We start from the raw sequence: 115,343 nt of genomic DNA on the forward strand, positions 1-115,343 counted from the left end.
TATTAATATTATCTATAGTATTAAGGGGAAATATATTAAATAAGCAGCCAAGTACAACACTTGCAATAACGCCATAGATTGTCATACATCCACCTACAACAATTACTTTATCCGAATAAATTGTTTTATCCATTATCGATTTCCTCATCAATATCTCCTTCTTTCACTGAAAACTCACATGATTAATTTGAATTAAATTATAATGAAAATCAGCTCCAAATAATACCTTTTTTAAGATGATTGTAAATTATTCCTATATTGAAATTATAACATAGTAGAATAATGACTGATTGAAAAGTGGAATTGTGCAACAATTGTTTAACCGTGTTACATGCACGATACGATAAGGTCAAAGTAACTTAGAAAACTAATCAGCAATAAAGCGCAGCGATTCATGGAAATATTCTTATACAATCCTCAAATTAAATAGTCATCCAAATAGTGGAACATAAGGGTGAGTGTATCGTCATGTAAAGCGTGTGAGTGAATCCAGATTTTTAATAGAGGAACAATGGTGTCAGCGAGAGTGAGTTCGATACCGTTTGGTTACAATCTATTGGTAACGGTTTTGCTGACCATTATTAAGCTACAATAGAATCCTGCTAACGGGAAGGAGCAACTAAAGGCAACTGCTTTGAAGCTTAGAGAGCCTTTAGCTGATATGTTTTTGGAATATTGTGAGGAGTTGTTTTGTCATGTTTAGCAAAGTCATTGCTGACCGATGCCGAACCAAATCTTTTATGGCTAGAACAGGTTGAAGCAAGGCAACATTCAGTCTTTTAGAACTAGGAGCGATATAAGCTCATAGAAGCGTACTTGTGATTTTTGCGAAAGCATAATATAAGGACTTTTGTATATGAGTTACTCACACACATAAGCTCTTGGTTTATGTAATTACTTTATTAAGTTACCGAAGAACGGTAAAGCTAATTCTTTAACAGCAATACCTACAGAACAGAGAGTATTAACACGTTCTAATACTTGGAAGAAACGAGAGAAATTTTCCTCGTTAGAAATTGGCTCTAACTGCTGGTGGTTTAAATATAAAGAGCCAAGAGATTGTTCAAGTGCAGGTTTTAGTGCATCTACTCCTGAGTATTTGCATATAAAAAGGGATTCGCGAATATTGTGTAAGTTTTGAACTAAAATAAATTTTGCATCATCAGGTAAATTTGATTCATCGATTGCTGTTATTAGGTCGTCAACTTCTGCGATTAACTTGTCAACTTCTTCTGAATTGATTGTTGCCTCATTTAATTCGTAATGATAGCCTATCGATTCCGCTAAGAATGAGAATGCTTCTAGTCTTTCTTCATTCAATGTGTCAAAGAAATGAGACATATCACCATCGATGTCTATTTTTGATATTGCATCTCCAATGATATTTAGATATTTTTTATTTCTTTCCGTATTTAATCTGCTATTCTGCTCGATTAGTTTTTTTGTGTCAACATAAAGTTTAAGCATGGAATTAATAGATTCTATAAGTGCTATTTTATTGTTTGCAGGAGAGTTTAAGTCTTCTGTAAGTTCGAAAGTTATACTCCAGGAAGTCTTGTAGCTATTATTTGGGTAAGATTGTCTGTAGGTTTTTTCTACTAAGTGATACAGGTTTAAGGCGGGGTTACTCAGCATCTGGTATTCTCCTTTATAATCCAATATAGATAAATTATACATCTTTTAGGTTTGTAGTTCTATTAATTATTCCCTTTTTATTCTGTGCAACATAAAAGTTTTTAAACTGTTATTAATTAACTTATTAACCTATCCTAATGAATCACAGATTAACTTGTATTGGTTTCTCCGTTGGGATAACAAAAGAAAAGGTAGCGATGTATAGAGGAAGTTGAGCTAATAGCATAGAGCAATGGAATTGTATCGAGATATTCTAAGAAAACTAGCATCTTCAACGAGAGGTACGGACAATTAGTGTTTACAAAGGCATACCTTTAGAAACTATCTGTAAATGAGTGAAAAATAGTTTGTAAAGGTATTGTTTTATTTTTATAAACGTTTATGATAAAAGTATAATCTTTACAAACGGAAATGAGGAACTAACATGACAAACACAAAAACATTTGGCTATGTACGAGTAAGTGACAAAGGGCAGAACACAGACCGTCAAGATATTAAGATGGTTGAATTGGGAGTAGATGAACGTGACATATTCATCGACAAAGCAAGCGGTAAAGATTTTGACAGACCACAGTATCAAGCACTTAAAAGTGTCATTCGAGAAGGTGACCTAATTTATCTTGATGCTTTAGACCGACTAGGTCGGAACTATGATGAAATAAAAACAGAATGGCAATTTATAACTCGTAAGTTAAACGCTGATATTGTCATTTTGGAAAATAAAGAGCTGTTCGATAGTCGCAAGTTCAAATCAATGGGTGATATGGGAAAACTAATGGAAGACCAATTCCTTTCCTTACTAGCTTATGTAGCTGAACAAGAGCGTAAGAAGTTGTTGAAGCGACAAGCCGAAGGAATTGCTGTTGCTAAAGCACAGGGGAAGCACTTAGGTAGACCACAATTAAACTTATCGACTTTATCAAAACAACAAAGAGCAGACCTTGAAGCGAATTATCAAGCTTGGAAAACCAAAGAAATTACAGGTGTACAATTCATGGAGAAATTGGGGCTGAAAAAGAACTCATTCTATAAGATTATCGGTGAATTTGAAGAATCTAAATAGCGCTAAAAGTATTGATTTATAAGGGTTTTGACCGCTTCATGACTATTCCTAAATAACAGATAAAACATTGATTTTATTGAGCTGTCATTAGCAGTCATGAACGTGACAAATGGCTTGTTAGAGGTGCATAGCGAGCTCATAGCTTGTCCTTAGAGGTTGAGTTGATACATTGGTCAGTGAAGGTCAGAAGCGTGTCACAGAGCCATTTCAAGTGTTACATGGCAAGGCTTAGGGGGGCGTAGTTAGCGATATTTTGAAGATGATGAATGAAGAATCAAAGCTACCTGCTACACGCACACCAAAAGGAAAATGAAGCGATACGAGAGCAAATTTGTGAAATTGAAGTGTATTGGAATCACTGATGATGAAATTAACAGTATTATGGAAGATTTTATACTTGGATAGCAATTTGCATAAGAGTAACCTTCAGAAAAGAAGGGATATAAACCTAATGTTTATATCCTTTTTTTGTTATGTACATAAATTGTTATGGTAAGTTATACTTTAAATGGAATATTTTTAGGGAGATGATTTATTTTGACTATGATTTTTATTAGCCATTCTACTAGAGATGGCGATTTAGCAATAAAGCTTATGGATTTACTTCAAACTCAGTTCAATTTACAAAGAGAAAATTTTTTTCTAACATCTGATGAAGAACTTAAGTATGGTGAAGATTGGATTGAAAGTATTAGAGTAGGTATGGATGAAGCAAATTTAGTATTACCATTGATTACACCTAATTTTTTGGGAAGTCAGTTTTGTTTATGTGAATTAGGAGCTACTTGGGTTAATCAAAAGGCGTTAGTACCTATAATTCTTCCGCCGCTAAACCATAGTGCTTTACAAGAAACACCTTTTCGTTCTTGGATGCAAAGTTTGACACTAAACTCTGAACAAGATTTAGCTAGATTAGCTCAGACAATGGTAGATAAAAATGTTGGGAAAGTTAATTTCCCTAGATTTAACACAAGAGCTAAGGCATTTTACAATGAAGTATTAGAGCCGTTTAAAGTTGAGATGGAGAGCAGGGAAGTGATTTCTGAAGCACTAGTAACTCAATTGAGAAAAGAGTTAAAACAATTCAAAGAAGCATATGACGAGGCGGAAAAAGAGAGTGAGCAGCTAAGAAAAGAAAATGAAGCCTTAAGAGATATGAAAGACAAAGAGGAGGTTAAAGCATATGAATATTCGAATATGGAAGATTGGGAAATGTTTACTGAGTTAGTGAGAAAAGTTAGCTCTACTTTGAGAAAACTCCCTAAAGTGTTACCAAGTGTATTATTTCAATCATTTAGATATGACAATAGAAAAAGTGATGAAAGAGGTTTATATTCACCGTCTGCCAATGATGAATTAAAAATTCTTGAAAATAGAGGATTTGTTGTATGGGATGATGGATGGCAACCAAATGAAATTCATCCTCAGATACACACAGCAAAGATTGCTATACAGGAGTTAAAAAAATTCTTAGACACTAACCTAACAGAAGAATTAGAAGTACGGTTTAATGAAGAATACGAAGGATTAATTTTTGATATGGCTTACTCTGATTTTTGGGAGAAGATTTTAGGGGTAATCATTTATCATTCAGGGGAGTAAACTCATTTTTTTATACAAAGCTCCAAACACAAATATACAGTTCACTGAATAGAAATAGTAGTTAATAATACTATGCAATATCAAAAAGTATTATTTACCATAAAATTGTAAAGTAGGAGTAACTCACCGCCTTAAATAATTAGGAGGTGTAGCATGGTACATAAAGCTGTTAAGGTAAGACCATATAAGCGTATCCACATGAGGCGTTTAGAATATGTTCGAGAGAATTAACGCTCGTATCCAACACGCTAGCCAAGTGAAATTTTTGAGTGAGGGTGAACTCTCCATAAGTTAACTTTGGTGGTGGGTTGCTAATGAATAAAGACTGAGAGAGCTGAAACAGGCTCTCTTTTTGATTATGTAAAAAGTAGGTGGAGATGGTGGTAAAAGCACAGTTGTACTTATATCAAAAGTTGCGTGAAAGGTTTCAAAAACCTTATGATTATTACATTGATGTTTACTTTAATAAAGTTGCTTTAGTTTTTAATAACTTGGAAGAAGAAGCTAATGAGATGGCGCAAAGTCATTATGAAGAGTTAGGACAGTACTTCGACCCTGATATACATGATGAAGCTGATTTTGCAGATTTTGCGTTTGAAAAAGGCTTGGAATATTATGAAGCTGTTTCTTTGGTTAAGTACAATAATCAGTTGATGTGGATTTCTACAATGTATCAGTTTTGGGAACAACAAGTAAGGAAGTTTTTATATGATGAAATTACACATTCAGGAGTAACTCTATGTAATGAGAAAGGTCAAGAAATTGATTTTAAAAACTATTGTACACGTGGAATAAATGCTATAAAAGAAGAGTTTGCAGATTTTGGACAAGACCTAGAGAAAATGAAGAGATGGTCAGATATAAATGAATTGAGATTGTTAGCTAATGTTATTAAACATGGTGATGGTGGTTCTGCAACAGAATTAGAAGTCCTAAGACCTGATTTATTTAAATCTGAAATAACTGAGAATAACTTATTGAAAATTCATAGAACAGTGCTTAATGAGCAAGTATTGAACGTGAGTGATTCAGATTTCATTAAGTATAAGGAAGCGTTACAGAGCTTTTGGGAAGAGCTTCCTGAACGACTTTATTGTGAGATACATGAGGTATGAAGTTGGAAATCATTCATGATTTAGTAAATTTATCCATACCTGTTTTTTTAGTGGAATAGGAAGTTTCCTGTAGGCTTGACTATGCTGTGGGCTAAATTTTGTAACGTGTACTCTATAAGTTCCTATTTCAATAATACGATAATTAATAGGTAAAAATTTTTGGGGGTGGTAAATTGGTGTTCAAACAGCGTAAATGGATTAGTAATGAAATACTTAATTGGGAAAGCTATTCTGATAGTAGTGTAGTCCTTGAAAAAGAGAAGGGCGAAAGAGCATATGAAATTTGGGAACATGCAAAAAGCCAAATTGAGAACAATGAATCGGAGTTTCATTTAGCTGATGGGATAACTAATTTGAAAAGAGCTTTGAATCATCGATTGAAGTTAATTGAAGAAATTTATGGTTTTAAGTTCATAAAAATAAATAATAAACCTAAGGGCTATATGGAGATACTAGAAGTTTTTGGTGTTGTTAGACCGTTCTTAATGAAACGTTTGTTAACAATTAGAAATGGTATAGAACATAATGACGAAAAACCACCTTCATATGAGCGATGTTTAGAGTTATTAGATGTTGTATGGTACTTTTTAAAATCAACTGATTCAATGGTGCAATTTGCTGTAAAAGATTTAGCATTTGAGCTTGATGAGGAAGGTGATAAACCGTATTATTTTGGCTTAAGATATGTACAGCAAGAAAGAGATATATTTATTATTAATGGTAAGATACCTGAAAAATTAATCTATGATGAACCTACACCTAATTCTATTGAAGTAGTATTGAGCGAAATTGAGGGAGTTAAGGATATAGGGCTTTCTATGGCATATGAAGAAAAAGTACTTGAACTATCACGTGGCTCTATTCATGGAGAAATAATTCTTAGTGATTTCGAGAAAATAAGAATTATCAATAAATTTGCGTTCTCCTATTGAGTGAGCAGATGTGAGTATGGCAGAAGGCAAGAGTAAGGTCAAAGAATGGTTTGTGAGCGTTCCTGTGAAGCCGACTGAACAAATTGGACAATTGAGTTCCAATGGGCGTACAGAGGAAGCTCAAGTGTTAAGAAAGCAATAAAATAAGAGTAGCAGAAGCGGGATAAACATTTAGTATATCTCGCTTTTTAATTTGAGATTAGTCTTGATACAAGATTAAATGACAACATTAAGTTGAAAGTCATGTAAGCTACATAAGCCATCTGATGGGCTGTAGGAACGTCTGTGAGCCTTCCTATGTGTGGTTGGATTTCATTCTGTAGTGATGCTATGAACTCTTTGGGGTGCTTATTGTGAAAAGAAGGTAGAGGGTGTTTTCCGATAATTAGGTAAGGTATCTTCTAAAATATAGGCTACCTGTATCAACCACACGAATTGAAGTTGCTAACGAAACGAACTGAGCTTTGCAATAGACTTGTTTAATGTTATCATTGGTTCAAAGATAGTTTCGGTCTAAAAACGTAATTTGACCGAATCCCTAAGTTCGTAGAAACGTAGTTGTCTCAGTAGCTCAGCAGGATAGAGCAACGGCCTTCTAAGCCGTCGGTCGGGGGTTCGAATCCCTCCTGGGACGTCTAAGGGTTCAGATAGAATAAGTTTTGAACCAACTGAAAAGCGCTTCAAATCCTTTGATATCAGGGATTTGAGGCGCTTTCCTTTTTCTGAGAATACGATAGAAAAGTGGAGAAAATGAAAAGTTTCTACACAAATTCTATTTAAGGAAATACAAAGAAAAATTTGATTAGAATTTAATTTGTAACAAATGAACTCTTTTGCAGATGATATGTCAAGGCATAGTTAATCTTCGTACCTATTTTCAGTTTCAGCTTCGTGTAGCACTTGTATTAATTCACTAATTTTCTCTAGATGTTGATAGGTTAGTTTAATGCCTTCTTCATTTTGAGATTTTTCACTTAGATCCATGTCATACAATTCAAATAGGGCAATAATTTCATCTAGACTAAAACCTAATGATTTTGCACGTAAAATCATTTTTATTCGTGCACCAATTTTAATGCCATTCTCTCTCCGTAAAAATTCTTTTGTAAATTAGAATAATTTGTATAAAAAAAGGAAAGAAATAGGTGTAAAAATGTTGGAGTTGATCGTTATGGAATTTGATAAAGAGTTAGAAATTTACTGCTACAGCTGTCGTAAAAAAACTGTATTTACACGTAAAGATATGCATAATAAAAGTGGAGTAGATAGTCACTGTAGTGAATGTTCAGGTATTTGGTTTGAATGGCAAAATCGAGCAGTAGAGAGAGAAATGGAAAAGTGGATTGAATATAATAAAGGGCTCGTAAATTAGAATAGTCAATGATACCAGCCTGAATGTCTCAAAAATGAGAGAAGCGAAAACCTATAAAAAGAGTTATAATATAATAGGAAGAAACTCAATAAAGAGAGATGGATTTTAACATGAATGAACAACTAGAAGATTGGATTACACGTTTTCAAAAGGAGAAAGATATAGAGGCCCTCGCAAACTTAAAAGACTATTGCTACTATATGATTGAACCTTTAATTGAGGAATTTACGGAGAAATACGGTGAAGATGCTGGGGAATTATTACGGTTAAAATGGGATAAGCGTTTTTATTTTATTTTTACAAAGTATCAATTAAATGTTGGGCTGCCTTTGGATTCTTTTGTTACAAATACGTACCGTTTTTATTTTATGCAGGTTTTAAAAAAGGCTGGTTATTGAATTACATATAGGGAAGTGTTTCAAGTTTGAACATGGCTCCATTAAAAAATCCTTGTCTCGTGTTAAACGTGAGACAAGGATTTTTGTGTTTTATCATGCTCTTAGGCGAGAGATTAACTGCCTGCAAAAGCCTGATGGGTAAGTAGGGGGATGAAGAAACCCGCCCACTGATGAAAGTTTCACTTTATTGATACATCATATCTTCTGCAAGGTGGGTAAATACCTCACCGATAATGGAGTCTTCGTCATAAACGGAAGAACCTGTATTTTCCTCAGGTTGCGCAAATGGAATTTGAGCGATGATACTTGTCTGAAGCTCATCTGCTAATTTTTCTGCGCCACCTTGACCGAATAGATAGTTCTTTTCACCATTTGAATTTTCAAAGTAAGCCATGTTTTCAACAACACCAAGAATCGTGTGGTTCGTATGTTGGGCCATCAGACCCGCACGAGAAGCAACATGAGAAGCTGCAAGGTGTGGTGTTGTTACAATAATTTCTTGTGCTTGTGGAATCATTGCTGCCATATCAATGGCTACATCTCCTGTACCAGGTGGTAAATCTATAAGGAGATAATCTAATTCGTCCCAATGTGTATTAACAAGGAAATTACGAATCCATTTGTTGAGCATTGGGCCACGCCACATAACAGGTTGGTTTTCGTTTGTGAAAAAGCCCATCGACATGATTTTTACACCATGACTTATTACTGGTATAGCTGTTTGGTCAATCATTGTTGGCTTTTGTTGAATCTTCATCATGGCAGGAATACTGAATCCATATATGTCGGCATCTAAAATACCTACACGTTTACCGAGACGGGCAAGAGCTACTGCTAAGTTAATCGTCACGGTAGATTTACCGACGCCACCTTTACCACTAGTAACTGCTATAAATTTGACACCAGAATCGGGTAGAAGCATTTTAGGCATACCTTTATCCGTAACTTTTTCTGATTTTAAAGAAGCTGTTAAACTACGACGTTCGTCATCTGTCATAGAACCAAATGTAATGGAGACATTTGATGCGCCGATTGCTTTCAACGCTTCTTCAACATCTTGTTGGATTTTGGCTTTCAGAGGACATCCTTGAATAGTCAAGATAATATCAAGTGAGATATCCGTACCGTTGACTTGAATATTGCGTACCATATTCAAGTCAACGATGCTTTTATGAAGCTCTGGGTCATCGATTTTCTGCAAAGATTTTAAAATGTGTTCGTTCGTTAGCATATTAGAAACCACCTTCCTATTTTAGGCCTTTGCCAAGCCCTTTTAAGAAGTGAACGCCAAAGTTTACAGCACGATTAACATCAGGATCTTTTAACATTTTGAATAACTTAAAGGCGCTAACTTTTTCATCCGATTCAACGGCTTTGTTCGCTTCATCTAAGCCGGTATTTAAGCCTTCAACAAGCTTTGTTGTTGTTTCTGGATTCAATTCGGTTAATGCTCCTGCAACACCCATTAAGTTGTTGATGATATTCGTCACAGGCTTACGCGTTAATTGACCAAGAGCGATATGTGCAACATCCTCTTTTGCTTCAAGTAGTTTCGTAGCTGCCTCTAGCGCTCCAATATCATTTAATTCTGCCATGATCGTAAAGACCTGATTCACCATTTCTTCATTCTCAGAAAGAAGTTGCTTTAAATTCTCTAACTTTTCTTCTTTTAGTTGCTCTTCTGTTACTTGCGTTTTTTGAATTGTCGTAATTGGTGCAGCCATGAAATCACTCCCTTTCGTTAGTTGTTAAGTGAACGTAACCAGGACGATTCCATTTACGTTGTACCTCAACACCATTTTGTGGATGACGTTTTTTATAACGCGGGTTTGTTCTAGGAAGTGGAGATTTTCCTTTTTGTTTCAATACTTCTACGCGTACTTTTGTTTGTTTGTACGCCGGTGTCGATGTATTGATGTCTCCAGCTGGCCCCGTTAAGAAATTAATCGCTGAATCTTTGCTAACAGAGTTCATAGGTAAGAAAAGTTCATTTCCTTGTACACGATCTGTTACTAGGGCATTTAATTTTAATGCGCCCTGAGGAGACACTAAACGAAGAAGAGCTCCATCTTCAATGCCGCGTTCTTTTGCTAGTTCTGGTGATACTTCAACAAAAATTTCAGGTACTTTGGATTGAATACCTTTTGATTTATTTGTCATATTACCTTCATGGAAGTGTTCAAGCATACGACCGTTGTTAATATGGCAATCATATTGCGCTTCATATTCAACCGGTCTGATCCAATCATTTAAAGCAAAGCGAGCTTTTTTGTCAGGGAAGTTAAAGCCATCCTCATATAGTAAAGGTGTGTCTTTACCATCATTGCTACCCCAACAGAAGCTACCCCAATTTTCTAATACATCATAGTTCGCTTGCGAGAAGAATGGAGCAAGACTAGCCATTTCAGCAAAGATTTCACTTGGGTGACTGTAATTCCAGTCAGCACCTAGGCGACGTGCTACTAATTGAAGGATTTCCCAATCAGCTTTTGATTCACCAAGTGTTGGTAATACTTGATATAGTCGTTGTACACGACGCTCTGTATTCGTGAAAGTACCTTCTTTTTCAAGAGAAGGTGCTGCTGGTAAAATAACATCCGCATATTGTGCTGTACGTGAAAGGAAGCAATCTTGTACAACAAAGAAGTCTAGTTGTGAAAGTACTTTATCTACATGGTTAGCATCGCAATCTACAAGTGCCATATCTTCCCCAACTAAATACATCGCTTTCATTTTACCTTCCATGATCGCATCTAACATTGCCATATTCGTACGACCTGGTTCAGGTTTGATTTTCACACCATATGCTTCTTCAAATTTCTTACGTGCTTCGTCGTCTATTACTTTTTGATTACCTGGTAATAGATTTGGTAGTGTACCCATATCACAAGCACCTTGAACATTGTTGTGACCACGAAGAGGGTAGGCACCTGCACCTGGGCGACGATAGTTACCAGTAGCTAGAAGTAGGTTAGAAATTGCAGCTGATGTATATGAGCCACCTGTATTTTGTGTAACACCCATACCCCAAAGTACACATGTACCGTCAGCATCACGAATCATTTCAGCAACATTTATCAACGTTTCTTTTGAAATGCCCGTTTCTTTTTCTGCATATTCTAGTGTGTATGTTTCAAGTACATCTTTAAAATCATCAAAGAAGTGCACGTTCTCTTTAATGAAGGCTTCATCATGCCAACCTTGATCGATCATGTATTTTGTAACAGCCATTAACCATACTTGGTCTGTACCTTGCTTTGGACGCATGAAAATATCAGAACGCTCAGCCATTTCATGTTTACGAATGTCGGAAACAATTAATTTTTGACCGTGTAACTTATGGGCACGTTTTACACGAGTAGCTAAAACAGGGTGACCTTCTGCAGGGTTTGCCCCAACAATAATAACAAGGCCAGCTTTTGCGATATCTTTGATCGTTCCAGCGTCGCCACCTATACCAACTGTGCGTAGTAGGCCATCTGTAGCTGGAGATTGACAATAGCGTGAACAGTTATCGACATCGTTTGTTTCGAATAATTGACGTGCCATTTTTTGAATTAAGTAGTTTTCTTCGTTTGTAATTTTTGAAGAAGAAATAAAGCCGACAGAACCAGAGCCATATTCTTTTTGAATACCACCTAGTTTAGTAGCAATTAAGTCAAGAGCTTCATCCCATGAAGATTCAACAAATGCATCATTTTTACGAATTAATGGTTTTGTAATTCGTTCTTCAGAGTTGATGAAGTCCCAGCCGAATTTTCCTTTTACACAAGTAGAAATAGCATTTACAGGACCTTCAGAAGGTTGTACTTTTAAAATTTTGCGATCTTTTGTCCAAACTTCAAACGAACAACCTACACCACAGAAAGTACAAACTGTTTTTGTTTTCTTCGTACGTTTACTACGCATAGCAGCCTCGACTTCAGAAACAGCAAAGATACCGCTATAGCCAGGCTCGACTTCCTTAATTAAACTAATCATCGGATCTAATGTTTCTTGTTTAAGCCCAGTCATAAAGCCAGCTTCACCAAGCATTGATTTTTCCATTAATGCGTTACATGGACAAACGGTAACACATTGCCCACAGCCTACACATGAAGAATCGTTAATGGCAACGCCTTCATCCCAAACTACTTTTGGTCTTTCAGCTTCCCAGTCAAGAGATAATGTTTCATTAACTTGTAGGTTTTGGCAAACCTCTACACATTGTCCACATGCGATACATTGGTTTGGATCATATCGATAAAACGGGTGCGACATATCTACTTCGTGTGGTTCGACTTTTGGTTGATACGGATATTTTTGATGTTCGATTTCCATTAATTCTGCTGTGTTGTGTAATGTACAATTTCCGTTGTTATTATCACAAACAGTACAGTACAGTAAATGATTTTCTAGTAGACGGTCCATCGCCTCTGTTTGTGCAGCTTTCGCTTTATCAGAAGTAAGTTGGATATCCATGCCGTTTACTGCTTTTGTTGAACAAGAGCGAACTAATTGTCCATTCACTTCGACGATACATGTATCACAAGTTTCGATAGGATCAACAGATGGTACATGACAAATTTGTGGATGGGCGATGCCATTTTGATTAATGGTATCAAGTATTGTAGCTCCCTCTGCTACATCATACGGTTGGCCATTAATTTTAATTGTAGTCAAAGTATTTTCCTCCTTTTGCTCTTTGAGACTTATTTGACAACAGGTTAATACTTAGGATAAATCGGGAATAGAGTTACGAGTTTTATTTTGATTGTCTTGTTACTTTTAAAAAATTGTCTTGTTATAATGTCATTTCCCAATTTGTCCAATTTCTACACCAACATAGATGAAGAAACATTAATTATTAGTTGTCGATGTTGATATTGCTCAAAAATAAAAAAATCCACCATGAAAAGGCATGTACTAACATGCTATTTATTCATGGTGGATAAAATTCTTAACAGGCCTTGCTAAAAATTCAATCAACTTTTATTTTTTATTCAATATAACTATAGAATATAAATATTAAAACCACCATGCCTATAGTTCAAACTTATTTGTATGAAACCATGACATAGGAATCAAAATACTTTCATTCCATATGTAATACCAATTATTATAGCCTTTTCAGCCAAAATGGACAATAATTATAATAAAATTTATTAACTGATAATAATTATCATTGGATATTTTCTCTTTAATTTTTATTTAAGTTGCTATATTATTAACAAACTGTAAGGGTAACCCCCATGAACATAGGAAAAAAAGATTAATTACGTTGGGAGAATCGTTAAAATGTCAAAAAAAGTGCATGAGTTCAACGACATTATTCGAAAACTACGCAAAGATATATTTGGAAAAGGACCAGAGCGTATTCATACTGTTTTCGTAGAGAACATGGCTGTCTCAACTTTATATGGTAATATCACACCGACAGAAAAATTTATTGCGAGTACGCCTGAAGGGTTAAAAATGGTTCATGCTGCACGTACAAGAATGATTCAAGATTTGTATACTAAATCACCTCCAGAAGGCATGGAAGAATTGATGGGCACTAAGTTACTCCATTTATTTTCAGATATCAAAATTGAAGAAGATTTTGCTATTTCTGTCTTTGTTTTTGAAGATAATATTAGTGAATAAAGGGGATGCCATATGGAACGCTCAGTAACTAGAGAAATAATACGTGTTGAAGGTAATCAAATCAAAGAAATAGAAGATACCGTTGTCACAGAATATGCAGTCACAGTGAAGATTAATGAGCAAGAATTCGTGACGATGGTTTGCACACCAGAGTATGTAGAAGATATGGTTATTGGATACTTGGCTTCTGAACGAATTATTCGCGATTACGAAGATATTGAAGCCATTTGGCACCAAGAAAAAGAAGGTTTTGTGCATGTTAAAACAAAGCGTGTGAATCCTTACTTTCAACAAATTCAAAATAAACGTTACATTACTTCTTGTTGTGGCATGAGCCGCCAAGGTTTTGTTTTTGCTAATGATGCATTAGTAGCTAAAAAAATGGAAGGCATTCATGTGCGTATTACAACAGATGATTGTTTTCGTTTAATGCGCGATATGCAAGATTTGGCCGAAACATTCAAGCAAACTGGTGGTGTTCATAATGCAGCGTTATGTGATGCGAATGGTGTTTTATTAAGTAGAATGGATATTGGACGCCATAATGCCTTAGATAAAATTTATGGTTATTGCCTAAAAAACAAAATTAGCATTCAGGACAAAATTATCGTATTTAGCGGAAGGATTTCATCTGAAATTTTACTTAAAGTATCGAAAATTGGCTGTGAAATTGTGCTGTCCAAATCGGCTCCAACAGAACTAGCATTGCAATTGGCAGAGCAACTCGGTATTACGACGGTAGGTTTTATTCGTCAAAATACACTTAATATTTATACACACAAAGAACGTATTCACTTACCTAGAAATTGATCAAAATGAAAGGAAGAGATTAAAATTACTAGTCTACAAGACCAACTACACAGACCATTAAGAGACTTAAGGATATCCGTGACAGACCGTTGTAATTTTCGTTGTCAATATTGCATGCCTGCAGAAGTATTTGGTCCAGATTATGCTTTTTTACCGTCCGATAAAATATTGAGTTTTGAAGAAATCGAGCGATTAGTAAAGATTTTCGTTTCATTAGGTGTGAAAAAAGTACGCATTACTGGTGGTGAGCCTTTACTACGTCGTGATCTGCCGACATTAATTGAACGTATACATCGCATAGATGGAGTAGAAGATATTGCCTTAACGACCAATGGCACATTGTTGAAAAAATATGCCAATGAATTGGCAAGAGCAGGTTTATCACGAGTAGCTGTTAGCCTAGATTCTCTAAATGAAGAACGTTTTTTCGAGATGAATGGCCATCGAGGAAAAGTGAAAACGGTATTAGAAGGTATAGAAAAAGCGGCAGAAGCGGGTTTACAAGTGAAGATCAATATGGTCGTTCAAAAAGGAAAAAATGAGCAAGATATCATTTCAATGTCAGAGTATTTTAAAGAGAAACAGCATATTCTGCGCTTTATTGAATATATGGATGTCGGTAATTCGAATGGTTGGCGACTGGATGAGGTTGTGTCGAAGAAACAAATCATAGACCAGGTCAACCAATTTGCCCCTTTGCATCCTGTTGACCCTAATTATAAAGGGGAAGTGGCTACGCGTTATCAATATGAGGATGCTCAGGGTGAAATTGGCGTGATATCGTCTGTAACAGATTCTTTCTGCTCCACTTGTTCGCGTGCTCGTATTTCGGCAGAAGGCACATTATATACGTGTTTATTTGCAACAGAGGGAACGAATCTACGAGATTTGTTAAGGTCTGGGGAAGATGATGAAACCATCACCCAATGCATTTCGAATGTTTGGGAAAATAGAGAAGATCGCTATTCCGATGAACGAAATGAACAGACAATGGAAAAAAGGAAAAACTCAAAAATTGAAATGTCACATATCGGTGGGTAGACGAAATAGAGTGGTATTAGTTGCTGGTGACTTTTGTTAAAAGACAGAAAAAAATCGGCAAAATAATGCCGGATTTTTTCTGTTTATTTATGCACAAAGTCGCCACTTTTTCCACCCGTTTTTTGAACGAGGTATGTTTCTTTAATGACCATAGATTTGTCGACAGCTTTACACATATCGTAAAAAGTTAGTGCAGCAATGGATACAGCAGTTAGTGCTTCCATTTCGACGCCTGTTTTACCATTACATTTTACTGTAGCTTGAATGTGTAGTTCATAACCATCCTCTGCTTTTGTATATTCAAATTGCAGATCTGTTCCTTGTAACATAATGGGATGGCACATAGGGATAATATCAGCCGTTTTTTTAGCACCCATAATCCCAGCAATTTGTGCCACTTGCGTAGGGTCGCCTTTTTTAATGCCTCCCTGTTGGATAGCTTGATAGACTTCATCGGATAACGTGATTGTACTACGCGCGATCGCTGTACGGTTTGTGATTGTTTTATCTGAAATGTCGACCATTTTGGGGCGACCTTCTTCATTCCAGTGTGTAAAATTACTCATTATTATTAGACTTCCTTTCAAATGTTTGTTGCCAATCTTGTTGAGAATTGATATTGATAAATGTTGAGCTTTCTTCTTCAAATGGGACATAACATACTTGAAGTTGCTCTAACAAGACTTTCATACTTCGCTTGTTTTGTTGGACTAAGTGCTGTGCTATTGGCAAAGCACTGCGTCGATATAAAGCAGCAAGAGGTTGTAATCTTGAAGCTTGTTTAGGAATAATCGCATCATAACCATCATCGATAAATGTGAGCATAGTTTGGACAAATTCTGCATTAATAAAAGGCATATCACTTGCTATTACGAAAAACCACTCTACTTCTGGAAAATTTGTCATTATATTATGCAAGGCAAACAGAGGTCCTTGATGAGGTTGTTTTTCAATGATCCATTGGACATTTTCTTCTACAAACTTTGATTGCAAGCTAGCATTTGTAGCAATAATTAAAGGCTGTAGTTGATTTTTTTGTAAGGCTATGAGACTGTGCTTATATAAAGGTAGACCAGCAAATAATTCAAACATTTTCGGTTGACCATACCGTGAAGATTGGCCGCCAGCTAAGACAACACCAGCCGTTTTCATATGCGATTCAACTCACCGACAAAATGTTGCACAGTAGGAAGAATAAGTTTTGTCATGGCAAGTGTCACGGCATTAGTGGAACCTGGTAGTACATAAATAGCTGTTTTATCGCGACTACCCGCTGTTGCACGACTAAACATGGCTTTTGGGCCTATTTCTTCATAGCTGAGTGTTCGGAATAATTCACCAAATCCCATCATTTCTTTTTCGAAAAGAGGGAGAATCGTGTCATAAGTTTGGTCTCTCGGTGTAAATCCTGTTCCTCCTGTTACGATAATGGTATTAATGGTTTGATCATCGCACCATTTTTGTACATGGTTTGAGATTTCAAGAGGTTCATCTTTTGACATTTGGTAGTCTACTAATTCAAATGAAGCTTCTTGAAGTAATGATTGAATACACTGACCACCACGATCATCCGCCTTCGTGCGTGTGTCGCTTACTGTTAAAATGGTAGCTCGTATAGGAAGTTCACTATGTGTGGGATGCAAGGTAAAAGACCTCCTTTTAAAGAGTTGATTTTTGTTTTTGCTGAAAAACATTGCTTTTATTATAAAGCTATATATTAAAAGGTCAAACTAAAATTCATAGAAAGAAAGGCAAAAACGTTTATGCATAATAGATATTCTAGACAACAATTATTCAGCCCAATCGGAGAAAACGGGCAGCTACTACTAAAAGAAAAGCATGTCCTGATGATAGGAGTTGGTGCTTTAGGCAGTGCTAGCGCAGAGGCTCTTGTAAGGGCAGGCGTCGGAAAATTGACGATTATTGATCGTGATTATGTAGAGTGGAGTAATTTACAAAGACAACAACTATATACCGAACGAGATGCGCAAGAAAAAGTTCCTAAAGTAATCGCTGCAAAAAAACGACTACAAAGCATTAACGCAGAGGTAGAAATTAACGAATATATTTTTGATGCGTGTACAGAGCAAATAATCCCACTACTTGCAGATGTAGATATTATGCTGGATGCAACGGACAACTTCGATATTCGCTTTATGATGAACGATCTTGCACAAAAATATCAAATTCCTTGGGTTTATGGTTCTTGTGTTGGTAGTTATGGCGCTACTTATACGATTGTGCCAGGTAAAACACCTTGCTTACATTGTTTGCTAGCAGCGATGCCTAATACAGGGATGACATGCGATACAGTAGGAATTATAAGTCCGACTGTTCAAATCGTCGCAGCTTATCAAGTAGCTGAGGTATTAAAGTTTTTAGTAGGCGATGAAGAAGCATTACGAAAAAGTTATTTAACTTTTGATGTTTGGCAAAACCAACACTATGAAATAAACGTAGAAAAAATTCGCAATCATGACTGTCCATCCTGTGGCAAAAATCCGACCTATCCGTATTTATCATATGAAAATCAAACAAAGTTAAATGTACTATGTGGTCGCGATGCTATTCAAATACGTCCAGCAAAACCGATTCACTATAATTTTGATCAGCTCGCTGTTCAACTTAGTCCCTATGGTGATATTCAACAAAATCCCTATTTACTATCTTGCCAAGCAGAAGATTATCGTCTAGTGATTTTCCAAGATGGACGAGTTGTCATTCACGGTGTACAAGATATACAAAAAGCTAAAACCATTTATTATCGTTTATTCGGATAAAGGAGTGTTCTAAAATGTTAGAAAAAAGAAAACCAATTGCTGTTGGAGAAGCTGTTCAACGTGTCATGGAGTTTGCCTTCCAAGGAAAAATAGAGGTCATTTCATTACAGCAAGCACATGGACGATTTTTAGCAGAAGATGTTGCTGCAGATCAAGATGTACCAGCTTTTGATCGCTCACCTTATGATGGTTATGCTATTCGCTCGGTCGATAGTCAAGAGGCAAGTTCAGACAATCCAGTAACCTTTAAAGTAGTGGGGGAAATTGGTGCGGGCTATGTATATGAGAGAGAAGTCGGTGAACGAGAAGCGGTGCGTATTATGACAGGAGCGCCTATCCCTAACGGATGTGATGCAGTCGTTATGTTAGAATTAACGCACACATTTGAAGAAGACAATCAATCCTATATGTCGATTAAACGCTCTTATGAAACAGGAACAAATATTTCCTATAAGGGAGAGGACGTTCAAAAAGGTGCAATTCTTATGGAAAAAGGACAATACATCAATCCAGGTGTTGTCGCATTACTTGCTACTTTTGGTTATGATCAAGTACCTGTTTTTCGAAAACCAATCGTTGGCGTAATTGCAACAGGAAGTGAATTACTTGAACCGAGTGATGCTTTGCAGCCAGGAAAAATTCGTAATAGCAATGCATATATGATAATGGCTCAAATTGAACGTGCTGGGGCAACCGTCAAATATTTTGGTAAGTTTAGCGATGATCTAAATTTATGTATTCAAGCTGTTGAAAAAGCTCTTCAGGAAGTAGACATATTGATTACAACTGGAGGAGTATCAGTAGGTGATTACGATTACTTACCTGCCATTTATGAAGCCATTGACGCACAAGTACTTTTTAATAAAGTAGCAATGCGACCAGGTAGTGTAACAACTGTTGCGGCTCGAAATGGTCAATTATTATTTGGACTTTCAGGTAATCCATCAGCTTGCTATGTTGGTTTTGAATTATTTACACGACCTATTATTCGTTCAGCTTTTGGTAATAAGCAACCACATTTACGTAGAGAGCAGGCTGTTTTAAATGCGGACTTTAAAAAACCGAATCCGTTTACCCGTTTTGTACGTGCGAATGCTTCTTACGAAAACGGTCAATTAGTTGCAGTTCCTTCTGGGTTCGATAAATCTAGTGCCGTTTCTTCCTTAGCAGAAGCCAATTCTTTTATTGTATTACCAGGTGGATCACGTGGATACGAAAAAGGAATGCAAGTTGTTGTTTTATTGTTAGAAGATTTGCAGGGAAGTGAGTGGCCATGGGGCAACATCGAAAAATCTTACAAATCGTAGGCTATCAAAATAGTGGGAAGACAACGTTAATGGAACAACTCATTACACAAGCCACTACAGAAGGCTTTCGTGTAGGAACAATCAAGCATCATGGACATGGTGGTATCCCTATGATAGAAAGTTCAAAAGATAGTGTTCGTCATGAGAAGGCTGGCGCAAGTGTGACAGCAGTTGAGGGAGAAGGTACTTTGCGCATGAGCATTCACCAAAGTAACTTTCAGCTTGCTGATATACTAGCTATTTATGAAACATTTAATATGGATCTTATTTTCATTGAAGGCTATAAAAATGAAGACTATCCGAAGGTGGTTCTTTTGCGACAGGCGGAAGATGAATCCTTGCTAGAAAAGGTAGGCAATATTGTCTGTGTTCTTTATTGGCCGGCATATCCACTTAGTAAACCGTTAGATTATCCGACTTTTTCAATTCAAGAAAAAGCACAATATATGGAATTTCTTATGCAGGAAATGAGGAGAAAATCATGACTACATCGTTGTTTGAAATCATTGATAAACCAATTGATGTTGAAGAAGTTAGACAAAAAGTAACAGATCGAAATGCTGGTGCAATCACTGTTTTCATCGGAACAGTACGTGAAATGACGAAAGGCAAGAAAACACTACATTTGGAATATCAGGCCTATCCATCTATGGCTATTAAAATGTTCGAACAAATATCTAAAGAAATTCAAGAGCGATGGCCGGAAGCGAAAGTAGCCATTACACATCGTGTTGGTCATTTGGGAATTTCGGATATTGCCGTTGTCATTGCGGTTTCATCACCACATCGTAAAATAGCCTATGAAGCCAATGAATTTGCGATTGACCGTATTAAACAAATTGTGCCTATTTGGAAAAAAGAGTATTGGGAAGATGGCACTGAATGGATTGGTGATCAATTAGAAAATGTCCCCTATCCAAAAGGAAATCCATCAATCAGTGAGGAGGAATCTTGTGATTAACATATTACTATTTGCTCACTTACAAGAAGTAATCGGAGAGTCAAAATTATGTGTTGACCTGTCAGACCGAACAATTGGACAAATTAAAGAATGGATGGAAATACAATATCCACAAGTTAATTTACAACATGTTATGACAGCAGTAAATGAGGAATTTGCAACAGATACAACGGTTGTAAAAGAAGGGGATACAATCGCCTTTATTCCACCCATTAGTGGAGGATAAAAAGAAAAGATGTAGTTGGTACAGTTTACTTTGCACCGACTACATCTTTTACTATATTTACCCTGTAAAAGCAGGGGGAAGACCGTTTCACCTTATGCCTTAATGAGATGAACGCTCAGAAGCATAAGAAAGGAAATACCTATCATACAAATCACCCATGACCAAGCGAGCGACATGTTACCTGAACCAATCGCCATATAAATAGCAAGTGGCGTAGTTTGCGTTTTGCCTGGAAGGTTTCCGGCAAACATTAAGGTTGCACCAAATTCACCTAAAGCTCGTGTGAAACTTAAAATTCCACCTGAGACAATTGATTTTAATGCAAGAGGGATAGAAATAAAGAAAAAGACATGCCATTCGTTAGCACCATCAACACGTGCAGCGTTCTCAATGTCCACATCAACAGATTCAAAGCCAGTTTTAGCTGATTGATACATTAAAGGAAATGCAACAACAGTAGAGGCAATGACTGCAGCCCACCAAGTGAACATAACGGGTTGGTTAAAAAGCCATGTAATCAAGTTACCTAGTACACTGTTTTTGCCAAAAATAATAATGAGAAGAAATCCTATTACAGTAGGAGGTAATACTAATGGTAAAAGTAACACTGTTTCTAGAAATAATTTTCCTTTGAAATTGCGTTTTGCCATCCATTTACCAAATAGAATACCTGCTACTATCACAATTATTCCTGACACAAGCGCTATCTCAATAGAAAGCTTAAGAGGTGACCAGAAATCAGTACTCATCTATTAATGAGTTCCTTGAAAGCCGTATTTTTTAAATACTTTCATCGCTTGATCACTTTGTAAATAGTGATAAAAATCTTCCGCTTCTTTCGCATGCTTACTATCTTTGATAACACCTACAGGATAAATAATAGGCGTATGTGTATCTTTTTTTGCTGTAGCAACGACATTGACTTTTTCTGACACAAGGGCATCTGTTTTATAAACCAAACCTGCATCAACATTTTCAGTTTCTGTATAAGTAAGAACTTGTCGTACGTCTTTTGTATAGACTACTCTTGATTCTGCATTTTCCCAAAGGTTCATGTTTTTCAATGTCTCTATACCGTACTTACCAGCAGGTACCGTTTCAGGTGTACCAATGGCAATCTTATCAACTTTCGATAAGTCTTCAAATGATTGAATCTGTTTTTCATTTTTCTTAGGAACGATTAATACTAATTCGTTCGCTAAAAGATCCGTTCCTTGTTTTTTGTCGATTAAACCTTTTTGTACTAACTCATCAAACTTATCTTCTGCTGCTGAAAAGAAAAGATCTACAGGAGCACCTTCTAAAATTTGTTGTTGTAAAGCACCAGAGCCACCAAAGTTAAATGTGATTTTAATATTATCGTGTTCATTTTGATAGGCTTTTTGAAGTTCTTCTAATGAATCTTGTAAACTAGCTGCTGCGGAAATTGTTAATTCAACAGACTCGTTTGTTTTGTTGTTGCTCCCTTGGCTACCACAACCTGCTAAAATACCGATCAGTAGTACCAATGAAGCTATTAAACTATAATACTTTTTCACTTTGATTATACTCCTTTTATAACTCGTTATAACAAGACATAACTAATTATAATTAGTTATGTCTAAAAAAGAAATACCAAATCGCTAGAAACTTTCAAGATGTAAAAAATATGGTTCATCACCAAAAGTTGTAGATGAGTTTTGTTAAACGTATACTATGTAAATAAGTTGATTGGAGTGGAGGCTGGGCGACTCCTTGGGGACTAGCAATTTGAGGAACGAAGGCTAAAACCATCACGTCCTGTGATAACGCCTTCGTGACCAACATCGTGTTGGCCCAAGCGGCTCATCGGACGCCCCCAGGAAGCTTTGCTCTGTGCGAAAGCGAAGCGACAGCAACAATTGTTTTCTGTAGCGAAAGCAAAGCGGCAGCTACAAAGCGCCCAGTCGGAATGGAAATCAACCACACGTTTTGGTGATGGTTCAAAAATATTATAATTAAGTTACTATAGAATCATAGAAGCAGAAGGGGAGATTTTTTACATGTCACATGAACATTCCTATACGATTGAAGAGGTGGCTCAATTATTAAAGGTATCAAAATTAACGATCTACGATTTAGTGAAAAAGGGTGATTTACCCATTTTTCGTGTAGGTCGACAAATGCGTGTGGATAAAACCGATTTACAATTATATATACAAAAGAACAAGACAGGAGCAACTCCTGCTGCATCTACTGCCTCGACTTCTCCTTCGACAAAAAATAAAAAGATTATTATTAGCGGCCAAGATTTAGCCTTAGACTTATTAGGGAAATATATAGAGAAAAAACAATCTAATAAAGTGTTGCGCTCGCATGAAGGTAGCTTTAATGGTGTTATGGCGTTGTATAACGGGGATTGTGATATTGCGAGTTTACATTTGTACGATGGTGATACAGAGGAATATAATACACCTTATTTGAAAAAGATTTTTGTAAGTCACTCTTATATTCTTCTCAATCTAATTTCACGCCGTGCAGGTTTTTATGTTCAAAAAGGAAACCCATTGCAAATTCAATCAATGGATGATTTTAAGACTAAATCACTAAAATTGATGAATCGTGAAAAAGGCTCAGGTGCTCGTACTTTCCTAGATGAACAGTTACGTATTCATCACATATCTCCATCCTCAATTGAAGGGTATAACGAAGAAGAAATGAGCCATATAGATGTAGCTTCTGCTGTCGCAAAAGGGCATGCAGACATTGGAATAGGTATTGAAAAAATATCAAAACTCATAGAGGTTGACTTTATACCACTTATTAGAGAACGTTATGATATTGTCCTATTAAAAACACCCGAAAACCAACTGCTAGTTGAATCGGTAAAAGAGATTTTAAATTCACCAGATTTCCAATCAGAAGTAGTCGCACTAGGAGATTATGACGTCACTCAAATGGGACAAGTTATATATGAAACACTTTAAACTTCTTTTAGCACTATAAATAAGGGTGGCATTTCAGAAGATACGATAAATGCAACGTGAAGTGGTTGATTGGAGTGAAGTCTGAGCGACTCCTTGGGGATTAGCAATAGAGGTACGAAGGCTAAAACCATCACGTCCTGTGATAAACCTTCGTGACCAACCTCGTGCTGTTACTGAACGCTACGCTTTCTCACAGACAGAACACGTTGCTGCCGCTACGCTTTCGCACAAAAAACATCCGTCGCTAAAGGATTACATTGATCTAAAAAGGATTAAATATACCTCATAGTTGAACTTATTTTTGTAACAAAGCGGGCAAATAAGAAACTAAATTTTAGAAAATCTTCTTTTGCACTAGACAAATGTGATTTTTTCTTATATATTAAGTATAATAAAATCGTTTTCAAGAGAACAATAAATTCACATATTACAAAGAGTAATCGTGTTTTGTTTGATGCTTTTTGTAATATGTGGATTTTTTCTTTTGAATTAAAATGATTTTACTTAAATATTATTAATGGAGGTCATGCAAAATGGCACAAGGTACAGTAAAATGGTTTAACTCAGAAAAAGGTTTTGGATTCATCGAAGTAGAAGGTGGAAATGACGTATTCGCTCACTTCTCAGCTATCCAAGGTGACGGTTTCAAAACACTTGAAGAAGGTCAAAAAGTTGAGTTCTCAGTAGAAGAAGGCCAACGTGGACCTCAAGCTACAAACATCGTAAAACTTTAATTTTAATGATGTAACCATAGAAAAGGCATCCTTTCATTAGGATGCCTTTTTTTTATGCGAAAAAAGAAGTGTTGTATTGAAAAAACAGATTGGTTAATAAGTGTAAAATTAGAACTTAATACAAATTAAATCGTATATAGAGTAAGAAGCATAAACTTTGAAGAGTAGGGGGATTTATATGAGTAGGAAAAACTTAATAATTATGATAGTAGCATTTATTGTGGAAGTTTTAATTACGTATTTTATTGCTTCATTTTTCTCCGTAAGATTTATCGAGGTAATGTTTTTCACTGGTATAGCTTTTGCTGGGGGTACTTTTTACTTTTCAAGTAGTGGGGGAGCTATGTCTAGATTATTTGCATCTCAAGCTAGTGGGCAAACAGGCATAATTCAGAAAAGAGAACAGTTCACTTATCAAATAGGTCCGATATTTATTACTTCACTAATATTCTTTTTAATTGGATTAGTATTCTTTCTCCTACTTGTTTGGGGAATAATTCCACCTCAAGAAGTTTAAATAATGGGAGATCAACAAATTCTATTTACCCCAAACACCTATATAAAATTGCTGTAGACAAAGTTACATATAACTTTGTCTACAGACTCGAACATAAAAATCAATCGCTGAGCATTGCTTTTAATGTTCGTTTTTGCCAGCCTAGCTTGAAGTATGCATATTGTAATACAAAATGCACACAGAAGGCAGTAGGGTAAGCAATCCATACGCCATTTAGCTCGAATGACGTGTAGTGCGATAAAATAAACGCCAATGGTACCTCGACTACCCAAATTGCGATGACTAGGAAAATTGTAGGCCACAAGACAACACCTGTAGCTCGCATTGTAGCTGAAACGGTTTGTGTATGGCCAAAAATTAAATAACTCCAAAACGCGATATATAAATAATCCTTGGCGATAAGTACCGTATTCTGTTTATCAATAAAGAAAGATAAAATAGGCTCCGCAAATAAATACATTATTAAAATGATCGCGCCACCTAAAATATAGTTAACGAGCACACCAAATTGACGGATTTTTTTAATCATATCCGTAGAGTTTGCCCCTAAAGCCTGCGCCACAAATACAGATGTCGCAATAGCAATACTCATCGCGGGCACCTGTGCATAGCTAGCGACCTGATTGACAACACCGTAAGCGGCAGTGGCATCGGAGCCGTAAACATTAACGAAGCCTATTACAGCAATTTCTGCTACAGAGATCGCAACCATACTAATGCTTGCTGGAATGGCTAACTTTAATAATGAAGCTAAAATATCCTTCTTTAATTTAAAATGCTGTAAAATCGATTTGTCTAAGCGTAAAATATGCTTTGTTTTATGCAAGTAGGTAAATAACAATATCATCGTCACCAAATTCGATAAAACAGAAGCATAAGCAGCACCGTTTAAGCCAAACTTAGGCAGACCAAGCCAGCCGAAAACTAATGGTGGTAGGAATGCGATATTTAAAATAACACTTATGACTAAAAATAAAAAGGGTGTTTTAGAATCACCTACACCACGCATAAAAGTTGTGTACACCAAATACCAGAACATAATCGGTAGTGTGAAAAATAAGATTTGAGCATAGCTAATACTCATATCTAAAATATTTGCAGGTGTTTGCATAAAGCGTAAAATCCACTCAATGAAAAAGCCACCAAAAATCGCGACGACAATCGATAAAATCGTTGTAAAGGCTAAAGTTACCCCTACAACCTCCTTCATCTTTTCATGATTGCCAGCCCCATAAGTTTGCCCTACTAAAATCGAGCTACCTGAGCCAATCCCAATAGCGAATGCCATTAAAAAGAAGAAGAATGGAAAGAATGCTGAAATTGCCGCTAGCGCATCAACACCTAAATTGCGCCCAACGATAAACATGCCAAAGACTTGCCCTAGTGACTGCAGCACATTCGCTAGCATAACCGGGATTAAAAAGTTAAAAAAAGCTTTTTGCAGTTTCTTATCATCATGTAAAATTTGTTGGTCCATTTTTATCCCCTCGTGGGTTTTAATAACCCATTTCCTTTAAAATATGTGATAGCGTGCGCAGGCGTTCGCCAATTAGTTCACCATCCGCACTTAAAGCTTGACTAAAGAGCTTAATATCTTCTTCAATTTGTTCATTTTCCGTACATACTTCTACTGTCATTGCATCCCCTTGTAAGCCAACACGTTTAATAACAGGATTTTCTTCATCATATAAATGATCGTAGCGATAAGCTTCCTTAAAATGAAGCTGAGATTCACATACTAATATAGCGAGGTCAAGCACGCGATGAAGTGGTAATTCCTCCGATTGACGTGACCATTTACCACCTGTATGACGCCACACTTTAGCAGAAATATCAACCTTGCCTCTGTCATTCCATTGAGCTAAACCAAGTGAGAGCCCCTGTGCATCTGTATGATAAGCAGTGCGCCCATCTATATTGGCATAATTTTCAGCAACAATTACAGGTTTATGCTTTAAATGTGTAGGTATTTTCATCTATTATATCCCCCTTTGTTAATTCGAATTTTAGAGTAATTTAGTAAATTACTGTATTAGTATATATAACATTGGACAAATTCGGAGGTCAATCTTTATGTGGAAAATTTTTCATCTAATGGATTTCGTGATTAAACCAGTTATAAAGGGAACATCAAGATAATCTTCGCAATATTAATATGAGAATTACTACTGATTTGTTCGAAAGAATTTTTTGCAGGGGATAGCTATTACGATTTATTGAGAGTAGACCGAATTAATTAAATTGGTTAAAATGGTAATTGATTTACATAATGGGAAATTAATTAAGTATTATACTTTGAATATCGAAAAAACGAATGAAAGAGGACACTAAAATGAGGATCCAATCTACAAATAATAATTACATACATACGATTATAAAAGGTGAGATTAATAGACTATCTCCAGATTTATTTTTAGATAAAAATAAGCTGGCAAAAGCGAAATATGAAATTAAAAGAGAAGGTGGTTATATTCGTCATTATGTAACTAAATTAGATGGGGAAAGAGTAATGATTAAAGAAACTAAATTACCAAAGGGGCATGATACAGATCAAAGCACAGGGGAGATGCCCGATGTGCTGAAAGATAACCTATTAAACCAATTCACAAAAACTTTAGATCATCAAACATCAGATGAATTATTAAAAACTGGATTAGCAGGTCAGAAAGCCAAAGAAAATTTAATATTAGCTTATCAAAATTCAATCTAGGTACATTAAAAAAAACGATATTTAAAAGGGGCAATTTAGGTGATTATTTATGCAAATTAAAAAGCGTTTAGGTTTATATTTCTCAGCTTTGATAGTCGTATTACTTGTAGGGATTGTTTTCAAAAATGTATTCATAAAAGAAGCAACAGTCAATCCGATAGCAGAAAATGAAGATGGGACAAAACAGCTTGTTTTTGATGCAAAGTTAACACGATTAGACGAATCATCAACAACATTTAAAGAATACAATGGAAAGGTCCTAATCGTTAACTTCTGGGCATCTTGGTGTGGACCATGCCAAGAAGAAGCTTCTGAATTAAGGGATTTTTATAAAAATAAACCTGAAAATGTTGAGCTGTTAGCGATCAATGCAACTTCTAAAGATAGTATTGAAAATGTCATGAAATTTCAAGAGTCATACAATTTGAATTTCCCTATATTTCTTGATTTAGATGGTACACTTCAAAAATCATTTGAAATATTTGCTTATCCAACAACTTTTATATTTGATTCTAAAGGTAAATTAATGTCCACGATAAAAGGATCGATTAATCAAAAAGAATTAAATAAATATATTGAAAACCTCTACTAATCTATAAACATTTCCTTTACGATGAGAGCACTTTTCTGTTGTCGTCACTTTTAAGTTTAAATGATTTTTTTAAGTCTTGGGAGTTCGAGGCAAATTGTACACAGAGGTTATTGAATAATCTAACTGATGAATCACTTAAACAGGAAATAACGTCTGAAAATTGGACTTTAGGACGTATTGCTTGGCATACTGTTGCTGCAATTCGCATCATTAATTCAAATTCAAATTCAAATTCAAATTTAGCATTTGAAGGTCCAACCAAAGATTATCCTGTTCCTACTTCAGCACAATTTATTGCAGATAGCTATTCTCAAGTCAATAATGCGTTTGTGCAAGCTGTAAAAACCAATTGGACTGATCAAACCCTTCACGAGCACATCAATTTTTTCGGTCAAGAAATGCGAATTGGTACACTGTTAATGTTTTTGATTCAACATCAGAATCACCATCGTGGACAAATGACGGTTCTTATGCGACAGGCGGGATTAACTGTCCCAGGCATTTATGGTCCAGCTAAAGAAGAATAGACAAATTTCGGTATGGAAGCTCCAGAAATGTAGAACTAATTAAGGTGAAAATAGCAGTACTATCAGATATTCATGGAAATAAAGATGCATTAAAAGCAGTGTTAGAGGATATTAAATTGATAGTATAAAAGAGTAAAAGGACTTGTTGATAAATCGTAAAAACAAGTCCTTTATTTTATCATGTTAAATACTGTCGTGAGCTTTGTCTTTCATTGTTATTACCTTTAGTAAATTCTTCTTCTGGATAAATAAAATAACAGAGGCTTGAACTGTCATTGCTAAGACGAGCAGAATGAAGTGTGAATTGTTGCTGAAACTTATTGAAAGAAAATAAAATATTGGCGCAGACGATAAGTACGAAATGTATTGGTTTTTAGTTGCTAAATAAATTATGGTTGAAATACAGGTCGTTACCAAAAAGAGTTCGAGTAAAATCTCGATTGAAGCACTATCAATATAATTCAGTAATTCGTTTATATAGGACATATTAAAAAGACCTCCTATTATATAAAATAATTTGTAATCATTATAATTACCTATGAAGCGACAGCGGCAATTATGCCAAGGCAATTGATATAAGTTGATTGGAGTGGAGACGGGCTACTCTTTGGGGATTAGCGATAGAGGAACGAAGGCTAAGAGCATCACGTCCTGCGATAACGCCTTCGTGACCAACATCCTGTTGGCCCGAGACCCTGCAGCGAAGCGGATGTTTTCTGTACGAAAATCACCCAGTCGGAACGGAAATCAACCACACGCTATGGTGAGGAGCAAAAAAAGAGACTTCCCTGGTAAACTTGGAAAGTCTCTTAAAATTTAATTATAGTTCCTCCTGGAAATAAATCTTATAGAATTTTCGATTTGTAGATTCATCGTAGCCCACTTCAATTAGTTCATCCACTTGCTCGATATCCTGTACATTCACCTGGATTTCAATATTGGAATCGAGTTTAATTTTACGTTTATATTTTTTTTCAGCCTTTTCAAGCGCACTCTCAGAAATTACGGTTTCATATGGTTTTACTGAATTAATAATAATATCTTTTTGTGTTGGTTCAGCATTATCAAATACTCTTTCAATATAATTATTTACTTGAAATTCATCTTCATTTCTAAAGTAATCAAGTGTTTTATTTAAAAGCCCCAGTTTCTCAGTATTTGTAAAGCTCTCTTCTTTTAAAATATATTTTTTGCATTCTGTTAACGCTAAATTCGTTTTGTAATAATGTTCATCAGCTGCTTTAATCTTTAAAAATCGTTCTTGCCAGTAGATGATATCTTCTTTCCTTTTCGTTTTCATAAAGACAGCAGGTGTCTCATCCGTCCCCATATCTACGATAATGGCCATGTTATTAATTTTCTTTACATTAATTCCATCAATGCCATTGACGACCATTTTGTTGTGGTCGTTTTTTACATCTAAAAACATTTCCTTTTCATCAATTTTAACGATGGCGATTATTTTTTTAGCTTCTGTAGCTAGAAAACAATTGTCAAATAATCCAATAAACAATTCGCCACTTTTGATATTAGGATGTTGAGATACACTATGTAAGTGCTTAGCAATGTTGATTGATTGTTCTAAGAAACTAGTCTCCTGATCAAATATAGCCCTCACATATGTGTAAACCTCGTTTAACGCAATGTCTGTTTCATGAAAAAATTCGAATTGTTGCTCTAAATCGATTTTGCTAAACGCTAGCTGTGTAAAAGCTGCCTCTAGCATGACTTCTGGTTGTGATAATGATTCCTCACCTAACACGAGTGTATCGTCAATAAAATGTAATATATATTGTGATAACTTACTTTCACTTACTTCTAGCATGTTTTCCACCTTCTATAATTTCATTGTAGATAATATACCATATCATAACCCTCGCAACATTTTCATGTATTTTATTTTTACGAATAATAAAATAAAAAAGAACAGTGAATACATGCATTAAAGAGATTTATTGCCACATTTGCTATAAGGGAGACTATCGGTTTTCTATTAATGGTGAAACTCCTTTGAAATTGTAAATTCATTACCTTAAATTGACATCGGTAGTTGCTGAAGTATACTGGGATTAAATGAAAATGGCATGAAGAAATCAACGAAGAGAAGAGGTCTTGATATGCTCTATAACATTAAACCTATAGCTGTAGTGAGCAATAGTCGAAAAATGATTGAAGACGACAATTGGGGTGACGTCATTTCTATTATTGAGTTAACGAAAAATATGCATGAATCGTCTTTAAAGGGGATTGATGATTTTTCCCATTTAGAAATAATTTTTTATTTTGACAAAGTTGCAGATGAAAAGATTCAATATGAAGCGAGACACCCAAGAAATAATAAGGACTATCCGGAAGTCGGTATTTTTGCTCAGAGAGGTAAAAATAGACCTAATAAACTAGGTGTAACGGTTGTAGAATTACTAGAATTAAAGGATAGAACATTAATCGTTAAAGGCTTAGATGCTATTGATGGAACACCAATCATTGATATAAAACCTGTAATGAAAGAATTTTTACCAAAAGGTGAAATAAAACAGCCACGTTGGGCAAATGATTTAATGAAAAATTATTGGAACTAGTATATGTACATGAAAGACTGGGCAATCTTTTTAATTTTAACTTCTTTCAGCTGAATTCTCCCACCTCTATAGGGGGTGAGATGAATGAGGTTTCAAACACTTTTTCCGAGGGTGTCCAAACATCCGCTGAAAGAGAGAAGAGGAAACCAGGATAAGAACTTCACATCCTGTGAAAACGGCTGAGTGAGCAACATCGAGTTTCCTAAAGCCTCTAGAGGATGTCACGGATCGGGAAGGGGTTCTTAAAGGATGTTAGCCTAAAATCATCGCATCCATGCGATAACGGCTAACTGACCTGCATCGCTGCCGCTGCCGCTACGTTGACGTGCAAAAAATATCTGCAGGCCTAAGCACAAAGCAGATTCTGGACGCAATTACGCCGAGGCATAATTGATATACTATAAAAGTCCGCTTGAGGTGGTACTAAAAGTAAAAGGAATCTGCATACTTTAATGTACGCAGATTCCTTTTTATATTGATTATTGTGCAATAGTTTGTGCCTTATCGATAATTTCTTGTGGGATGTCGATTGTTTTTAAGTGATTGAAATCAGTGTACGTCACAACTGATTTAGTTTTCATTGATAGTTCTTGATCTTCAACTTTCATTTTCAAATCGAAATTCATATCCATTTTAGTTGTATCGAAAGTCTTTTTATCGATTTGTAGAATGTAGTGTATTTTATCGATTGTTAATTTATCAAGTGGATTTTCTTCAAGACCCATATCTTTCATTGATTTGTTAATTTCAGAATCGATAAGTTCTTTAAATTTATCGCCTTTAGCGTCTAAAGTTAAGACATATGCATCATCTGTTTGTTCGAATTTGAAATCTTTGATAAAGTTTTTAAGCTGTTCTAATTGTGCTTTAGCATCCGCAGATGATGCAGTTTGTTCCATCATTGAATCAAATTGCTCATCCGGCAATTTGTACCAAGAGTTTGTATCTTCATTCTTCATGAAAAAGCCTTGATCTTTCTTCATGTACATATCAATTGGCATTTCCGTATTTTTTTGGCTTTCATCAGCCATATCTGGCATTGTCATTGAACCTGATAAGTGCATAGCAATTGGATCGATAACTACATCCATATCCATTTTTGAATCGATGGTAAATTCCATAGATTGTTCACCTGATCCAACTTTGGATTCTTGAGTCATCTCCATTTTTGCACTCGTGCTTTTAATGTCAGCTTGGCGCTCTACTGCTTTTTCATACACTTGCTCTAAAGTGAGTTTACTTTTATTAGTTGTGTCTTTAGTTGGGGTAGCGCTACTGTTACAAGCTGCTAGTGTCAGTGCTAGTGCTCCAACACTTAAAACTTTAAAAAATTTGTTCATTACTTTCATCTCCTATTCTTGGTAAAAACATCAACTACTAGTATACATTAGTATAAAAGTAAAAGTTTCATTATTTAAAAAAACAGTACCAATTCGATTTTAAAATAATACTAAATGCTCAATGTATGTCGAAATTTATAAGCCTTCTTACTTATGAGAAGTCGCAAGAAAATTGGTTCATGAATATTAATCGATGATCAATAAAACTGTTGTTAGTTATTGTAAAATATCGCAATGGTGTGGCTCATCACCATAACGTGGGGTTGATTTCCGTTCTGACTGGGAGCGTCCGATGAGCCGCTTCGCTTCACTGCAGGGGTCTCGGGCCAACAAGATGTTGGTCACGAAGGCGTTATCACAGGACGTGCCGTTCTTAGACTGAGTTCCTCTTTTTCAGTAGGTGTTTGGACACCCACTGAAAAGGAACCACATCCGCATTCATCTCACCACCTTCAGAGGTAGGATTCTTCTACTGACTGAAGATGAATGGCATTAACAAATGTCATCCATAAGTTTTGGTAATGAGCCAATGGTGTTAAGACAAGAAACTATCACTAGTAGATTATTTTTTGTAGCGTATTCTAATGAATTTGCATTGTAGCTTGGGGGTATAACAGTTAGTAGCTATTTATAGGAGGCTTGAAAAGCGTTCTGTTGATTGTCTATATAAATTTTAAAAAGATCAGTTATTGCTATGTTTGTACATAAGAAGAGTAGAGGGAGTGTTGTACGATTTCGATTTCGAGTCGAGTCTACTTTCGATATTGAAATAAATATATTTACAAAAAGAAAAAGCCGAGAAAATGATTTCATTTTCTCGGCTCTGTTTATCAATTATAGCCCCAGATCATTGCGAATAATGTACCTAGGATTGTAACAACACCTACGAATACTGAATATAAAATCGTTGTATATAACGTTTTCTTATCTTCAGATTCACCGATGTGCATGAATAATACTAATTGTACAGTTGCTTGTGCAAGAGCAGTCACTAGTAAAACACCAAATGCCATGTTAAGTGACATATCAAATTTTACGACAGATAAAGCTACAACTGTTAGTAATAGTGAGAAGCCGAAGCCCATCACATGTTGTTTTGGGAATAATTCCTTCATCAGCTAATCAGTCCTTTCAAGTAGACGAAGCTGAAGATGAAAATCCAAACAACGTCTAGGAAGTGCCAGTACAGTGAGAAGATAAACGCTTTGTTAGCCGTTTGTGGGTTTAAACCACGGCTAGCTACTTGGATTAAAATTGCAACGCCCCAGAAGAAACCGAATGTTACGTGGGCACCGTGCGTACCAAGTAAAGTCATTAATGCCGATAAGAATGCACTTGTTGTAATTGTTGCACCTTCATCAACATATGTGATAAATTCATCAATCTCAATGCCTAAGAAGCCAAGACCTAATAGAAGTGTGATGATGAAAAATGCCATCATCGCTTTTTTATTGCCAATACGCATTGCATGAACACCAAGACCAATTGTGAAACTACTTGTTAATAATAAGAATGTTTCCCATAATACTGGTGTTAATTCGAAAATCTCAGCGCCATTTGGGCCACTACCAGTACGTGTTTGAAGTGTGAAATACACTGTAAATAGTGTGGCGAATAATACGATTTCGGCGCCAAGGAAAATCCAGAAACCGAAAATTTTCAGGCGATTTTCTTCTGTACTATATTCTAATGGAAGTGAAGAATCGATTTTCATATTATTTATCACCTCTCAAGCTTTTCTCAGTTGCCATAACTTCTTCAACTGAAATGTATCGACCATGATCTTTTTCAAATGAACGGTGAATCATAAAGCCGAATACACCAATCATACTAATGATGGCTGGAATCCATAGATTAAATACAGCGAAGAATGCTGCAAGGAAGAAGAATCCACTCATCCAGAATGGTGTGCCAGTGTTGTTAGGCATGTGAATTTTTTCAATTTTACCTGCTGTAATATCGCGACCTTCTTTTTTCGCGAACCAGAATTCATCTAAACGTGTAACAGTTGGAACTACTGCAAAGTTATATTCTGGTACTGGAGAATGAGTAGCCCATTCTAATGTACGGCCATCCCAAACATCTGCTTTTTCATTACGAGGCATATGTTTCCAGCTGTAATAAATGTTATATACGATTAACGCAAAGCCGACAGCAAGACCAAGACCACCGATGAACGATAGCATGTTCAATGGACCGTAGCCAGTAGACTCAGAGTAAGTGTACATACGACGAGCGTAACCATCTAAACCTAAAATGAATAGAGGGAAGAATGTTACGTTAAAGCAAATTGCGATAAACCAGAAAGCAGTTTTACCTAGTTTTTCATTTAAACGGAAACCGAACATTTTTGGCCACCAGTAGTGGTAACCTGCAAGTACACCAAATACTGTACCTGGAATTAATACATAGTGGAAGTGGGCAACTAAGAACATCGTATTATGATATTGATAGTCAGCACTTGCCATTGCAAGCATTACCCCTGTAACCCCACCAATTGTGAAGATAGGAATAAAGCCAAGAGCATAAAGCATAGGAGTTGTAAATTGAATTTTACCGTGTCTCATTGTGAGCAACCAGTTAAATATTTTAACCCCTGTCGGAACAGCGATTGCCATTGTTGTAATAGAGAATACGCTGTTTACCATTACACCGTGACCCATTGTATAGAAGTGGTGGGCCCATACTAAGAATGATAGTAACGAAATAACGACCATACTCATAACCATTGATTTATAGCCGTATAAGTTTTTACGTGCAAATGTCGCAATGATTTCAGAGAAAATACCGAAAGCAGGTAGGATAACGATATAAACCTCAGGATGTCCCCAAACCCAGAATAGGTTGGCCCAAAGCATATCCATACCGCCATTTTGCATTGCAAAGAATTGTGTACCGAATTGACGGTCTAACATCATTAATGCAAGTGCTACAGTTAACACTGGGAATGCAAATACGATAATAACGTTTGTAATTAAAATTGACCAAGTGAACATTGGCATTTTCATTAATGTCATACCAGGTGCACGCATTTTAATGATTGTTGCGATGAAGTTAACACCAGTCATTAACGTACCAATCCCTGATAATTGTAAAGCTAAAGAATAGTAGTTGTTCCCAACAGTTGGACTAAATTCTGTCCCAGATAGTGGGAAGTAAGCTGTCCAACCAGCATCAGGTGAACCACCGATGATAAATGATAGGTTTAATAAACCACAACCAGCTGCAAATAACCAGAAGCTGACTGCATTTAGACGTGGGAAGGCAACGTCACGTGCACCAATTTGCAGTGGGATAACAATGTTCATTAAACCAATTACGAATGGCATAGCCATGAATAAAATCATTAATAAACCGTGTGTTGTGAAAATCTCATTATAGTGTTGTGCATCAAGAAGTCCGTTATCAGGAACTGCCGTTTGTGCACGCATTAACAATGCATCGATACCGCCGCGGAATAGCATCAAAAGTGCTGTAGCGATATACATAATACCGATTTTTTTATGGTCAACAGTTGATAGCCAGTTTTTGTAGAAATAGCCCCATTTTTTGAAATACGTAAGGCCTGCTACAATTACCACTGCTCCAACTACGATACTAATAGCTGCCGCTAAAATCATCGGTTCTTGCATAGGATGGAATACTTCTTCCATACTCATTGGATGCGCTCCTTTCGGGTTTAAAAATTAATGTGAATGTGTTGCTTCAGAATTTTCTTGTGAATCAGAATGATCCCCATGGTCCATATCACTATGATCCATGTCTCCCATTTTCATGTGTTCACTGTGTTCCATTGGAGCTGGACTAAATTCTAAGTGTGTAGATGAATAGCTTGAACGACCAACGTGTTCTGCTTTTAATAGTTCATCAAATTTTTCTTTTGTTAATGGTTTTTCGTTTGCTTTTACATCAGAAGCCCATTTGTCGAAGTCTTCTTGTGTCATAGATTGCGCTTCAAATTCCATTTCAGCAAATCCGCGACCGCTAAAGTTAGAGTTACGGCCCATGAATGAACCAACCTCATCTGCGGCAAGGTGAATAGTTGTTAACATGTCACTCATCGCATATTTTTGACCAGCTAATTGCGGAATCCAGAAACTTGTGATTGGTCCGAATGAGTAAAGTTTGAACTCAATTGGACGGTCAGTTGGAATATTTACATAGTTTACAGTTTCAATACCTTGCTCTGGATAGCTAAAATGCCATTTCCAGTTAGAAGATGATGCGTAAATAACAAGTGGCTCTTTATTGTCATAACCTTCTGGTGTTGCCTCTACTGTACTTGTTGTTCTTACAGTAACAATTGCTAAGAATGCCACTATGATAATAGGGATAACTGTCCATGTAATTTCAAGTAGATGACTACCCTCTTCGTGAGGAGGCTCATAATCGGCAGGTGTTTTTGAAGCACGGTATTTTGTTAACATAAATGCTAAAAGCACGTACACGACTAGTAATATAAAGGCCATTGTAATAATGGATAAAATAATTGTGTCTGATAATGTTTTGGCATTCGGCCCTTTTGGATCAAAGATTGTTAGGGGTTCACAGCCAGAAAGAACTGCAAGCGCACCAAATGCAATTAACATTAAACTTAACTTTTTCTTCATGTTTGACTCCTTTCTATAAAACGGCTATTCATAAATTTCATTTGTTTTATATAGATTCGAAATTATAAATAGTGGGTAATACGGTCACCTCTTTTAATTGTTGTACCAATCAAATTATCAGAAATACTTACAATGACATGGTTCATTATGAAACATTGAATCTAGTATTTGACTGGTCTAGTGCAAGCGTTCGCAAAGTTATTAATCTGTGTAATCGATTTTTAAACAATGTGTCATAATCGATCGACACAAATGTCATTGTTTGCATATAGGATTATACGCCCTGTTTTAAAGAAAAAAATTATTTTTTTATATTTTTAATAGTAAACTGGGGATGAATATGAACATTTTTTGAACAAAAATCGTTATTTCAATATTAGTATTTTTGCATTTAATTAAATAAACACTGTTGAAACGTTGAAAACACTGAGTTTCTAGTGTTTAACCATGTAAATAGTTTTTTTTGTGAAAATATCAGTTCACATTTTAGACTTCATTTTGTAATAAAGTCGCCGTTACGTTAAGGTTTTGAATGCTTTTTTGTTGCGTTTTTTTAAAAGATGAGTCCGTGAAAAGTAGAATTGTGGATATATCAGGATAAACTCTCAATGTCAGGGATGATTGGAAAGAAGTATTTCGGAAACGAATATAAATTATGTTAATATAATTATTAACTTCCATTTATTTCATTCTAGATGTTTTGCCAGGAAAGTAAAAAATGCAAACTAAGGGAATTCTTAGTTTGCTAAATTTGGTATGTGGACGAAAATAAATGTTCGAAGCAGAGAGAAAGTGGAATTTATCTTTATTCGGCGGATTACGCCAGACATTTTATGCACCTAGCTTTAGCCATTTCGCTACTTGTCCATAGATAGTATTTTGAAGTTTTGGGGCTAGGTTATTCATCTTTAAGGCGAAGTACAATGTTTTCATTAAATTTAATGTGCATGTACGTCCGCTAAAAAAGGCTTCGTTATAGCCCTGCGTCACTAAATGCATTTCAAATTTATCAAATACCTGTTCGACAAATTCTATTAAAGCTTCCTCGGAATAGTTACGAGCTAGTAACGCTTCAATTATATTAATTAAGCGTTCTTCCTCATCGTTGACAAAGACAGTATCTTTCCATGTAACAAGTTTCAATGCATGCAAGATGAAAGGCGCATGCTGTAAATCGAATTTAGGGTGTTTAATCGTCATTGCTGCTAAATCTGCGCCATGTGCAATGCTATGCGCCCAGCCTTTATCATGAACATGACCTCGTGTATCTTTTTCCAATAATAAATAGCGGCCAATCTTTTGAAAGAAAATTTGTAGACGATCATCATTTAAAACCAGTAGTTCAGCATCTTTTGCAAGAATACTTGCTGCAAGTAAAGCAGAAAACGAACGTGTAAAGACACTATCTGTCAATTCTTCGCCTAACTTTAAATATAAAAAATCGTCGCCTATAACAGTATCAAATAAATATTGTAACTGTTCGGTGCTCAGTAAATTATCGCTAAGTATTTCAATAAAAGTACGATATATTAATTTGTCTCGTAATTCTGCATCTGGTGAACCAATGTGCGTTAACATTTCTTGTAACAACCAATCACCTTTCTGCAACATAAATTCTTGTTGTGCTGAGTGTGTCATAGTGGAAAATGATTGTAACGTATTTTTGATATCCATATGTAATTCCCCCGAAGTTAAGTTAATTCTCTATAAGAGCATTTTGTTAAATGTATTCCTTTATAATCACTAGTCTTTGTAGTTACTTATATAACAATGCGCAGATATAGTAAAAATGCTTTTAGAGCTATGCATTTTTATTATAGCGTTTCAACGATAAATTTGTTAATTTGTGAAGTTGTCTAGGAGTATATTCACAATGGGAATTCCGGAATCAAGAGAAAGTTGTTATGATAGACAAGCAACAAAAAGGGAAAGATTTATTAAAGGAGCGTTTTTCGCCTTGGCGTAATTGTTGCTGTAGCTTCCCACTCTTGTTTAATATCTTTTTTCACTATTAATTAGAGTGACATGCCAGAAGGTATTTGCTATGTGAATTGGTTGATTGGAGTGGAGACTGAGCGACTCCTTGGGGATCAGCAATAGAGGAACGAAGGCTAAAACCATCACGTCCTGTGATAACGCCTTCGTGACCAACATCCTGCTGCTGCCGCTACGTTAGCACTACGCTTTCGCGCAAAAAAACATCTGTTGCCCCAAGCGGCTCAACGGACGCCCCCAGGGAAGCGCTCAGTCGGAACGAAAATCACCCCCCTTGCTTTGCCGAAGAGTCATATTTTTTAAGGACATCTTGCATTGACGCGATAGTTTCCAATAATAAAAGACATACCTATTAAAGTATGTCTCATCCCAGTTATGATATAACGGCCGACTTTATACCGAGCGGCCATTCAGTAAAGGTGTTTAGATTAGTTTTTAATTCTACGAGAATATTTGCATTTTTAATGGCATCAATTAGCCATTCACTATAATGAAGATTCGGTTGAGAGTGCAGTAAGATTCGTTGCATATCTTTTTTGTCGATACTTAGAAGTTTATAGTTGCATTCAATGTGTACATTTTGGGGAATAATATAAAGTGACTCATGTGGGTGTCCAAGTGAAATGGAGCCAGGGATGTGACCTTGGATACCTATAATATGCGTAATCGCTTCTTGTGTGTATACATCAATCTTAGTTCTTGTGAGTATTTCAAATTCAATCGGATAATCCTTCAGATGGGGACCGTCCGCTGTAGATAACGAAACAACTTTAATTGATAGTGCCTTATACATAGGAGAGATGCTACTACCAAATTCACTAACTGTATCTATTAATTGCATGTATTCCACTCCTTGTGAAGAACTTTAAATTACAAAGTAGGATGCCTGTAATAACAATAAATAAAATATAGTATTAATTATAATACAATTTATTACAAAATATGAAATGCATAAGTGAAGATTTTTGTTGCAAATAAGCAGTGGATTGATTTATTGGTATATAAGTGTTGTCATTTACCTAAAGAGTTGAAAGTGACATTTATTAAAACGTAGATCAACTAATGAGATTGATTGGAGTGAAGGTGGGCGTCCTAGATATGGATAAACCTTCGTGACCAAATAAAAGTAGCTTCCTGGTAAAGCGTTCAGCGAATACGGAAATCAACTCCATGTTATGATGGTCATTCAATAAGAACTAACTAATGAGTAAAATAGAGCTAAAGAGGTGAGAAAAATGACAAAGCGAAAACGGCATGTTATCAAACATGACAATATTGTTGTTTTTCCTGGTGCTGTTCAGACATTAATACGTGAAGGACATATGTATGCGGAAAATTATCAATATGAAGAGGCTGTGGCAAGCTTTGAAAAAGCATTTTCATATGAAGCTGGAGACGAAATTGCATTAAGTACCTACGCGTATGCTTTATATGAATTAAAAGAATACGATAAAGTTAAAAATGTTTGTGAGCAATTATTTGCTATGGGGACGACATTGTATGTAGAAGTAATGGAACTGTATGTTACAGTATGTATGCAGTTAAAGGAATACCATCAAGTAGAGTCGTTAATTACGACATTAATTGAAGAAAACGTACTTCCAGAAGATCAGCTTGAGAAATTTGAACGCTTAAGAAGCTTGAATCAAGAAGTTGCTAAGAATCTTCAAAAAAAAGAGGATGCTAAACGATTGTTAGAAGAGCAAGAATATGAACTTTCGAAATTTAGTGCATTAACGCCGAACGAACAATCAATTCGGCTGCATCGCTTAATGGATACGAATGTACGACAATTAAAGACAGCATTGAAAGCTATTATTGAATGTCCAACAATCCATCCATTTGTTCAGAGCTTAGCATTAATCCTTTTAGTGGAACAAGAAGTGTCAATAGACATTACTGTTTCAAAATTTAATGGAACAAAGATTATTAACCCTAACAATTTAGTCTTACCAAATCAGTTGCCTCAGTATAGGGAAGTAAAAAATATAATCGAAAATAAATTAGAGCAAGACCCATCGACGTTAGAAATGGTACAATATTTAATGGCGAAGCATGCCATTGTGACGTATCCGTTTGAATGGCACCCGTATGAAGCCGATGATATTGCTTATAGTTATATAGACTTTGTACAATCTATGCTCGGAAAAGTACAGGAAATGGACTATGAAATCATTGACTTTTTACAAATGTTAGAAAAGTTAACGGAACTACATGAAGTATGAAATAAGTTGAAACTATACGCATCTATGTTATACTAAAATGGTTGTCAAAATCGTAGTTACGAATGAATTGTCTAACAATAAACTTGATTATTTATTTGGAGGTATTTATACATGTCAGCAAAATGGGAAAAACAAGAAGGTAATATCGGTACTCTTACAATCGAAGTACCTGCTGCAGAAGTAGACGCAGCAATGGACCAAGCGTTCAAAAAAGTTGTAAAACAAATTAACGTACCAGGTTTCCGTAAAGGAAAAATGCCTCGTAATATGTTTGAACAACGCTTTGGTATCGAATCTTTATACCAAGATGCATTAGAAATCATCGTTCCTGAATCTTATTCGAAAGCGATCGATGAAGCTGGTATTATGCCAGTTGATTACCCAGAAATTTCTGGTACAGAAAACTTCACACATGGTAAAGATTTCACATTTACTGCTCAAGTAACAGTGAAACCAGAGCCAAAACTTGGTGAGTACAAAGGTTTAGAAGTTACGAAACTTCCAGTAGAAGTTACTGATGAAGAAGTAGAAACACAAATTCAAGACCAATTAGCTCGTAAAGCAGAGCTTGAAATTAAAGAAGACGAAGCTATCGTAGAAGGCGATACAGCTACTATCGACTTTGAAGGTTTCGTAGGTGAAGAAGCATTTGAAGGTGGTAAAGGTGAAGACTACCCACTAGAAATCGGTTCAGGCTCATTCATCCCAGGCTTTGAAGAGCAACTTGTAGGTATTAAAAATGGTGAATCTAAAGACGTAGTTGTTACTTTCCCAGAAGAATACCATGCAGCTGAATTAGCTGGTAAAGAAGCTACTTTCAAAGTAACTGTAAAAGAAGTTAAAACAAAAGTTCTTCCAGAATTAAACGACGAATTCGCTAAAGAATTAGACCCAGAAGTTGAGGGTGTTGAAGCTTTACGCGCTAAAATCAAAGAGCAAACTGCTGAACAAAAACAAGCAGAATCAGATGCAGCACTTCGTGATGAATTAGTAGAAAAAGCTGCTGAGAGTGCAGAATTTGAAGTACCTGCTGGTATGATTAACTCTGAAACTGATCGTATGTTACAAGAATTTGGTCAACGTTTACAAACGCAAGGTATGAACTTAGACCTTTACTATCAATTCTCAGGTCAATCAGAAGAAGATTTACGTGGACAAATGAAAGAAGAAGCACAAAGCCGCGTACGTGTATCTTTAACACTTGAAGCAATTGCTGAAGCTGAAAAAATTGAAGCAACTGAAGCTGATATCGCAGCTGAATTAGAAAAAATGGCTGCTCAATTTAACATGACTAAAGAGCAAATTACTGGAGCTTTAGGTGGCACAGCAGTTCTTGAAAACGACATTAAAATTCAAAAAACAGTTGAATTTTTAGTAGAAAACGCTAAAATTACTGAATAGGATTTTTTGTAACTGGATAGAAAAATGAAAACAAGGTACGGCATTAAACCGTGCCTTGTTTTATCACATATTTTTTATTTAGGTTTAGCTAGATTCCCCTTTAGAATTAGTTCAATTAATTATATTATTAATATTACGACTATTTTCACCGCAAAAAGCATCCTCCAAAAGGAAATACTTTTTTGAAAAGGGGATAGGCAAAAGGCCTTATACTTCTCTAATACATAGTATTGTTTGACTTTTCACACGATGCTAAAATTTGACTTTATTCAGTTGAGATCATATTGATGTCTCAATCCTTCCGAATGAGGAATAACGAAATACATCCTCTTCTGAATGAAGTTAAGCCTCTGGCGAATGTAATAGATTTTAACTTCTTTCAGCCATTATTTTCTGTAGCGACAGCTACAAATGTTTTCTGCGCGAAAGCAAAGCGACAGAAGCAATTATGCCGAGGCATAATTAATAGAAATGTAAGTTACTCATTTGAGTATTTTTAACTTGTATTACCGGTATATAGTGAGGGTCACAAGCCAAATATCAGTCTAGTGTCAGAAATCTTGACGAAAAGAAAGGTCTTTCGTCGCTAGAGGTTTCTGAAGAATCAGTCAGTAACAACACATGGAATTCAACGGTATAATTAGCGGAATTCAAGTTCATCACCAAAAGTTGTGGATGAGATTTGTTAAAACGTATGCCACTTCATTTATATAAGTTGATTGGAGTGGAGGCTGGACGCCCCCAGAAAGCTTTGCTCTGTCCGAAAGCGAAGCGACAGCAACAAATGTTTTATCTGCGCGACAGCGGCAAATGTTTTCTGTAGCGAAAGCAAAGCGTCAGCTACAAAGCGCCCAGCCGGAACGGAAATCAACCACACGCTATGGTGATGAGCTGGAATTCATCAAGTTAATGAATGGGCATTATTGGCGATAAATGTTAATGTTTTTCGTGCAATGAATGTCGAAATCTTTTTAAAATCTTGAAACATAAACGCCGTGGTGTAAATAGATGCAGACAATTTATTTGATAAAGATTCAATAATCTTGTAAGATTGTTGCTTGAATAGGGGTGAAACATATTGTTCAAATTTAATGATGAAAAAGGCAATTTAAAATGCTCATTCTGTGGAAAGCCACAAGAACAGGTACGTAAACTAGTTGCAGGTCCTGGTGTTTATATTTGTGATGAATGTATCGAACTTTGTTCAGAAATCGTTGTAGAGGAACTGGGTGTTGAAGAAGAAATTGAATTCCAAGATATTCCAAAACCGAAAGAAATCTTAACGATTTTAGATGAGTATGTAATAGGACAAGATCGTGCTAAAAAAGCTTTAGCAGTTGCGGTTTACAATCACTACAAGCGCATTAATACAAATAGTAAGATTGATGATGTAGAATTAGCGAAATCGAACATTGTGTTAATCGGCCCAACTGGTAGCGGTAAAACTTTATTGGCCCAAACATTGGCACGTATATTAAACGTTCCTTTTGCTATTGCAGATGCTACTTCTCTAACAGAAGCTGGCTATGTTGGTGAGGACGTTGAAAATATTTTATTAAAATTAATTCAATCCGCAGATTACGATATCGAGCGTGCTGAAAAAGGGATCATCTATATTGATGAAATCGATAAAGTTGCACGTAAATCCGAAAATCCATCCATTACACGTGATGTTTCTGGTGAAGGCGTACAACAAGCCCTTCTAAAAATTTTAGAAGGTACAGTTGCGAGTGTCCCACCACAAGGTGGTCGTAAGCATCCACACCAAGAGTTTTTACAAATCGATACTACAAACATCTTATTTATTGTGGGTGGAGCATTTGATGGAATAGAATCCATTATTAAACGTCGTCAAGGTGAAAAAGTAATTGGCTTCGGTTCAGATCCAAACAAAATTGATATGGATGAAGGCTCAATTATGGCAAAGTTGATTCCAGAGGATTTATTAAAATTTGGTCTAATTCCAGAATTCATCGGTCGATTACCAGTACTTGCAAGTTTAGAACAATTAAACGAGGCTGCGCTTGTACAAATTTTAACGGAGCCTAAAAATGCACTAGCTAAGCAATATCAAAAAATGCTTGAACTAGATGGTGTTGAGCTTGAGTTTGATGAAGGTGCTCTTTCTGAAATTGCAAAAGAAGCAATAGAACGGAAAACGGGTGCACGTGGTCTTCGTTCAATTATTGAGTCAACAATGCTTGATGTAATGTACGAACTACCTTCACGCGAAGACGTGAAAAAATGTATCATTACGGCAAAAACAATTACGGATAAAGAAAAACCGAAATTGCTTCTTGAAGATGGCACTGAACTCGATGAAGGTAGCGACACAAAAACTTCAGCATAACGAACAGATACTAATGTCTATTGTTATGAGATAAAGAGTAATTTAGCTGACTTCGATTGTGCAATATTCGCACATATCGACAGTCAGCTTTTTATTCATTCATACATAAAGCCAACTGTAATTAGATGAAATTTTTGGCTCAATTGATTAACTAGTGTGAATCAGCTTTTTAGACACATACTAGTAGCGTGGGAGTGAATAAGAAAATTTTGACGGAGGTGAATACCCGCATGGTGACAATACAAAAAACAACAAGTGTACCATTATTGCCTTTACGTGGACTTTTAGTATACCCGTCGATGGTGTTACATATTGATGTGGGTAGAAATCGTTCTGTAGCGGCGCTAGAACAAGCGATGCTAGAGGACCAATTGATATTATTGGTAACACAAAAAGAAGTGCATGATGAACAGCCTGATGAGCAAGATTTATATACAGTTGGTACGATGGCATATGTCAAACAGATGTTAAAATTACCAAATGGAACACTGCGTATTTTAGTGGAAGGTGTAGCGCGTGCAACATGGTCTAACTATCGGGCGCTAGAAAAATATACGATTGTTGACATCGATGTTAAGGAGGAAACAATCGGTAAGGATGTTGAAACACAGGCTTTAATGCGTACGTTGTTAACGTATTTCGAAAGATACGCGAAAGGCTCCAATAAAATTACATCTGAAACCATCAGTACTGTGGCAGACATTGAAGAGCCAGGTCGTTTAGCAGACATCATTGCATCGCATTTACCATTTAAGATTGCAGATAAACAAGAAGTATTAGAGATGCTCAATGTAAAGAAGCGATTAGATCATTTAATTATTCGTTTACATGATGAGCAAGAAGTACTTGATCTTGAAAAGAAAATTAATACAAAAGTTAAGCAATCCATGGAGCGTACGCAAAAGGAGTATTATTTACGTGAACAAATGAAAGCTATTCAAACAGAGCTAGGAGATCGTGAAGGAAAAACTGGTGAAGTAGCTGAATTACGTAAACGTATCGACGAAACAGGGATGCCTGAATCAACGAAAGAAGTAGTGCTTAAAGAGTTGGATCGCTATGAGAAGCTACCAGCAGCTAGTGCAGAGAGTGGCGTCATCCGAAACTATATTGATTGGATTGTTTCATTACCATGGACAAATTCGACTGAAGATCGCATGAATATCGAACATGCAGAGGACATTTTAAATCGTGACCATGACGGTTTAGAAAAAGTAAAAGAACGTATATTAGAATATTTAGCTGTACGTCAGTTGAAAAAATCGTTACGTGGACCAATATTATGTTTAGCTGGCCCTCCAGGTGTAGGTAAAACATCATTAGCTCGATCTGTTGCAGAAAGCTTGGATCGCAAATTTATCCGTATTTCATTAGGTGGGGTACGAGACGAATCGGAAATTCGTGGTCATCGTCGTACGTATGTTGGGGCAATGCCAGGTCGTATTATCCAAGGGATGAAAAAGGCAGGAACAATTAATCCTGTGTTCCTTCTAGATGAAATTGATAAAATGTCTAATGACTTTAGGGGAGATCCTGCAGCAGCAATGCTTGAAGTTTTAGATCCTGCTCAAAATAATACATTTAGTGATCATTACATCGAAGAACCTTATGATTTATCAAATGTATTATTTATAGCAACTGCGAATGATTTAAGTACAATTCCTGGGCCGTTACTAGATCGTATGGAAGTAATCTCAATTGCTGGTTATACAGAAATTGAAAAAGAGCAAATTACGAAAAATCACTTAATACCGAAACAGTTAAAAGAGCATGGCTTGAAAAAAACACAAGTTATTATTAAAGACGAAGCCGTAGTTGATATTATCCGTTATTATACTCGTGAAGCAGGTGTTCGCGGACTAGAGCGTCAAATCGCAACCCTATGTCGTAAAATCACTAAGATCATCGTTTCTGGTGAGAAAAAACGAGTAACAGTGAACTCGAAAACGTTAGAGGAATTACTCGGTAAACATCGTTTCCGATATGGACAAGCAGAAGAGGAAAATCAAATCGGTGTAGCTACTGGGCTTGCTTATACAACTGTAGGTGGTGATACATTACAAATTGAGGTATCATTAACACCTGGTAAAGGAAAATTGCAGTTAACTGGTAAGCTTGGCGATGTCATGAAGGAATCTGCTCAAACAGCTTTATCGTATGTCCGTACAAAAATGGGAGATCTAAAAGTGGATGCAGAATATTTTGAAACACATGATATTCATATTCATGTTCCTGAAGGAGCTGTTCCGAAAGATGGACCTTCCGCAGGTATTACTATGGCAACCGCAATTGTTTCCGCAATTTTACATCGTCCAATACGCCGTGAAGTCGGCATGACAGGTGAAATTACATTACGTGGACGTGTACTGCCAATTGGTGGCTTAAAGGAAAAAACACTCAGTGCGCATCGAGCGGGCTTAACGACAATTATTTGTCCGAAAGATAATGAGCGAGATATTGAGGATATTCCTGAAAGTGTACGCGAACAACTAACATTTAAACTAGTGTCATCGGCTGATGAAGTATTAGCCCATGCACTGGACGGAGGTTTTTAAGAAAATGAAAGTCCATAACGTAGAAATGGTCATAAGTGCTGTAAGACCAGACCAATATCCAGAAGATGGACTGCCAGAATTTGCACTAGCCGGTCGTTCAAATGTGGGGAAATCCTCATTTATTAATCGAATGATCGGTCGTAAGGCTTTAGCACGTATTTCTTCAAAGCCCGGAAAAACACAAACGCTTAATTTTTACAAAATTGAAGAACAATTATTTTTTGTAGATGTTCCGGGCTATGGTTATGCAAAGGTTTCAAAAACTGAGCGTGAAGCATGGGGAAAAATGATTGAGCGTTACATCACAGGGCGCAATGAATTAAAGGCAGTCGTACAAATTGTTGACTTACGTCATCCCCCTACAGCTGATGATCGCATGATGTATGATTTTTTAAAGCATTACAATATTCCTTGTATTGTTATTGCAACAAAAGCAGATAAAATTCCAAAAGGTAAATGGGATAAGCATAAAAAAATCGTGAAAGAAACGCTAGACATGGAAAAAAATGATCCCCTTATTGTCTTTTCTTCAGAAAAAGGAATTGGCTTTGAAGAAGCTTGGCGTACAATCGAAAATAAAATGTAATAAAAAAACATCTATTGAGTCTATTATTTAGGACAGTAGATGTTTTTTTATTAAAAATTTGGGGAATCGCTTGATGAATGGGACAACTGACCGATAAATTAAATAGGAGGTGGACTAAATGGATATCGCAGCTTTATCAATGGCAATGAATCAAGCAACTTTAATGCAAAATGTATCTCTAGCTGTAACGAAGCAGGCAATGGAGATGCAACAGCAAAATACAGAACAATTAGTTGAAATGTTAGATGCTCCACATCCGACAGCCGGACATACAATTGACGTTCAAGTATGATGAAGCAAAGGTAGCTTGAAAATGGAAGCTACCTCTATCTTTGTGTCTAATGGTAGATTTAAAAAGTAAGTAAAAGCACTAAAATGTAACTTTTTGAATAGGAAAAACTACCAATAGTACGATATACTATTTATAATAACAATTTTTTAGGAGGCGGGATTTGTTGAAGAAGATTCCATACATACTAATGATTGTGTTACTAACGGTTCTCGGATTTTCATCAAATAAAACAGCTCATGCTGCCCAAATGGTGACTGGGACCTTTGTTGATGTAACATTTTCAGAATATGCAAATTCTAACGGAGTAATAGAAAAAAAGCTTAGTAAAATTACTTTGCAAAATGAAAGCGGTCATCAAGCTACATACAATATCAATGATAGTGCCCGGCTATATATTAATAATACAGTGACAACAATCGAAGGCTTTAAGATGGGAATGAAAGTAGAAGCGGAAATTTCCCTTCGCAGTGTTGTTGAGCTGCGAGGTACTTCTAATTCTACAAATGAAACAGAATCTCCAACAGTTGCGCAAAATACAAAAATACTTGCTGGAGTAGTGACAAGTATTGATCCAAATGGACTATTCATTATGCTGAAGCCAGATATTGGGGAGGAAACAACTTACTATATCAATAAAGATACAGAATATCAAAAAAACTCCTCAGCTGTCGATATTAGCGCTTTATATGTGGGGGATCGTGTGAAGCTTAGCCTTAAAAATCGAAACACATCCATTGTCACAAAAATAGACATTAGTGAGACGGGTACATTAGTTGAAAACCTGTATAAAGGTGAGATACAGACAGTTAATGCCAATACAAATAAATTAACTGTCAAAAACCAACATGCTTTTATAAATTGGCAATTTGGCTCTGACACAACAACAGCTTTATCAACGATGAATTTTTCATCGAAGGTTCCGATATATGTTGGAAATACAAAAATTGATAAAGGTCAGTTGAAAAATTACATTGGCAGTCAAGCATATTATGCAACAGTTAAACAATTTGGCAAAGAAGTGATTGAAAAGATTGTTGTATTGAAAAACAATGAGCGAACTTACTATGAGCCAATGCTTTCTGTAGATACTAAATATCAATTATTAAAACTTAAATCTGCCGGTACATTATACTTCCACGATGGAACGATTTTAATTAGAAATGGTCGTTTAATTGAACCTACTGGCTTATTAGCTTATGGTACAGCTTTTGTTATTTCGGACGGTGCTGCACGTGATCATTATGCCCAAGTTGTGGAAGTAACAAGTGATAGCTTTATGTCACCAAACTTATCAGGTCATGAGTTATATTATGGACGTTTATCACAAGCAGATGGCTATTTAATCGAAATTGATGATGCGATGAAGATTGAGTCAAATGTCTTCAAGAAAACAGAGCGTACTGTACTATCTGTTAGTAATTCAACAAAGGCCATAGTAGATGATGGTAACAAAATTTATAGTGTTATTCCTGATATTGAGCTTCATCTATATGAAGGAGAATATGGATACTTCTATGTGAAGGATGGTCATGTACAAGCCCTTCATATTCTAAATAAAGCGAAGCCTGTTGCACCATTAATGTTAACTGGTAAACTACAGTCAGTTAAATCGAAATACCCAGCTGTAATTAATGTGAAGAGCGTTAGTCAATGGCAAAATGGTCGCTGGTATGAAGCTGGTGAAATGATTGATATGAATATTGATCAAGCTACAATTATTAAAGCTGGTAAAGTTATTCAAGCATCTGATTTAAAACCTTCTGATCGTTTAGTAGTATTATCAGATCGTTTTGTCAAAGCTCATTTAATATTAGTTGATTAATCAATTTAGAAGTCTGTGAGTCTTCTGCGAGTATTTTTACGACAAATATATTCGCTTGTGGTGGGAAACTTTGTCGCCCTGCGTAGAAGACGAGCAGATGTTAACTTCTTTCAGCGCTACGGAAGTTCACACCTCTATAGATGGTGAGATGAATGCGGTTTTAAGTCACTTTTCAGCAGTGTCCAAACATCTGCTGAAATAGACGCACGTCTTGCGGCAACGACTGAGTGACCAATATCGTGTTGGCCTAAAGCCTCCGGTGGATGTCACCGAATTATGCCGAGGTATAATTGATCCTTGAATTTTTCAGGTGTGTTGATAAAAGCAGATAATAATGGTTAATCAATTCACCTGATTATTTTGTAAAGTTGAAGAAAATTATTGACAGCAGCTCCAGATGCGGATATGTATGGAATGAAAGTGAGGGACAAAAAAAGAATGCGAAAACATTTATCTAAAATAATGTTAGTGGTTCTTGCTGTATTTGTTATTGGAGTTACTATCCCAGAAAATACATTAGCTGTTTCATTAGAAACAACAGGTGCTGTAAAAAATGAATATACATATGAGGAAGCTGTTTTCATTACAGGAACACCTATTATATTTAAAGGTACTAGTAAAGACATTAAAATTACACAAAAAGAATCTAAAGGAAAGTTAACCGAAACATATAATCTAAAGCTAACAGCAAGTAATGGTGCTACATTAACACGAAATATGACCTACGAATCTGATGTTGTAGATTATGCTACGATTGGTCAAAAAACATCGAATGGTGTAGTGAAAAAGTATACTGAGAAAATTGTTGTTGGGAAAATAACATATACATTGGTAGATTACCAATTTTCACAAGGAACTGTAACGGACAATCGTGCAGCCTCTGATTATTACTCAGGTAATGTGATTTCAAGAAAAACATATGCCTATCAAACAGGGACTGGAAAAAATGCAGTCCAAAATACAGTAACGATTGATACTGATAGTCGTCATGCTGGCTATGAAAACTTCTGGGGAGCAACAGAAACACAAATTACAGAAGCTGTTTATAAATATAGCGACGGTAAGACTAGCCATGTGAAAAATCGCTTATCGACAAGCAAATCACGTGTACTAAACTATGAAGAAAACCTAGGAAGTTTAGGGAGCTTTGATGGTGGATATGCGGTAGTAAGTGAAAAAGATGTTATTTCAGAATATACGTATGATTTATCCTCTGGGCAAAAAGGTACTCTTGATTTAGATAAAGAATATATGCCGACAATTGAACGTTTAATCATTCCTAAGTTCCGTGATTTATCAAATCATTATGCAAAAGGAGCTATTGAAAAATTATACTCTTTAGGTATTTATTCTGATGCGAGTAACTTCTTCTCACCAAATACCCCGATGAAGCGTATTGACTTTACAACGGCGATTGGTAAGGCAGTTGACTTACGTGTTATGGAAGAACCGAAAACGAAAAAATCGACATCAGCTACTAGTGTTTTTAAAGATGTTAAACGTACGGTGAAAGATTATGCCTATATTGAGTCTGCGTATAAAAAAGGAATTATTAAAGGTGTAACGCCAGAGTACTTCAAACCTGATAATCAAATTACTCGAGCTCAAGCCGCTACGATTTTTGTACGTGCATTAGGGCTAGAAAATAAGGCGCCAGATCCAGGCTATGTGACAAAGTTTAAGGATGATGCGCAAATTCCAAACTATTCAAAAGACGGAATATACATTGCGAATGAGTTAGGCTTAATGACTGGTGACCCTACAACAGGTCGATTTAATCCAGATCAGCCATTAACGCGAGCACAAGCATCCGTAGTGTTAGAACGTTTCTTGAATTATTTAGAAAGCGATTTAAAACAAAACTATCGAGATGATATATTGTTCTTTAATTAATGAAAGGGCTGAAAAATAAATGACATATGCTAAAAAGGCATTTCTATCTCTGCTTTGTTTCGTACTAATTTTGATGACAACTACTCCAGCTGTGACTCAAGCCGCTACGACAATTAATGATGTCCCAACCAATAACGGTAAATACAAAGCTATTTCGTGGGCAGTCGATAATGATCTACTCTCATTGAATAGCGCTAACAACTTTTTACCTAATGAGCAAATAACTGAACGAGAGCTTGTTGTAATGTTTGCGAAGCTCGATAAGAACTATGCATTAACATATAACGAAAGTGTCGCTTATAACTTCTATAGTGATTTTTATTTACCATTTAACGGTACTTACACGACAGCAAATCGTTCGAAAGCTGTTACACGTGGACAATTTGCGCGTATATATGCTGCCTTTAAAGGTTTAGATTTAGATGAGCCTCAAGCGGTTCAATATTTATACACAAATGATATTTCAACAGGAAGCACTGGTAAAAAGACATTTGCCGATTTCAATCCTTCTACAAAGCTAACTCGTGGAGATGTTGCTGAATTTTTATATCGCAGTGTACAAAACGGTAACTTTGCTGTACTAGGATTAAAACGTGCAGCAGCAGGTCGTGATAACGATAAAATCACATTACCGTCAGGCTTCATGGGCTCAAACAACGCAGAATTTGAAGAGCCAAAGGATAATTCTAATGATTTTACTGGACCAGAGTATGTGAATAATGCTCTTCAAAGTATTGATGTTGAAAAACCAGATTTAATTGCAAATGATCAAGATTCAACGCTAATTACTGTATCTTTAAAAGCTTGTAATGGCGATCCAATACCTGATGATAAATCTTATACATTCCGTGTAACTTCGTCATATGGTGCAAAAATCGTTGACACATCTGGTGAAGCTGTTCGAAATGTACAATCAGATGGCTCTACTGTCTCTGTGATTGTAATAGCACCAAAATTAACAAAATCTGTACGCGATACAATTACATTTGAACTTATTAACAACACAGATCCTGGTATGAAATGTCTTGTAGGTGAGAAATTGAATGCACATGTACGTTACTCACCTCAGCCAGAAATGCGCATTGATTATCAAGTGTATGATCCAGCAAATACGGATGATGAAAATGGCAATGTAACACCTCCATATGTACCGTATGAAAAGTTACCTGAGTTCTTTACTGAAAACATTATTGATGTTTACGATCCAGTCCCTTTAGATAAAGATGCAGATAAAAAGCTATTTAGTATTGGGCAACAAACAAATGTAAAGGATGCTCTTGACAATGTGCAAAATATGTATTTAAGATACGGTGGCTCGGATCCAAAATATCCAGCATTAGGCTATGAGCATGCCATTTTACAGTTTGAAAACTATGATATTTCCGTTTTCTTATTTGAGGAACTATTAAATCGACGTTTGAAGGACTCTGTGACAACACCTGCTAAAACAGAAATTATGTATATGATTTCAGATGATGGGCGTCCAATTTATCGTATTCAAGGAATTGATGATGCGATTGCCTCACAGGTAGAGAACATAAACCCAGTCGGTTCTATTATTCAACTTATGAACCATATGCCTGATGAAAAGAAATTAACGCTAGAGCATTATGATAGTGTCATGAAAATTTATGCTATTCTCACGAACTTGAGTAATTATGATCGAACAGTATTATTAAAATACCAAGGTGGTAAATTACTCGGTCAAGTAGAAGCTTATAAAAAACGAGTGGAAGCATTAAAGGAAAGTGCGGATGCGGCATCAAGACCATCGGGTAAAGATCGTTATACTAAGGTAATGGTTACATTAGTAAAACCTGGTGGAGAAATTATTACTGACTACCAAGGAACAGTAAAAATTAAATTTGATGGTGTTGAGAAAACAGCTTCATTTGTGACAAATACTTCGGATTATTTAAATAATACAGGTAGCCCAGGTACAGCTGTAGCGTACTTTGACTCGATTATTTATGGAAAATCAAAAGCTGAAGCAACATTAGTTAATAAAATAGATCCTCGTTATGCAACAATATTGAAGGATTTAAAAGATAAAACAATTACAAAGGAAATTTTCACAAATCCTTACTTTAGTAAAAATTCTTGTTCTTTAGCAACAGAAGTCGCTTACGTAGTTGATTACTCTGCTTCCATGAAAGCTTCTGACCAAACAAATTATCGTGGTAAGAAGATGATGGAAGTAATCAATCAAATTAAGGCTAAAAATAATATTGTTATTGAAACAAATACAAAAGCTACTGTTCTTGGAGAGGGCAGTACAGACAATGTCTTGAAAAAAGATCTATATAAAGCATCGAAAGAGAAGGGTGCTACAGATATCTTTGCAGGTATAGATCTCGCTCTGTCTAAATTCTCCAATGACTCGAAAACTTCAAAAGCTATAATTGTCGTATCAGACGGTAAAACAAGTAAATCTAAAATGACAAAAGTGCTGAACGAAGCGAAAAATAAAGGGGTTAAGGTTTACACTGTAAGTATGGGTAAAAAATCACAAGTCAATGATGCAATTTTAATGCAACTGGCTACTGAAACTGGCGGTACTTATTACCACGCAAATGATAACTTACAATTACATCAAGTTTTCCAAAAAATTATTGATTCAATTTTATGTAAAACTTCGTCGTCAAGTTGCGTGACTCCTGAAAATCTATTTGAAGAAGCGACAGTTACTCTACGCAAAGGCAATATTACAATGAATGCAAGAATTGATGGTAATTGTTCAAATGTTGCAAAGGTAAATGTACGATTCCCTTCTTTAAGTGGAGATGTGCAATTTGAATTGAATAAGCGTAGTGATAGTGTCTACATGCTAACAAAAACAGTTCAAACAATGCAGGACTTCAAAGTTAATAATGAGATTGAATTTGTAGCATATGATAAAGACGGTAAAATTATAGCTACAAAAACCGTGACAATCACAGATTAATAGATAAAAGTTATTTTAAGCTGGACTAATTCTAACAATTAGTTCAGCTTTTTTTTGTGATTTAAGAAACTATAGCATTTACTAAAACGAGGGGTTGATTTCCGTTCCGGCTGGGCGCTTTGTAGCTGACGCTTTGCTTTCGCACAGAGCAAAGCGGAGGAAGCGGCTCGACGCTCGCCCGCAGGAAACGAGTAGCCTGTAGCGGAAATCATTGTCTTCTAATTAATAGAAGTAGATGAAGATGGTTAAACAATATATCCTGATTCTTTATAAAATTTCTGGACAAACAATAAATTTGAAACCGAACGTATAATTTGCTAAACTTAGATTATAATAATTCTAATGTAGATGAATTTCAGTTCTTCATGACATGTTCACAAATTATTGATGAACTATTGTCGAACTGTGCTATAATGAGATTTGTTAATTAGAACGTGAGAGGTGTTATTCATGCATACCATCGTAGTAGGCTTGAATTATAAAACGGCGCCAGTTGAGATTCGTGAAAAGTTATCATTCATAGAGAGTGAACTACCACAGGCAATGGAAGCGCTGCAGAAGCAAAAAAGTATATTAGAAAATGTTATTGTTTCGACATGTAACCGCACAGAAATATATGCAGTAGTTGATCAAGTGCATACTGGACGTCATTTTGTGAAACAATTTTTAGCAAATTGGTTCGACCTACCTGTGGAGACATTTTCTTCGTATTTAACAATTCGTGAAGAAGATGCGGCAATCGAACATTTATTTAAAGTGACGGCTGGAATTGATTCGATGGTACTTGGCGAAACTCAAATTTTAGGACAAGTACGAAAAAGCTTCTTAAATGGACAAGAGATTGGAACAACAGGTACGGTATACAATCAACTATTTAAACAAGCGGTGACATTTGCGAAGCGTGCACATAATGAAACGGCTATCGGTGAAAACGCGGTATCTGTCTCTTATGCAGCAGTTGAATTAGCGAAAAAAATATTCGGATCTTTACAACGTAAACATGTAGCAATTTTAGGTGCAGGAAAAATGGGGGAACTTGCTATTGAGAACCTTTACGGTAGCGGTGTAGGAAAAGTAACCGTAATTAACCGTACGTTCGAAAAAGCAGAAAGTCTGGCAGCTAAATTTGACGGTGAAGCAAAATCTATGAAGGAACTACAATGTTCGTTATTAGAAGCGGATATTTTAATTACGTCTACAGGTGCAACAGATTATGTTATTGACTATGAATTGATGCAATTTGTTGAACGTTTGCGTAAAGGTAAACCATTATTTATGGTAGATATTGCAGTGCCGCGTGATATTGATCCACGTGTTGGAGATTTACCAAATGTTTTCTTATATGATATAGATGATTTACAAGGCATCGTCGAAGCAAACTTAGCTGAACGTGAACGTGCTGCGGCTGATATTTCTGTAATGATTGGCAAAGAGGTTGTGCAATTTAAAGATTGGGTTGCGACTCTTGGCGTTGTCCCTGTCATCTCGGCTTTACGTAAAAAAGCGAATCATATTCAAGAAGAGACAATGATTAGTATCGAAAATAAAATGCCGGATTTAACGGATCGAGAACGTAAAATTTTAAGTAAGCATACAAAGTCTATTATTAATCAATTGTTAAAAGAACCAATTTTGCAAGCTAAGGAAATGGCAAATTCACCAAAAGCAAATGAACAGTTACGTTTATTCCAACAAATTTTCGGTATTGAGGATGCTGTGGAAGCTGAAGTTACTGCGATGACAGAACAAGAGCTTGAACGCAAAGAGCGCTTACAGTCGTCACAATCTTCCACTGAACCAAAGTATTCTTTCTAAAGATGTCTATGTGTTCGCGGTGCAACTTTAGAAAAGTTGTCCTACGAGCTTTATCCCGCGAACGAGATTTTCTACTGATTTTTAAATGAGGCGTTTTCGTATCTGTATGGTAAACTAAGGATACGAAAACGTTTTTTTTTCTAGGCTAAAGTACACTACTTTAGCACTTTCAAAATAAAGAAGGGATGTCTATTGGCTGATTTGACAATGACAAGGCTCTATGAAGTAATGATCGTCTTGTATGGGATCAGTCTAGTATTTTACTTTACTGATTACTTTTATAAGCAAATACGAGCAAGGCGAATTGCTTTTTGGCTTGTTTCATTCGTATGGGTAATTCAAAGTGCCATTATTATTTTAACTTTTGTGGAAACGAAGCGTTTTCCGATTTTATCTTTGTCAGAAGGGATTCTCTTTTATTCCTGGCTGCTCGTGACATTATCAATTATTTTGCACTGTATTGCACGGGTTGATCTACCGGTGTTTGTTATTAATATACTAGGATTTTTATTCGCTAGTATCTTTACTTTTATGCCAAAACGGTCAACAGGAGTAGTTAGCGATACTTTAATTTCGGAATTGCTGTTTATTCATATATCATTTGCAATATTATCGTATGCAGTGTTTTCGTTAACATTTGTTTTTGCGATATTGTATTTAGTATTATATCGTTTGCTAAAAAAGAAAAAATGGTCACATTTATGGACAAGGTTACCATCACTACAGCAGACGAGTAACTGGATGAATGTTTCATTTTTCATTGCTATTCCAGTGCTATTTGTAAGTTTAGTTTTAGGGTTTGAATGGGCACTACTAACGCTAGAGAGTTTTTCGATTTTTGATGCGAAGATTATTGGGTCCTTTATTATTTTAATTTTGTATTGCTTTATATTGTATGTGAATCGTAAAGGTAAACTGACAGGGACAACTTATGCGTGGGTACATATATACGCTTACCTATTAGTTGTAGTTAACTTCTTTTTAGGAAGTAGTTTATCACGATTCCATTTATGGTATTAGAAGAGAGGTTGGAGACTGTTGAGAAAAATTATTGTAGGTTCTAGGAGAAGTAAGCTAGCTTTAACACAAACAAATTGGTTTATCAATGAGTTAAAAGCAGCTGGTGTACCATTTGAATTTGAAGTGAAAGAAATTGTCACGAAAGGTGATCAAATTTTAGATGTACAGCTATCTAAAGTAGGTGGTAAAGGGCTTTTCGTAAAAGAAATAGAACAAGCACTTTACGATAAAGAAATTGACTTTGCTGTTCATTCTATGAAGGATATGCCTGCAGTACTGCCTGAAGGATTAGTAATTGGCTGTATTCCACCACGTGAAGATGCGCGTGATGCATTTATTTCAAAAGGACATGTGAAATTTGCCGATCTTCCAGCAGGAGCTGTAGTTGGGACAAGTTCTCTTCGTCGCAGTGCTCAACTTTTAACAGTCCGTCCAGATATAGAAATTAAATGGATTCGTGGAAATGTAGATACACGTTTAGCTAAACTTGAAACGGATGAATATGATGCAATTATTTTAGCAGCAGCTGGACTAAAACGCCTTGGCTGGAGCGATGATGTAGTGACTGAGTTTTTATCTGTAGAGGATTGTCTACCAGCAGTAGCACAGGGTTCTTTAGGCATTGAATGCCGTGGAGACGATACGGAGCTATTAACGGAATTAGGCAAGTTAACAGATAGCCTAACATGGAAAGAAGCACATGCAGAGCGTGCTTTCCTAGCGGCTATGGATGGTGGCTGTCAAGTACCTATCGCAGGATACGCAAAGTCTAATGGGGAAGAAATTACATTAACTGGCCTTGTTGCTGCACCAGATGCTTCAGTTGTTTATAAGGAAACTTTTGTGGGCACTGATGCGGAAGCAGTTGGGAAAGAGCTTGCTGAGATTTTAACGAAGCAAGGTGCTTTTGAATTAATTCAACGAGTAAAGGCAGAGCAAGATGCAAAATAATTTACCTTTAGAAGGTAAAACTATTATTTTGACAGGTACATCTAAAACGACAACAATAATAGATGATATTACAGCTTTAGGTGGCCAAGCAGTAATTGCCCCATTGATTGAAACTTGTGAGCTGATCGATAGTAACGACGATGTGCAGTTAGAGTTTGCACGTCAATTTGAATGGCTCATTTTTACGAGTCAAAATGCGGTAGAAGCTTTTGCTAACAAGATGCAACGCTTTAATGTAAGTGCTGCGCATTTTCAAGGGAAAATTGCTTCTATTGGTACTAAAACTACTGCAGCTTTAGAAAAGCTAGGATTCCATGTGAGTTTTATGCCTTCTATATTTAGTGCAGATGTATTTGTTCAAGAATTTCCTAATGTAGCAGGTAGCAATCCTACGTGTCTATTTATTCGTGGAGAAAAAGCGAAAAAGACATTAAAGGAAGGGCTACCCTTTAAATTGAAGGAATGGACAGTTTATGAAACGATTGAGCGACATGATCAAAAACAATTAATGATTGAATGTATCTGTGCGAATAGTGATGTCACAGTGATTTTTGCTAGCCCTTCCGCTGTTGATGTCTACGCAAAGGATGTAGCTTCGGTAGTTGGTTGGGGGGCAGTGCGTGTAGCAGTAATCGGTCATATTACAGAAGCAGCTATTTTAAATCACGGTGCTATTGTAGATGTTATGCCGAGCGTATATACAATGCAAGCAGTTATCGAGGAAATAACGAAAGTAGGAGAAAGAAAATGACAAAATTACAATTTCAGAGACATCGTCGTTTGCGTGCAAATGCTGCTATACGATCAATGGTAAAAGAAACATACTTACACAAAGAGGACTTAATTTATCCAATTTTCGTTATGGAAGGCGAAAATATTAAAAACGAAGTATCTTCTATGCCGGGAGTTTTTCAATTTTCATTAGATAAACTTGAAGCTGAGATTGATGAAGTTGTTGCTTTAGGTATTCCTGCGGTTATTTTATTTGGCTTACCTGCAGAAAAAGATGCAGTCGGAACTGGTGCATTCCATGATCATGGTATTGTGCAAGAAGCAACACGACTTATTAAAGCTCGCTACCCAGAGCTTTTAGTTATTGCAGATACATGCTTATGTGAATTTACAGATCATGGTCATTGTGGCTTAATTGAAGGCGATCAAATTTTAAATGATCCTTCATTAGATGTTTTAGCACGTACAGCAGTATCACAAGCAAAAGCCGGTGCGGATATCATCGCTCCTTCCAATATGATGGATGGTTTTGTGGCAGCGATTCGTGCAGGACTAGATGAAGCAGGCTTTGAAAATGTTCCGATTATGTCATATGCCGTAAAATATGCATCTAGCTACTATGGTCCATTCCGAGAAGCGGCTGATGGTGCGCCTCAATTTGGTGATCGTAAATCATACCAAATGGATCCATCGAATCGTATGGAGGCATTCCGTGAAGCAGAGTCGGATATTGCAGAAGGTGCAGATTTCTTAATCGTTAAGCCAGCTCTAAGTTATTTAGATATTATTCGTGATGTAAAAAATAACTTTACATTACCGATTGTTGCATACAACGTTTCTGGTGAATATGCAATGATTAAAGCAGCGGCTATTAATGGCTGGATTGAAGAGAAAAAAGTAGTGCTTGAAACGTTACTTAGCATGAAACGTGCAGGCTCAGATTTAATCATTACGTATCATGCTAAAGATGTTGCACGTTGGTTGGAGGAGAAATAAATGACGCGTTCTTACGAAAAATCAAAACAAGCTTATGCTGAAGCAATTAACTTAATGCCAGGTGGCGTTAGTAGCCCAGTACGTGCATTCAAATCCGTAAATATGGATCCAATATTCATGGAATCTGGTCAAGGTGCTATTATTAAAGACATTGATGGCAATGAATATATTGATTATGTATTATCATGGGGACCTCTTATTTTAGGTCATACACATCCTGAAGTTGTACAAGCAATTGCAGAAACAGCAGCGAAAGGCTCTTCGTTTGGAGCACCGAGCTATACAGAAAATCGATTAGCTAAATTAGTATTAGATCGTCTTCCTGGTATGGAAATGATTCGCTTCGTGTCTTCTGGGACAGAGGCTACGATGTCTGCTTTACGCGTAGCTCGTGGTGTTACAGGACGCGATAAAATTTTGAAATTTGAGGGTTCTTATCATGGTCATGGAGATTCCTTACTTATTAAAGCAGGCTCAGGGGTAGCTACATTAGGCTTACCTGACAGTCCTGGTGTCCCAGCGGATATTGCACGTAATACGTTAACAGTAGCGTACAATGACTTAGAAGGGGCAAAACTAATTTTCGAAAAGTTTGGTTCAGAGCTTGCGGCAGTAATTGTTGAGCCAGTCGCAGGGAATATGGGCGTTGTCCCTCCACAACCAGGCTTCCTACAAGGCTTACGTGAATTAACAAAGGAACATGGAACATTGTTAATTTTTGATGAAGTTATGACAGGCTTCCGTGTTGACTATGGCTGTGCACAAGGTTATTTTGATGTAACACCAGATATGACAACGTTAGGAAAAGTAATTGGTGGTGGACTTCCTGTCGGTGCATTTGCAGGGAAAAAAGAAATTATGGAGCAAGTAGCACCAGCTGGTCCAATCTATCAAGCTGGAACATTGTCAGGGAATCCATTAGCAATGACAGCAGGCTATGAAACATTATCTCGCCTTGATAATAGTTCTTATGAATACTTCAAAAAGCTAGGAGATCAATTAGAGGCTGGTTTCCGTGAAGCAGCAACGAAATACAATATTCCACATACTGTGAATCGTGCTGGCTCAATGATAGGTTTCTTCTTTACGAACGAAGATGTTATTGATTTTGATTCAGCAAAAACGTCTGATTTACAATTATTTGCTGAATACTTCCGTCTAATGGCAGAAGAAGGTATTTTCTTACCGCCATCTCAATTTGAAGGTTTATTTATTTCTACTGCACATACGGAAGAGCATATCGCAAAAACGGTTGATGCTTTCCATAAAGTATTTGCACAATTAGCAAGATAATAGGTAGTTACAAAATAGCATGCTAGGAGTATTTTCTGGCATGCTATTTTTTGTTGTTTAGTAATGTAATTTACTTTTGTCTGCAATGGTTATATTTTTACGGTTCATCACAAAAAGTTGTGGATGAATTTTGGTAAAATGTCTACTATGTAAATAAGTTGATCTTCGTTCCGGCTGGGCGACTCCTTGGGGTTTAGCGATTAAGAGGAACGAAGGCTAAAACCATCACGTCCTGTGATAACGCCTTCGTGACCAACATCGGTGCTGTTGCCGTCACTTCGTTGCACTACGTTTTCGCACAGAATGAAACGCTTTTGCTGACGCTGCGTTAGCACTACGCTTTCGCGCAAAAAACATCTGTTGGCCCGAGACCCTGCAGCGAAGCGAAGCGGCTCATCGGACGCCCCCAGGAAGCTTTGCTCTGCGCGAAAGCGAAGCGTCAGCAACAAATGTTTTATCTGTGCGAAAGCGAAGCGTCAGCATCAAAGCGCCAAGTCGGAACGGAAATCAACCACACGTTTTGGTGATGATCCATTTTTACCCGTTAAATGATAATGAATGTATGATCGTTACCGCTTGAAAAAAATTTATTAAAATTATAACTTTCAGCATAGCCAAATTGTAGGCGAAATCGTATATAATAGAGCTATTCGTAAAAGAAAGTAGTGAATTGATATGGCAACTGGCACACATATGGTCGAAGTACCCGTAGGAATTGAAAATGTATGGGATTTCGTCAGTGATATGGAAAAATGGGCAAAGCTTGTCCCAGGTTATAATGCACATGAAATGATTGATGAAAAACATTCAAATTGGACGTTTAAAGGCAATGTTGGTGTTCTGAAAAAAACAGTAAAAGTAGAGATTACTATTTTAGAATGGGCAGCACCTACAAAAGTAACATTCGAGTTAAAAGGACTTTCTGATAACTTTTCAGGAAACGGTTATTTCTTAGCAGAAAGTATTGATGCAGAAAATACAAAAATGACAGGCTTCTTAGAAGTAACAGCAGGAGGATTAGCTGGTCCTGTTTTAAATCCAATCTTTAAGCCGATTGTACCAAAAGCAACACAAATGTTAACAGATCGTGTAGCGAATAGAATTAAATTGGTGAATGTATAATTCGCTGTTGAACCAACAGTAAAGAGGCATGCTAGAAGTTTTCTAGTATGCCTTTTTTAGGCTTATCAACGGTGATTAAATGTTCCGCTCTAGTTCTTTCCTGGGGGCTTTCTATGTGTCACTTTCCAAGGTGCAGTTCGAAAATCGAACGCAATGTTTATCCTCCGCGAAAGCAAAGTGACAGCTACATTATTAAGCCAAGACGAAATTGATTAATCATCCTATAGCATACTATCCTTCGGAGCTTCATATGATGCAAGGGGAGGGATTATTATCGAACAGAAAACTTGGAATATGAGTGAAACTTTTTGTTTTCCTGGCTATGGCAGTCCAACAGAAATAGCAGATGTACAAATTATGCCACGGTGGCAGACGATGCAGTTAGAAGATTCTCTACGATTAATGGGTATCTATCATATCACAGCACATGTTCGTTTTGATTTTCAAGACATGCAAGCTTTCTTAGATGATGAAGAATTAGTACAAATTGATGCTCTCGATATTCAAGGGGATACTGGTTATTTTGAGTATGCAGTTCCTTTAAATGTGGATTTACCAAAGGAAGCAGCTATTGAAGATTTAATGGTAAAGGATGTTCGACCTAAATTGACGAATCAGATGTGTCAGCTCGAATGGACGGTTACAAGTATTTTTAATGAGCCTGAGCGAGCATTCGAAAAAGCGCATGTTTTAGAAAAACAGCCTGTTACTGTCAATGCCTCAGCTCAAATAGAGAAGGGATCTCTTATAAAAGAAACGGCAGCAGTAGTAGCTTCGATTCAAGAAGAAAAACCTGCGGCTGTAGTGGCTTCGGCACAAGAAGAAAAAACTATAGCTGTAGTGGCTCCGGCACAAGAAGAAAAAACTATAGCTGAAGCGGCTTCAGCACAAGAAGAAAAAACTATAGCTGTAATGGCTTCTGCACAAGAAGAAAAAACTATAGCTGAAGCGGCTTCAGCACAAGTAGAAAATTCTACAGTTGTAACAACATCAGAACAAGAGGAAAAATCAAAGTTTGTAACATTTGCAGTAAAAAAGGAAAAGTCTGAAGCAATAGTAGCTTCAGACAAAAAAGAAAAGGCTGCACCAGCTGTGCAAAAAACCATGTTGAGGGAATCCTCAAGTCATATTGTAGTCCGTGAATCCAGCTCCTGGCATGAAGTTCCATCGATGATTTGGGATTTAACGGAAGATTATACGCCGCTAAAGGTTCGTGTTTCAAATGACTTCATTCAAAAGTAAATAGCATAGAAGAAGCAGGAGCAATAGGATGACAAAATCTCCAGATGTTGGAATGATGATGACACGTATAAACTGAAAAACACAAATTGGCACAATTATCGTTTTGCAATAAAAACGAAATTGTCGTAGCCATGGTGGTAAATGCCAAGGATTATACTTACGTCGACGCATTTGAATTTTCACTTCCTTTTCTAGTAGTGCTTCCTAAAAAATGACTAAATCACTTGAAAAATTCTACGATTCTGCGGTACAATGTGAAAAAGTCGAATATAGATGCTATGACAGGGAAGAGTAAATTATTAGTACATTTTAAGAGAGGAAACGGTAGCTGAAAAGTTTCTATATGTACCTAATTGAATGTAGCCCTCGAGCAGCTTTAGTGAACTAACAGTAGTTAAAGCCGGTTAAACACCGTTACCGAATTGAGAGCCAGTAGTAAAAGGCTTAAGTAGTAGTACATTTTTTCTAATGAAATGTGTGACAGCTTAACACGCCTCTGCTGGAATTAAAGGTGGTACCGCGAACTTAAACTCCTTCGTCCTTTTAGACGTTAGGAGTTTTTTTTATTTTCATTAATCTTCTGGTACATATGCCTCTACCTGAGACATAAAAACAGAATGATTGGTACAATCTCACACATGTAAAATTATTAAGTCAACAGGAGGAGTCAAAATGACAGAAAACATTTCAATGCCTACAAAATATGATCCGCAGTCCATTGAAGCGGGTCGTTATGAATGGTGGTTACAAGGGAAATTTTTTGAGGCACAGCCTACAAGTGAAAAGGAGCCCTATTCTATCGTTATTCCACCACCGAATGTAACAGGTAGACTACATCTTGGCCATGCATGGGATACAACATTACAAGATATTTTAATTCGTATGAAGCGCATGCAAGGTTATGATGCACTTTGGTTACCGGGAATGGACCATGCAGGTATTGCGACACAAGCAAAAGTAGAAGCCAAACTACGAGAAGATAATATTACACGTTATGATTTAGGACGTGAAAAATTCCTCGAAAAAACATGGGAATGGAAAGAAGAGTATGCTGGGCATATTCGCGATCAATGGGCGAAGCTTGGTCTTGGGTTAGATTATTCTCGTGAGCGTTTCACACTTGATCAAGGTCTTTCCGATGCAGTTAAAACTGTTTTCGTTCAATTATATGAAAAAGGCTTAATTTATCGTGGCGAACGCATTATTAACTGGGACCCTGCTGCAAAAACAGCATTATCAGATATTGAAGTTATTTATCAAGATGTTCAAGGTGCATTCTATCATATGAAATACCCATTAGCTGATGGCTCAGGATATGTGGAAGTTGCGACTACACGTCCTGAAACAATGCTAGGTGACTCTGGGGTAGCTGTTCACCCGAAAGATGAGCGCTATCAACACTTAATCGGTAAAACAGTTATTTTACCAATCGTAGGTCGTGAAATTCCTATCGTAGCAGATGACTACGTAGATATGGAATTTGGTACTGGGGTTGTAAAAATGACACCAGCACATGATCCTAATGACTTTGAGGTTGGTAACCGCCACAACCTAGAACGCATTCTTGTTATGAATGAAGATGGTACAATGAACGAGCTTGCTGGCAAGTATAACGGTATGGATCGCTTTGAATGCCGTAAGCAAATCGTAGCTGATTTACAAGATTCGGGCGTGCTTATCCGTATTGAAGAGCATACACATTCAGTAGGTCACTCTGAACGTTCTGGTGCTGTTGTAGAGCCATATCTTTCAGCACAATGGTTCGTAAAAATGCAACCACTCGCTGATGCTTCACTTGCTCTTCAAAAAGATGAAGAAGGAAAAGTGAACTTCGTACCATCTCGTTTCGAAAACACATATTCTCGTTGGATGGATAACATTCGTGACTGGTGTATCTCTCGTCAGTTATGGTGGGGTCACCAAATCCCAGCTTGGTATCACAATGAAACAGGTGAAATTTACGTAGGAAAAGAAGCACCAGCAGATGCAGAAAATTGGACACAAGATGAAGACGTTTTAGATACATGGTTCTCGTCAGCACTATGGCCATTTTCTACAATGGGTTGGCCAGATGAGACAAATGAAGAATATAAACGTTACTATCCAACAAGCACACTTGTAACGGGTTATGATATTATTTTCTTCTGGGTTTCTCGAATGATTTTCCAAGGTCTTGAATTTACAGGTCAACGTCCATTCAAAGATGTATTAATTCACGGTTTAGTACGTGATGGTGAAGGACGTAAGATGAGTAAATCACTTGGCAATGGTGTAGACCCTATGGACGTTATTGATCAATACGGTGCCGATTCATTACGTTACTTCTTAGCTACTGGATCTTCACCTGGTCAGGATTTACGCTATACAACTGAAAAAGTAGAAGCAATTTGGAACTTCTCTAACAAAATTTGGAATGCCTCTCGTTTTGCTTTAATGAACATGGAAGGTATAACATTTGATGAAATCGACTTAACTGGTGAAAAATCAGTTGCCGATAAATGGATTCTAACTCGCTTAAATGAAACAATTGAACGTGTAACATCTCTTGCAGAACGCTACGAATTTGGCGAAGTTGGCCGCGAGCTATATAACTTTATTTGGGATGATTTCTGTTCTTGGTATATTGAAATGGCGAAATTACCGTTATACGGTGATGACGAAGCAGCTAAGAAAACAACTCGTTCTATTTTAGCTTACGTTTTAGATCAAACTATGCGTCTATTACATCCATTCATGCCGTTCATTACAGAAGAAATCTGGCAGCATTTACCTCATGAAGGTGAATCAATTACAGTGGCAGCATGGCCAACTGTACGTACGGATCTTCATTTTGCTGAGGAAGCGGATAATATGAAGCTCCTAATGGATATTATACGTTCAGTACGTAATATTCGTGCGGAAGTAAATACACCTATGAGCAAAAAAGTGCCGCTATACATTTCAGCGAAGGATGCTGCAACGGCTACAGTACTTGAAGCCAATAAAGCATATTTAGAAAAATTCTGTAATCCAGAAACGCTAACAATTGGAGAAAGTTTAGAAGCTCCTGGTCAGTCAATGACAGCAGTAGTTACTGGAGCTGAGCTATTCCTACCGCTTGTTGGACTTATTAATCTAGAAGAAGAAATTGCTCGTCTTGAAAAAGAATTAGAGAAATGGGCAAAAGAAGTCAAACTAGTAACTGGTAAGTTATCGAATGAGAAATTCGTGTCCAAAGCGCCAGAAGCATTAGTTAATGCAGAACGTGAAAAATTAGCCGATTACGAAAGTAAACATGCGGTTGTATTAAAACGTTTAGAAGAACTGAAAAATATGTAAGATTGAGACAGCGGATGGCGAAAGTCATCCGCTGTTTTTTAATGCAACAAAACATATGTGTTGTTTTAGCTTTCATTCAAAGTACAAGAGTTTTTTTCGAAATGTATGTGTATTGGGCGCTACTTATACTAAAATAGAGATATTGTAGTAAGAGGGAGTGTTTCTTTTGTTTAAAACGATGAAAGAATGTACAGATTTTATTTTTACGTTAAAGGCAGTTGATCATAAGCGTGCACCGCTCGTATTAATACGAGAGGTATTGGTACTTCTTAATAACCCGCAGGATAGGCTGCGCGCTATCCATTTAGCAGGCTCAAATGGAAAAGGGTCAACAGTGAATGCGCTAAGAGAAATGTTACAGCATGCTGGCTATAAAGTAGGCGCCTTTACTTCACCCCATTTAGAGCGTGTTAATGAACGTATGACTATTAATGGAAATCAAATTTCTGATGAACAATTTTTACACTATATGAATAAAATTGCTGAGATTATTGAGACACATTATGAAGGTGACTTTCCGAGCTTTTTTGAAGTTGTAACACTTATTATGTTCCAACATTTTGCGGATGAAGAAGTGGATATTGCGCTGATTGAAACGGGACTTGGTGGACGTTTAGACGCTACGAATGTCATTACGCCCCTAATTTCGATTATTACAACGATTTCACTAGAACATACTGCGTTTTTAGGAGATACATTAGCAAAGGTAGCGTTTGAGAAGGCTGGCATTATTAAAGAAAATATACCTGTTGTAGTGGGTGTTAAAAGTGAGGAGGCACTTACTGTTATCGAAGAGGTAGCAAATGAGCGTCATGCCCCATGTTTTGTTTTAGGGAAGGACTTTACGGTTGAAAACATTGAACAAGGTACTAATATACAGCACTTTAATTACCGAAAAGCAAATGTTGAGATGGTGGCTGTTCCATTGAAAATGGCTGGGCCGCATCAAATAAATAATGCAAGCCTTGCGATTACAGCAATCCTAACGTTAAGAGAGAATGAAGCCATTGACATTTCAGATGAATCAATTCGTCAAGCTTTGGCTAAAGCTCAGTGGGCAGGCCGTTTTGAGCAATTACCTGACAATATTATATTAGACGGAGCACATAATTCTGAAGGAACTGCCGCACTAATTCAAACACTAAAAACGGTTTATCCACGCCAAAACTATCGATTTATATATGCAGCATTATCGGATAAAGATCATGCGAAAAGTATCGCTTTAATGGATAGTATTGCTACATCAATTGCGTTTACACAAATTGAGCTACCGAATGCTATGCCTGCTGATCAATTAGCTGCATTATCTACAAACACGAACAAAATGTATAATGCGAATTGCCGTGAAATGGTTCAAACGATGCTGCATCAAAGAAATGATGAAGATGTTATCGTCATTACAGGCTCATTGTATTTTATAGCTGAAATACGACAATGGCTACAGGGGGAACAACGATGATCCCAAAATTGAATAGCTACAAGGAAAAGTGGAATGTTCAGAGTGATGATGTTATTAAACCTGGTCTAACTGCGATTGAAGAGGCATTGGCACGAGTAGGTAATCCAGAAAACAAATTGCAAGTCGTGCATTTAGCAGGGACTAACGGTAAAGGCTCGACACTTACATTTCTAGAATCTATCGCCAAAGAACATGGCTTACGTGTTGGTAAATTTATGTCTCCTTGTATTGTGGACGTACATGACCAAATTCAAGTAGAGGGTCAAGCTATTACAGAAGCGGAAATGAATCATGTATTTCAACAAATGCAGGCAGCTGGACTAAGTGGGAGACTAACAGATTTCGAACTTTTAACGGTTGCAACATTTTTACACTTTGTTGCTAGTGATGTAGATATCGCCCTTATTGAAGCAGGTATGGGGGGGGGACTTGATAGTACGAATGTGGTTACACCAATTGTGTCAATCATACCGAGTATCGCATTAGAGCATACGAATTTTTTAGGAAATACGATTGAAAGTATTGCCCATCATAAAGCAGGAATTATTAAGCCGTATCGTCCAGTTATTATCGGGGATCTACCGTTAGAAGCGAAGAATATAGTCTATCAGGAAGCTCAAAAAAAACATTCATCCGTTCTTGAACTAAATCATCAATTTTATGTAGAACGAGAGAATGATGGAGAGAGCTATATGCATAACGACAATGACTTCCATATAACAAAGCTTACACGCACAATGAAGGGAGCTCATCAGGCAAATAATATGGCTCTAGCTATTACAGCTTTTTTTGTAGTGGCGAACTCATTACAGTTACAAGTTAGTAAAGAAGCTGTTCAAAAAGCTGTGAAAAACGCAACCATTTTAGGACGTTTTGAAGAAATTATGCCTTATATTTTTTTAGACGGTGCGCATAATCCAGCGAGTGCTGAGAAATTAATAGAAACGATTAAGCAAGAGTTCCCAGGTGAGCAGATTACTTTTGTAATTGGTATTCTTGCTGATAAGGCTGTAAAAGAGATTTTGCAGCAATTCGAGCAGATAAGTGATTGTTTTTACTTTGTTGATTTCAATAATCCCCGTGCGATGGCTGCTCACAACATGCTTGAGCTGTCGAACGCCTCTCGTAAAACAGTTTTAGAAGATTATGTGCAATTTTTAAAACTACAGTCAGAAAACAATTCGAGAACGATTGTATCGGGTTCGCTGTATTTATTAACGGAAGTACGTAGTAGATTAAAAAATAGTTAGCATTTAGTTGAACGAACAAAATCAGGTACTCATAAAAATGAGTCCTGATTTTTTTTATTTAGTGTGAAAAATAATTTATACGATGGACTATTTGAGTAAAATTGTTCTTTGATTTTTTTTCAGGCGTGTTGATTAGGGAAATATAGGCTTTTATTGGCTGTTAAAGGATTTTTTTGTTGATATTTTGCTAATGTATGCCCATTTTAACTGATTGTAGCGTAGGGCTACTCGACTCCCGCGGGAAAGCGAGACAGACGAGACCCTGCACGGAGCGCAGCGGAGGAAGCGGCTCGACGCTCGCCCGCAGGAAGCCTTGCTCTGCGCGAAAGCGAAGCGTCAGCGACAAATGTTTTCTGTAGCGAAAGCAAAGCGGCAGCTACAAAGCGAGTAGCCCGCAGCGGAAATCAGAGCCTTCTAATTAATTAGAGTGGATAAAAATGGTTAATAAACACGCTTGATCTTTTTTGTTTATAGTAAAACTTTCGTTGCAAAAATAGTTATTTTTGAAGTGAAACATCGAAAATAACTATTAAATCAAAATGTAGTAAATTAGCATTTACACATTCTTTTATACATATACTTATATATCAAATTGTAACAATCTCGTCTTGTCTAAATTGACTTTGATATGTTAAAGAAAGAGGTGATGGTCGAATGAAAATTGTCAGTCATGTGATGAAAAAACAAGTATTTCGAGCGATGATTATTGGAGGAATAGTTGGACTTTTTGGTGTAGCCCTTTTTTTAGGTATTCTTCAAGCAAGTACTAAATTTTCTTTAAAAAACGATAGCACTGAGGTAGCCACTAAAAGTAATAATGGTAATTCATCCGGAGAAACAATTCCAACAGCTGGAGGAGCAACGAACGGACCTATGTTTTTTGCAAGTCAAGCAGGGGTCTATTCAAATTATGAAAGTGCAAGCTCGTTTGTATCTGAACATCCTTCATTAAAAGAAAGTGCCGTTGTCGAGGTTGACGGAAAATTTTATGTTTGGACAAGTATGGTTACAGATGAAAGTCAGCTTGTCTTTTTAAAAGATCCTGCAACATTTAAAAAAGCATTTACTTTAAGCGGTGACAGTTGTAAGGAGGCAACGATTGCAGAACTTCCATCTGTGCTAGCTGACAAAAATGCAACAAAATTAAATTTTAAAGATAATTCGAAGGATTCTACGTTGCCTGCTGATTGGCAATCTATTGGAGCGGCTGCCTCGTCTATTTCAACCGATATTAGTATTGTTCGCTTACAAGTTTTTGCCCATTACAAATCGAAAAATGCTTGTCTTCAAGTGAAATTTTAAACACAAAAGATAGTGAAATTAGCATTTTCTTGATTTTTAGAAAATTTTCAAATCCCAATTTCTCCGTTATGATAACTAATAAGGAGGAATGGTCAGATAATGTTTAAAACAAATCACAAGCTAGTGCTTGCTTCAGCTTCACCACGACGAAAAGAATTGCTTGCTATGCTATCACTTCCATTTGACATAATAACTAGTGAAGTAGAAGAGACAAGCGTCCAGGCAACTACAATGCAAGATTATGTAAAAGGTGTAGCTCTATTAAAAACACGTGATGTGGCGAAAAAAGCTCCAAAGGCCACGATTATTGGAGCAGATACTATTGTTGTTTATGATGATGAGCTACTCCATAAACCTAAAAATCGTGAGGAAGCAATTTCTCACTTATTGCGCTTATCAGGTAAGCGTCATGCGGTCATGACAGCTGTTGCCATTATTGAGCCTAACGGTAATGAAACTACATTCGTCGAAGAGACAAATGTTGTTTTTCATCATTTATCGAAGGAGCTCATCGAAGCATACGTAGATTCGGGAGATCCATTTGATAAAGCAGGTGGTTATGGTATTCAAACTGCTGGAACTCTTCTAGTAAAACGAATTGAAGGAGATTATAACAATGTTGTCGGCTTACCACTTGCAGCGTTGTTTACGCAATTGGTAGCACTCAATATTATCCAATTTGCAAAGGAGTGAGGCTTTTTTGCCAAATGATGTTTTACCAAGGACGATGATACGAGACGTTAATATAGAGGATCGACCTCGTGAAAGACTACGGAGACAAGGAGCTATGAGTTTATCGAATCAGGAGCTGCTAGCTATTTTACTAAGAACAGGCACTAAAGAAGAGTCTGTTCTTGTACTTGCAAATCGCGTACTAAGCGTTTTTGAACGTTTACATCATTTGAAACATGCAACAATAGAAGAAATGGTTGCTATTAGAGGGATTGGTGAGGTCAAAGCCATTCAATTATTAGCGGCAATTGAACTCGGTAGACGTCTCGCACAGAAATATAACGATGAAAAATATACGATTCGTTCACCGGAAGATGCAGCTGCCTATTTAATGCCTGATATGACCTCACTGAATCAGGAGCATTTTGTAGTTCTTTTTTTAAACGTAAAAAATCAAATTATTCATAGACAGACGATTTTTATAGGCAGTCTAAATGCTTCGATCGTCCATCCTCGGGAGATATATCGCGAAGCTGTAAAAAGATCTGCGGCTTCTATTATTTGTGCACATAATCACCGTGCGACACGTTCGTAACTGAAAAGGTTGCGCATGCTGTCCGAACGTCAAGTTGACAAGTAAGAGAGTCGTGAACTCTTCACTCGATAGGTGGAATGATAGGGTAACGCCTTGAAACGCCTACTCTAATACTCCGACATGCGTTATTCGAATGTGTATAAGAATAAGGTGTGAAGCTCGGTGAAGTCGGCTGAATGTTACCGTAGTGCCAATCTAATTGATAACCGAAAGCTAACTAGAGGTAGTTGGTGTAACGGATAGGTCGGGAGTCATTAAAACTTAATATGGTGAGAATGTGGTAAAACACTGACGAACTAGCGAACGAAATGTCTGTAAGTGTGACTATTTAGAAATGAGTAGACTTGATGAGAATTCAAGTGCGTTTCCGTGGGCGAGTAAGTATGGTGGTTTCGAAAGCTCCATGCATCGTTACAGGCGATGGAGAGGACGCCAGGCAAGAGCTAGCACCTAAGTTAAGTATTGATAGGGTTAAGGGAACGTGGAAAGCTATCAACATGAAGAGTACACACTCGATGAAGTGTTAGGAAGGAAAGGAATGTATCTATAACTTCCTTTTATGATAGTGAGAGTAGAGGCAGGAGTAATGAAGTTTCTGTAATGGAAATGGAACAATAGCCTCAAGTCGTTTCGTCTAAACTATTTCAACTCAATCATTTCAAGGATTCTAGGATGACTAAAAAGGTCACGAGCCATGATTGGAGCGTGATAGACCTTGAGCGAAAACTTAGTAGATTGAGATAAATGAAATAGAAGGCAAACGATGGAATGCCGTGTGCGATGAAAGTTGCATGCACGGTGTGGAGCAGGGGAAAAGGTAGAGATTACTTCAAAGCCTTACCTATTGCTATCTAGCGGAGTTCCAACACCTAGTGAAGAGGATATAGAAGTGACGAGAAGAATTTTAGAGGCTGGTTATATTATAGGCATAGATTTAATAGATCATCTTATCATCGGTGATCATCAGTTCATTAGTTTGAAAGAAAAAGGATACTTTTAACTCTGCAATAAATTTTGCAGAGTTTTTTTTGATGGAAAATTTAGGGGGTTTATGCGAGATTTACACGATTAAAATTGTAAAGCAGTTGCCGAATCAAATCGCTTTATTATTTTAAAAATAAATATTTTGTATTTTTTTGCGAAAAGCCAAAAATAAAAGCGAACCTTTTTTTTTAGAAAACGTTATTGTACTCGTAGAAAAATGTCTATAATATTCACAAAAATTGGTAGCCTATTACACGTTGTCTTACAAGAATAAAAATTATATGCTAATCTATACGTACTATTTTTGTTTGGGTGGGAATTAAAATAGTATCTTTTCCGCGAGAAGAGGTATGTGGCACTACAAATTCTTGCGTTTTTCCGTTATAATGAACGGTATGATTTTATTTTTGTTCAGAAAAAGACTCTTACTCCAACAGGTGTGAGATAAATGAGTGTGTAGTTTTTTTTCAGTAGGTGTCTAACACTGAGTGAATGAAGATAGAGGCTTGGGGCGTAAATACGCCTGGGTGTAGTTGATGTCAACGAAAGTATGGCTTAAATAGAAAGGGAGTACACAAATTGTTTGGATTAGGAAGTAAAGATGTCGGGATCGACCTTGGCACAGCGAATACATTAGTGTTTATTAAAGGGAAGGGAATCGTTTTACGCGAGCCTTCAGTTGTAGCGAAAAATACAAAAACCGGAGATATTGTTGCAGTTGGTAATGATGCAAAAAATATGATTGGTCGTACACCTGGGTCAATCGTAGCAATCCGTCCTATGAAAGATGGCGTTATTGCTGATTTTGATATTACTACAGCAATGATAGAATACTATTTAAAAGAAGCTTGTAAAAATTCTGGCGGTAACTGGAAAAAACCGAATGTTATGATTTGTGTGCCTTATGGTATTACATCGGTTGAACAACGTGCGGTTATTGATGCTGCTCGCCAAGCAGGTGCTAAAGAAGCATTTACAATTGAAGAGCCATTTGCAGCAGCAATCGGTTCGAACTTACCAGTATGGGATCCAACAGGGTCAATGGTCGTTGATATCGGTGGTGGTACAACAGAGGTAGCGGTTATTTCATTAGGTGGTATTGTAACAAGTGAATCCGTGCGTGTTGGCGGGGATGCAATGGACCAATCCATCATTTCGTATATTCGTAAATCATATAACTTAACAATTGGTGAACGTACTGCGGAAGCAGTAAAAATGGAAATTGGTACAGCATTGGCTGAGGGTCCAGAAGAAAGAATGGAAATTAGAGGACGCGACCTTTTAACAGGTTTACCAAAAACGATCGAAATTTCTTCACAGGAGATTTCTGAATCTTTACGTGAAGCGGTAGCATCTATTATTGATGGTGTTCGAAAAACTCTAGAACAAACACCTCCTGAATTATCTGCAGACGTAATGGAACGCGGAATTGTACTAACAGGTGGTGGTGCGCTATTAACGAATTTAGACAAAGTTATTAGCCAAGAAACTAATATGCCAGTATTTATCGCAGAAGATCCACTGGACTGTGTTGCTATTGGTACAGGTAAGGCTCTAGAACATATTGATTTAATTCGTCAACAACAAGTTAAAGGGTAAGGAGGTTTAGGCAATGCCACATTTTTTTTTCAATAAGAAATTAATTTTGCTACTCGTGGGCATGGTTTTTCTTGTGGCATTGATTAGCTTCTCATTACGTGAACGGACGAATGCAACTTTACCAGAGCAAATTATTAAAGACACTGTCGGCGTCGCACAATCTATTGTTGCGAAGCCGGCGAATTATATTACTGGTGTTTTTAATAGTATTGATTCCCTCTTAAACACGTACGAAGAAAATAAACGTTTAAAAGCACGCTTAGATGAATTTGCAGCCGTACAGGCTGAGGCATCGGACTTGAAAGCTGATATTAAAAAGTTTCAAGAGCTTACGGACAAATCGGAAAGCTTAAAAGCTTATGATCCGATTCATGCCACAGTTATTGCTAGAAATCCTGACCAGTGGGAAGAAAAGATCATTTTAGATAAAGGATCTTCACACGGTGTAGAAAAAAATATGGCAGTTATGACAGCAAAAGGTTTAGTCGGTAAAGTTACTTTAGTGACACCTTTCACCTCTGAGGTAGAGCTTTTATATACAAATAATCCAAACTATCGTGTTTCTGCGATGGTTCAAGGAGATAAACAAGCATACGGTTTAATCGAGGGCTATGATAAAGAGCGTAATGAACTCATCATGAAGCGAATCGATTCAAGTTTAACAGTTAAAAAGGGTCAGCAAGTCGTTTCATCAGGACTTGGCGGTATTTTCCCTAAAAATGTGCCAATCGGAGAAATAACTGAAGTAAGTACAGATGATTTTGGCTTAACAAAAATGGCTTATGTAAAACCATCTGCTGATTTTTCAATTTTAGACTATGTTGTTATTGCTAAACGTTCCGCTACTGTAATAGACGGATCTGATGGTAATACATCGAACGAGGATTTAACACATCCACAAAAGGGTAAAGAGGAGGCGGAATAATGGTTCGGTTTCTCATCCCCTCTGTGGCAGTTTTACTATTTTTGGTAGAACCAGAGTTTGCTATGTTTTCACCGATTGAAGTGAAAGGGCAAATCTTTTATTTAGTTCCGAGATTTTTAATCTTATATTTAATATTTATTTCCATCTATTACAGCCGTCAGCGAGCGGTAATGTATGGACTTTTTTTTGGTGTCTTGTATGATGTGTTTTACATTGATATTATTGGATTATATTCAGTACTGTTTCCGCTTATTTGTTTTTTAGCAGGGTCTATTGTGAAAGTTATTCATCAGCACTTAGTTGTGACAACGACGATTTCGGTTGTTTTAGTAGCAATTTTAGAATTTATACTCTATCAATTCTTCTATCTTATCGACTTTACAACGATCCCATTATCGGATTTCTTACGTTCACGACTGCTGCCAACGATCATTGCTAATGCACTATTTTTAATGATTCTTGGTTGGGCCTTTAAGTATCTAATAAATGCGCGTGTCTTACAGAGAGCACGTGAAGTTTCTTAATAAAGAGCAACGTGGGGTGAGGCATTCATGAAAAAACAGTTAGTTAATATGAAGGGGACAAAGGATGGATTTGTTCTTCATTTAGACGATCAATGTGCATATGTCGATTTAGTAGAAGAGCTTAAAAAGAAAGTGTCAGAAAGCGGTATCGATAGTAAAGTAGATGTACAATTATATTTGGGCTATCGATACTGTTCTGATGAACAAATCAAAGAGCTTATTAAAATTGTTCAGGAAACAGAGCAACTAATTGTTTCAAAGGTGCAAAGTGAAGTACTGACTGTCCATGAAAGCAACCAGAAAAGGATTGAAAGTCAACAAGATACATATATTGGTGTGGTCAGATCGGGTCAAGTTCTGCGTTCGTCAGGAGATATTATTATCGTAGGGAATGTCAATCCGAACGGACGTGTAGAAGCGGGTGGCAATGTGTATGTCCTAGGTAAACTCAAGGGAATTGCGCATGCTGGCGTTCATGGTAATAAGGAGGCAATCATTGCAGCATCTCTTTTTGAAGCCACACATATTATGATTGCTGATCAGGTTCAGGCAATGTCGGACGAGCATGTAAAAGCTATTAAACATGAAGAGATGACTTGTGCATTTATTGGCTATGATGGGCGCATTACGTACGATCAAATAAACGCGTTAAAAAATATTCGACCATTATTAAATGTGTCTAAGGGAGGTAGCTAGTGTGGGAGAAGCGATCGTCATAACTTCAGGTAAAGGCGGTGTCGGAAAAACAACGACAACGGCTAACCTGGGGACTGCATTGGCTCTACAAGGTAAGAAAGTATGTTTAGTAGATACTGATATTGGACTTCGTAATTTGGACGTAATTTTAGGTCTTGAGAATCGGATTATTTATGATTTAGTAGACGTTGTTGAAGGACGCTGTAAGATTCATCAAGCGTTAATAAAAGATAAACGAGTAGATGAGAAACTATTTTTATTACCTGCTGCTCAAACGACAGATAAAAATGCTGTTAAACCTGAGCAGATGAAGAGCTTAGTAGAAGAATTAAAAAGGGACTATGACTATGTTTTAATAGACTGTCCAGCGGGTATTGAACAAGGCTATCGCAATGCTGTTGCTGGTGCAGATCATGCAATTGTTGTAACAACGCCAGAAATCTCTGCCGTGCGTGATGCAGATCGAATTATTGGCTTGCTCGAACAGGAAGAAATTACTGCACCTAAACTAATTATTAACCGCATTCGCCAGCATATGATGAAAAGCGGTGATACGTTGGATGTTAATGAAATTACAACACATTTGTCTATCGATTTATTAGGGATCATCGTAGATAATGAAGGAGTTATTTCATCATCCAATAAAGGTGAACCGGTAGTAATGGATCCTACTAATAAAGCATCTCTAGGCTATCGTAATATTGCCCGTCGAATTCTTGGCGAGTCTGTGCCACTTATGGCAATTGAAGATGAGCATAGAGGTGTATTTTCAAAACTAAAAGCGTTATTTTCTAAATAATCATCAGCCTTTTCGTGCATTTGTACGAGAAGGTTTTTTTCTTGTGCATGAATGGACATGCAATCTCATATAGTGTGAAAAAAGGATGAGGGCTTGTTTAAAAAATGGAAATGGTTGGTCACGATACTGCTTGTGGCTGCAATTATGCTTGTAATACGTTTAGAGGATCAAGGTGTATTGGAAACACCTGTGAGAAAACTTGTTACAACATCAGCAGATTTAACCTACTTAAGTGAGCTCGGGCAAAGTTGGCTAAATAAAGAAGATACAACAATTTTAGTTTCGAGTGATGTTGGGCAAACTGAACTATTATCATTTGCCAATGCGCAAGTTTTTAAGGAAGGTTTTTTATTGCAATATGACATGGGCCTACCGGTTTATGCTGGAAAGAATGGTCTTGTCGTTTTTACCGGCCATACTAAATATACCGGTAAAACAATGACAATAAGCTATGATGATGGTACAACAGTATCCTATGGGATGCTGGATAGTTTAGCACAACTTCCATATACAACGGTGCAGGCAAACGATTTAATCGGCATGAAAGAGGCGGGACAACTCTATATTTCGATTGAAAAAGATAAAACACAATATAGCTTAGAGCAGATTGTACAATGGCTTGAAACAGCGGCGTCCAATGAAAATTAAACTGCATCTTCTATGTATCCCTCTCGTATTTTTAATGATTTTTACTGGTCAAATTGCTTATTACGCCATTATTTTATCTTCGTTATTATGGCATGAAGCTGGTCATTTGTTACCGGCAATGCTTTGTGGTGTTAAGGTGAAATCATGCGTTATTACACCTTACGGAGGGGAAATAGAATTTGAAAATCCAGCGGTTGTGCCTGCAACGTCACTCCTTTGGATTGCCTTAGGGGGACCAATCGCTACAATATTGGGGATTGGCCTCGCTTTTTTTATGCCAGAACTGCTTGCTACTAAATTTATTAATGTGCAACTTGTGCTATTAGCAATCAATGTTTTACCGATTATTCCGTTGGACGGTGGTAGAATATTTTTAGCATGCTTATTTTTATTCACTCCAAGTGTTCGGGCGTTTGAATATTATTACTGGTTTTCTCTTATAATCGCCTTTATACTATTCATGGTAACTTTATGTTACCTCCCACAATCTATTTTTTTAGCAATTTTATGTTTATTTATATGGCTTCAAGCGTTAAAGGAATGGAATTATCGAAAATATCGTTTAGCATTCGAGAAATATGTAATGAATAGATTGACTTAAAAAAAATCTTGTGGTAATATTTTAATGTTATTGTTTGTAGCACCTGTGCTACTGCAACCGCACTGGAAAGGTTTAAGTATCCTAGGATCACCTTTATAAACAGGCGAGTCTGAGTCTAAGAGGAGGTGCAGTAAAATGTACGCAATTATTGAAACTGGTGGTAAACAAATCAAAGTAGAAGCTGGTCAAGAAATCTATATTGAAAAATTAGGTGTAGAAGCTGACGAGGTTGTAACTTTCGATAAAGTTTTATTCGTTGGTGGCGAAAACGTTAAAGTTGGAGCTCCATTCGTAGAAGGCGCTACTGTAACAGCTAAAGTTGTTAAAGAAGGCCGTGCGAAAAAAATCGTTGTTTTCAAATTGAAAGCTAAAAAGAACTACCGTCGTAAACAAGGTCACCGTCAACCTTACACAAAATTAGTTGTTGAAGCTATCAACGCTTAATTGTGAGGTGTAGCGAATGATACAAGTTACGATTCATCACGATGAAAATAGACATGTGTCAGCATTTGAATTTTCAGGACATGCAGAATACGATGAATCTGGTAAGGATTTAGTATGTGCTGGAGCATCTACAATTGCCATTGGTACAGTAAATGCTATTTATGCACTATTACAATTACAGCCAGAAATCGAACAAGCTGCTGAAGGTGGAGGCTATCTTAAGGTAAACTTACCATCAGAATTAGAGCCTGAGATTGATGCGAAACTACAGTTAATTGTCCAAGTAATGACTGCCCAAGTGTATTCGATGGTGCAAAATTACGGACAATACATCCAAATCAACTACAACCAAGTAGGAGGTGGAACGGAATGAAATTATTATTAACTTTAGACTTACAATTTTTCGCATCGAAAAAAGGTGTAGGTTCTACTAAAAACGGACGTGACTCTGAGTCAAAACGCCTTGGTGCTAAACGTGCTGATGGCCAATTCGTAACTGGTGGTTCAATTCTTTACCGTCAACGCGGTACAAAAATTTACCCTGGTACAAACGTAGGTCGTGGTGGTGACGATACACTATTTGCTAAAGTTGACGGCGTTGTTAAATTCGAACGCTTAGGTCGCGATCGCAAACAAGTATCTGTATACCCAGCATCACAAGAAGCTTAATCTTTTAAAAAGATAACATAAAGCGGAGGACTGCATTTATTGCAGTCCTTTTTTTGGCTAAATTTCAATTTCTTTCAGCAAAATGTTTTATGTAACGTAAGTGAAACGTCAGTTACAAATGGTTTTGGTAGCGAAAGCAAAGCGTCAGCTACAAGTATTTTCGTAGCGAAAGCGAAGCGACAGCAACAACAACAACAACAACAACAACAACAACAACAACAACAACATACGGCTGAGTGATCAACATCACGTTGGCCCAAAGCCTCCCACGGAATCGGAAAAGAGTTCTTTGTGCTAGCACAAAGCTGATTCCGGACGCATTGTTTATCTGTGCGAAAGCGAAGCGACAGCAACAATTATGCCTCGGCATAATTGATTGAAGAATTAAGGGAAAAATACAGCAAAACTTGTTATACTAGTAAGGATAACTTTATTGGAGTGAATGGGATGAACAATCAATCACTAACCATTAGTGAAGTAATACGTTTTGCAAATCATGATTATGTGAATCAGCTTCAGCTTATTCGCATGAATTTAGATTTAGGTAGAATTGATGAATCAAAAAAACTTATTCAAAATTATTCAGAACAATTACAAGTACTTTCTATCCTTAATCGTCTACAATTACCGCAAACAATCGAATGGCTGCAAACAGCAGGTTGGCGCTATCCTTCATTACCAATGAAGCTTAGCGGTGACATAAAAATGTCTGTCACAAATACAGTTGATTCGGAAGTTGTAGATTACTTAAACAAAACAGTTATGCATGTTTATGATACATTAGATCCATTTACAGAGCAGAGCTTAGTGCTCGATGTACGTGTTGACGATCATACATTTGCCGTGACATTCACGTTAAATGGGCTATGGAGTGCTGATGCATTCACCGAAAAAGGTTTGAAACAATTAGACATTCAAACAGTGGAAGAGACAAATGCGTCTTGGATATATGTATTGAGTGCAAGCAGGGAGTGAATTAAATGTTTGTCGATCACGTCAAGATTTATGTAAAAGGTGGCGACGGTGGGGATGGAATGGTAGCCTTCCGTCGTGAAAAATTTGTACCGAATGGTGGTCCAGCTGGTGGCGATGGTGGTCACGGCGGGAATGTTGTCTTTCAAGTTGAAGAAGGTCTGCGAACGTTAATGGATTTCCGCTACAAACGCCACTTCAAGGCTGACCGTGGTGAGCATGGTATGAGTAAAGGGATGCATGGTAAACGTGCAGATGATTTAATCGTTAAAGTACCACCGGGCACGGTTGTAATGAACGAAGAAACAGGCGTTGTTATTGCGGATTTAGTCGAGCATGGTCAACAAGCGATTATCGCAAAAGCTGGTCGCGGTGGCCGCGGGAATTCCCGTTTTGCAACACCAGCCAATCCTGCTCCAGAACTTTCTGAAAAAGGTGAGCCAGGACAAGAATTAAATGTTATATTAGAGTTGAAAGTACTAGCAGATGTAGGATTAGTTGGCTTCCCAAGTGTAGGTAAATCAACATTATTATCTGTTGTTTCTGCGGCAAAGCCAAAAATAGGTGCTTATCATTTCACTACAATCGTACCGAACTTAGGAATGGTTGAAACGGATGATCATCGTAGCTTTGCAATGGCAGATTTACCAGGTTTAATCGAAGGTGCGCACGAAGGTGTTGGTCTAGGTCACCAATTCCTCCGTCATATTGAACGTACACGTGTTATCGTACATGTAATTGATATGTCGGGTATGGAAGGGCGCGATCCTTATGAAGATTACTTAACAATTAATGATGAGCTAAAACAATATAATCTTCGTTTAACAGAACGTCCACAAATTATTGTGGCAAATAAAATGGACATGCCAGATGCAGAGGAAAACTTAGAAATTTTCCGTGAAAAAGTGGGCGAAGATGCGAAAATCTTCCCAGTATCAGCGGTTTCTCGCCAAGGTTTAAAGCCGGTATTATTTGAAATTGCCGACTTACTGGAAGTGACTCCTGAATTCCCATTATTCGACGATCTAGATGAAGAATCAGATGCAACGGTACTTTACAAACACCAATCTGAAGCAGATTCAATCGAAATCTCTCGTGATCCTGATGGTACATTCATTCTTGGTGGATATGCGATTGAGCGTATCTTCAAAATGACAGACTTCAGCCGCGAGGACGGTGTACGTCGTTTTGCACGCCAATTACGTGGTATGGGCGTCGATGAAGCATTACGTGAACGTGGTGCACAAAATGGTGATATTGTACGCTTATTGGAATTCGAATTTGAATTTGTCGACTAAGAATAGGTTTTAGGGGGAAGCGTATGAAGAATGTTGCGAATCAGCGATATTATTTAGTTCGTGAAGATGTTTTAACGGATGCTATGCAAAAAACTTTGGAGGCGAAACACTTACTTTCAAGTGGTTCGGTATCTTCCATTTGGGATGCGGTAAAGCAGGTGGATTTATCGCGTAGTGCGTTTTACAAATATCGGGATGCTGTATTTCCTTTTCATTCAATTGTGCAGGAACGCATTTTAACAGTCTTTTTACAGCTTCAGGACCGTAAAGGAACACTTGCAAAGCTTTTAGAAACAGTGACAATTACGCATTGCAATGTACTGACTATCCATCAAACAATACCGATTCAAGGACGTGCGAATGTTACATTATCGTTAGATGTCACTAGTATGACATGTGAACTGGATGATTTAATACAGCAACTTAAACGTTTAGATTTTGTAGAGTCAGCGGAAGTAATTAGTTCTGGTGCATTGTAATGACTGACAGCAAGTTTGAATTTTTGACAGAATGTAAATAAGCTCAAAAGGAGCAGTCCCATGTGATGAAATGATCACTTCATGGGACAGCTCCTTATTCTATAACAAAAAATAAAGACTATCACAAAAAATTCTATAATTTGATTTAAGAGGTGCGGCAATCGCCGGAGCATTTTGGAAAGCTTCACATTATGCCTTTGTCTATCATTTGATGTAGAAATATAAAGTGAATTTAACGGATTGAAAATTCCGAATTTTTCCATTAGTGAAATTTAGGGAGAAGTTGAGGATAACATTTGTTAGAACGTTGTCATGTATATAAGTTGATTGGAGTGGAGACTGCGCGACTCCTTGGGGATCAGCAATAGAGGAACGAAGGCTAAAACCATCACGTCCTGTGATAACGCCTTCGTGACCAACATCCTGCTGCTGACGCTTCGTTAGCACTACGCTTTCGCGCAAAAAACATCTGTTGCCCCAAGCGGCTCATCGGACGCCCCCAGGAAGCTCTGCTCTGTGCGAAAGCGAAGCGACAGCAACAACAAAGCGGGCAGTCGGAACGGAAATCAACCCCACGTTATGGTGATGAGCCATTTTAATATAAAATCAAAAGCTACAAGTTGTAGTGAAGGAGGTAAATGTAATGACAGAGCAACAATGGGAAAAACGAATAGGATATTTAGGACCTGAGGCATCATTTACATACTTAGCAACAAAGGCAACCTTTCCGAATGAGTGGCTTGTCCCTTGTTCTACAATTCCAGAATGTATTGAAGCGGTAGCAAAGGGGAAGGTAGATTTAGCAGTTGTACCACTGGAAAATGCTTTAGAAGGATCTGTATCGTTAACGCTTGATTATTTATTTCATGAGGCGACCTTATATGTTACAGGTGAGCTTCAGTTAAAAATACAGCAGCATTTAATGGTAAATAAAGAGCAGAAGGACAATTGGGAGTCAATCGTAGGAGTTTATTCACATCCACATGCTCTAGCCCAATGTCATAAATATTTATTTTATCGCTTCAGCCATGCTCCGTTACATCAAACAACATCAACAGCAGCAGCGGCAAAATTTGTATCCGAAAATCCAAACGAGTGCATTGCGGCAGTTGGAAATGCAGCGGCGGCAGTTAAATATGGCTTAGAAATCGTTCAACCTGATATTCATGATTTCCATTTTAACCATACACGCTTCTTCGTATTATCAAAGCAAAATAGACGATTGCCGCAAGAATTATCTGATGGACAAGCGAAGACAACTTTCATGATTACATTACCAACGGACCGTTCAGGGGCATTACATCAAGTATTATCAGTATTTGCATGGCGACAATTAAATTTAAGTAAAATCGAATCACGACCATTAAAAACAGGCTTAGGTGATTATTTCTTTATGATTGATGTTTTAGCAGATGAAAAGGAGCCTATGATGCGTGGAGCTATGGAAGAACTAGCTGCACTTGGTTGCAAGGTGAAATCACTTGGTACATACTTTACTTATCGAACATCAGACGAGTAATCAATTTCGTCTTGACGAGGAGGAATCAGTATGGGCGGCATTATATTATTTGACGGAGTGTGCAATTTTTGTGATAGCAGTGTGCAATTTATTATCAAATATGATCAAGCAGCGTATTTTCAATTCGCGTCCATTCAAAGTGAAGCTGGGCAGGCAATACTTTCACAATACGAAGTACCAGAAAATATTGATAGTGTCATATTAATTGAACAGGGAAAGGTATATTTTAAATCCACGGCAGCACTTAAAATCTGTAGGAGATTAGATAGTTTTTGGCCTGTTTGTTATATTTTGATCATGATTCCTCCATCTATACGAAATACAATGTATCGGTTATTTGCAAAAAATAGATATCGTCTTTTTGGACGAAAAGAAGTATGTTTATTGCCAACACCTTCACAACGAAAAAGATTTCTCTAGCTTTGAAGCTATCCAATTAAAGTGGATAGCTCATAGTATTGAAAAACAAAATGGCCAAGAAATTCTTTGTGAATGTTGGAGCTTTAAATGAGGATGATTTCCGTTTCATGCTACTCACTTCCTGTTTCAGCGGACGGAAATCCCCCTCATTTTGCCGCAGAGCCATACTTTAATATCTTAATTTCATTGACATACAAAAGAGCTATCCAAGTGGATAGCTCTTTTGGTTGAAATTACAATAGTAAGTTCAATATGAATATGGAACAAATGAAATAAGCTTCATAAAAATTAAATGATAATTCAAGTTAATCATTTAAATTCAATAAAAACTTGTTCAATTATTGATCTACAACTAAATAGCTCTTTTTTTGTAAAGTAAGTTCAATTAAATCTAAAATGTCAACAGAAGGAGCAGAAATAACATGAAGATGTGTACCACCTGTTAGTTCGGATAAATAACTTGCCTGTGTTTCATTGACGCGTTGAATAAATTTATTTACCTCATGACGGTTAGAAACCATAATGGATGCGGTAATTTCCCCGTAAATTGGGTGTTCAACAATAACATTTTTTACTGTACCACCGCAATCAACTATTGTTATAAGTTCATCTTCTGCATCCTCAGCAGAGTGGAAGCAAGGAATTGTACGTTCAACAGTTTGTTGTAATTGTTCCTGATGCATATAAAGATATCCTTGGCTAGTTGCAATAATAGGTTCATTTCTAGCCTTTAATAATGTCATATCATTGACAATGACTTGTCTAGAAACATTAGCGAATTTAGCTAGGTCCGTCCCTGTTATAGGTGCTGTACTTTTTTTAAGTTGTGCTAGGAGTTGCAGTCGGCGTTCTTCGCCTAACATTTTTTTCATAAGAGATCACCTCTGCTTGTAATAAAGGAAGCAGTTTTCCTTAAAACTAGTGTACCATGAAGCATTTCCAACATGCGTGAAATTTTTGTATCCAAATGAAACATTGAACATATGATACGAAGAGAGGAAGGGAGGAAAAAATTGCGTATTCATATTGTCCAAAAGGGAGACACGTTGTGGAAGATTGCGAAAGAGTACGGAATTTCGTTTGAAGATTTAAAGCGGCTTAATGCCCATCTTGCTAATCCAGATTATATTGTACCGGGCATGGAAATTATCCTACCTGAAAAAATACACAAAGAACCACATAGAGAACATCATCGAGAAACAGATTGGGGAATGCATAGAGAAGGGCATAGAGAGGGGGGACATAGAGAATCCCATAAAGAGGGGCATAAGGAGCACATGCATAAAGAACATATGCACAAGGAGTCACCTACAAGGCACGTTAAAGAAAAAGAGGTTCAAAGACCAACGCCACCACCAATTGTTGTACCACCACCACCAATGCCAGAACCGCAGATGATTCCATTTCCTTATCCAATGCCAATGCCGATGCCTCAGCCAGCGCCTGTTGAGCTTAGCTGGAATCAAAACGTTGTCATGCCAAGTGTAGAACAAACTGTATCTCCAATTCAAATTCAACCACCACCACAGCCTGTAGCCCAACCGATGGCGCCACCACCAGCACCAATGCCACAACCGATTTTTATCATGCCACAAATGCCACAAATGCCAGCAGTACCACATTGTGCAAGCTGCCATCAGCCAGTGCATCATCATATGTATTGGCCGATGCCAATGCCAATGCCGATGCCAATGGAACCGCAAGTTGAGGCTTATACAATGCCAGAGCAACCATCATGTGAAATGGGTTGTGAAAAAGTTGCTGGGGCGGAGGAGTTCTTAGAATCTAGTACATCTCCATTCTTCCCTATGAATCCAGAATATCAGCCAATGCCGGAAATGATGCCGGAAATGGAACAGCCATGTGGTTGTCACGCACAACCAGTCATGATGCCGACTTGGCAAATGGACCCATGTTGTTGTCCGCCACCATGTCCACCACCATGCCCAATGCCGTGTCCTTCACATTGCCATATGCCACATGCTTCGGTAGGACCATGGATGTCACCGCACTTTTCTCCAGGCGGGATGACGCCTTATCGATGGTGAAAAAGCGTATATTATCGAAGAAGTAAAGCCTAATATTTGGAAGTATAAATATCAATCCAAAAATTATTTTGTGAAACGAGCAAAGCAGATAGAAATAGCAGAAAAGGTAAGGGTTATTCATCGCCGACTTGGACATCTGGAGCCCTCGTTGATCTTACCTTTAATGAAAAGTGAAGATGAGTATTTAATCGTGCAAGATTGGCAAGAAGGAAGTCATAGTGCTAATTTTGCACATAAAAAGGATCGGAAGGAATCACTAAAGCTATTAAATACATTACATGATACAAATAAAAAAATTGCTTGGCAGCGGGTGCCAGGTTTGCACACCTATTCACAGCTTTTAAAATGGCAAATGCGCCATATGCGTTTTAAAAGCAGACGGAATGAATTTCGTGCATTTTTAACAAAGGAAGAAATCAATCAAATTTTACATTATAGTGAGAAATCGTTACAGCTAATCGCTCAGGAAGATGTACCTGAAAAAGAAACAACGCTTTTACATGGAGATGTCGTCCATCATAATTTTTTATGGTGCTCAGATGGGGAATTACGTTTAATTGATTTTGATTTGGCTCACCTTGGGGAAGCAGATGATGAATACATTTTATGGTTACATCGTGTATTGCCTGCCGTAGATTATGACCTTGGTAAAATATTTGCTGAGCTACCAGAGTTGAAACGATTAGATAAAAGAAAGCTACATCGTTTAAAATATCCAAATGAGCTATTACGTGAATGGCTTTTTGCAGCGGATTTACCATTAAATCAACAGCTGGTATTTTTAGATTATTTAGTGCCATTTACAAAACGGGCTCTCACATATTGGCCAAAACTGTGGTACGATATTGATAAAATGATAAAGAAATGACCGTCTTTTGGCGGTCATTTTTGTATGTGAACGACTACTTGTGTTATTTCTTATAGTCGAGCATTCGTTCGTAATATGCTATAATCGAAGACGATGATTGTGAGGGATTATAGAATGTATGATTATTTAAAAGGACAAGTAAAGCGTATAACTCCGGAGTATATCGTCCTTGAACAGCAAGGGATTGGCTGGCAGCTTAATACACCAAATCCATTTGCGTTCCGGACATCGGCCCTTGAACAACAAATTTTTGTTCACTTGCATGTACGTGAGGATGCACAAGTGTTATATGGCTTTCCAAGTTTAGACCAACGAGAGCTGTTTCGTAAACTTATTTTAGTATCAGGAATTGGACCGAAGGGTGCACTTGCTATTTTAGCTACTGGGAATCCGCAACAGGTTATCAGTGCCATTGAACGAGAAGATGAATCGTTTTTAGTAAAGTTTCCTGGTGTGGGTAAGAAAACGGCACGTCAAATGATTCTAGATTTAAAAGGTAAACTTGGCGGATTGTTGGAGACAATTGAGCTGCCAAGTACAGAAGATGAGCTACCGTTATTTGGTGTGAATCCATATAAACATGAGCTTGAAGAAGCTATTCTTGCCTTAATGGCACTTGGTTATTCTGAAAAAGAATTGGAAAAAATACGTCCACAGCTCGAAGAAAACGACAAGCTTGAAACAACAGATGCATTTATGAAACAAGCTTTACAATTGCTATTAAAGTTAAAATAGTGAAAGGGGGGAAGTACATGTCTGAACGTATGATTGCTAGTGAGGCAGGTAGCTATGATGAACAGTTTGAATTATCTTTACGGCCACAAAGATTAGCACAATACATTGGTCAACATAAAGTAAAGGAGAATTTACAAATTTTCATTGAAGCGGCAAAGCTTCGTCAGGAAAGTTTAGATCATGTGCTGTTATATGGACCGCCTGGACTTGGTAAAACTACATTAGCTGCTGTTATTGCTAATGAAATGAATGTCAATGTGCGCATGACTAGCGGCCCTGCAATTGAACGTCCTGGAGATTTAGCAGCTATTTTAAGCTCACTGGAACCAGGGGATGTGCTATTTATCGATGAAATACATCGCCTGCCTCGTGCAATAGAAGAGGTGCTTTATCCTGCGATGGAGGATTTTTGTTTAGATATTGTCGTTGGTAAGGGCCCTGAAGCGCGTTCTGTACGACTAGATTTACCGCCATTTACACTCGTTGGTGCCACAACAAGAGCTGGCGCATTATCAGCACCTTTAAGGGATCGCTTTGGCGTGTTATTGAGGTTGGAGTATTATGATAATACGTCACTTGCAGAAATTGTTGTACGTAGTGCGCATTTATTTGATGTTGAGATTGAGCAAGTAGCAGCACTTGAAATGGCGACACGCTCACGTGGTACACCCCGTATTGCTAACCGTTTGCTAAAACGAGTGCGAGATTATGCACAGGTGATCGGAGATGGTATGATAACGGAGGGACTTGCTAAGCAAGCGCTTGAGCTATTACAAGTCGATCCTAGAGGACTTGACCATATTGACCATAAACTTGTGACCAATATGATTGAGCGCTTCCGTGGTGGCCCTGTAGGCTTAGATACGCTGGCAGCATCTATAGGCGAGGAACGCGTAACGATTGAAGATGTATATGAGCCATATTTGATGCAAATTGGCTTTATACAGCGTACGCCACGTGGACGTGTGGCAACACATTCAGCCTACGAACATTTTGGATATGAGTATCCCCAACAAACCTAGAAGAAGGAAGTATTTTCATGCGTGTAGAAGATTTTGATTTTGAATTGCCAGAAGAGCTTATTGCACAAACACCACTTTTGGACCGAACAGCTAGTCGTTTAATGGTAGTGACGCCAGGCTCACAAAATGTAGAGCATCATCATTTTGCTCATATTTTAGATGAGCTACAAGCGGGAGACTGCCTTGTGTTAAATGATACAAGAGTCTTACCAGCGCGTTTAATGGGCGTTAAAGAAGAAACTGGTGCTCATATAGAAGTACTGCTATTAAAGCAAATGGCAGGTACGGATGAATGGGAAACACTTGTTAAACCAGCTAAACGTGTAAAAGTCGGCACAGTTGTAACATTTGGAGATGGCTTACTGACAGCTACTTGTACAGGAGAGCTTGATCATGGTGGGCGTACATTTGAGTTTAAATATAATGGGATTTTTTATGAAATTTTAGAGCAACTTGGTGAGATGCCACTACCTCCATATATTCGTGAAAAATTAGAGGACAAGGATCGTTACCAAACCGTTTATGCAAAAGAGCGTGGCTCAGCTGCAGCACCGACTGCTGGCTTGCATTTTACAGAAGAATTACTTGAGCAAGTAAAAGCAAAAGGGGTCGAAGTTGTATTTATCACTTTACATGTGGGACTTGGAACTTTCCGTCCTGTAAGTGTAGATTCAATTGAAAATCACGAAATGCATTCAGAATTTTATAGTGTAACGGAAGAAACCGCATCTATCATAAATAGAGTGAAGAGTAATGGTGGAAAAGTGATTGCAGTTGGTACAACCTCTACACGTACATTAGAAACTATCGGCTCTAAATATGAAGGCGAAGTGCGAGCAGAACAAGGTTGGACGTCTATTTTCATTTATCCGGGATATGAATTTACTGTTGTAGATGGTTTAATCACAAACTTCCATTTACCAAAGTCTACCCTAGTAATGCTTGTTAGTACGCTTGCAACAAAAGAAACAATTTTAAGTGCATATCATCAAGCTGTAGAAGAAAAATATCGTTTCTTTAGCTTTGGTGATGCTATGTTTATTCGTCCAAAAGGAGAATAAAGATAAAAATCGGAGTACTGTTTTTACTTTAGATAAGAGAGGGATTTTTATAATATGACACAACCAGCAATTCGTTATGAGCTACTTCATACTTGTAAGCAAACAGGAGCACGCCTTGGCATCGTGCATACACCACATGGCTCTTTTGAAACGCCAGCTTTTATGCCTGTTGGTACACAAGCAACTGTTAAAACAATGTCACCTGAGGAATTAAAGGACATGAATGCAGGTATTATTCTGTCAAATACGTATCATTTATGGCTACGACCAGGTAATGATATTGTTAAAGAAGCAGGTGGCTTGCATAAATTTATGAACTGGGATCGCCCGATTCTAACAGATTCAGGTGGTTTCCAAGTATTCTCACTTAGTCAATTCCGTAAAATCGAAGAAGAAGGGGTTCATTTCCGCAATCACTTGAATGGGGACAAATTGTTTTTAAGTCCAGAAAAGGCGATGGAAATTCAAAATGATTTAGGCTCAGATATTATGATGGCTTTTGATGAATGCCCACCTTACCCTGCGACATATGACTATATGCTGCAATCGGTAGACCGTACAACTCGTTGGGCTAAACGTTGTAAAGAGGCACACAAACGTCCAGAAGACCAAGGTCTATTCGGTATCATTCAAGGGGGAGAATATGAGGAGTTACGCCGTCGTTCTGCAGAAGCATTAGTAGAGCTAGATTTCCCTGGTTATGCAATTGGAGGACTATCTGTTGGTGAGCCTAAGGATGTTATGAACCGAGTGTTAGAGTTTACAACACCACTAATGCCAACGAATAAACCACGTTATTTAATGGGTGTCGGTTCACCTGACTCATTAATTGATGGTGCTATTCGTGGTATTGATATGTTTGACTGTGTATTACCAACACGTATTGCCCGTAATGGCACATTAATGACATCTGAAGGTCGTTTAGTTGTTAAAAATGCAAAATATGCACGTGATTTCGGACCAATTGATCCGAACTGTGATTGCTATACATGTAAAAACTATTCACGCGCCTATATCCGCCATCTAATTCGTACGGAAGAAACGTTTGGTATCCGTTTAACGACTTACCATAACTTACACTTCCTATTGAAGCTAATGGAACAAGTACGTGAGGCAATACGCGAGGACCGTCTTGGTGATTTCCGAGAAGAATTTTTCGAGAAATATGGCTTTAATGGACCAAACGCAAAGAACTTCTAATATTTAGTAAAAAAATCATGTAAATTTGTGTGAAATTTGAATATTTCTAGCAAAAAATTGTCTATCTTAGAAAAAATATTAGTAATATAGAAAAAAATTGGGCTTGTCCGTCGCTTTTTTAGGGTGGAATAGTCTATACTAAAAAAGTGAGAATTAGAAAGGGGGCAAGAATGATGGAACAATATTCTGGCTTAATCATGATTTTAATCATGTTCGTTGCAATGTGGTTTATTTTAATCCGCCCTGCCAAAAAGAGACAGCAGGAAACACAAAATATGCAGGGTAATTTGCAACGTGGAGATAAAGTTATTACAATCGGTGGTTTACATGGTGAGATTGACTCAATTGAGGACACAACTATAACATTAAAAATCGCAGACAATGTGCGCGTAAAATTTGATCGTCAGGCAATCGGACGAGTTAACAATGACTAAAATTGATTTTAAAGGCGTTGTCCAACATTAGTGGACAACGCCTTACACCATATAAATAGCTTTGTCAAAATGCAGAATTCATTTTTGACAAGGCTTTTTTTGTATAAAAAGTAACGTACACGGTCACCTTATATTATGGGGGTGACTGTATGGAAGAATATTTAACGATTATTTTTAGAACATGCTTTTTATATGTGTTTATCCTAATAATTTTTCGTTTAATGGGTAAACGTGAGGTCGGCGAATTATCTGTAATAGATTTAGTTGTATCCATTTTAATGGCTGAGGTTGCTGCGTTTGCACTTGATGATTTCGAAAGTCCTTTATTTAGTGTGATTTTACCAATCATCATATTGTTTTTCATACAAATAACAACTGCATATATTTCACTCAAAAGTAAAAAATTCCGTGATCTAGTTGATGGTGATCCAGTATTACTGATAAGAGATGGTGTCATTTTAGAAAGTGAAATGCGCAAGCAACGCTATAATTTAGATGATTTGTGTCAACAATTACGCGAAAACGGAAATGCTTCCGTTACAGATATTGCTTATGCTTATCTAGAGCCCTCGGGCAATCTGTCTGTATACCAAAAAGATGAAAAGGCATTTGTTTACCCACTGATTATCGACGGTGATATTCAGGATAGGCATTTACAGGTCTTGCATAAAGATACTGATTGGTTAATAGCAGAGCTTGCTAAAAATAATATTACGGATAGTAACACAGTATTTTTTTGTGTTTGGGAAGAAGATCGGCTTCATATCCAGCTGAAAGAATCTTAAACTTTCTTGGCCAGCTTACGAAGGTAGCGCAAATCAGTTATGCGCAACTGATTGGTGAATAATAAGAAAGTAAATAGTAAAAACAACGTTACACAGCTACTTAAAATAAAAGGCAGTGGCATTATTTGCATCAGGAAATACTGAGTAACACAAACAGCAATAAAGCAGCTATATGGCACGACAAACATTCTAAAGCCAGCACGTAAATTTTTGCGCTGTCTTACTGTTGCGATATGCAAAAATGAAGTTAATAAAACGCCAAAGCCAATTGCTACAACGGCACCTTTTTCCTGTATCCCAGGCTGAGAAGCAAGTACGAACATGACAAAGAGTTTACCAAGACCACCATAAATGGAGTTCATCATTGCTGCACGAGCCTCACCGATTGCTTGTAATATAGAGTGCAATGGACTTTGTATATAATAAAAATAAAAAATAGGGGCCAATATTTTCACATATCCACGATTTTCTTGTAAGTGAAAGAGCTTCATAGCTAAGTCGTCTCCATGAACGAAAAAGTACGTAGCAGCAACACAGCCCACTAATGATGAAAGTCGCAATGATACAGAAATACGTTCCTGTAGGAGCGGTATGTGCTGACGTGCAACGGCATCACTAACAGCTGGTATAAGAACGATCGAAAGTGCTGCAGACACAAAAGCCGGGAATAATAATAGGGGGACTAGTACACCTGAAATAACCCCATATAAAATTGTTGCAGCGGAGGCTGTCAATCCTGCCATTGTTAAAGCCTTTAAAAAAATGATAGGCTCTAAAAACCAAGTAAAAGATCCAAATAGCTTGCTTCCTGCAGAAGGAAGGGCAATCCGTAACATCGGAGAGGAAGGATAAGCCTCAATTTTGTTTTTTTGTGTCAATAATTTTTTCTTTGAGACAATATAATGCATCCACAAATACAAGAAAGCAACGACTTCAGCTAGAAGCGTAATACCCATAGCAGAGGCTGCTGTAACGGCAGCGTTATCATAGGCAGCCACAAAAGGCAGTGTAAATGTGATGAAGGTAATGCGGATAATTTGCTCAATCATTTGAGCCCAAGCTGTTGGTGTAATTTTCGCAATACCCTGTAAATAAGCGCGCAATAAGCCAGAACCAACTGACACTGGTACAGCAAAGAGTGCAATCCAAAGCGTAATTGTTGTTTGTTCATTATGTAAAAGTGTAGTCGAGATATATGGTATAGTAAGTGCAACAATCGGCATAAAGATGATCATTCCAATAAATGACCAAAGTATAGCCGTACGCATAACACCATAGATGCCTTCGCGTTTGTTCTTTGCTAGTAACTCTGCTACAATTTTTGCCACAGCGATAGGTAGTCCAAGTTGAATGAGTGAGATGAAGAAAATGAATGCCGGATAGACGGTCATATAAATGCCGACTGCCTCTTCACCAGCGATACGCATAAATTGCATTCTATAAAAGAAGCCAAAGAGTTTAGATAAAAAAATCACAAACATTAAAAATAGTGTACCCCGTACAAAAGAACTCATGCCATCCGTCCCTTCTCAAGCCACAAAAATTCATTTACACTATTTGTATGCAGACATGTCTTACGATACAACTTTGATTGGAGATGATTCAAAATGAGTATGCAGTATGAGCAACTATTTGAAAAAATTCGTCCTGCAATTGATAGTAAGATAGAAGAGTTTAAACATTTTCAATATGATGCGATTACAGCAGAAGAACTATGGCGCTTCTGTATAGAAAAAAAATGGCGCAAAAAAAATATTGAACAATTACGTTTACATGAAATTATCTCCACTATTTTTTCAGTATCACCATCTGATATCGTATCATTTAATCAAGTAGAATTTTTACAAAGCAATGAATGGTTTACAGAATTGAATACGGAAGAGTTAAAAATGCTACTTGGTCCGGTTAAAACTTAAGAAGAATGTGTGAAATTTGTCAAATAATAAAAGAATACTAAAAGTGTTGAATTGACACCAAGCGCAACGTGTTTCATAATGAGTGTGTTGCGCTTTTTTTATTTGTATAAGTATATTTATTCAAATACCTCCTAATAATTCTTTTCTAAATCTGGAGGAGTACACCTATTCAAATACAGGGATAAATTTGCGCGTTATGAACGATTGAAATAAGTAGAGCAATCTTTTTGAAGCACAGGCAACATTATTCTAAAGGAAAAGGAGGAATAAACGTTTCAAAAGGACTTGCTATTATACTTGTTTGTAGTGTAAGGAATTGCCTTACACCAATTCGAGGAGGATTTATAAATGAAACTAAAAAGTCGTATAGTTGCATTCGTATTACTAATGGTTATTTTTACAGCAACCATTGGTACGACTGTAGGCGGCGTCTTAAAGGACATTAAGCTAGGCCTTGACTTACAGGGCGGGTTTGAGGTTCTTTATGAGGTGAAAGAATTACACAAGGGAGACAAAATTACACCGGATGTTTTGACGGCAACAGCAACAGCTCTTGGTGAACGTGTAAATGCTATCGGGGTAAGTGAACCGAGCATTCAGGTTGAGGACAAAAACCGCATTCGTGTGCAATTAGCGGGTGTCGGAGACCAAGAATCAGCACGTAAATTATTGTCTACTTCTGCAAATTTAACAATCCGTGATGTCGATGACAATGTATTGCTGGATGGTAATGACTTAAAGCCAGGTGGTTCTAAAGATTCTTTTGACCAGCAAAATCGTCCAATTGTTTCGCTAACATTAAAAGATGCGAAAAAATTTGCTGATGTAACAAGTAAAATTGCCGCTAAACCAGCAGGTCAAAATTTACTCGTTGTTTGGTTAGACTTTGAAGATGGTGTTGATTCATATAAAGCTGAATCACAAAAAGCGAAGCCTCGTTATGCATCTGCTGCAACAGTTAACCAAACATTAAATACAACAGATGTAATGATTAGCGGGAACTTTACAGTTGAAGAAACAAAAAATCTAGCGGGTATTTTAAATGCTGGGGCACTTCCTGTAAAACTTGATGAAATTTATTCTACTTCAGTTGGTGCACAATTTGGTGACCAAGCACTGAAAAGTACAATTTTCGCTGGTATTGTGGGCGTAGTAATTATTTTCTTATTTATGCTATTCTACTATCGTTTACCTGGCTTTATTTCCATCATTACACTTGCCATTTTCACTTTTTTAGTATTAGTTGTATTTGGCTGGATTAATGCAGTGTTAACACTGCCAGGTATTGCAGCTATCGTGCTCGGTATAGGGATGGCAGTTGATGCGAATATTTTAGCAGCGGAGCGTATTCGTGAAGAGCTACGAGTAGGTTATTCGGTTAAACAAGCATTCCAAATTGGCTCGAAGGAGTCTTTATCCGCAATTATAGATGCACAGCTGACTACATTATTAGCTGCTGCTGTATTATTCCAATGGGGGACAAGCTCTGTTAAAGGATTTGCAACAACTTTAATTATTAGTATTTTACTAAGCTTCCTAACTGCTGTTTGGGGTTCTCGTGTACTATTAGGTTTACTTGTCAACAGTGGCTATTTCAGTAATCCAGCTTGGTTTGGTATTGCAAAATCTAAACAGCATAGCTTAGATGAAAATATCGGTACTTTAGATTTATCAACGAAATTTGATCGTTTTGACTTTGTACACAACCGTAAGAAATTCTATACATTCTCATTAGCTATTCTAGTGGCTGGTTTAGTGGTTCTTGGTATTTTCCGCTTAAACCTGGGTATTGATTTCACAAAAGGTACTCGTGTGCAAATTGAAGCGGAACAAACTTTAACTAAAGAAGAAGTAGCTAAATACGTAAAAAGTATTGGCTTCCCATCTGAAGATATCGTTTTGACAGGTGAAAAGAGTAACTCCGCAGTTATTCGTTATAACCATGACCTATCGCAAGCGGAAATTTTAAAATTCAAAAAAGAAGCGGGCAAAAAATATGGTCATGATCCTGGAGTAAGTACAGTATCGCCAACTGTTGGTAAAGAGCTTGCGAAAAATGCTATTAAAGCATTATCAATTGCGGCTATCGGTATCATTATCTATGTAGCAGTTCGTTTCGAATGGCGCATGGGTGTTGGGGCGATTGTCTCGTTACTACATGACGTATTCTTAATTGTTGCTGTATTTAGTTTCATGCGCTTAGAAGTTGATATTACGTTTATTGCAGCTGTACTGACGATTGTCGGTTATTCTATTAATGATACGATCGTTACGTTTGACCGGATGCGTGAAAACTTAGATCGATATGATACGATTAAAGACCGTGAAGTGTTAGCGGATATCGTTAACAAATCTCTACGTCAAACGATGGGTCGATCTGTTAACACAGTGTTAACGGTTATTATCGTTACAGTGTCACTCCTTATTTTAGGAGCACCGTCGATTCAAAACTTCTCAATCGCGTTATTAATTGGTTTAATCACAGGTATGTATTCTTCAATTTGTATTGCTGCACAAATCTGGTATTCACTTAAAGTTCGTGAAATGAAAAAATCAGATGGTCAAATACACAAAAAAGAGAAAAAACAATGGGGTACTGACGAGCCTACTGTTTAACATAAGTCTTTAAAACAGGGAAAGGAAACATTTCTTTCCCTGTTTTTTATAAAGAAAAGAATCTGCTTGCTTTCTTTGGAAAGTAGCAGATTCTTTTTGTTTCATTTAATCAATTATGCCTCGGCATAATTGCGTCCGGAGACTATAACTTTTTCAATAAATGTCTATTTGTACCGAAAGCGTAGCGGCAGGAAATAATTGTAACTGCCGTTTCACTTACGTTACATAAAACAATTGTAGCTGACGCTTCGCTTTCGCTACCAAAACAATTACTGAAAGAAGTTAAAGTTTAAATTGCAGAAGTAATGCTTGGAGTTGCTGAGCGTTATTGCTTAATTCCTCAGCTACCTCATTCACCTGCTGCATTGTTGCAGCTTGCTCTTCTACTGCTTCAGCAATGATTTGTGAGTTGCTAGCAGAAATACTCGCACCATTTGCAATTTCTGTTACAGAGGCAGCTACTTCTTCAGCACTAGCTGAGATTTGTTCCGAAGTGGCTGAGATATCTTCAATTTGGTCAGTAAATGTTTGCACAGACTCTGTAATAGAATCGAATGCATCACCGGCCTCATGAATTTTTGCTACACCATCCTGCACAGATACTAATCCTTCATGCACAGCAGTGGCAACGTTTTTTGTATCCGTTTGAATTTCATTTGTAAGGGCGACAATTTGGCCAGCAGATTGCTTGGATTCTTCAGCGAGCTTTCGTACTTCATCTGCTACAACCGCGAAGCCTTTGCCGTGCTCACCAGCTCGTGCTGCTTCGATGGCAGCATTGAGCGCCAGTAAATTTGTTTGTTCAGTAATAGCCGTAATTACTTTTGTAATTTGCCCGATTTCTTCAGATTGCTTACTTAGCTTTTGCGTTAAATCGGCAATTCGTGTAGTTGACTCAGAAATTGTATCCATCTGCTCCTTGGCATTCGTAATAGTTTCCCCCCCGGTATTAGCAAGCTGTGTCATATTTATAGCATTGTGATGCAAATTTTGAGTAGCCTCAGCAATTCGTTGTACACCAGCAGCTGTTTCATCCATAGCTAGAGCACTTTGTTGAGAGGCACTAGCAGATGAAGTTAGATGGTTTGACGTGTCTTGTACTCGATGTGAGATGTCGCTTGAAGTTGTTGTCACTTCCACAGTGCTAGCGGAAAGCTCTTCAGAAGCGGCAGATAATTGTGTCGCGTTGTCCTGAACATTTTTAAGTAGTACAGATAAATTCTGTTTTAACGCATTCACTGCATTGGCAAGTGTACCAATCTCATCTTTTGAGTTATGTTCAAGCTGAGCAATCGTTAAGTCACCGTGTGCTAACGTATCGGCTGCATTAATCACTTTATGAAGCGGTTGAATGATGGAGCTTTTTACAAAATACATAAAATATAAACCAACAATTGCACTTAAAACAAGTAAGGCAATAGAAATAATAATAGCTTGTGCAACTGTTTGGACAACACTACTTTTAACCTTTTGCAGCTGTTCATCATGATAGTTTAATAAATCATTTGTCAGTGTGTAAATTTCTTTGTTGCTTTTTGTAACTTCTCCATTTATGTATGATAAAGCTAAATCTGTATTTCCACTATTAAATGCTTGCACTGCTTTATCAGAACTTGTTAGTAAATCTTGCTGTAATTCGGTTACTTGCTTCATAATATTTTTTGTGTAATCGGAACGAACAATGCCTGAAAGTTCTTGGATTGTTTCTGGTAATTGTTTTTCATAACGTTCTAAATTTGATTTTGTCGTCTCATCCTTACTATTCAGAATATAGGAACGTAAAAAAAGCCCCTGTGAGGCAAGCTGTTGCTGTATTTCCTCTGTTAATTCAATTTGCACGATTCTGTGATCAAGTACCTCTACTATATCTCCTTCAACTGACTTAAATTGAAAAAATGCAATAATACTTGATATTAAAAGTAAACAAGTGAGTGAAATAAAACCTATATTTAGTTTTTTTCGAACGGACATATTCGTTCCTACCTTCTTTAATGTATTAGAGAATCAATGGTCTGAATTTACTATAACTTGATATTTTTACAAGGTCAATACTTGATAAATTCTCAAAAGTAGGTAGTTTAATTCCCTTTTTTGGTGCAGATAGAAGGTGATTTTTCCTATTATATAATTTCAAAAGTCCTTTCAACATTTTCCTTTTTCTCTGAATTGATTGACAATTTTCATAGCTTGGCATAAAATAAGGCTAACTTTTTTGTTCGATACAAGGTAGTTGGTCTCGGGAGCGAGGTCAGCCTTAGAACAGATGAGCTGAGTTTAGATGAGAATAGCTGAGAAATTGTTGAATAAGAGTAGTAGCGTAAGTGTGCAATTTAGAGAGTCAGTGGCTGGTGCGAACTGATTTGTAGCTTATGTGAATGGACTTATGAGAGTCGCTAATTATCTTCATCCAGTGGGTATACAAACACACCTACTGAACGCCGGATGTTATTACGCCAAGGCGGACTTGATAATAGCGAACGGATTCCCCACGTTATAGGGGGTGCTTCGACTTAGACAAATCTTTTTACATTAATTAAGAAGATATGTCAATTTTACTGACGAACTAAGTTTGAGCACATAAGGGAGAGCAAATATGCTCTAATATGAGGTGGCAACGCGGTCATGATCGTCCTCTGCAATTAGGAAAAATCCTATTTGCAGAGGACTTTTTTTATTGCTTCTATTTGCATGGGATGAATGCTCCGAAGATATTACTAATAAATTTGTAGACATTATCGGCGGTGGTTAGGTCAAAAAAAGAAGGACGCCCCCTGGGAGCTTTGCTCTGTGCGAAAGCGAAGCGCCAGCAACAAATGTTTTATCTGTGCGTCAGCGGCAAAGAGCCCAGCCGGAACGGAAATCAACCCTACGCTATGATGATGATCCTTTTTATTCAACAAAAAACGATTCAGCAGCTAAACATTTGTAAGTCAAACAATAGTGGGTTTTTTAGAAAAGGAGCTTGGTAATTATGCAATCGACGAGTTCAAGAACAAAAATGAAAACCATTAATGCTGATTCTTTAACACCGATTTTAATTTTTAGACGCCTACAAGGGAAGCGTAAATTTTTACTTGAGAGTTCAGCACAGCATGAGGGAGCAGGACGTTTTTCTTTTATTGGTGCTAATCCAAGAAAAACGTATAAAGGCTATGGAGAGGAGATTCAGGAATATTCATATAAGACTGGAAACACCTATACACATAAGGGCGATATGTTTGTTTTATTGAAAAGATTAATGCCGCGTATATCCAATACGACACAATTCCCGTTTTCAGGAGGAGCTGTTGGTTATATTGGTCATGATGCAACAACGATTTTATCAACTGCTCAGGATAAAGTGCAGCTCCCAGATGTGCATTTCCATGTGTATGAGACGGTCATTGTGTTTGATCATGTAACAGATGAGGTTACTTTGATTCACACAAATATCGATGCAGAAAAAAAAGAACCAAATTTAGAAGAGTTGGCAGAGCAACTTTTAAACGGTAGGGAGGATGAGGATACAACTTGTAGCTATGAACCTTTTGAATCGTCTACGAATGAACAATTTGCAAATTCTCTTACATCTATCAAGGCTATTTTAGATGAAGATATTACAAGAGTCGTTTTATCAAAGTGTTTTTTAGCAAATTTACAAGGAGATGCTTTCGCTTTATATCGTCAATTGCGTAAAAAACATCCTGCTCCGTATATGTATTATGTAGAGTTTGAGGATCATGTTGTTTTAGGAACATCTCCTGAAAGCCTAATTCGTGTAAAAGGTGAGCGTGTGATTGCAACACCAACAGAGGGGACATATCCAAGAGGTTCCACAAAAGGTGAAGATTTAGAACATGAACGAAAGCTCTATGAAAACACAAATATTAGGAAGTCACATGCTGTACTTGTTTCTGCCGTGCGACAAGAGTTACAGTCTGTGTGCTTCCGAGATTCCATTCAAGTCATTGAGGCGATGAGAATTGAACGCTCAAAGCATGCATTACACATGGCATCGAGAGTCGAAGGGCAAATATTACCGATGCTCCATGCACTGGATGTATTAGCTGCGACGTTACCACCTTTTGCATCAGCAAGTATGCCAAAAGAACAGGCAAGGGACTATTTTGGGAAAACTAATCAAGTTACGGAGATATTTAGAGGAGCTCTTGGATTTATTGGTTTTAACGGTCATCTTGATTTTGCTTTAACAGGGAAATCCATTGTCATAGAAAATGAAACGATGCATCTGCAAACAACTGTAACGGTGACCAAATACACAAATGTCGATGAAAGTTTAAAACAAATAGAAGAGGACCAACAGGAATTTTTACAGCTACTTGAAAAAGAAGGAGGTCCACATTAATGGATGGTATTCGTCAAAAAATACAACAACGAGAGCATTTAATGTATGAGGAAATGCTAAAGGCAGCAAAATGGATGTTCCAAGATGACACACCGAAGGAAGAAATTGCAAGCTTTTTAACAGCATTATCTGTTAAAGGTGAAACAGCACATGAAGTAGCGGCATTAGCTACCGTTATGCGTTCCTTTGCACTAGACGTACCAGCAAAAGCTGGGATCTATATGGATAATTGCGGAACCGGTGGTGATGGTCTTAATACATTTAATATAAGTACGGCTTGCGCCTTTGTGTTAGCAGGGGCAGGTGTCAAAATGGCGAAGCACGGGAATCGCAAAATTTCTTCGGCATCCGGAAGCTCTGATGTTTTGGAAGCACTCGGTATTCATACGAATATTTCCATTGAGCAAACTGTTGAGCTGTTAGAGAAAGAAGGAATAGCCTTTTTATATGCTCCAAATGTGCATCCAAAATTAAAGCGAATCGGCGAGGTACGTCGGGCACTAGGCAAGCCAACTATATTTAATCTTGTCGGTCCACTTACGAATCCAGTGCCTTTATCGACGCAATTTACCGGCATTAACCGTCCGAATTTTGTCATGGAGTATGCTTCGGTATTACAAATGCTCGGGCGTGAACGTGCAATGGTCGTTTCTGGGCCACTAGGTTTAGACGAGGCGTCACTAGCTGGCCAAAATACTTTTGTCTTAGTAGATAAAGGAGACTTGATTCCTTTTTCTTTAACTCCAGAGGATGCGGGTCTTAGCTATGCACCAATAGAGGCCATTCGTGGAGGCAATGCAGATGAAAATGCCGCTATTATGCGTAAATTATTAGCTGGTGAACAAAGTGCTTACTTTGACACGGTTTTATTGAATGCTGGTATTGGGTTGTTCAGCTATGGAATTTCTGAAACTGTTAAAGAAGGTGTAGAAATGGCGAAGGATAGTATTTTTAGCGGTCGTGCCCTTCAAAAATTAGAGGCAGTCGTCACTTATAGTGAGCATATTAAAAGAGTGGAGGTCCAACAATGAATATCTTAAATAAAATTCTCGAACAAAAAAAGATTGAAGTTAGTGCTTTACTTGAACAGCCCGACCCGTTAGCTAATTTTACAGAAAATCTGCGTCCGTCATTATTTGAACGATTGAGAAAAGCTGAAACATTACAGGTTATTTCTGAAATGAAGCGTGCTTCCCCTTCAAAGGGGCTTATCGCAGAAGGGGCAGACCCAGTGGCGCAGGCAAAAACTTATGCAGAAGCTGGAGCAGCGGCCATTTCTGTTTTAACAGATAAAAAGTTTTTTAAAGGCTCCTTTGATGATTTAGCTGCAGTTGCAAATGCTGTTCAAACGCCACTTCTTTGTAAGGACTTTATGATCGATCGTGTGCAAATTCGATTTGCAAAGGCATCAGGTGCATCTATTATTTTACTAATTGTAGCCGCGTTAACAGATGAGGCATTACGCGATCTATATAGCTATGCAACAGGCTTAAATCTAGAGGTCTTAGTGGAGGTGCATGATTTAGAGGAGCTTGAACGTGCTATTGCAGTGGGGGCCAAGCTAATTGGCGTCAATAACCGTGATTTACGTACCTTTGAGGTGAGCCTGGAACGGACACGTGAAATTGCAGAAGCTTTTCCGTTCGAAGGAGAGAAAGTATTAATAAGTGAAAGTGGGATTTGGACGCAAGAAGACGCTAAAGTAGTGGCAGCCATGGGGGCTAGTGGCGTTCTTGTAGGTGAGTCATTAATGCGCAGTGGTGATGCAGGTACTGCGCTAAAAAGTTTACAGGTCAATAAGGTGGGGGCATCTGTATGACGAAGGTAAAAATTTGTGGACTGAAGGAACAACAGCATGTGCAGGCAGCGGTAGAGGCAGGAGCGGATGTAATTGGTTTTGTCTTTGCACCAAGTAAACGACGAGTGACGGTTGAACAGGCACAGCAATTAGCCAAACATGTGCCAGAGGGCGTTTTAAAAATCGGTGTTTTTGTTAATCCAAGCGCAGCGGAATTACGTACAGCGGTAGAAAGCGTGCCATTAGATTATGTGCAATATCATGGGGAAGAATCTCCGGAGTTTATTCGTCAGCAAGGTTATCCAGCCATTAAAGCTTTATCCGTAAGAGGTATTGAAGATGTTCAGGCTGCTGCTAACTATGATGTAGACTATTACTTATTTGATGCACCAGGGACAGATTTTAAAGGTGGCAGTGGTCACACGTTTGATTGGACCCTCTTAGAGATGGTAGGGATTCCACGAGAAAAGCTAATTTTAGCAGGTGGTTTGCAAGTTGAAAATATTGAAGAAGCAGTATCACTTGTGTCGCCATTTATGGTAGATGTATCGAGTGGCGTAGAGACAGACGGTGTAAAAGACATAGTAAAAATAAACGCATTTATACAGGCAGTGAAGAAGGGAAGAGTATAATGGTAAATTCAATTGCAAATAGTGTACCGACAAAGGAAGGGCGTTATGGGAAATTTGGTGGACAATTTGTTCCGGAAACATTAATGACAGCTTTGTTGGAATTAGAGGCGGCCTATGATGAGGCAATGAATGATCAAACATTTACTGAGGAATTGGCCTATTATTTACAACAATACGTTGGCCGTGAGACGCCATTGTATTATGCAGAAAATTTAACAAAAGAGCTAGGCGGCGCGAAGGTTTATTTAAAACGTGAAGATTTAAATCATACTGGAGCCCATAAGATTAATAATGCGATTGGTCAAGCGCTTCTTGCAAAACGAATGGGCAAAAAGAAAATAGTGGCAGAAACAGGTGCAGGGCAGCACGGGGTGGCAACGGCAACTGCATGCGCATTATTGAATCTTGAATGTGTTGTATTTATGGGAGCGGAGGATATAGAACGTCAACAATTGAATGTCTTTCGCATGGAGTTACTCGGTACAAAAGTGGAGTCTGTAGAAACAGGTTCAAAAACATTGAAGGATGCTGTCAATGCAGCACTGCGCTACTGGGTGACAAATGTTGAAGATACTCATTATATTTTAGGCTCAGCTTTAGGACCACATCCATTCCCAAAAATCGTTAGGGATTTCCAGCGTGTAATTGGCGTTGAAACTAGAGAACAGATTTTAGCTAAGGAAGGGCGTTTACCAGATGCAGTCGTTGCTTGTATAGGTGGAGGTAGTAATGCAATCGGTATGTTCCATCCTTTTGTCGACGATGAAACTGTAGCGCTATACGGAGTAGAGGCTGCAGGCAGTGGCATTGAGACAGGAAAGCATGCAGCAGCAATCGCTGGTGGACAACTAGGCGTTTTACACGGTGCATACATGTATTTATTACAAGATGAAAATGGCTTTGTGCAAGAGGCACATTCTATTTCAGCTGGTTTAGATTATCCAGGGAAGGGCCCGGAGCATTGTTATTTACATGATATTGGGCGTGTTACATTTGATGCGATTACAGATAGTGAAGCACTTGAGGGTTTGCAGTTACTGTGTAGAACAGAAGGTATACTACCTGCGCTAGAAAGCTCTCATGCCATTGCCTATACAGCAAAACTTGCGAAGACAATGTCTACAGATGACATCATTGTTGTGTGCTTATCCGGCCGAGGAGATAAAGATGTTCATACTGTTCGTAAAGCATTAGGAGGAGATATGTAATGACAACACTACAGCAGGCAATTGAACAAACGAAGATCGCTGGTAATAAAGCATTTATACCATATATTATGGCGGGCGATGGAGGACTGGAAACTTTGAAGCCAACGATCCTGAAGTTACAGCAAATGGGTGTAACGGCCATTGAGGTTGGGATACCGTTCACGGATCCTGTAGCAGATGGGCCTACGATAGAGCAAGCAGGTGAACGGGCTTTAGCAGAAGGTGTGACATTACGTAAAGTGCTAGAAGCATTAGCTTCATTTAAAGAAGAAATTCAAGTTCCGTTAGTTGTTATGACTTATTTTAATCCTGTTTTAGCTTTTGGGTTAGAGTCTTTCGCGAAGGCTTGTGTAGCGGGGGGCGTTAAAGGATTAATCGTTCCTGATGTACCACTTGAAGAAAGTGCCGTTTTACGTGACACATTAAATCCTCAAGGTATCGACATCGTTCAACTTGTATCGTTAACAAGTCCTCCAGAGCGAATTGCACGTATCGCGGCTGCTAGTCAAGGCTTCGTTTATGCTGTGACAGTCAATGGAATCACAGGGGCTCGCACAAGCTTTGCAAATGATTTACATGATCATTTTGCTCGCTTACGTGAAGCAAGTCAAATACCAGTACTAGCTGGCTTTGGAATTTCAACACCCGAGCAAGTGGTTAGCATGGGGGCACTTAGTGATGGCGTAATCGTTGGTAGTGCGATCGTGACAGCATTGCATGAAGGTGATTTAGATAAGGTTGAAGCATTAGTATTTGCTTCAAAAGGTGTGTTTCAGAAGTCTACTCTTTAATGGAGTAGGCTTTTTTCTTTTGAGACTGGTATCCAAGGCTTTGACGGTTCCATCCGCGACTTTGGTGGCTCTATCCACGACTTTGAGGTTCTACCCATGAATTTGGCGGCTCTATCCATGACTTTGAGGTTCTACCCAAGGCTTTGACGGTTCTATCCACGACTTACTGTTCTAACCACGACTTCGGCTGTTCAATCCACGATTTTGGATGTTCTATCCACGACTTCGGCTGTTCTAACCACGATTTTGGATGTTCTATCCACGACTTCGGCTGTTCTAACCACGATTTTGGATGTTCTATCCACGACTTCGGCTGTTCTATCCACGACTTCGGTTCTTCTAACAACGACTCTGACGGTTCTAACCACGACTTTGACTCCTCTATCTGTCACTCTGACTTCTATCCTTCGAGTAGTTTAGTAAAACCAACGGATTGAATTGAAAATCTAATGGATAAAACTATCATTCTGACAAATAGTGCGGATAGGTTAGATTTTCTGTATAATAGCCTACGTAAGGAAGTGAAAAGATGATTCTATCGAAAAAGAGATGGCAGGTAGAGCACCCAGACGCTAAGCTTGTCCAAACATTACAAAATGACCTACAACTTTCTGCGATTGCAGCGAAAATTTTAGCAGCTCGAGGCTGCGAAACAACTGCTGACGCAGAGAGCTTATTAAATATGACAGAAGCAAGTATCCATGATCCGTTTTTAATGCATGGTATGGCAGAAGCTGTGGCACGTATAGAGCATGCGCTTGAAAACGGAGAGAAAATCCTTGTATTTGGCGATTACGACGCGGATGGTGTCTCAAGCACGACAGTAATGCTGAATGTGTTGCTTGATCTAGGTGCCGATGTATCGTTTAAAATACCGAATCGTTTTATTCATGGCTATGGACCGAATGAGGTGCTATTTCGTGAAGCACATGACGAGGGTGTTCAGCTAATTATAACAGTTGATAATGGTATTTCAGGCATTGAACCGATTCGAATTGCGAAGGAACTAGGTATGGATGTTATCGTTACAGATCACCATGAACCAGGCGATGAATTACCACCTGCCGATATTATTTTACATCCTCGTATACCAGAAGGACATTATCCATTTGGCGATCTTGCAGGTGTAGGGGTAGCTTTTAAGTTAGCACATGCTCTATATGGAGAACTGCCAACGCAGCTATTTGAATATGTAGCTATTGGAACAGTAGCGGATTTAGTACCATTAGTTGATGAAAATCGCTACCTAGTAAAACGAGGAATAGAAGAAATGCGCCGTTCACTCAGCCCTTGGGTACAAGCAATGTGTGAAGTAGCCAGTGCAGAGCAAGCTAAAATTAGCGAAGAAACAATCGGTTTTTACTTTGGACCGCGCTTAAATGCTGTTGGTCGTCTAGGAGAAGCGGCGCCAGGTGTAGAGCTATTAATGGCTGAGGATAATGCTAAGGCAATAGCAATAGCGAAACAGCTTAATACGTGTAATAGTGAGCGCAAAGATATCGTAAAAAGTATTACAGATGAGGCCATTGCTCTCATTGAATCAGATAAAAAGGTTGGGGAGTCACTCGTTTTAGTTATTGCTGGAGAAGGCTGGAATGCTGGAGTAGTAGGAATTGTCGCATCTCGTCTTGTCGAGCTTTATTATCGTCCAACAATTGTACTTTCACTAGACCATGAAAAAGGAACAGCTAAAGGTTCAGCCCGTAGTATAGAAGGGTTCCATTTATATAATGAATTAGCGAAAAATAGAGACATATTACCTCATTTTGGTGGGCACCCTATGGCAGCGGGGATGACATTATCTATTGAGCATGTGGATGAATTAAGATCACGCTTAGATGCTCAAGCGAGAGCATGTTTATCAGAAGAGCAATTGACACCTGTACTCAATATTGATATACCACTAAAAATGGATGAAATTTCAGCAGATGCCATTGAAGAGATTTCAACGCTTGGTCCATATGGTACTGATTTTCCGAAGCCTGTTTATGTGCTCGAAGATGTGGAGATATCCTCCATGCGAAAAATTGGAGCAGCGGAAAATCATATAAAAATAGAATTGACGGATGGCTATGAAAAATTAGATAGTGTTGGATTTAATAAAGGACATCTACACGACGAATTAACATATGGAATTAAAGTTTCATTTACAGGGGATTTACAAATTAACGAATGGCAAGGACGTAAAAAAGCACAATTTATGATAGAAGATGTCCAAACGACTGAATGGCAATTATTTGATATTCGTGGTATTCGCCAAACATCCCGCTGGTTAAATACGGTCCCAAAAGAGGAGGCAACATTTATCGCCTTCCGTTCAGAGACGATTACCTATTACCAGTCGCTAATTGGTGTACCAATCCTAGCAGTAGATCCTACGCTTTCAAATGTAGAGCAAAGCAATTATATCGTCCTACTGGATTTGCCACAAAATGTTCAAATGTTAGAAAATGTCTTACGGAAAACAGCTCCTTCCCGTATATATGCACATTTTTACATGCCTGATTCTCAGTACTTCAATGGATTGCCTACACGTGAGCAATTCTCCTGGTATTATAAGTTTTTGAAAAATCGCCCTGCCTTTCCATTAAATATGCATTTGGCTGAATTAGCTAAACATACAGGTTGGCCGTTAGATGCATTAAAATTTATGACACAGGTGTTTTTTGAACTTGATTTTGTTAAAATGGAGAGTGGACTGACGACTGTCAACGTGAATGCACCAAAACAGGCACTTACAGAGGCACCGTCTTACAAACAGCGTTCAGAACAGATTGAAATGGAGCAGAAGCTAGTATATGCCCCTTATATAGAATTAAAACAATGGTTTGATGAACGATTACATTAATATACGAATAAGTTTCGTAGGAGGAGCAATAACATGGATTTAAAGCAATACGTAACAACGGTTGAAAACTGGCCGAAAGAGGGCATTAGCTTCAAAGATATTACAACAATTATGGATAACGGTGCTGCATACAAATATGCAACAGACCAAATTGTAAGTTACGCAAAAGAATTAGGTGCTGAAATTGTGGTAGGTCCTGAGGCTCGTGGCTTCATTATCGGATGTCCAGTTGCTTATGCGCTTGAAATAGGTTTTGCGCCTGTTCGTAAGCCAGGAAAATTACCACGTGAAGTGATCAGTGCTGACTACGGTCTTGAATACGGTATAGATACACTAACAATGCATAAAGATGCGATTAAACCAGGTCAAAAAGTATTAATCTGTGATGACTTACTTGCGACTGGTGGTACAGTTGAAGCGACAGTGCGTTTAGTTGAACAACTAGGTGGTCAAGTTGTTGGCTGTGCCTTCCTAATCGAGTTAAAAGAGCTGAATGGTCGTGCAAAAATTGGCGACTTAAACATAAAAACACTTATTGAATATTAATGTTTTAGTTGATTAGAGTGAAGGCTGGACGCCCCCAGGAAAGCGCCCAGCCGGAACGGAAATCAACCCCTCGTTTTGCCGAAGAGCTATACTTAATTGACATAATCAACATGCAGAATCCATTTTGATCAATCATTTTCAAAATGGATTCTTTTGTTTAGGTTCGTTTATTTATTCTTCATCATAAGATTGAATTATTTTTTGAATAGTTTTCAATGTTTCATAAAAGTCCTCGTACTTCTCTATGCCGATATCATTGATAATTCTTTCTTGGATATCTTGCCAAATTGGAGCAGCCTCGTTTAATTTTTCAACCCCTTTATCAGTTAGTGTAATGACCTTTGCTCGAGCATCTTGCGGATCTCTTGTTAAATCTACATAGCCATTTTGCTTTAACAAGTTAATATTACGTGTAATGGTTGTTTGATCGAGTAGCAAAATTTCACCTAGTCGACTTATGGAAACTGATTGTTGATGATCGATATTTGCTAGCATTGAGTATTGAGTAACTTTTAAGCCAGTGGGCTGTAGTAATTTATCATACAATTGTGTCACGACTCGTGTTTTTTTTCGAAGGTTTGCACATACACATATTTGTGTGTAATCTATATTATTCATTGCTCCGTACCCCTTTTCGAGTTGGTTCAATATAATAGTAGCCCTATTGATTTATTTTGTTAAGTTGGAAAATGTTTCTTGACAGTAATAAAAGTGATTACTAAGATTATATATGTATATACATGTTTCCGAAAGGCATTTACTCCAGTAATATATGCATATACATGTATTGAGCTGCAATCTTTTAAAAATTTTTTTAAGAAATGAAGGTGTCAAGATGAAACGTATTCATTATAGCTGGTTTATTTTAGTCGTAACCTTTTTCTCAATTATTGTTGCAGGGATTACAATGTCATCATCAGGGGTATTTATAGACTCCTTTGAAAAAGAATTTAATTGGGATCGATCTTTAATTGCCTTAGCTTTTGCAGTGAGTCTATTTTTATATGGTTTTTCGGGTCCTTTTATGGCGGCATTACTAGAAATAGCGGGTTTAAAGAAAATGATGCTAGGTGCGATGGCTACATTATTCATTGGCATGATGCTTACGCTTTTCATGACTCAATCATGGCAGTTAATCGTTATATGGGGCGGTATTATTGGTTTAGGAGCAAGTCTTTTTTTAACGGTGTTAAGTCCGTATGTAGCCAATCATTGGTTTGTGAAAAGTAGAGGGTTGGCAGTTGGGATTTTAACGGCGAGTACTGCAACAGGGCAGTTAATTCTCTTACCCTTATTGGCGATTATTATTGAACATTATTCTTGGCGATGGGCGATTGGATTAATTCTCATTTTAAGTATTGTTATGTTCATCACTATTTCAATATTTATTAAAAATAAGCCACAGGATATTGGGATTCTTCCTTATGGAATGGAAGAAGATTTAGAAATGCAACAAGAGGATCATAAGAAAAATCCGATTAGTAATGCTTTTAATGGTTTATTTGAGGCAATAAAGAAGAAAGAATTTTGGTTATTAGCGGGAAGTTTTTTTATTTGTGGACTTTCAACTAGTGGATTAGTGGGTACTCATTTTGTTTCATACTGTATTAGCTTTGGTGTCCCTTTCGTAACCGCTGCATCCTTTCTTTCTTTTATGGGAGTGTTTAATCTTGTAGGCACTACTTTATCAGGGTGGCTGTCTGATCGTTTTGATAATCGATGGTTATTGTTTTGGTATTACCTTTTAAGAGGAACGTCTCTCCTTTTACTTCCATATGCATTAATGCAAGGGTCGTTCACTTTACTGACAATCTTTACAATATTTTATGGATTAGATTGGATTGCAACAGTGCCTCCAACGATCAGTATTTCTAGACAAATTTTTGGTACAAATAAAAGTGGCATTATTTATGGGTGGATTTTCGCATCTCATCAAGCAGGAGCTGCAGTTGCTGCCTTTGGTGGAGGCCTCATCTATAAGTTTTTCAATTCATATACTTGGGCCTTTTTCCTTGCTGGGATGTTCTGTGCATTGGCAAGTTTATTTGTCATCATCGTGAAAAAACAAACACCTTATCATGCCAATACTTGATAATTAGCTACTCGCTTTGCTTAAGGTGAGACTCTTGTTGCTATCGTCGTTTCTTAAAATTTTATCAACGATTGGCATTTTACAGCAGTGAGCCGTTCCTCCGAATTTGTTGTTGCTGCGCTACGCTTTCGCACAGAAAATATTTGTTGCTGCCGCTACGTTACACTTCGCTTTCGCACAGAAAATATTTGTCCAGGTTATATTGGAATTCGCCGCTAAAAGTGTAAGTTGCGCCGCTAACCAAGCAAAGAACGCCGCAAACCCCCGAAATTGCGCCGCCTACCAAGTAAAGAACGCCGCAAAACCCCGAATTTCCGCCGCTATCGCTTTCACGCAGATGAGACCCTGAAGCGGCTCATTGGGCGCCCACAGGAAAGCGCCCAGTTGGAACGGAAATCCCCCCTCGTTATACCGAAAAGCCATACTTTATTTAACACGACACCTTAATTTCATTGAAGCAATAGTTATCACAACAAAAAGTTGAAGCCAGTATCATATCGCTTTCAACTTTTTTTATTAAAAAATTTTTTGACATCAACCAAACAAAAGTTTATAATGTAAACAAATATAATAAAAGGTGATGCTATGAATGAAAGAGAACAGGCGGTCCTTGCATTAATTCGCCAGAATCCGTTTATGTCTCAGCAAGAGATGGCAGATAAGATGAAGCTATCTCGACCAGTCCTTGCTAATTTAGTGTCGAGCTTAACGAAGCAAGGGAAAATTGTAGGTCGTGCATATATTTTGCCTGAGGAAAATGAAATTATTTGTATCGGTGGAGCCAATCTTGACCGAAAATTTCATGTAAAAGGGAATGTCCAATTCGGTACTTCCAATCCTGCTAGCTCTTCATTTAGTGTAGGTGGTGTTGGCCGAAACATTGCTGAAAATTTAGGTAGATTAAATCATCAAGTAACATTGCTGACTACTGCCGGCAAAGATGCTGATTGGCAAGTGATCCAAGAAGCTTCAGAGCCATTTATGAATTTACGTTATGTGGAGCAGCTACCTGACGCTTCGACGGGTTCCTATACTGCGGTTATGGATGAGCAGGGCGAGCTAGCACTAGCAGTAGCAAATATGGAAGTATATGATCTTTTATTGCCAAGTTTGCTAAAAAAACATGAGGCAATGCTCATGAATGCGGGCTGCTTTATTATGGACTTAAACTGTCCAAAAGAAACAGTTGCTTACATACAGCAGGTTGCGATTGCCCGTGACATTCCATTTGTCATCGTACCGGTATCTTCGCCCAAAATGAATCGATTACCGGATACGTTACAAGGGGTAACATGGTTTATTTGTAACACAGATGAAGCTGAGACGATTGTAGGTCATAAAATCGAAAACTCAGCACACTACGAAAAGGCTTTACAGCAACTTCTTACATTAGGTGCTGAACATGTAATTATTACAGCGGGTAGCAAGGGTGTGTATGCAGCTTCCACTACAACGAAGCCAAGTCATTTTACAGCTAAAGCTGTAGAAAAAATTGAAGATGTAACAGGTGCAGGAGACGCCTTTGTCAGTGCTGTAATCCACAGCTGGCTTACTGGGCAATCCTTTGCAACATGTATTGATGCAGGCTTAACGAATGCCAAAAATACGCTTGCATCCCCATATACAGTAAGACCTGAGCTATCAGTTGATTTGTTAAACAATGAAATGGAGGAATAACAACATGAAAGAATTCATCGTATTATCAGAAGAAGTAAAAGCAGGACAAGCAAAAGGCTTACCAATCGTAGCATTAGAATCAACAATTATTTCACACGGAATGCCATATCCACAAAATGTTCAAACAGCACGTGAAGTGGAACAAATTGTTCGTGATAATGGTGCAGTACCAGCAACTATTGCATTAATCGATGGTAAAATTAAAATTGGTTTATCAGATGAAGAACTTGAAATGTTCGGTAATGCTCAAGGCGTAGCAAAAGCATCTCGTCGCGACTTAGGCTATCTTTTAGCATCAAAAAAATTAGGAGCTACAACTGTAGCTGCAACAATGATTTGTGCGGAGCTAGCTGGTATTGAAATTTTTGTAACTGGCGGTATTGGTGGCGTACACCGTGGTGCTGAAACAACAATGGATATTTCAGCAGATTTAGAAGAATTAGCACAAACAAATGTTGCTGTAATTTGTGCGGGTGCTAAATCAATTTTAGATATTGGTTTAACTTTAGAATATCTTGAAACAAAAGGTGTACCAGTTGTTGGATATGGTACAGATGAGCTACCAGCATTCTACACACGTCAAAGCGGTTTTGATGTCAACTTCAAGATTGATACACCAGAGGAAGTGGCAGAAATGCTACGTGCAAAATGGCAATTAGGCTTAAAAGGTGGAGCTGTCATTGCTAACCCAATTCCAGAGTCTGAAGCACTTGAGCATTCATTCATTACAGGAATCATTGAAAAAGCTTTAGTAGAAGCAGAAGAAAACGGTATTCAAGGTAAAAACGTGACACCATTCTTACTTGGAAAAGTGAAAGAATTAACAGAAGGTAAAAGCCTGGATGCCAATATTGCATTAGTAAAAAATAATGCAGTAGTTGGGTCAAAAATTG

Annotated in this window: 107 protein-coding genes, 1 tRNA gene, 2 pseudogenes and 3 other annotated features (1 of these 113 running past the window's edge); of the genes and pseudogenes, 85 read left to right on the top strand and 25 right to left on the bottom strand. The window is 37.5% G+C overall.

Features of this window, described 5'->3' with window-relative positions:
• Positions 1-894 precede the first annotated feature (894 nt).
• A complete protein-coding gene (locus ACMZ42_RS07840; protein ID WP_415731091.1) occupies positions 895-1,635 on the bottom strand; it encodes a hypothetical protein in 741 nt (246 codons plus the stop codon).
• Positions 1,636-2,059: 424 nt separating this feature from the next.
• Here ACMZ42_RS07840 and ACMZ42_RS07845 point away from each other — a divergent pair, with 424 nt between their 5' ends.
• From ACMZ42_RS07845 to ACMZ42_RS07870, 6 genes are all read left to right on the top strand, one after another.
• Complete coding sequence (locus ACMZ42_RS07845) at positions 2,060-2,698, top strand: recombinase family protein (protein WP_415731092.1); 639 nt, start codon at positions 2,060-2,062, stop codon at positions 2,696-2,698.
• A gap of 543 nt (positions 2,699-3,241) precedes the next feature.
• The gene (locus ACMZ42_RS07850) at positions 3,242-4,300 is read left to right on the top strand and encodes a TIR domain-containing protein (RefSeq protein ID WP_415731218.1); all 1,059 of its coding nucleotides are present in this window, start codon (positions 3,242-3,244) and stop codon (positions 4,298-4,300) included.
• Positions 4,301-4,677: 377 nt separating this feature from the next.
• On the top strand, positions 4,678-5,415 hold the full coding sequence (locus ACMZ42_RS07855; protein ID WP_415731093.1) for a hypothetical protein: 738 nt from the start codon (positions 4,678-4,680) through the stop codon (positions 5,413-5,415).
• Between the two features lie 176 nt (positions 5,416-5,591).
• A complete protein-coding gene (locus tag ACMZ42_RS07860) occupies positions 5,592-6,347 on the top strand; it encodes a hypothetical protein (RefSeq protein WP_375199676.1) in 756 nt (251 codons plus the stop codon).
• 16 nt (positions 6,348-6,363) lie between these two features.
• Positions 6,364-6,489 (top strand): hypothetical protein, encoded by a 126-nt coding sequence (locus ACMZ42_RS07865; RefSeq protein WP_375199675.1) that lies wholly within the window; start codon positions 6,364-6,366, stop codon positions 6,487-6,489.
• A gap of 418 nt (positions 6,490-6,907) precedes the next feature.
• Positions 6,908-6,981: transfer RNA gene (locus ACMZ42_RS07870), tRNA-Arg, on the top strand.
• Positions 6,982-7,205: 224 nt separating this feature from the next.
• Here ACMZ42_RS07870 and ACMZ42_RS07875 read toward each other — a convergent pair.
• Complete coding sequence (locus ACMZ42_RS07875; protein WP_415731094.1) at positions 7,206-7,400, bottom strand: MerR family DNA-binding protein; 195 nt, start codon at positions 7,398-7,400, stop codon at positions 7,206-7,208.
• A 118-nt stretch (positions 7,401-7,518) separates the two neighbouring features.
• On the opposite strand from ACMZ42_RS07875, the gene ACMZ42_RS07880 reads away from it, so the two are divergent.
• Positions 7,519-7,719, top strand: coding sequence for a hypothetical protein (locus tag ACMZ42_RS07880; protein ID WP_370041634.1), 201 nt, complete (start codon positions 7,519-7,521; stop codon positions 7,717-7,719).
• 110 nt (positions 7,720-7,829) lie between these two features.
• Positions 7,830-8,117: a hypothetical protein gene (locus ACMZ42_RS07885; protein ID WP_370075507.1), complete on the top strand. Its 288-nt coding sequence runs from the start codon at positions 7,830-7,832 to the stop codon at positions 8,115-8,117.
• 184 nt (positions 8,118-8,301) lie between these two features.
• On the opposite strand, the gene ACMZ42_RS07890 is transcribed toward ACMZ42_RS07885, so the two are convergent.
• Genes ACMZ42_RS07890 through fdhF form a run of 3 tightly spaced genes read right to left on the bottom strand, consistent with a single transcriptional unit; the run spans position 8,302 to position 12,779 of the window.
• Positions 8,302-9,348 carry an Mrp/NBP35 family ATP-binding protein gene (locus tag ACMZ42_RS07890; protein WP_415731095.1) on the bottom strand — a complete coding sequence of 349 codons (1,047 nt, stop codon included), beginning with the start codon at positions 9,346-9,348 and terminating at the stop codon, positions 8,302-8,304.
• Positions 9,349-9,364: 16 nt separating this feature from the next.
• A complete protein-coding gene (locus tag ACMZ42_RS07895) occupies positions 9,365-9,841 on the bottom strand; it encodes a DUF1641 domain-containing protein (RefSeq protein ID WP_415731096.1) in 477 nt (158 codons plus the stop codon).
• Positions 9,842-9,845: 4 nt separating this feature from the next.
• Positions 9,846-12,779, bottom strand: coding sequence for a formate dehydrogenase subunit alpha (gene fdhF, locus ACMZ42_RS07900; RefSeq protein ID WP_415731097.1), 2,934 nt, complete (start codon positions 12,777-12,779; stop codon positions 9,846-9,848).
• Positions 12,780-13,394: 615 nt separating this feature from the next.
• Between fdhF and ACMZ42_RS07905 the strand changes: the two genes are divergently transcribed.
• From ACMZ42_RS07905 to moaA, 3 genes are read left to right on the top strand one after another with little or no spacing between them, the layout of a single operon-like run.
• On the top strand, positions 13,395-13,742 hold the full coding sequence (locus ACMZ42_RS07905) for a DUF2294 domain-containing protein (RefSeq protein ID WP_049667590.1): 348 nt from the start codon (positions 13,395-13,397) through the stop codon (positions 13,740-13,742).
• Between the two features lie 12 nt (positions 13,743-13,754).
• Positions 13,755-14,552, top strand: coding sequence for a formate dehydrogenase accessory sulfurtransferase FdhD (gene fdhD / locus ACMZ42_RS07910; protein ID WP_415731098.1), 798 nt, complete (start codon positions 13,755-13,757; stop codon positions 14,550-14,552).
• An 18-nt stretch (positions 14,553-14,570) separates the two neighbouring features.
• The gene (gene moaA / locus ACMZ42_RS07915) at positions 14,571-15,593 is read left to right on the top strand and encodes a GTP 3',8-cyclase MoaA (RefSeq protein ID WP_415731219.1); all 1,023 of its coding nucleotides are present in this window, start codon (positions 14,571-14,573) and stop codon (positions 15,591-15,593) included.
• Positions 15,594-15,676: 83 nt separating this feature from the next.
• Here moaA and moaC read toward each other — a convergent pair whose 3' ends face one another.
• Genes moaC through ACMZ42_RS07930 form a run of 3 tightly spaced genes read right to left on the bottom strand, consistent with a single transcriptional unit; the run spans position 15,677 to position 17,236 of the window.
• The gene (gene moaC, locus ACMZ42_RS07920) at positions 15,677-16,159 is read right to left on the bottom strand and encodes a cyclic pyranopterin monophosphate synthase MoaC (protein WP_370075498.1); all 483 of its coding nucleotides are present in this window, start codon (positions 16,157-16,159) and stop codon (positions 15,677-15,679) included.
• On the bottom strand, positions 16,152-16,745 hold the full coding sequence (locus ACMZ42_RS07925; RefSeq protein WP_415731099.1) for a molybdenum cofactor guanylyltransferase: 594 nt from the start codon (positions 16,743-16,745) through the stop codon (positions 16,152-16,154). The genes moaC and ACMZ42_RS07925 overlap by 8 nt, the downstream gene beginning before the upstream one ends.
• Entirely contained in the window at positions 16,742-17,236 is a 495-nt protein-coding gene (locus ACMZ42_RS07930; protein ID WP_415731100.1) for a MogA/MoaB family molybdenum cofactor biosynthesis protein, read from the bottom strand. Before ACMZ42_RS07930 ends, ACMZ42_RS07925 begins: the two co-directional genes overlap by 4 nt.
• Positions 17,237-17,356: 120 nt before the next feature.
• Here ACMZ42_RS07930 and ACMZ42_RS07935 point away from each other — a divergent pair, with 120 nt between their 5' ends.
• Genes ACMZ42_RS07935 through moaD form a run of 5 tightly spaced genes read left to right on the top strand, consistent with a single transcriptional unit; the run spans position 17,357 to position 20,867 of the window.
• Positions 17,357-18,373, top strand: coding sequence for a thiazole biosynthesis adenylyltransferase ThiF (locus ACMZ42_RS07935; RefSeq protein WP_415731101.1), 1,017 nt, complete (start codon positions 17,357-17,359; stop codon positions 18,371-18,373).
• 14 nt (positions 18,374-18,387) lie between these two features.
• Positions 18,388-19,680: a gephyrin-like molybdotransferase Glp gene (glp, locus tag ACMZ42_RS07940; protein WP_415731102.1), complete on the top strand. Its 1,293-nt coding sequence runs from the start codon at positions 18,388-18,390 to the stop codon at positions 19,678-19,680.
• Positions 19,647-20,165 carry a molybdopterin-guanine dinucleotide biosynthesis protein B gene (gene mobB / locus ACMZ42_RS07945; RefSeq protein WP_415731103.1) on the top strand — a complete coding sequence of 173 codons (519 nt, stop codon included), beginning with the start codon at positions 19,647-19,649 and terminating at the stop codon, positions 20,163-20,165. Before glp ends, mobB begins: the two co-directional genes overlap by 34 nt.
• Positions 20,162-20,641 carry a molybdenum cofactor biosynthesis protein MoaE gene (locus ACMZ42_RS07950; protein WP_370075487.1) on the top strand — a complete coding sequence of 160 codons (480 nt, stop codon included), beginning with the start codon at positions 20,162-20,164 and terminating at the stop codon, positions 20,639-20,641. The genes mobB and ACMZ42_RS07950 overlap by 4 nt, the downstream gene beginning before the upstream one ends.
• Positions 20,634-20,867, top strand: coding sequence for a molybdopterin converting factor subunit 1 (moaD, locus tag ACMZ42_RS07955; protein ID WP_370075485.1), 234 nt, complete (start codon positions 20,634-20,636; stop codon positions 20,865-20,867). The genes ACMZ42_RS07950 and moaD overlap by 8 nt, the downstream gene beginning before the upstream one ends.
• A gap of 92 nt (positions 20,868-20,959) precedes the next feature.
• On the opposite strand, the gene modB is transcribed toward moaD, so the two are convergent.
• Positions 20,960-21,616 (bottom strand): molybdate ABC transporter permease subunit, encoded by a 657-nt coding sequence (modB, locus tag ACMZ42_RS07960; RefSeq protein ID WP_370075483.1) that lies wholly within the window; start codon positions 21,614-21,616, stop codon positions 20,960-20,962.
• A gap of 3 nt (positions 21,617-21,619) precedes the next feature.
• Entirely contained in the window at positions 21,620-22,405 is a 786-nt protein-coding gene (gene modA, locus ACMZ42_RS07965; protein WP_415731104.1) for a molybdate ABC transporter substrate-binding protein, read from the bottom strand.
• Between the two features lie 483 nt (positions 22,406-22,888).
• Here modA and ACMZ42_RS07970 point away from each other — a divergent pair, with 483 nt between their 5' ends.
• The 3 genes from ACMZ42_RS07970 (at position 22,889) to ACMZ42_RS07980 (ending at position 25,063) form a co-directional block, all read left to right on the top strand.
• Entirely contained in the window at positions 22,889-23,812 is a 924-nt protein-coding gene (locus ACMZ42_RS07970) for a substrate-binding domain-containing protein (RefSeq protein WP_370075479.1), read from the top strand.
• A 533-nt stretch (positions 23,813-24,345) separates the two neighbouring features.
• Positions 24,346-24,546 carry a cold-shock protein gene (locus ACMZ42_RS07975; RefSeq protein ID WP_049667605.1) on the top strand — a complete coding sequence of 67 codons (201 nt, stop codon included), beginning with the start codon at positions 24,346-24,348 and terminating at the stop codon, positions 24,544-24,546.
• Positions 24,547-24,724: 178 nt separating this feature from the next.
• Positions 24,725-25,063, top strand: coding sequence for a hypothetical protein (locus tag ACMZ42_RS07980; RefSeq protein ID WP_415731105.1), 339 nt, complete (start codon positions 24,725-24,727; stop codon positions 25,061-25,063).
• A gap of 100 nt (positions 25,064-25,163) precedes the next feature.
• Here the strand turns inward: ACMZ42_RS07980 and ACMZ42_RS07985 are convergent, their stop codons facing one another.
• Together ACMZ42_RS07985 and ACMZ42_RS07990 are read right to left on the bottom strand one after the other, a co-directional pair.
• Positions 25,164-26,540: an MATE family efflux transporter gene (locus ACMZ42_RS07985; protein WP_415731106.1), complete on the bottom strand. Its 1,377-nt coding sequence runs from the start codon at positions 26,538-26,540 to the stop codon at positions 25,164-25,166.
• 19 nt (positions 26,541-26,559) lie between these two features.
• A complete protein-coding gene (locus ACMZ42_RS07990) occupies positions 26,560-27,039 on the bottom strand; it encodes a DUF6530 family protein (protein WP_415731107.1) in 480 nt (159 codons plus the stop codon).
• Positions 27,040-27,395: 356 nt separating this feature from the next.
• Between ACMZ42_RS07990 and ACMZ42_RS07995 the strand changes: the two genes are divergently transcribed.
• The 3 genes from ACMZ42_RS07995 to ACMZ42_RS08005 are packed head-to-tail and all read left to right on the top strand — an operon-like array spanning position 27,396 to position 28,892.
• Entirely contained in the window at positions 27,396-27,773 is a 378-nt protein-coding gene (locus ACMZ42_RS07995; RefSeq protein ID WP_415731108.1) for a hypothetical protein, read from the top strand.
• 49 nt (positions 27,774-27,822) lie between these two features.
• Complete coding sequence (locus tag ACMZ42_RS08000) at positions 27,823-28,365, top strand: TlpA family protein disulfide reductase (RefSeq protein ID WP_415731109.1); 543 nt, start codon at positions 27,823-27,825, stop codon at positions 28,363-28,365.
• Positions 28,366-28,403: 38 nt separating this feature from the next.
• Positions 28,404-28,892: a DinB family protein gene (locus ACMZ42_RS08005; RefSeq protein WP_415731110.1), complete on the top strand. Its 489-nt coding sequence runs from the start codon at positions 28,404-28,406 to the stop codon at positions 28,890-28,892.
• A 183-nt stretch (positions 28,893-29,075) separates the two neighbouring features.
• Here the strand turns inward: ACMZ42_RS08005 and ACMZ42_RS08010 are convergent, their stop codons facing one another.
• On the bottom strand, positions 29,076-29,378 hold the full coding sequence (locus ACMZ42_RS08010) for a hypothetical protein (RefSeq protein WP_415731111.1): 303 nt from the start codon (positions 29,376-29,378) through the stop codon (positions 29,076-29,078).
• Positions 29,379-29,712: 334 nt separating this feature from the next.
• Complete coding sequence (locus ACMZ42_RS08015; protein ID WP_415731112.1) at positions 29,713-30,717, bottom strand: hypothetical protein; 1,005 nt, start codon at positions 30,715-30,717, stop codon at positions 29,713-29,715.
• A 292-nt stretch (positions 30,718-31,009) separates the two neighbouring features.
• Here ACMZ42_RS08015 and tsaA point away from each other — a divergent pair, with 292 nt between their 5' ends.
• Positions 31,010-31,471 (top strand): tRNA (N6-threonylcarbamoyladenosine(37)-N6)-methyltransferase TrmO, encoded by a 462-nt coding sequence (gene tsaA / locus ACMZ42_RS08020; protein WP_415731113.1) that lies wholly within the window; start codon positions 31,010-31,012, stop codon positions 31,469-31,471.
• A 479-nt stretch (positions 31,472-31,950) separates the two neighbouring features.
• Here tsaA and ACMZ42_RS08025 read toward each other — a convergent pair whose 3' ends face one another.
• The 7 genes from ACMZ42_RS08025 to ACMZ42_RS08055 all read right to left on the bottom strand — a co-directional run bounded on the left by ACMZ42_RS08025 (position 31,951) and on the right by ACMZ42_RS08055 (position 40,257).
• The gene (locus tag ACMZ42_RS08025) at positions 31,951-32,811 is read right to left on the bottom strand and encodes a DUF6612 family protein (protein ID WP_415731114.1); all 861 of its coding nucleotides are present in this window, start codon (positions 32,809-32,811) and stop codon (positions 31,951-31,953) included.
• 830 nt (positions 32,812-33,641) lie between these two features.
• Positions 33,642-33,926 carry a cytochrome aa3 quinol oxidase subunit IV gene (gene qoxD, locus ACMZ42_RS08030; RefSeq protein ID WP_415731115.1) on the bottom strand — a complete coding sequence of 95 codons (285 nt, stop codon included), beginning with the start codon at positions 33,924-33,926 and terminating at the stop codon, positions 33,642-33,644.
• Positions 33,926-34,525, bottom strand: coding sequence for a cytochrome aa3 quinol oxidase subunit III (gene qoxC, locus ACMZ42_RS08035; protein WP_370075462.1), 600 nt, complete (start codon positions 34,523-34,525; stop codon positions 33,926-33,928). The genes qoxD and qoxC overlap by 1 nt, the downstream gene beginning before the upstream one ends.
• A gap of 1 nt (position 34,526) precedes the next feature.
• Positions 34,527-36,470 (bottom strand): cytochrome aa3 quinol oxidase subunit I, encoded by a 1,944-nt coding sequence (qoxB, locus tag ACMZ42_RS08040; RefSeq protein WP_370075460.1) that lies wholly within the window; start codon positions 36,468-36,470, stop codon positions 34,527-34,529.
• A 27-nt stretch (positions 36,471-36,497) separates the two neighbouring features.
• Positions 36,498-37,421 (bottom strand): cytochrome aa3 quinol oxidase subunit II, encoded by a 924-nt coding sequence (gene qoxA / locus ACMZ42_RS08045; protein WP_415731116.1) that lies wholly within the window; start codon positions 37,419-37,421, stop codon positions 36,498-36,500.
• Between the two features lie 831 nt (positions 37,422-38,252).
• A complete protein-coding gene (locus ACMZ42_RS08050) occupies positions 38,253-39,095 on the bottom strand; it encodes a DUF2785 domain-containing protein (protein WP_402873967.1) in 843 nt (280 codons plus the stop codon).
• A 694-nt stretch (positions 39,096-39,789) separates the two neighbouring features.
• On the bottom strand, positions 39,790-40,257 hold the full coding sequence (locus ACMZ42_RS08055; RefSeq protein WP_415731117.1) for a hypothetical protein: 468 nt from the start codon (positions 40,255-40,257) through the stop codon (positions 39,790-39,792).
• A gap of 394 nt (positions 40,258-40,651) precedes the next feature.
• Between ACMZ42_RS08055 and ACMZ42_RS08060 the strand changes: the two genes are divergently transcribed.
• The 40 genes and pseudogenes from ACMZ42_RS08060 (at position 40,652) to ACMZ42_RS08255 (ending at position 85,828) form a co-directional block, all read left to right on the top strand.
• A complete protein-coding gene (locus ACMZ42_RS08060) occupies positions 40,652-41,641 on the top strand; it encodes a CDC27 family protein (protein WP_415731118.1) in 990 nt (329 codons plus the stop codon).
• Between the two features lie 111 nt (positions 41,642-41,752).
• Positions 41,753-43,042 (top strand): trigger factor, encoded by a 1,290-nt coding sequence (gene tig, locus ACMZ42_RS08065; protein ID WP_370075452.1) that lies wholly within the window; start codon positions 41,753-41,755, stop codon positions 43,040-43,042.
• 1,078 nt (positions 43,043-44,120) lie between these two features.
• Entirely contained in the window at positions 44,121-45,392 is a 1,272-nt protein-coding gene (gene clpX, locus ACMZ42_RS08070) for an ATP-dependent protease ATP-binding subunit ClpX (protein WP_323647644.1), read from the top strand.
• 230 nt (positions 45,393-45,622) lie between these two features.
• A complete protein-coding gene (gene lon, locus ACMZ42_RS08075; RefSeq protein WP_415731119.1) occupies positions 45,623-47,947 on the top strand; it encodes an endopeptidase La in 2,325 nt (774 codons plus the stop codon).
• A 4-nt stretch (positions 47,948-47,951) separates the two neighbouring features.
• The gene (gene yihA / locus ACMZ42_RS08080; RefSeq protein WP_132357011.1) at positions 47,952-48,533 is read left to right on the top strand and encodes a ribosome biogenesis GTP-binding protein YihA/YsxC; all 582 of its coding nucleotides are present in this window, start codon (positions 47,952-47,954) and stop codon (positions 48,531-48,533) included.
• 118 nt (positions 48,534-48,651) lie between these two features.
• Entirely contained in the window at positions 48,652-48,825 is a 174-nt protein-coding gene (locus tag ACMZ42_RS08085; protein WP_012295488.1) for a YjfB family protein, read from the top strand.
• A gap of 163 nt (positions 48,826-48,988) precedes the next feature.
• Positions 48,989-50,647, top strand: coding sequence for a hypothetical protein (locus tag ACMZ42_RS08090; RefSeq protein ID WP_415731120.1), 1,659 nt, complete (start codon positions 48,989-48,991; stop codon positions 50,645-50,647).
• 438 nt (positions 50,648-51,085) lie between these two features.
• A complete protein-coding gene (locus ACMZ42_RS08095) occupies positions 51,086-52,540 on the top strand; it encodes an S-layer homology domain-containing protein (RefSeq protein WP_415731121.1) in 1,455 nt (484 codons plus the stop codon).
• A 19-nt stretch (positions 52,541-52,559) separates the two neighbouring features.
• Complete coding sequence (locus ACMZ42_RS08100) at positions 52,560-55,484, top strand: vWA domain-containing protein (RefSeq protein ID WP_415731122.1); 2,925 nt, start codon at positions 52,560-52,562, stop codon at positions 55,482-55,484.
• A 450-nt stretch (positions 55,485-55,934) separates the two neighbouring features.
• Entirely contained in the window at positions 55,935-57,299 is a 1,365-nt protein-coding gene (hemA, locus tag ACMZ42_RS08105) for a glutamyl-tRNA reductase (RefSeq protein WP_370075447.1), read from the top strand.
• Between the two features lie 192 nt (positions 57,300-57,491).
• A complete protein-coding gene (gene ccsA / locus ACMZ42_RS08110; RefSeq protein WP_370075446.1) occupies positions 57,492-58,319 on the top strand; it encodes a cytochrome c biogenesis protein CcsA in 828 nt (275 codons plus the stop codon).
• Positions 58,320-58,337: 18 nt separating this feature from the next.
• A complete protein-coding gene (gene hemC, locus ACMZ42_RS08115; RefSeq protein WP_415731123.1) occupies positions 58,338-59,270 on the top strand; it encodes a hydroxymethylbilane synthase in 933 nt (310 codons plus the stop codon).
• Positions 59,260-60,021: a uroporphyrinogen-III synthase gene (locus tag ACMZ42_RS08120; RefSeq protein WP_415731124.1), complete on the top strand. Its 762-nt coding sequence runs from the start codon at positions 59,260-59,262 to the stop codon at positions 60,019-60,021. Before hemC ends, ACMZ42_RS08120 begins: the two co-directional genes overlap by 11 nt.
• Complete coding sequence (hemB, locus tag ACMZ42_RS08125) at positions 60,018-60,998, top strand: porphobilinogen synthase (protein WP_402873231.1); 981 nt, start codon at positions 60,018-60,020, stop codon at positions 60,996-60,998. The genes ACMZ42_RS08120 and hemB overlap by 4 nt, the downstream gene beginning before the upstream one ends.
• The gene (gene hemL, locus ACMZ42_RS08130) at positions 60,999-62,291 is read left to right on the top strand and encodes a glutamate-1-semialdehyde 2,1-aminomutase (RefSeq protein ID WP_370075442.1); all 1,293 of its coding nucleotides are present in this window, start codon (positions 60,999-61,001) and stop codon (positions 62,289-62,291) included. It abuts the gene before it with no gap.
• Positions 62,292-62,966: 675 nt separating this feature from the next.
• Positions 62,967-63,413, top strand: coding sequence for a CoxG family protein (locus tag ACMZ42_RS08135; RefSeq protein WP_370075441.1), 447 nt, complete (start codon positions 62,967-62,969; stop codon positions 63,411-63,413).
• A gap of 294 nt (positions 63,414-63,707) precedes the next feature.
• Positions 63,708-64,655 (top strand): valyl-tRNA synthetase, encoded by a 948-nt coding sequence (locus tag ACMZ42_RS08140; RefSeq protein WP_415731126.1) that lies wholly within the window; start codon positions 63,708-63,710, stop codon positions 64,653-64,655.
• A gap of 269 nt (positions 64,656-64,924) precedes the next feature.
• Positions 64,925-65,201: a binding site (T-box leader), on the top strand.
• Positions 65,202-65,327: 126 nt separating this feature from the next.
• Positions 65,328-67,973, top strand: coding sequence for a valine--tRNA ligase (locus ACMZ42_RS08145; protein ID WP_415731128.1), 2,646 nt, complete (start codon positions 65,328-65,330; stop codon positions 67,971-67,973).
• 166 nt (positions 67,974-68,139) lie between these two features.
• Positions 68,140-69,432 (top strand): bifunctional folylpolyglutamate synthase/dihydrofolate synthase, encoded by a 1,293-nt coding sequence (locus tag ACMZ42_RS08150; RefSeq protein WP_415731130.1) that lies wholly within the window; start codon positions 68,140-68,142, stop codon positions 69,430-69,432.
• Entirely contained in the window at positions 69,429-70,682 is a 1,254-nt protein-coding gene (locus tag ACMZ42_RS08155) for a bifunctional folylpolyglutamate synthase/dihydrofolate synthase (RefSeq protein ID WP_415731131.1), read from the top strand. The genes ACMZ42_RS08150 and ACMZ42_RS08155 overlap by 4 nt, the downstream gene beginning before the upstream one ends.
• Before the next feature lie 654 nt (positions 70,683-71,336).
• Positions 71,337-71,984, top strand: coding sequence for a hypothetical protein (locus tag ACMZ42_RS08160; RefSeq protein WP_370075436.1), 648 nt, complete (start codon positions 71,337-71,339; stop codon positions 71,982-71,984).
• Between the two features lie 99 nt (positions 71,985-72,083).
• Positions 72,084-72,677 carry a Maf family protein gene (locus ACMZ42_RS08165; RefSeq protein ID WP_370075435.1) on the top strand — a complete coding sequence of 198 codons (594 nt, stop codon included), beginning with the start codon at positions 72,084-72,086 and terminating at the stop codon, positions 72,675-72,677.
• A gap of 34 nt (positions 72,678-72,711) precedes the next feature.
• A pseudogene (gene radC, locus ACMZ42_RS08170) lies at positions 72,712-73,233 on the top strand (RadC family protein); the annotation flags it as partial.
• A gap of 871 nt (positions 73,234-74,104) precedes the next feature.
• Positions 74,105-74,251, top strand: a pseudogene (locus tag ACMZ42_RS08175) (JAB domain-containing protein); the annotation flags it as partial.
• Positions 74,252-74,814: 563 nt separating this feature from the next.
• Positions 74,815-75,834 (top strand): rod shape-determining protein, encoded by a 1,020-nt coding sequence (locus ACMZ42_RS08180; protein ID WP_132356994.1) that lies wholly within the window; start codon positions 74,815-74,817, stop codon positions 75,832-75,834.
• 13 nt (positions 75,835-75,847) lie between these two features.
• Positions 75,848-76,759 carry a rod shape-determining protein MreC gene (mreC, locus tag ACMZ42_RS08185; RefSeq protein WP_370075433.1) on the top strand — a complete coding sequence of 304 codons (912 nt, stop codon included), beginning with the start codon at positions 75,848-75,850 and terminating at the stop codon, positions 76,757-76,759.
• Positions 76,759-77,283 (top strand): rod shape-determining protein MreD, encoded by a 525-nt coding sequence (gene mreD / locus ACMZ42_RS08190; RefSeq protein WP_370075432.1) that lies wholly within the window; start codon positions 76,759-76,761, stop codon positions 77,281-77,283. The genes mreC and mreD overlap by 1 nt, the downstream gene beginning before the upstream one ends.
• A 27-nt stretch (positions 77,284-77,310) precedes the next feature.
• A complete protein-coding gene (minC, locus tag ACMZ42_RS08195; RefSeq protein WP_370075431.1) occupies positions 77,311-77,979 on the top strand; it encodes a septum site-determining protein MinC in 669 nt (222 codons plus the stop codon).
• Position 77,980: 1 nt separating this feature from the next.
• Positions 77,981-78,778: a septum site-determining protein MinD gene (minD, locus tag ACMZ42_RS08200; protein ID WP_370075430.1), complete on the top strand. Its 798-nt coding sequence runs from the start codon at positions 77,981-77,983 to the stop codon at positions 78,776-78,778.
• A gap of 93 nt (positions 78,779-78,871) precedes the next feature.
• Positions 78,872-79,426 (top strand): peptidoglycan DD-metalloendopeptidase family protein, encoded by a 555-nt coding sequence (locus tag ACMZ42_RS08205; protein ID WP_132356989.1) that lies wholly within the window; start codon positions 78,872-78,874, stop codon positions 79,424-79,426.
• On the top strand, positions 79,416-80,027 hold the full coding sequence (locus ACMZ42_RS08210; RefSeq protein ID WP_415731132.1) for a stage IV sporulation protein FB: 612 nt from the start codon (positions 79,416-79,418) through the stop codon (positions 80,025-80,027). Before ACMZ42_RS08205 ends, ACMZ42_RS08210 begins: the two co-directional genes overlap by 11 nt.
• Positions 80,028-80,072: 45 nt before the next feature.
• Positions 80,073-80,148: a sequence feature (ribosomal protein L21 leader region), on the top strand.
• Positions 80,149-80,162: 14 nt separating this feature from the next.
• On the top strand, positions 80,163-80,471 hold the full coding sequence (rplU, locus tag ACMZ42_RS08215) for a 50S ribosomal protein L21 (RefSeq protein WP_323647589.1): 309 nt from the start codon (positions 80,163-80,165) through the stop codon (positions 80,469-80,471).
• A gap of 16 nt (positions 80,472-80,487) precedes the next feature.
• Positions 80,488-80,844: a ribosomal-processing cysteine protease Prp gene (locus ACMZ42_RS08220; protein ID WP_132356987.1), complete on the top strand. Its 357-nt coding sequence runs from the start codon at positions 80,488-80,490 to the stop codon at positions 80,842-80,844.
• Positions 80,841-81,140 carry a 50S ribosomal protein L27 gene (rpmA, locus tag ACMZ42_RS08225; protein WP_132356986.1) on the top strand — a complete coding sequence of 100 codons (300 nt, stop codon included), beginning with the start codon at positions 80,841-80,843 and terminating at the stop codon, positions 81,138-81,140. Before ACMZ42_RS08220 ends, rpmA begins: the two co-directional genes overlap by 4 nt.
• Before the next feature lie 39 nt (positions 81,141-81,179).
• Positions 81,180-81,380 carry a hypothetical protein gene (locus ACMZ42_RS08230; RefSeq protein WP_415731133.1) on the top strand — a complete coding sequence of 67 codons (201 nt, stop codon included), beginning with the start codon at positions 81,180-81,182 and terminating at the stop codon, positions 81,378-81,380.
• Positions 81,381-81,587: 207 nt separating this feature from the next.
• On the top strand, positions 81,588-82,115 hold the full coding sequence (locus ACMZ42_RS08235) for a Spo0B domain-containing protein (RefSeq protein ID WP_386845426.1): 528 nt from the start codon (positions 81,588-81,590) through the stop codon (positions 82,113-82,115).
• A gap of 5 nt (positions 82,116-82,120) precedes the next feature.
• On the top strand, positions 82,121-83,410 hold the full coding sequence (obgE, locus tag ACMZ42_RS08240) for a GTPase ObgE (protein ID WP_402873035.1): 1,290 nt from the start codon (positions 82,121-82,123) through the stop codon (positions 83,408-83,410).
• A 23-nt stretch (positions 83,411-83,433) separates the two neighbouring features.
• Positions 83,434-83,889, top strand: coding sequence for an ACT domain-containing protein (locus ACMZ42_RS08245; RefSeq protein ID WP_053484814.1), 456 nt, complete (start codon positions 83,434-83,436; stop codon positions 83,887-83,889).
• A gap of 643 nt (positions 83,890-84,532) precedes the next feature.
• Complete coding sequence (pheA, locus tag ACMZ42_RS08250) at positions 84,533-85,408, top strand: prephenate dehydratase (RefSeq protein WP_370075424.1); 876 nt, start codon at positions 84,533-84,535, stop codon at positions 85,406-85,408.
• Positions 85,409-85,438: 30 nt separating this feature from the next.
• Positions 85,439-85,828, top strand: coding sequence for a thiol-disulfide oxidoreductase DCC family protein (locus ACMZ42_RS08255; protein ID WP_415731134.1), 390 nt, complete (start codon positions 85,439-85,441; stop codon positions 85,826-85,828).
• 338 nt (positions 85,829-86,166) lie between these two features.
• Here ACMZ42_RS08255 and ACMZ42_RS08260 read toward each other — a convergent pair whose 3' ends face one another.
• The gene (locus ACMZ42_RS08260; RefSeq protein ID WP_415731135.1) at positions 86,167-86,700 is read right to left on the bottom strand and encodes a transcription repressor NadR; all 534 of its coding nucleotides are present in this window, start codon (positions 86,698-86,700) and stop codon (positions 86,167-86,169) included.
• 141 nt (positions 86,701-86,841) lie between these two features.
• Between ACMZ42_RS08260 and ACMZ42_RS08265 the strand changes: the two genes are divergently transcribed.
• The 8 genes from ACMZ42_RS08265 (at position 86,842) to ACMZ42_RS08300 (ending at position 93,981) form a co-directional block, all read left to right on the top strand.
• A complete protein-coding gene (locus ACMZ42_RS08265; protein WP_415731136.1) occupies positions 86,842-87,876 on the top strand; it encodes a LysM peptidoglycan-binding domain-containing protein in 1,035 nt (344 codons plus the stop codon).
• 70 nt (positions 87,877-87,946) lie between these two features.
• Positions 87,947-88,744, top strand: a complete 798-nt coding sequence (locus ACMZ42_RS08270) for a phosphotransferase (protein ID WP_402873027.1) — start codon at positions 87,947-87,949, stop codon at positions 88,742-88,744.
• Between the two features lie 114 nt (positions 88,745-88,858).
• Complete coding sequence (gene ruvA, locus ACMZ42_RS08275; RefSeq protein ID WP_370075419.1) at positions 88,859-89,479, top strand: Holliday junction branch migration protein RuvA; 621 nt, start codon at positions 88,859-88,861, stop codon at positions 89,477-89,479.
• A gap of 17 nt (positions 89,480-89,496) precedes the next feature.
• Positions 89,497-90,501, top strand: coding sequence for a Holliday junction branch migration DNA helicase RuvB (ruvB, locus tag ACMZ42_RS08280; RefSeq protein ID WP_370075418.1), 1,005 nt, complete (start codon positions 89,497-89,499; stop codon positions 90,499-90,501).
• A 17-nt stretch (positions 90,502-90,518) separates the two neighbouring features.
• Positions 90,519-91,562, top strand: a complete 1,044-nt coding sequence (queA, locus tag ACMZ42_RS08285) for a tRNA preQ1(34) S-adenosylmethionine ribosyltransferase-isomerase QueA (protein WP_370075417.1) — start codon at positions 90,519-90,521, stop codon at positions 91,560-91,562.
• Positions 91,563-91,616: 54 nt separating this feature from the next.
• The gene (gene tgt / locus ACMZ42_RS08290) at positions 91,617-92,762 is read left to right on the top strand and encodes a tRNA guanosine(34) transglycosylase Tgt (protein WP_370075416.1); all 1,146 of its coding nucleotides are present in this window, start codon (positions 91,617-91,619) and stop codon (positions 92,760-92,762) included.
• A gap of 173 nt (positions 92,763-92,935) precedes the next feature.
• On the top strand, positions 92,936-93,196 hold the full coding sequence (yajC, locus tag ACMZ42_RS08295) for a preprotein translocase subunit YajC (protein ID WP_370075823.1): 261 nt from the start codon (positions 92,936-92,938) through the stop codon (positions 93,194-93,196).
• 149 nt (positions 93,197-93,345) lie between these two features.
• Entirely contained in the window at positions 93,346-93,981 is a 636-nt protein-coding gene (locus ACMZ42_RS08300) for a DUF421 domain-containing protein (RefSeq protein WP_415731137.1), read from the top strand.
• On the opposite strand, the gene ACMZ42_RS08305 is transcribed toward ACMZ42_RS08300, so the two are convergent.
• Positions 93,978-95,495, bottom strand: coding sequence for an oligosaccharide flippase family protein (locus ACMZ42_RS08305; protein WP_370075414.1), 1,518 nt, complete (start codon positions 95,493-95,495; stop codon positions 93,978-93,980). The genes ACMZ42_RS08300 and ACMZ42_RS08305 overlap by 4 nt on opposite strands.
• Positions 95,496-95,588: 93 nt before the next feature.
• Between ACMZ42_RS08305 and ACMZ42_RS08310 the strand changes: the two genes are divergently transcribed.
• Positions 95,589-95,897 (top strand): post-transcriptional regulator, encoded by a 309-nt coding sequence (locus ACMZ42_RS08310; RefSeq protein WP_370075413.1) that lies wholly within the window; start codon positions 95,589-95,591, stop codon positions 95,895-95,897.
• A 348-nt stretch (positions 95,898-96,245) separates the two neighbouring features.
• Positions 96,246-98,513, top strand: a complete 2,268-nt coding sequence (secDF, locus tag ACMZ42_RS08315) for a protein translocase subunit SecDF (RefSeq protein WP_415731138.1) — start codon at positions 96,246-96,248, stop codon at positions 98,511-98,513.
• A 282-nt stretch (positions 98,514-98,795) separates the two neighbouring features.
• Here the strand turns inward: secDF and ACMZ42_RS08320 are convergent, their stop codons facing one another.
• Positions 98,796-100,484, bottom strand: a complete 1,689-nt coding sequence (locus tag ACMZ42_RS08320) for a methyl-accepting chemotaxis protein (protein WP_415731139.1) — start codon at positions 100,482-100,484, stop codon at positions 98,796-98,798.
• Positions 100,485-100,803: 319 nt separating this feature from the next.
• Positions 100,804-101,150: a binding site (T-box leader), on the top strand.
• A 334-nt stretch (positions 101,151-101,484) separates the two neighbouring features.
• On the opposite strand from ACMZ42_RS08320, the gene ACMZ42_RS08325 reads away from it, so the two are divergent.
• The 9 genes from ACMZ42_RS08325 to ACMZ42_RS08365 all read left to right on the top strand — a co-directional run bounded on the left by ACMZ42_RS08325 (position 101,485) and on the right by ACMZ42_RS08365 (position 110,681).
• Entirely contained in the window at positions 101,485-102,858 is a 1,374-nt protein-coding gene (locus ACMZ42_RS08325) for a chorismate-binding protein (RefSeq protein ID WP_415731140.1), read from the top strand.
• Positions 102,858-103,889, top strand: coding sequence for an anthranilate phosphoribosyltransferase (gene trpD / locus ACMZ42_RS08330; protein WP_415731141.1), 1,032 nt, complete (start codon positions 102,858-102,860; stop codon positions 103,887-103,889). Before ACMZ42_RS08325 ends, trpD begins: the two co-directional genes overlap by 1 nt.
• Positions 103,886-104,677, top strand: coding sequence for an indole-3-glycerol phosphate synthase TrpC (gene trpC / locus ACMZ42_RS08335; RefSeq protein ID WP_415731142.1), 792 nt, complete (start codon positions 103,886-103,888; stop codon positions 104,675-104,677). The genes trpD and trpC overlap by 4 nt, the downstream gene beginning before the upstream one ends.
• Positions 104,674-105,288 carry a phosphoribosylanthranilate isomerase gene (locus ACMZ42_RS08340; RefSeq protein ID WP_370075407.1) on the top strand — a complete coding sequence of 205 codons (615 nt, stop codon included), beginning with the start codon at positions 104,674-104,676 and terminating at the stop codon, positions 105,286-105,288. The genes trpC and ACMZ42_RS08340 overlap by 4 nt, the downstream gene beginning before the upstream one ends.
• The gene (gene trpB / locus ACMZ42_RS08345; RefSeq protein ID WP_415731143.1) at positions 105,288-106,496 is read left to right on the top strand and encodes a tryptophan synthase subunit beta; all 1,209 of its coding nucleotides are present in this window, start codon (positions 105,288-105,290) and stop codon (positions 106,494-106,496) included. Before ACMZ42_RS08340 ends, trpB begins: the two co-directional genes overlap by 1 nt.
• Positions 106,496-107,287: a tryptophan synthase subunit alpha gene (gene trpA / locus ACMZ42_RS08350; protein WP_370075405.1), complete on the top strand. Its 792-nt coding sequence runs from the start codon at positions 106,496-106,498 to the stop codon at positions 107,285-107,287. Before trpB ends, trpA begins: the two co-directional genes overlap by 1 nt.
• Before the next feature lie 143 nt (positions 107,288-107,430).
• A complete protein-coding gene (locus ACMZ42_RS08355; RefSeq protein WP_415731144.1) occupies positions 107,431-107,724 on the top strand; it encodes a hypothetical protein in 294 nt (97 codons plus the stop codon).
• A 92-nt stretch (positions 107,725-107,816) separates the two neighbouring features.
• Complete coding sequence (gene recJ, locus ACMZ42_RS08360; protein ID WP_415731145.1) at positions 107,817-110,135, top strand: single-stranded-DNA-specific exonuclease RecJ; 2,319 nt, start codon at positions 107,817-107,819, stop codon at positions 110,133-110,135.
• Between the two features lie 33 nt (positions 110,136-110,168).
• On the top strand, positions 110,169-110,681 hold the full coding sequence (locus tag ACMZ42_RS08365; protein ID WP_415731146.1) for an adenine phosphoribosyltransferase: 513 nt from the start codon (positions 110,169-110,171) through the stop codon (positions 110,679-110,681).
• Between the two features lie 171 nt (positions 110,682-110,852).
• On the opposite strand, the gene ACMZ42_RS08370 is transcribed toward ACMZ42_RS08365, so the two are convergent.
• Complete coding sequence (locus ACMZ42_RS08370) at positions 110,853-111,299, bottom strand: MarR family winged helix-turn-helix transcriptional regulator (RefSeq protein WP_415731147.1); 447 nt, start codon at positions 111,297-111,299, stop codon at positions 110,853-110,855.
• A 217-nt stretch (positions 111,300-111,516) separates the two neighbouring features.
• On the opposite strand from ACMZ42_RS08370, the gene ACMZ42_RS08375 reads away from it, so the two are divergent.
• From ACMZ42_RS08375 to ACMZ42_RS08385, 3 genes are all read left to right on the top strand, one after another.
• Positions 111,517-112,773, top strand: a complete 1,257-nt coding sequence (locus ACMZ42_RS08375; protein ID WP_370075400.1) for an MFS transporter — start codon at positions 111,517-111,519, stop codon at positions 112,771-112,773.
• Positions 112,774-113,358: 585 nt separating this feature from the next.
• Complete coding sequence (locus ACMZ42_RS08380; protein ID WP_370075399.1) at positions 113,359-114,450, top strand: carbohydrate kinase; 1,092 nt, start codon at positions 113,359-113,361, stop codon at positions 114,448-114,450.
• 4 nt (positions 114,451-114,454) lie between these two features.
• Positions 114,455-115,343: the 5' portion of a pseudouridine-5'-phosphate glycosidase gene (locus tag ACMZ42_RS08385; RefSeq protein ID WP_415731149.1), read on the top strand. 20 nt of this gene lie beyond the right edge of the window; the window shows 889 of its 909 coding nt (coding positions 1-889); its start codon is at positions 114,455-114,457; its stop codon lies beyond the right edge, outside the window.

The organism is Lysinibacillus sp. NPDC056185, from assembly GCF_047737915.1.
GTDB lineage: Bacteria > Bacillota > Bacilli > Bacillales_A > Planococcaceae > Lysinibacillus.

Coding starts and splice junctions, on each gene's coding strand:
- ACMZ42_RS07840 (WP_415731091.1), bottom strand. CDS start 1,635: ATGCTGAGTAACCCCGCCTTAAACCTGTATCACTTAGTAGAAAAAACC.
- ACMZ42_RS07845 (WP_415731092.1), top strand. CDS start 2,060: ATGACAAACACAAAAACATTTGGCTATGTACGAGTAAGTGACAAAGGG.
- ACMZ42_RS07850 (WP_415731218.1), top strand. CDS start 3,242: ATGATTTTTATTAGCCATTCTACTAGAGATGGCGATTTAGCAATAAAG.
- ACMZ42_RS07855 (WP_415731093.1), top strand. CDS start 4,678: ATGGTGGTAAAAGCACAGTTGTACTTATATCAAAAGTTGCGTGAAAGG.
- ACMZ42_RS07865 (WP_375199675.1), top strand. CDS start 6,364: ATGGCAGAAGGCAAGAGTAAGGTCAAAGAATGGTTTGTGAGCGTTCCT.
- ACMZ42_RS07875 (WP_415731094.1), bottom strand. CDS start 7,400: ATGATTTTACGTGCAAAATCATTAGGTTTTAGTCTAGATGAAATTATT.
- ACMZ42_RS07880 (WP_370041634.1), top strand. CDS start 7,519: ATGGAATTTGATAAAGAGTTAGAAATTTACTGCTACAGCTGTCGTAAA.
- ACMZ42_RS07885 (WP_370075507.1), top strand. CDS start 7,830: ATGAATGAACAACTAGAAGATTGGATTACACGTTTTCAAAAGGAGAAA.
- ACMZ42_RS07890 (WP_415731095.1), bottom strand. CDS start 9,348: ATGCTAACGAACGAACACATTTTAAAATCTTTGCAGAAAATCGATGAC.
- ACMZ42_RS07895 (WP_415731096.1), bottom strand. CDS start 9,841: ATGGCTGCACCAATTACGACAATTCAAAAAACGCAAGTAACAGAAGAG.
- ACMZ42_RS07905 (WP_049667590.1), top strand. CDS start 13,395: ATGTCAAAAAAAGTGCATGAGTTCAACGACATTATTCGAAAACTACGC.
- fdhD (WP_415731098.1), top strand. CDS start 13,755: ATGGAACGCTCAGTAACTAGAGAAATAATACGTGTTGAAGGTAATCAA.
- moaC (WP_370075498.1), bottom strand. CDS start 16,159: ATGAGTAATTTTACACACTGGAATGAAGAAGGTCGCCCCAAAATGGTC.
- ACMZ42_RS07925 (WP_415731099.1), bottom strand. CDS start 16,745: ATGAAAACGGCTGGTGTTGTCTTAGCTGGCGGCCAATCTTCACGGTAT.
- ACMZ42_RS07935 (WP_415731101.1), top strand. CDS start 17,357: ATGCATAATAGATATTCTAGACAACAATTATTCAGCCCAATCGGAGAA.
- glp (WP_415731102.1), top strand. CDS start 18,388: ATGTTAGAAAAAAGAAAACCAATTGCTGTTGGAGAAGCTGTTCAACGT.
- mobB (WP_415731103.1), top strand. CDS start 19,647: ATGGGGCAACATCGAAAAATCTTACAAATCGTAGGCTATCAAAATAGT.
- ACMZ42_RS07950 (WP_370075487.1), top strand. CDS start 20,162: ATGACTACATCGTTGTTTGAAATCATTGATAAACCAATTGATGTTGAA.
- modB (WP_370075483.1), bottom strand. CDS start 21,616: ATGAGTACTGATTTCTGGTCACCTCTTAAGCTTTCTATTGAGATAGCG.
- ACMZ42_RS07970 (WP_370075479.1), top strand. CDS start 22,889: ATGTCACATGAACATTCCTATACGATTGAAGAGGTGGCTCAATTATTA.
- ACMZ42_RS07975 (WP_049667605.1), top strand. CDS start 24,346: ATGGCACAAGGTACAGTAAAATGGTTTAACTCAGAAAAAGGTTTTGGA.
- ACMZ42_RS07980 (WP_415731105.1), top strand. CDS start 24,725: ATGAGTAGGAAAAACTTAATAATTATGATAGTAGCATTTATTGTGGAA.
- ACMZ42_RS07985 (WP_415731106.1), bottom strand. CDS start 26,540: ATGGACCAACAAATTTTACATGATGATAAGAAACTGCAAAAAGCTTTT.
- ACMZ42_RS07990 (WP_415731107.1), bottom strand. CDS start 27,039: ATGAAAATACCTACACATTTAAAGCATAAACCTGTAATTGTTGCTGAA.
- ACMZ42_RS07995 (WP_415731108.1), top strand. CDS start 27,396: ATGAGGATCCAATCTACAAATAATAATTACATACATACGATTATAAAA.
- ACMZ42_RS08000 (WP_415731109.1), top strand. CDS start 27,823: ATGCAAATTAAAAAGCGTTTAGGTTTATATTTCTCAGCTTTGATAGTC.
- ACMZ42_RS08010 (WP_415731111.1), bottom strand. CDS start 29,378: ATGTCCTATATAAACGAATTACTGAATTATATTGATAGTGCTTCAATC.
- ACMZ42_RS08015 (WP_415731112.1), bottom strand. CDS start 30,717: ATGCTAGAAGTAAGTGAAAGTAAGTTATCACAATATATATTACATTTT.
- tsaA (WP_415731113.1), top strand. CDS start 31,010: ATGCTCTATAACATTAAACCTATAGCTGTAGTGAGCAATAGTCGAAAA.
- ACMZ42_RS08025 (WP_415731114.1), bottom strand. CDS start 32,811: ATGAACAAATTTTTTAAAGTTTTAAGTGTTGGAGCACTAGCACTGACA.
- qoxD (WP_415731115.1), bottom strand. CDS start 33,926: ATGAAGGAATTATTCCCAAAACAACATGTGATGGGCTTCGGCTTCTCA.
- qoxC (WP_370075462.1), bottom strand. CDS start 34,525: ATGAAAATCGATTCTTCACTTCCATTAGAATATAGTACAGAAGAAAAT.
- qoxB (WP_370075460.1), bottom strand. CDS start 36,470: ATGAGTATGGAAGAAGTATTCCATCCTATGCAAGAACCGATGATTTTA.
- qoxA (WP_415731116.1), bottom strand. CDS start 37,421: ATGAAGAAAAAGTTAAGTTTAATGTTAATTGCATTTGGTGCGCTTGCA.
- ACMZ42_RS08050 (WP_402873967.1), bottom strand. CDS start 39,095: ATGGATATCAAAAATACGTTACAATCATTTTCCACTATGACACACTCA.
- ACMZ42_RS08055 (WP_415731117.1), bottom strand. CDS start 40,257: ATGCAATTAATAGATACAGTTAGTGAATTTGGTAGTAGCATCTCTCCT.
- ACMZ42_RS08060 (WP_415731118.1), top strand. CDS start 40,652: ATGACAAAGCGAAAACGGCATGTTATCAAACATGACAATATTGTTGTT.
- tig (WP_370075452.1), top strand. CDS start 41,753: ATGTCAGCAAAATGGGAAAAACAAGAAGGTAATATCGGTACTCTTACA.
- lon (WP_415731119.1), top strand. CDS start 45,623: ATGGTGACAATACAAAAAACAACAAGTGTACCATTATTGCCTTTACGT.
- yihA (WP_132357011.1), top strand. CDS start 47,952: ATGAAAGTCCATAACGTAGAAATGGTCATAAGTGCTGTAAGACCAGAC.
- ACMZ42_RS08085 (WP_012295488.1), top strand. CDS start 48,652: ATGGATATCGCAGCTTTATCAATGGCAATGAATCAAGCAACTTTAATG.
- ACMZ42_RS08095 (WP_415731121.1), top strand. CDS start 51,086: ATGCGAAAACATTTATCTAAAATAATGTTAGTGGTTCTTGCTGTATTT.
- ACMZ42_RS08100 (WP_415731122.1), top strand. CDS start 52,560: ATGACATATGCTAAAAAGGCATTTCTATCTCTGCTTTGTTTCGTACTA.
- hemA (WP_370075447.1), top strand. CDS start 55,935: ATGCATACCATCGTAGTAGGCTTGAATTATAAAACGGCGCCAGTTGAG.
- ACMZ42_RS08120 (WP_415731124.1), top strand. CDS start 59,260: ATGCAAAATAATTTACCTTTAGAAGGTAAAACTATTATTTTGACAGGT.
- hemB (WP_402873231.1), top strand. CDS start 60,018: ATGACAAAATTACAATTTCAGAGACATCGTCGTTTGCGTGCAAATGCT.
- hemL (WP_370075442.1), top strand. CDS start 60,999: ATGACGCGTTCTTACGAAAAATCAAAACAAGCTTATGCTGAAGCAATT.
- ACMZ42_RS08135 (WP_370075441.1), top strand. CDS start 62,967: ATGGCAACTGGCACACATATGGTCGAAGTACCCGTAGGAATTGAAAAT.
- ACMZ42_RS08140 (WP_415731126.1), top strand. CDS start 63,708: ATGAGTGAAACTTTTTGTTTTCCTGGCTATGGCAGTCCAACAGAAATA.
- ACMZ42_RS08145 (WP_415731128.1), top strand. CDS start 65,328: ATGACAGAAAACATTTCAATGCCTACAAAATATGATCCGCAGTCCATT.
- ACMZ42_RS08155 (WP_415731131.1), top strand. CDS start 69,429: ATGATCCCAAAATTGAATAGCTACAAGGAAAAGTGGAATGTTCAGAGT.
- ACMZ42_RS08160 (WP_370075436.1), top strand. CDS start 71,337: ATGAAAATTGTCAGTCATGTGATGAAAAAACAAGTATTTCGAGCGATG.
- ACMZ42_RS08165 (WP_370075435.1), top strand. CDS start 72,084: ATGTTTAAAACAAATCACAAGCTAGTGCTTGCTTCAGCTTCACCACGA.
- mreC (WP_370075433.1), top strand. CDS start 75,848: ATGCCACATTTTTTTTTCAATAAGAAATTAATTTTGCTACTCGTGGGC.
- mreD (WP_370075432.1), top strand. CDS start 76,759: ATGGTTCGGTTTCTCATCCCCTCTGTGGCAGTTTTACTATTTTTGGTA.
- minC (WP_370075431.1), top strand. CDS start 77,311: ATGAAAAAACAGTTAGTTAATATGAAGGGGACAAAGGATGGATTTGTT.
- ACMZ42_RS08210 (WP_415731132.1), top strand. CDS start 79,416: ATGAAAATTAAACTGCATCTTCTATGTATCCCTCTCGTATTTTTAATG.
- rplU (WP_323647589.1), top strand. CDS start 80,163: ATGTACGCAATTATTGAAACTGGTGGTAAACAAATCAAAGTAGAAGCT.
- ACMZ42_RS08220 (WP_132356987.1), top strand. CDS start 80,488: ATGATACAAGTTACGATTCATCACGATGAAAATAGACATGTGTCAGCA.
- rpmA (WP_132356986.1), top strand. CDS start 80,841: ATGAAATTATTATTAACTTTAGACTTACAATTTTTCGCATCGAAAAAA.
- ACMZ42_RS08235 (WP_386845426.1), top strand. CDS start 81,588: ATGAACAATCAATCACTAACCATTAGTGAAGTAATACGTTTTGCAAAT.
- obgE (WP_402873035.1), top strand. CDS start 82,121: ATGTTTGTCGATCACGTCAAGATTTATGTAAAAGGTGGCGACGGTGGG.
- ACMZ42_RS08245 (WP_053484814.1), top strand. CDS start 83,434: ATGAAGAATGTTGCGAATCAGCGATATTATTTAGTTCGTGAAGATGTT.
- pheA (WP_370075424.1), top strand. CDS start 84,533: ATGACAGAGCAACAATGGGAAAAACGAATAGGATATTTAGGACCTGAG.
- ACMZ42_RS08255 (WP_415731134.1), top strand. CDS start 85,439: ATGGGCGGCATTATATTATTTGACGGAGTGTGCAATTTTTGTGATAGC.
- ACMZ42_RS08260 (WP_415731135.1), bottom strand. CDS start 86,700: ATGAAAAAAATGTTAGGCGAAGAACGCCGACTGCAACTCCTAGCACAA.
- ruvA (WP_370075419.1), top strand. CDS start 88,859: ATGTATGATTATTTAAAAGGACAAGTAAAGCGTATAACTCCGGAGTAT.
- ruvB (WP_370075418.1), top strand. CDS start 89,497: ATGTCTGAACGTATGATTGCTAGTGAGGCAGGTAGCTATGATGAACAG.
- queA (WP_370075417.1), top strand. CDS start 90,519: ATGCGTGTAGAAGATTTTGATTTTGAATTGCCAGAAGAGCTTATTGCA.
- tgt (WP_370075416.1), top strand. CDS start 91,617: ATGACACAACCAGCAATTCGTTATGAGCTACTTCATACTTGTAAGCAA.
- yajC (WP_370075823.1), top strand. CDS start 92,936: ATGGAACAATATTCTGGCTTAATCATGATTTTAATCATGTTCGTTGCA.
- ACMZ42_RS08300 (WP_415731137.1), top strand. CDS start 93,346: ATGGAAGAATATTTAACGATTATTTTTAGAACATGCTTTTTATATGTG.
- ACMZ42_RS08305 (WP_370075414.1), bottom strand. CDS start 95,495: ATGAGTTCTTTTGTACGGGGTACACTATTTTTAATGTTTGTGATTTTT.
- ACMZ42_RS08310 (WP_370075413.1), top strand. CDS start 95,589: ATGAGTATGCAGTATGAGCAACTATTTGAAAAAATTCGTCCTGCAATT.
- secDF (WP_415731138.1), top strand. CDS start 96,246: ATGAAACTAAAAAGTCGTATAGTTGCATTCGTATTACTAATGGTTATT.
- ACMZ42_RS08320 (WP_415731139.1), bottom strand. CDS start 100,484: ATGTCCGTTCGAAAAAAACTAAATATAGGTTTTATTTCACTCACTTGT.
- ACMZ42_RS08325 (WP_415731140.1), top strand. CDS start 101,485: ATGCAATCGACGAGTTCAAGAACAAAAATGAAAACCATTAATGCTGAT.
- trpD (WP_415731141.1), top strand. CDS start 102,858: ATGGATGGTATTCGTCAAAAAATACAACAACGAGAGCATTTAATGTAT.
- trpC (WP_415731142.1), top strand. CDS start 103,886: ATGAATATCTTAAATAAAATTCTCGAACAAAAAAAGATTGAAGTTAGT.
- ACMZ42_RS08340 (WP_370075407.1), top strand. CDS start 104,674: ATGACGAAGGTAAAAATTTGTGGACTGAAGGAACAACAGCATGTGCAG.
- trpB (WP_415731143.1), top strand. CDS start 105,288: ATGGTAAATTCAATTGCAAATAGTGTACCGACAAAGGAAGGGCGTTAT.
- trpA (WP_370075405.1), top strand. CDS start 106,496: ATGACAACACTACAGCAGGCAATTGAACAAACGAAGATCGCTGGTAAT.
- recJ (WP_415731145.1), top strand. CDS start 107,817: ATGATTCTATCGAAAAAGAGATGGCAGGTAGAGCACCCAGACGCTAAG.
- ACMZ42_RS08365 (WP_415731146.1), top strand. CDS start 110,169: ATGGATTTAAAGCAATACGTAACAACGGTTGAAAACTGGCCGAAAGAG.
- ACMZ42_RS08370 (WP_415731147.1), bottom strand. CDS start 111,299: ATGAATAATATAGATTACACACAAATATGTGTATGTGCAAACCTTCGA.
- ACMZ42_RS08375 (WP_370075400.1), top strand. CDS start 111,517: ATGAAACGTATTCATTATAGCTGGTTTATTTTAGTCGTAACCTTTTTC.
- ACMZ42_RS08380 (WP_370075399.1), top strand. CDS start 113,359: ATGAATGAAAGAGAACAGGCGGTCCTTGCATTAATTCGCCAGAATCCG.